Annotated in this window: 95 protein-coding genes and 2 pseudogenes (2 of these 97 only partly in view); 19 read left to right on the top strand and 78 right to left on the bottom strand. The window is 54.8% G+C overall.

What is annotated here, in order from left to right; translation table 11 throughout:
- The 12 genes and pseudogenes from G7K71_RS05855 to G7K71_RS05910 form a co-directional block, all read right to left on the bottom strand.
- Positions 1-368, bottom strand: partial view of a S1 RNA-binding domain-containing protein gene (locus G7K71_RS05855; RefSeq protein ID WP_013821366.1) — the 5' portion only. Its footprint begins 22 nt before the window's first position; only the first 368 of its 390 coding nucleotides appear in the window; it begins with the start codon at positions 366-368; the stop codon falls past the left edge of the window.
- A 99-nt stretch (positions 369-467) separates the two neighbouring features.
- Positions 468-824 (bottom strand): septum formation initiator family protein, encoded by a 357-nt coding sequence (locus tag G7K71_RS05860; protein ID WP_166344191.1) that lies wholly within the window; start codon positions 822-824, stop codon positions 468-470.
- 219 nt (positions 825-1043) lie between these two features.
- Entirely contained in the window at positions 1044-1595 is a 552-nt protein-coding gene (yabQ, locus tag G7K71_RS05865; protein WP_166344193.1) for a spore cortex biosynthesis protein YabQ, read from the bottom strand.
- 52 nt (positions 1596-1647) lie between these two features.
- Positions 1648-1920 carry a sporulation protein YabP gene (gene yabP / locus G7K71_RS05870; RefSeq protein WP_013821363.1) on the bottom strand — a complete coding sequence of 91 codons (273 nt, stop codon included), beginning with the start codon at positions 1918-1920 and terminating at the stop codon, positions 1648-1650.
- Between the two features lie 85 nt (positions 1921-2005).
- Positions 2006-2954: pseudogene (locus G7K71_RS05875) on the bottom strand (SpoIID/LytB domain-containing protein).
- Between the two features lie 722 nt (positions 2955-3676).
- Positions 3677-3955, bottom strand: a complete 279-nt coding sequence (locus G7K71_RS05880) for an HU family DNA-binding protein (protein ID WP_013821361.1) — start codon at positions 3953-3955, stop codon at positions 3677-3679.
- A 39-nt stretch (positions 3956-3994) separates the two neighbouring features.
- Positions 3995-5521, bottom strand: coding sequence for a nucleoside triphosphate pyrophosphohydrolase (gene mazG, locus G7K71_RS05885; protein WP_166344195.1), 1527 nt, complete (start codon positions 5519-5521; stop codon positions 3995-3997).
- 175 nt (positions 5522-5696) lie between these two features.
- Positions 5697-6257: a stage V sporulation protein T gene (gene spoVT / locus G7K71_RS05890; protein ID WP_013821359.1), complete on the bottom strand. Its 561-nt coding sequence runs from the start codon at positions 6255-6257 to the stop codon at positions 5697-5699.
- Positions 6258-6450: 193 nt separating this feature from the next.
- Complete coding sequence (locus G7K71_RS05895) at positions 6451-6594, bottom strand: hypothetical protein (protein ID WP_166344197.1); 144 nt, start codon at positions 6592-6594, stop codon at positions 6451-6453.
- A 20-nt stretch (positions 6595-6614) separates the two neighbouring features.
- Positions 6615-7736 carry a putative sulfate exporter family transporter gene (locus G7K71_RS05900; protein WP_166345134.1) on the bottom strand — a complete coding sequence of 374 codons (1122 nt, stop codon included), beginning with the start codon at positions 7734-7736 and terminating at the stop codon, positions 6615-6617.
- 136 nt (positions 7737-7872) lie between these two features.
- On the bottom strand, positions 7873-8046 hold the full coding sequence (locus G7K71_RS05905) for a hypothetical protein (RefSeq protein WP_166344199.1): 174 nt from the start codon (positions 8044-8046) through the stop codon (positions 7873-7875).
- Positions 8047-8079: 33 nt separating this feature from the next.
- Positions 8080-9573 (bottom strand): putative sulfate exporter family transporter, encoded by a 1494-nt coding sequence (locus G7K71_RS05910; protein WP_166344201.1) that lies wholly within the window; start codon positions 9571-9573, stop codon positions 8080-8082.
- A gap of 681 nt (positions 9574-10254) precedes the next feature.
- On the opposite strand from G7K71_RS05910, the gene G7K71_RS05915 reads away from it, so the two are divergent.
- Genes G7K71_RS05915 through G7K71_RS05925 form a run of 3 tightly spaced genes read left to right on the top strand, consistent with a single transcriptional unit; the run spans position 10255 to position 13963 of the window.
- Entirely contained in the window at positions 10255-11853 is a 1599-nt protein-coding gene (locus G7K71_RS05915; protein WP_166344203.1) for a histidine kinase, read from the top strand.
- Between the two features lie 3 nt (positions 11854-11856).
- Positions 11857-12471, top strand: a complete 615-nt coding sequence (locus tag G7K71_RS05920; protein ID WP_166344205.1) for a response regulator transcription factor — start codon at positions 11857-11859, stop codon at positions 12469-12471.
- Between the two features lie 55 nt (positions 12472-12526).
- Positions 12527-13963: a PAS domain-containing protein gene (locus tag G7K71_RS05925; RefSeq protein WP_166344207.1), complete on the top strand. Its 1437-nt coding sequence runs from the start codon at positions 12527-12529 to the stop codon at positions 13961-13963.
- A 7-nt stretch (positions 13964-13970) separates the two neighbouring features.
- Here G7K71_RS05925 and G7K71_RS05930 read toward each other — a convergent pair whose 3' ends face one another.
- The 14 genes from G7K71_RS05930 to G7K71_RS05995 form a co-directional block, all read right to left on the bottom strand.
- Entirely contained in the window at positions 13971-14264 is a 294-nt protein-coding gene (locus G7K71_RS05930) for a hypothetical protein (RefSeq protein ID WP_243174580.1), read from the bottom strand.
- Positions 14248-15513, bottom strand: a complete 1266-nt coding sequence (gene dinB, locus G7K71_RS05935) for a DNA polymerase IV (protein ID WP_013821350.1) — start codon at positions 15511-15513, stop codon at positions 14248-14250. The genes G7K71_RS05930 and dinB overlap by 17 nt, the downstream gene beginning before the upstream one ends.
- A 136-nt stretch (positions 15514-15649) precedes the next feature.
- A complete protein-coding gene (locus G7K71_RS05940) occupies positions 15650-16501 on the bottom strand; it encodes a CoB--CoM heterodisulfide reductase iron-sulfur subunit B family protein (protein ID WP_166344209.1) in 852 nt (283 codons plus the stop codon).
- A 79-nt stretch (positions 16502-16580) separates the two neighbouring features.
- Positions 16581-17150, bottom strand: a complete 570-nt coding sequence (locus G7K71_RS05945) for a 4Fe-4S dicluster domain-containing protein (RefSeq protein ID WP_166344211.1) — start codon at positions 17148-17150, stop codon at positions 16581-16583.
- A gap of 41 nt (positions 17151-17191) precedes the next feature.
- Entirely contained in the window at positions 17192-18319 is a 1128-nt protein-coding gene (locus tag G7K71_RS05950) for a 4Fe-4S dicluster domain-containing protein (RefSeq protein ID WP_166344213.1), read from the bottom strand.
- Positions 18320-18356: 37 nt separating this feature from the next.
- Entirely contained in the window at positions 18357-18854 is a 498-nt protein-coding gene (locus G7K71_RS05955) for a hydrogenase iron-sulfur subunit (protein WP_013821346.1), read from the bottom strand.
- 94 nt (positions 18855-18948) lie between these two features.
- Positions 18949-21963 (bottom strand): CoB--CoM heterodisulfide reductase iron-sulfur subunit A family protein, encoded by a 3015-nt coding sequence (locus tag G7K71_RS05960; protein WP_166344215.1) that lies wholly within the window; start codon positions 21961-21963, stop codon positions 18949-18951.
- Between the two features lie 382 nt (positions 21964-22345).
- Positions 22346-26713 carry an NAD(P)-binding protein gene (locus G7K71_RS05965; protein WP_243174714.1) on the bottom strand — a complete coding sequence of 1456 codons (4368 nt, stop codon included), beginning with the start codon at positions 26711-26713 and terminating at the stop codon, positions 22346-22348.
- A gap of 512 nt (positions 26714-27225) precedes the next feature.
- A complete protein-coding gene (locus G7K71_RS05970; protein ID WP_166344219.1) occupies positions 27226-28617 on the bottom strand; it encodes a (Fe-S)-binding protein in 1392 nt (463 codons plus the stop codon).
- Positions 28617-29279 carry a respiratory nitrate reductase subunit gamma gene (locus G7K71_RS05975; protein WP_166344221.1) on the bottom strand — a complete coding sequence of 221 codons (663 nt, stop codon included), beginning with the start codon at positions 29277-29279 and terminating at the stop codon, positions 28617-28619. Before G7K71_RS05975 ends, G7K71_RS05970 begins: the two co-directional genes overlap by 1 nt.
- Positions 29280-29871: 592 nt before the next feature.
- Positions 29872-30918, bottom strand: a complete 1047-nt coding sequence (locus G7K71_RS05980; RefSeq protein ID WP_166344223.1) for an Ldh family oxidoreductase — start codon at positions 30916-30918, stop codon at positions 29872-29874.
- Between the two features lie 13 nt (positions 30919-30931).
- Complete coding sequence (locus G7K71_RS05985) at positions 30932-31870, bottom strand: hydroxyacid dehydrogenase (RefSeq protein WP_166344225.1); 939 nt, start codon at positions 31868-31870, stop codon at positions 30932-30934.
- A 6-nt stretch (positions 31871-31876) separates the two neighbouring features.
- Positions 31877-32059, bottom strand: a complete 183-nt coding sequence (locus G7K71_RS19030; protein WP_313884895.1) for a GntR family transcriptional regulator — start codon at positions 32057-32059, stop codon at positions 31877-31879.
- A gap of 144 nt (positions 32060-32203) precedes the next feature.
- A complete protein-coding gene (locus G7K71_RS05995; protein WP_166344227.1) occupies positions 32204-33601 on the bottom strand; it encodes an SLC13 family permease in 1398 nt (465 codons plus the stop codon).
- A 450-nt stretch (positions 33602-34051) separates the two neighbouring features.
- Between G7K71_RS05995 and G7K71_RS20015 the strand changes: the two are divergent.
- A pseudogene (locus G7K71_RS20015) lies at positions 34052-34159 on the top strand (hypothetical protein); the annotation flags it as partial.
- Positions 34160-34214: 55 nt separating this feature from the next.
- Here G7K71_RS20015 and G7K71_RS06005 read toward each other — a convergent pair.
- The 8 genes from G7K71_RS06005 to G7K71_RS06040 all read right to left on the bottom strand — a co-directional run bounded on the left by G7K71_RS06005 (position 34215) and on the right by G7K71_RS06040 (position 43166).
- Positions 34215-36170 (bottom strand): acetoacetate--CoA ligase, encoded by a 1956-nt coding sequence (locus G7K71_RS06005; protein WP_166344229.1) that lies wholly within the window; start codon positions 36168-36170, stop codon positions 34215-34217.
- 118 nt (positions 36171-36288) lie between these two features.
- Positions 36289-36924 carry a nucleotidyl transferase AbiEii/AbiGii toxin family protein gene (locus G7K71_RS19270; protein ID WP_166344231.1) on the bottom strand — a complete coding sequence of 212 codons (636 nt, stop codon included), beginning with the start codon at positions 36922-36924 and terminating at the stop codon, positions 36289-36291.
- Positions 36873-37172: a DUF6922 domain-containing protein gene (locus G7K71_RS06015; RefSeq protein WP_013821335.1), complete on the bottom strand. Its 300-nt coding sequence runs from the start codon at positions 37170-37172 to the stop codon at positions 36873-36875. The genes G7K71_RS19270 and G7K71_RS06015 overlap by 52 nt, the downstream gene beginning before the upstream one ends.
- A gap of 302 nt (positions 37173-37474) precedes the next feature.
- Positions 37475-41014 (bottom strand): transcription-repair coupling factor, encoded by a 3540-nt coding sequence (mfd, locus tag G7K71_RS06020; RefSeq protein WP_166344233.1) that lies wholly within the window; start codon positions 41012-41014, stop codon positions 37475-37477.
- Between the two features lie 91 nt (positions 41015-41105).
- Positions 41106-41327: a hypothetical protein gene (locus G7K71_RS06025; protein ID WP_166344235.1), complete on the bottom strand. Its 222-nt coding sequence runs from the start codon at positions 41325-41327 to the stop codon at positions 41106-41108.
- Between the two features lie 88 nt (positions 41328-41415).
- A complete protein-coding gene (locus G7K71_RS06030) occupies positions 41416-41811 on the bottom strand; it encodes a hypothetical protein (protein WP_166344237.1) in 396 nt (131 codons plus the stop codon).
- Positions 41812-42151: 340 nt separating this feature from the next.
- A complete protein-coding gene (gene pth, locus G7K71_RS06035) occupies positions 42152-42751 on the bottom strand; it encodes an aminoacyl-tRNA hydrolase (RefSeq protein ID WP_313884928.1) in 600 nt (199 codons plus the stop codon).
- A gap of 94 nt (positions 42752-42845) precedes the next feature.
- Complete coding sequence (locus G7K71_RS06040; protein ID WP_166344239.1) at positions 42846-43166, bottom strand: hypothetical protein; 321 nt, start codon at positions 43164-43166, stop codon at positions 42846-42848.
- A gap of 164 nt (positions 43167-43330) precedes the next feature.
- On the opposite strand from G7K71_RS06040, the gene G7K71_RS06045 reads away from it, so the two are divergent.
- Positions 43331-44587 carry an NADP-dependent malic enzyme gene (locus tag G7K71_RS06045; protein ID WP_166344241.1) on the top strand — a complete coding sequence of 419 codons (1257 nt, stop codon included), beginning with the start codon at positions 43331-43333 and terminating at the stop codon, positions 44585-44587.
- 368 nt (positions 44588-44955) lie between these two features.
- Here G7K71_RS06045 and G7K71_RS06050 read toward each other — a convergent pair whose 3' ends face one another.
- Positions 44956-46374: a sigma-54-dependent Fis family transcriptional regulator gene (locus G7K71_RS06050; RefSeq protein WP_166344243.1), complete on the bottom strand. Its 1419-nt coding sequence runs from the start codon at positions 46372-46374 to the stop codon at positions 44956-44958.
- A gap of 130 nt (positions 46375-46504) precedes the next feature.
- On the opposite strand from G7K71_RS06050, the gene G7K71_RS19275 reads away from it, so the two are divergent.
- Together G7K71_RS19275 and G7K71_RS19280 are read left to right on the top strand one after the other, a co-directional pair.
- Positions 46505-47035, top strand: coding sequence for an IS1634 family transposase (locus G7K71_RS19275; protein WP_313884929.1), 531 nt, complete (start codon positions 46505-46507; stop codon positions 47033-47035).
- Positions 47036-47362: 327 nt separating this feature from the next.
- Positions 47363-47683: a hypothetical protein gene (locus G7K71_RS19280; RefSeq protein ID WP_243174582.1), complete on the top strand. Its 321-nt coding sequence runs from the start codon at positions 47363-47365 to the stop codon at positions 47681-47683.
- 125 nt (positions 47684-47808) lie between these two features.
- On the opposite strand, the gene G7K71_RS06060 is transcribed toward G7K71_RS19280, so the two are convergent.
- From G7K71_RS06060 to istA, 4 genes are all read right to left on the bottom strand, one after another.
- On the bottom strand, positions 47809-49059 hold the full coding sequence (locus tag G7K71_RS06060; RefSeq protein WP_166344245.1) for a DUF1670 domain-containing protein: 1251 nt from the start codon (positions 49057-49059) through the stop codon (positions 47809-47811).
- A 29-nt stretch (positions 49060-49088) separates the two neighbouring features.
- On the bottom strand, positions 49089-50645 hold the full coding sequence (locus tag G7K71_RS06065) for a DUF1670 domain-containing protein (RefSeq protein WP_166344247.1): 1557 nt from the start codon (positions 50643-50645) through the stop codon (positions 49089-49091).
- Between the two features lie 390 nt (positions 50646-51035).
- Positions 51036-51809, bottom strand: a complete 774-nt coding sequence (gene istB / locus G7K71_RS06070) for an IS21-like element helper ATPase IstB (protein ID WP_166344249.1) — start codon at positions 51807-51809, stop codon at positions 51036-51038.
- Positions 51778-53298: an IS21 family transposase gene (gene istA / locus G7K71_RS06075; protein WP_166345146.1), complete on the bottom strand. Its 1521-nt coding sequence runs from the start codon at positions 53296-53298 to the stop codon at positions 51778-51780. Before istA ends, istB begins: the two co-directional genes overlap by 32 nt.
- Before the next feature lie 864 nt (positions 53299-54162).
- Between istA and G7K71_RS06080 the strand changes: the two genes are divergently transcribed.
- From G7K71_RS06080 to G7K71_RS06095, 4 genes are all read left to right on the top strand, one after another.
- The gene (locus G7K71_RS06080; protein WP_166344251.1) at positions 54163-55257 is read left to right on the top strand and encodes a nitrilase-related carbon-nitrogen hydrolase; all 1095 of its coding nucleotides are present in this window, start codon (positions 54163-54165) and stop codon (positions 55255-55257) included.
- A 508-nt stretch (positions 55258-55765) separates the two neighbouring features.
- Positions 55766-57115 (top strand): MFS transporter, encoded by a 1350-nt coding sequence (locus tag G7K71_RS06085; RefSeq protein WP_166344253.1) that lies wholly within the window; start codon positions 55766-55768, stop codon positions 57113-57115.
- Between the two features lie 440 nt (positions 57116-57555).
- The gene (locus tag G7K71_RS06090) at positions 57556-58608 is read left to right on the top strand and encodes an IS1634 family transposase (RefSeq protein WP_166344255.1); all 1053 of its coding nucleotides are present in this window, start codon (positions 57556-57558) and stop codon (positions 58606-58608) included.
- Positions 58605-58784, top strand: coding sequence for a hypothetical protein (locus G7K71_RS06095; protein WP_166344257.1), 180 nt, complete (start codon positions 58605-58607; stop codon positions 58782-58784). Before G7K71_RS06090 ends, G7K71_RS06095 begins: the two co-directional genes overlap by 4 nt.
- A gap of 151 nt (positions 58785-58935) precedes the next feature.
- Here G7K71_RS06095 and G7K71_RS06100 read toward each other — a convergent pair whose 3' ends face one another.
- Positions 58936-59571, bottom strand: coding sequence for a 50S ribosomal protein L25/general stress protein Ctc (locus G7K71_RS06100; protein ID WP_166344259.1), 636 nt, complete (start codon positions 59569-59571; stop codon positions 58936-58938).
- Positions 59572-59703: 132 nt separating this feature from the next.
- Between G7K71_RS06100 and G7K71_RS06105 the strand changes: the two genes are divergently transcribed.
- Complete coding sequence (locus G7K71_RS06105; RefSeq protein WP_166344261.1) at positions 59704-60426, top strand: PRC-barrel domain-containing protein; 723 nt, start codon at positions 59704-59706, stop codon at positions 60424-60426.
- An 87-nt stretch (positions 60427-60513) separates the two neighbouring features.
- On the opposite strand, the gene G7K71_RS06110 is transcribed toward G7K71_RS06105, so the two are convergent.
- The 8 genes from G7K71_RS06110 to cphA all read right to left on the bottom strand — a co-directional run bounded on the left by G7K71_RS06110 (position 60514) and on the right by cphA (position 69994).
- Positions 60514-61458: a ribose-phosphate pyrophosphokinase gene (locus G7K71_RS06110; protein WP_166344263.1), complete on the bottom strand. Its 945-nt coding sequence runs from the start codon at positions 61456-61458 to the stop codon at positions 60514-60516.
- Positions 61459-61536: 78 nt separating this feature from the next.
- Positions 61537-62922 carry a bifunctional UDP-N-acetylglucosamine diphosphorylase/glucosamine-1-phosphate N-acetyltransferase GlmU gene (glmU, locus tag G7K71_RS06115; protein ID WP_166344265.1) on the bottom strand — a complete coding sequence of 462 codons (1386 nt, stop codon included), beginning with the start codon at positions 62920-62922 and terminating at the stop codon, positions 61537-61539.
- 376 nt (positions 62923-63298) lie between these two features.
- Positions 63299-63553 (bottom strand): septation regulator SpoVG, encoded by a 255-nt coding sequence (gene spoVG / locus G7K71_RS06120; RefSeq protein WP_013821316.1) that lies wholly within the window; start codon positions 63551-63553, stop codon positions 63299-63301.
- 150 nt (positions 63554-63703) lie between these two features.
- A complete protein-coding gene (gene ilvA, locus G7K71_RS06125) occupies positions 63704-64918 on the bottom strand; it encodes a threonine ammonia-lyase (RefSeq protein WP_013821315.1) in 1215 nt (404 codons plus the stop codon).
- Between the two features lie 23 nt (positions 64919-64941).
- Positions 64942-65703 (bottom strand): nucleotidyltransferase family protein, encoded by a 762-nt coding sequence (locus tag G7K71_RS06130; protein ID WP_166344267.1) that lies wholly within the window; start codon positions 65701-65703, stop codon positions 64942-64944.
- Positions 65703-66383, bottom strand: coding sequence for a GntR family transcriptional regulator (locus tag G7K71_RS06135; protein WP_166344269.1), 681 nt, complete (start codon positions 66381-66383; stop codon positions 65703-65705). Before G7K71_RS06135 ends, G7K71_RS06130 begins: the two co-directional genes overlap by 1 nt.
- Positions 66384-66420: 37 nt before the next feature.
- Positions 66421-67305 (bottom strand): 4-(cytidine 5'-diphospho)-2-C-methyl-D-erythritol kinase, encoded by an 885-nt coding sequence (ispE, locus tag G7K71_RS06140; protein ID WP_166344271.1) that lies wholly within the window; start codon positions 67303-67305, stop codon positions 66421-66423.
- A gap of 34 nt (positions 67306-67339) precedes the next feature.
- Entirely contained in the window at positions 67340-69994 is a 2655-nt protein-coding gene (gene cphA, locus G7K71_RS06145; RefSeq protein ID WP_166344273.1) for a cyanophycin synthetase, read from the bottom strand.
- 274 nt (positions 69995-70268) lie between these two features.
- Here cphA and G7K71_RS19805 point away from each other — a divergent pair, with 274 nt between their 5' ends.
- A complete protein-coding gene (locus G7K71_RS19805; protein WP_279286277.1) occupies positions 70269-70397 on the top strand; it encodes a hypothetical protein in 129 nt (42 codons plus the stop codon).
- On the opposite strand, the gene G7K71_RS06150 is transcribed toward G7K71_RS19805, so the two are convergent.
- The 25 genes from G7K71_RS06150 to G7K71_RS06265 form a co-directional block, all read right to left on the bottom strand.
- Complete coding sequence (locus tag G7K71_RS06150) at positions 70394-70957, bottom strand: Uma2 family endonuclease (RefSeq protein ID WP_166344275.1); 564 nt, start codon at positions 70955-70957, stop codon at positions 70394-70396. The two genes, G7K71_RS19805 and G7K71_RS06150, sit on opposite strands and share 4 nt — an antisense overlap.
- A gap of 206 nt (positions 70958-71163) precedes the next feature.
- Complete coding sequence (locus G7K71_RS06155; RefSeq protein ID WP_395858253.1) at positions 71164-71622, bottom strand: ATP-binding cassette domain-containing protein; 459 nt, start codon at positions 71620-71622, stop codon at positions 71164-71166.
- A gap of 11 nt (positions 71623-71633) precedes the next feature.
- Positions 71634-72056 carry a zinc ribbon domain-containing protein gene (locus G7K71_RS20185; RefSeq protein WP_395858254.1) on the bottom strand — a complete coding sequence of 141 codons (423 nt, stop codon included), beginning with the start codon at positions 72054-72056 and terminating at the stop codon, positions 71634-71636.
- 120 nt (positions 72057-72176) lie between these two features.
- Positions 72177-73160, bottom strand: a complete 984-nt coding sequence (locus G7K71_RS19045) for a hypothetical protein (protein WP_207712677.1) — start codon at positions 73158-73160, stop codon at positions 72177-72179.
- Positions 73126-73779, bottom strand: a complete 654-nt coding sequence (locus G7K71_RS06165; protein WP_166344277.1) for an IS607 family transposase — start codon at positions 73777-73779, stop codon at positions 73126-73128. Before G7K71_RS06165 ends, G7K71_RS19045 begins: the two co-directional genes overlap by 35 nt.
- 42 nt (positions 73780-73821) lie before the next feature.
- Positions 73822-73995, bottom strand: coding sequence for a hypothetical protein (locus tag G7K71_RS06170; RefSeq protein WP_207712679.1), 174 nt, complete (start codon positions 73993-73995; stop codon positions 73822-73824).
- Positions 73996-74035: 40 nt separating this feature from the next.
- The gene (locus G7K71_RS06175; RefSeq protein ID WP_166344279.1) at positions 74036-74920 is read right to left on the bottom strand and encodes a bifunctional 2-polyprenyl-6-hydroxyphenol methylase/3-demethylubiquinol 3-O-methyltransferase UbiG; all 885 of its coding nucleotides are present in this window, start codon (positions 74918-74920) and stop codon (positions 74036-74038) included.
- A gap of 61 nt (positions 74921-74981) precedes the next feature.
- Positions 74982-75734, bottom strand: a complete 753-nt coding sequence (locus G7K71_RS06180) for an ABC transporter ATP-binding protein (RefSeq protein WP_166344281.1) — start codon at positions 75732-75734, stop codon at positions 74982-74984.
- Positions 75731-76804 (bottom strand): iron ABC transporter permease, encoded by a 1074-nt coding sequence (locus tag G7K71_RS06185; RefSeq protein ID WP_166344283.1) that lies wholly within the window; start codon positions 76802-76804, stop codon positions 75731-75733. Before G7K71_RS06185 ends, G7K71_RS06180 begins: the two co-directional genes overlap by 4 nt.
- A gap of 93 nt (positions 76805-76897) precedes the next feature.
- A complete protein-coding gene (locus G7K71_RS06190) occupies positions 76898-78019 on the bottom strand; it encodes an iron ABC transporter substrate-binding protein (protein ID WP_166344285.1) in 1122 nt (373 codons plus the stop codon).
- Between the two features lie 91 nt (positions 78020-78110).
- Positions 78111-78884: a zeta toxin family protein gene (locus G7K71_RS06195; protein ID WP_166344287.1), complete on the bottom strand. Its 774-nt coding sequence runs from the start codon at positions 78882-78884 to the stop codon at positions 78111-78113.
- Between the two features lie 279 nt (positions 78885-79163).
- Entirely contained in the window at positions 79164-79589 is a 426-nt protein-coding gene (gene tsaA / locus G7K71_RS06200) for a tRNA (N6-threonylcarbamoyladenosine(37)-N6)-methyltransferase TrmO (RefSeq protein WP_166344289.1), read from the bottom strand.
- Between the two features lie 143 nt (positions 79590-79732).
- Entirely contained in the window at positions 79733-82912 is a 3180-nt protein-coding gene (locus tag G7K71_RS19285; protein WP_166344291.1) for a HEAT repeat domain-containing protein, read from the bottom strand.
- Positions 82913-83039: 127 nt separating this feature from the next.
- Positions 83040-83966 (bottom strand): ABC transporter ATP-binding protein, encoded by a 927-nt coding sequence (locus G7K71_RS06210; protein ID WP_166344293.1) that lies wholly within the window; start codon positions 83964-83966, stop codon positions 83040-83042.
- Positions 83959-84909 carry an ABC transporter ATP-binding protein gene (locus G7K71_RS19290; RefSeq protein ID WP_166344295.1) on the bottom strand — a complete coding sequence of 317 codons (951 nt, stop codon included), beginning with the start codon at positions 84907-84909 and terminating at the stop codon, positions 83959-83961. The genes G7K71_RS06210 and G7K71_RS19290 overlap by 8 nt, the downstream gene beginning before the upstream one ends.
- Positions 84906-85748 carry a nickel transporter permease gene (gene nikC / locus G7K71_RS06220; protein ID WP_166344297.1) on the bottom strand — a complete coding sequence of 281 codons (843 nt, stop codon included), beginning with the start codon at positions 85746-85748 and terminating at the stop codon, positions 84906-84908. The genes G7K71_RS19290 and nikC (G7K71_RS06220) overlap by 4 nt, the downstream gene beginning before the upstream one ends.
- The gene (gene nikB / locus G7K71_RS06225) at positions 85745-86698 is read right to left on the bottom strand and encodes a nickel ABC transporter permease (protein WP_166344299.1); all 954 of its coding nucleotides are present in this window, start codon (positions 86696-86698) and stop codon (positions 85745-85747) included. Before nikB (G7K71_RS06225) ends, nikC (G7K71_RS06220) begins: the two co-directional genes overlap by 4 nt.
- 128 nt (positions 86699-86826) lie before the next feature.
- Positions 86827-88539, bottom strand: coding sequence for an ABC transporter substrate-binding protein (locus G7K71_RS06230; protein WP_166344301.1), 1713 nt, complete (start codon positions 88537-88539; stop codon positions 86827-86829).
- Between the two features lie 415 nt (positions 88540-88954).
- Positions 88955-89914: a nucleoside recognition domain-containing protein gene (locus G7K71_RS20020; RefSeq protein WP_166344303.1), complete on the bottom strand. Its 960-nt coding sequence runs from the start codon at positions 89912-89914 to the stop codon at positions 88955-88957.
- A 355-nt stretch (positions 89915-90269) separates the two neighbouring features.
- Positions 90270-91034, bottom strand: coding sequence for a class I SAM-dependent methyltransferase (locus G7K71_RS06240; RefSeq protein ID WP_166344305.1), 765 nt, complete (start codon positions 91032-91034; stop codon positions 90270-90272).
- Positions 91035-91074: 40 nt separating this feature from the next.
- Positions 91075-92076, bottom strand: coding sequence for an ABC transporter ATP-binding protein (locus G7K71_RS06245; RefSeq protein ID WP_166344307.1), 1002 nt, complete (start codon positions 92074-92076; stop codon positions 91075-91077).
- Positions 92069-93004 carry an ABC transporter ATP-binding protein gene (locus tag G7K71_RS06250; protein WP_313884896.1) on the bottom strand — a complete coding sequence of 312 codons (936 nt, stop codon included), beginning with the start codon at positions 93002-93004 and terminating at the stop codon, positions 92069-92071. Before G7K71_RS06250 ends, G7K71_RS06245 begins: the two co-directional genes overlap by 8 nt.
- Before the next feature lie 18 nt (positions 93005-93022).
- A complete protein-coding gene (nikC, locus tag G7K71_RS06255) occupies positions 93023-93862 on the bottom strand; it encodes a nickel transporter permease (protein WP_243174583.1) in 840 nt (279 codons plus the stop codon).
- Positions 93863-93866: 4 nt separating this feature from the next.
- Positions 93867-94808: a nickel ABC transporter permease gene (gene nikB, locus G7K71_RS06260; RefSeq protein WP_166344311.1), complete on the bottom strand. Its 942-nt coding sequence runs from the start codon at positions 94806-94808 to the stop codon at positions 93867-93869.
- 82 nt (positions 94809-94890) lie between these two features.
- A complete protein-coding gene (locus tag G7K71_RS06265; protein ID WP_166344313.1) occupies positions 94891-96465 on the bottom strand; it encodes an ABC transporter substrate-binding protein in 1575 nt (524 codons plus the stop codon).
- Between the two features lie 687 nt (positions 96466-97152).
- Here G7K71_RS06265 and G7K71_RS06270 point away from each other — a divergent pair.
- The 6 genes from G7K71_RS06270 (at position 97153) to G7K71_RS06295 (ending at position 103920) form a co-directional block, all read left to right on the top strand.
- Positions 97153-97776, top strand: a complete 624-nt coding sequence (locus G7K71_RS06270; RefSeq protein ID WP_166344315.1) for a TetR/AcrR family transcriptional regulator — start codon at positions 97153-97155, stop codon at positions 97774-97776.
- A gap of 145 nt (positions 97777-97921) precedes the next feature.
- A complete protein-coding gene (locus G7K71_RS06275; protein ID WP_166344317.1) occupies positions 97922-99112 on the top strand; it encodes an efflux RND transporter periplasmic adaptor subunit in 1191 nt (396 codons plus the stop codon).
- Positions 99099-102230, top strand: coding sequence for an efflux RND transporter permease subunit (locus tag G7K71_RS06280; RefSeq protein WP_166344319.1), 3132 nt, complete (start codon positions 99099-99101; stop codon positions 102228-102230). The genes G7K71_RS06275 and G7K71_RS06280 overlap by 14 nt, the downstream gene beginning before the upstream one ends.
- A gap of 69 nt (positions 102231-102299) precedes the next feature.
- A complete protein-coding gene (locus G7K71_RS06285; RefSeq protein WP_166344320.1) occupies positions 102300-102590 on the top strand; it encodes a PG0541 family transporter-associated protein in 291 nt (96 codons plus the stop codon).
- A gap of 420 nt (positions 102591-103010) precedes the next feature.
- A complete protein-coding gene (locus tag G7K71_RS06290; RefSeq protein ID WP_166344322.1) occupies positions 103011-103436 on the top strand; it encodes a nucleotidyltransferase family protein in 426 nt (141 codons plus the stop codon).
- Complete coding sequence (locus G7K71_RS06295; protein WP_166344324.1) at positions 103420-103920, top strand: hypothetical protein; 501 nt, start codon at positions 103420-103422, stop codon at positions 103918-103920. The genes G7K71_RS06290 and G7K71_RS06295 overlap by 17 nt, the downstream gene beginning before the upstream one ends.
- Here G7K71_RS06295 and G7K71_RS06300 read toward each other — a convergent pair.
- From G7K71_RS06300 to G7K71_RS06320, 5 genes are all read right to left on the bottom strand, one after another.
- Positions 103917-104768 carry a cyanophycinase gene (locus G7K71_RS06300; protein WP_166344326.1) on the bottom strand — a complete coding sequence of 284 codons (852 nt, stop codon included), beginning with the start codon at positions 104766-104768 and terminating at the stop codon, positions 103917-103919. The two genes, G7K71_RS06295 and G7K71_RS06300, sit on opposite strands and share 4 nt — an antisense overlap.
- 130 nt (positions 104769-104898) lie before the next feature.
- Complete coding sequence (locus G7K71_RS06305; protein ID WP_166344328.1) at positions 104899-108810, bottom strand: helicase-related protein; 3912 nt, start codon at positions 108808-108810, stop codon at positions 104899-104901.
- Between the two features lie 12 nt (positions 108811-108822).
- Positions 108823-112038: a DUF1156 domain-containing protein gene (locus tag G7K71_RS06310; protein ID WP_166344330.1), complete on the bottom strand. Its 3216-nt coding sequence runs from the start codon at positions 112036-112038 to the stop codon at positions 108823-108825.
- A gap of 17 nt (positions 112039-112055) precedes the next feature.
- Positions 112056-112667, bottom strand: coding sequence for a hypothetical protein (locus tag G7K71_RS06315; protein ID WP_166344332.1), 612 nt, complete (start codon positions 112665-112667; stop codon positions 112056-112058).
- A 15-nt stretch (positions 112668-112682) separates the two neighbouring features.
- On the bottom strand, positions 112683-115343 hold the 3' portion of the coding sequence (locus tag G7K71_RS06320; RefSeq protein WP_166344334.1) for an ATP-binding protein. The gene runs 561 nt beyond the window's last position; only the last 2661 of its 3222 coding nucleotides appear in the window; its start codon lies off the right edge, out of view — the gene reads right to left on this strand; it ends in the stop codon at positions 112683-112685.

Raw genomic sequence — 115343 nt, forward strand, 5'->3', positions numbered from 1 at the left:
CCCCGGCCGCCCCGCTTGGCATCAAGGCTCCTGCGCAGGGACTGCTGCAACTCTTCGCTTTCTTTAAGGAAACGGCTCAGCTTTTCCTCAAAGGAAGGCTCAAACCGCCTACGCCGGGATGACCTTTCCCCGGAATCCCTGGCCTGCCTGATGGAAAGCCCGATTTTCCCGCGGGAATCCACGGAAATCACCTTTACCGGTACCCGGTCATTAATCTTTAAAAACTGGTTAATATCTTTTACATACTCATCGGCCACTTCGGAAATGTGCACCAGACCGGTTTCACCACCGGGAAGCTTAACAAAGGCCCCGAAGTTAGCAATACCGGTCACCACGCCTTCTAAAACGCTTCCCACTTCTACCGGCATAACCTGCGGTTTTGCCTCCCTTATTGTTAAAAACCTTGGTTAATTATATGCCCGGAAAAGTGTAAGTGTCAAGAAAGATTTTAAAACAGGAAAATACGGTTAATTCCCCGGCTTCACCGGTACGATACGTGCCTCTCCCGGCTTCACCAGGCCCAGGCGTTCCCTGGCCACCTGTTCTATGTATTCGTCCGACTGTACCGTCTTCAGCTGCTGTTTTAACTCCGCATTTTTCTTCTGCAGATCCGCCAGCTGGGCCTGAAGTTGTTTCAGGTCCTGCTGCATGGCATCCAGGCGGTGGAACTGGGAAAAAAACGAGAGCATAAGGTAACAAAGTAGAACCACCACCAGCAAGCCGGGCAGACGGTTTTTGTTGAAACGCAGGCGCCGCCGCCCGGTACTGGCCTGGTGCCGCAGCGGGAGGGATGCCCTGTGCTTATGGGTGGTAGTAAAACTCATCTTGCGGTATCATCTCCTCACCGGGGCCGGCAGGCCCCCTTGATCCCCGGGACAAACAATCCGCCCCGTATCCCCTGTCCCCGGGCAGTTGGCAAAAAACTTATGAGATCAAGGCACAATTCTTCCACGTTCATTCTACGTTTAAGGATAAAAATCCTTCCTGAAAAAAGAAAGTAGCCTGTGTTCAGTTTATCCGGACGCTCCCATACGCGGGGACAACTACCGCCGCGTACGCCAGCTGTTGCTCCAGCGCTGCCAGCGGGCACGCAAGCCCCTTGAAAAGCGGTGCACGGAAGGGGCCAAGACACCTTTACCCGCCCGGCCAATCCCCCTGCCCGCCAGGCGTAAAGCGCGCCCTCCCTGAGCCACGGGCCAGGCCACCAGGAAAAAAATGACCCGGAAGGGGAAGGTAAGTATACGAAAGAATGCCACCGCCCCGGCCGCAATTATTTGGATTGCCCGTAAGAAAAGATAAATGCTCCGGTAAATAAAACGCCGGGCTGCAGAACTAAAAAAGATCAGGTGTATTCCCGCCCCCAGGGCCAGTCCCAGAAAAACATAAAAGCGTACCTCACCATCATTGCCCACCAGCAAAAGGCCAAACACCGCCACCAGCAGGAACAGCCAGAAGAGCAGGTCTCCAATAAAAGTGCCCGCTTTCTTAAGACGGAGCATTTCCCGCAAAACCCGGTAAAGATCGTAGACAAAGCCCGACATTAAACCGATCAACAAGGTTAAAAGGAAGGCGTTTAATTGTTCCGCCAGAGTCATGGGCATCACCACCTCGGCCAGTAAAAAAAAGCGCCCGCCCGCGCTTATATGCTTACTTCAACAGCCGTTTCAGCACGTTTTTTCCTTTGGCCCGCCCCCTGCCTTTGTCTTCCTGGAACAAAAAGCTGGCGAAGAACCCTTCGGCGGTCAGATTGCCTTTCTGCAGGTCCAGCTGGGTGATATGTAAACCTTCCCCCTTCAAGGTCAGAAAACCCATGGTGGTGTCCAGGGTGATCTCGTTCTCGTCAAAGCTCTCCACATGCCGCACGCCTTCAACCAGCAGGTACTTGCGGTCGGTCAACATTACTTTGTGCTTACCCTCCACAGACCTCACCCCCGGACTGCTCACTTTCATATCTATGCACCCCGGCGGGTTTTATGCAAAAAAAAAGGTGGCGGGCACCACCTGTTTACTGCCATAACTTTCTTATTTCAATGTCCTTAAAGTAAAAGCGGACGATATCCTCCGGAGAACGTCCCCTTTGAGCCAGCAACTTGGCTCCCCACTGACACATGCCCACACCGTGTCCGAACCCTTTCCCGGCTAGAACCAGGGCATTGCCCTCTACCCGGGCACTCGTAAGGAGCATGGAGCGTACCCACTCGCTCCCCAGGGCCAGGCGGAGTGCCGGGCCACTTACGGTTGCCTTCCCAACCTGCAGCTGCTCAGCCCGTCCCGAGGGGCCGCGGCGCACTATGCGCACCGATGTAATTGGCCCCGGATCCCGTCCGGTGATTTTTGTTACTGCCGCCCGGACCTGCTCTAAGGGAATGCGCCTCTCCCAGTGCCGGTTCTCGGGTGTGGTAATGGACAGGCAGTTATCCCGCACACCTGCCCGCACATAGGGTGTGGGGGTCCTGGTGTAGGCCAACCCCTCGACCGCAGAGGCGGTCACACCACCATCGCAGGCGTTAAACCAGGCCTTGATATAGTCCCCCCCTGTACATTGCTACTTCTCCCCGGGTGCGGGCCACGGCCTGCCGTATGTTATCGTTAATGCGGGAAGGATTGTAGGCCTGAAACTCCTGAACACTGGTAGAGGCATCGGTACCGTGGAGTTTCTTTACCCGTCCGGCCTTGATGTTTTCCATGGTAAAGGTGCGGGCCAGAATAGCCTGGGCTGCCAGGGCATTGACCGGCCAGGTCGGTTCCATTTCCGCCGCTACTACGCCGGCCACATAGTCTTCCAATTTTATGTTTTTCCTTTCACCGGTTTCATTAACATAGAGGCTGATGGTAGGCTCCCGGCCGGGAGCAGGGGGTGCCGGTTTGCGGGGTGCCGCCCTGGTGCAACCGGCAATTAAAAGACCGACCAAGGTGGTGACAATAACTGCACGGGTGAACGTGGGCTTTAACATCTTTACTTCCCCTCCGTAGCGAAATAGCATTACTGGGCATTTGCCCCTTATTTTTTGCCCGGAGGGGTAAAATTATGCCCACGCCGGCAATGCCCGTCACACCTCCTTGCTTTTTAAATTCCGTACGGCCGGCCGGTACGGTAACATGAAACAGCTCCCTGTTGATGGCGGGGTACCGCTCTTTCGCGTTTTTAAAGGCTTTTATAAAGAAGCCACACGCATTCCTGGACCAGGCGTCCTCACCTTTTTGGATTACCCGCACCACCAACCATCTCCCCTTTGCCGGCCCCCTAAACCGTCAAGGCCCTCTCACCCCCATACCCATTCGCCATCGCCACACCCGCTCCGGTCCCCGGCACAAAACCTTATAAGCGGGGTACGGCGCCTTCCCTCCTGAACGCCAACACCTTCCGCCGGCGGATTCCCCTCTGTACTTTCCGGAAATTCCAATATGCTTGTCCAAGCACAAACCTATCACCCCCACTGGTATTTATTGTTAATGATACCATAAATACACACGGGAAGTCGATAGTGATTTTTGGCTAAAAGGGAATAAAATGGGGCCTGTCCCTTCATTTTGCTCGTGCATCCGCCATCTTTTGCGTTGAAAATAAATAGAGGCCCGGATTTCAGGCCTCTTTACACATTTGCTTGTTACGTAGCGTTTATTCTACAGTACCATCGAGTTACTCAACTTTTCAAGCCCTTTACACATTTGCTTGTTATGTAGCTGAAACGGCATCCCGCAGGGCCTTGCCAGCTTTGAATACGGGAACGCGAGCGGCTGCAATCTCGATTTCTTCCCCTGTTTGTGGATTGCGGCCCTTGCGGGCGGCCCGTTCACGGATTTCAAAGGTGCCAAAGCCGACCAACTGAACCTTATCCCCCCGGGCCAGAGCTTCCTCAATAGCGGACAGCACGGCGCTCACAGCCTTTTCGGCATCCTTTTTAGTCAGCTCTGTTTTCTCTGCCACCTGGGAAATGAGTTCTGCTTTGTTCATAAATACCCCCCTCAGAAGGTTTAGACATATTCTGACTTATTATTCGCTAAATCTCTTGGGTTTCCTCCCAACATGAAAATTATTCCGCTTTTTTTCTACCTGTTCCACCTTCTTTGCCTCCTCCCACCAGGCGTCGAGCTGGTCCAGGGTAAAGCTGGACAGCTCCCGGCCGTATTGTCGCGCCCGTTCCTCTATATGCTGGAAGCGGCGTCGAAAACGGTTGATAGCCCCGCAAAGGGCTACTTCAGCTTCCACACCCAGCAACCGGGATAGATTGACCACCGCAAAAAGCAGATCTCCCAGTTCCCTTTCCAGCTCCGCCTTCCGGCCCCCGGAAAGAGCCTGCCTTACTTCCTGCAATTCCTCGAAAACCTTGTCCAGGGCACCCCGGTAATCTGGCCAGTCAAAACCAACCTGGGCCACGCGGGCCTGAAGGGAGCTGGCCTGCAACAGGGCCGGCAGGGAGCGGGGAACATCCTTTAAAAGAGAGGCCGGCCTTTCCTTGCCCCCCTCCCGCGCTTTAATCCGGTCCCAGTTTGCAAGGACTTCCGCACTGTTCCGCACCAAAACATCTCCAAAGACATGGGGGTGCCGGCGCAGCATTTTAGCGGTAATTCCCTTTACCACATCATTTATGTCGAAGAAGCCCTTTTCCCTGGCCAGCTGGCTGTGAAATACTATTTGTAACAATAAGTCTCCCAATTCCTCACAAAGTTTATACATGTCTTCCTGGTCAATCGCTTCTAGTACTTCGTAGGTCTCTTCCAGCAAGAAGGGGCGCAGGCTACGGTGGGTCTGCTCCCGGTCCCAGGGACAGCCCTTCTCGCCCCGCAGGGTGGCCATAACCTCAACCAGGGAGTCCAGTGGATAACGGCATTTCCCGGCTGCCCCGGAACAAGGGGGGAGGTACAGGCTGGTCAGGTGATCAAACCAATCCAGCCGGTCCAGTTCATACAGGGGGTGTTCTTCAATTCGCTCCAGGCCGGGCACCCCTGCCGCCCGGATCACCGTCACCGGGTGGGATGCGGGATAGTACTCCATGAGTGTTAACTTGACATCCGAAGCTACCAGGCGGCTGTATACCTGGAAGATGATATTGCCTACCCCCGGCACTGGTTCCAATCGGTCAAGGCGCAAACCGTCCACCAGGTGCAACCCGCCGGCCGGGTCCAGCCCCAGGGCGCTGCAGATCACATCCACAAAGCTCATGGCGGGCAGCACGTCCACCTTCAAGCCCCGCCGGGGCCCTTCTTCCAAAACAATCCCCACGGTTTCTTCGGCCATCAGTGGATGGCCCGGCACGGCAAAAACCAGGGGCCCTTTGGCCGCTTCCCTGAACAGGGCTTCGGCCATGTGCCGGTAGATTTCCTGAAAATCCCGGCCGGTTTCGTAGAGGCAATCAAAGGTTTCAAAGGAGATGCCCTTTTCTTTAAGCCAGGGAACTACCGGATGCTGCTCGGTGCGCAAAAATAAACGTTTTGCCTTGCGCAACACCTCCCACACGGACAGGGGCAGGTGACCGGGATTGCCCGGTCCCAATCCAACCACGGTAATCTGTGCACCCATAATTAAGCCCGCCCAAAAACGGACCTTTCACCCCCCAATGTTTATATCGTCAACACGACAAAAATTATTATACATCAAGTCGCAGACATTTAGGATTATTATATTTGCCTCTATGACCGGAGGGAAAATAGCAAGGGCGTACCCGACAAAAAATAAGTGGCCGACAGGCCACCTTTTACTGTTCCATTTGTTTTGCCAGGAAGCCGGCTGCCGTTTCGGCCAGCTTCAACTCCAGTTCCCCCATTTTCACATCCGGTTCCTTGGAAGCCAGGATCACCGCTCCAATAGGGTCGCCTTCGGCAATGATGGGGGCAATAACTTCCGCTGAATACTTGCATTCCCCTTCGTCCGCGGTCAAGCATTCCTTGCAGTAGGGATCTTCCCCGGGATTGTTGATGATCACTGCCTTGCGTTCTTCCATCACCTTTTCCACGGCCGCACCAATAGGTTTATTTAGATATTCCTTCTTGGGCGCCCCGGCAACGGCAATAATGGTATCCCGGTCGGCAATGCAGGCAATGTGCCCCAGGGCTTCATGCAGGGAATCGGCATATTCTTTGGCAAAGTCCCCCAACTCGCCAATGGGCGAGTACTTTTTTAAGATTACCTCACCTTCCCTGTCTACAAAAATTTCCAGAGGGTCCCCTTCACGGATGCGAAGCGTCCTTCTAATTTCCTTGGGAATTACGACTCTTCCTAGATCATCAATGCGGCGAACAATGCCCGTTGCTTTCATGGTCACCCTTCCCTCCTTTTTTGCAATCTGGCACGATTGAACTTTCCAGTGATAGTATATAACAGGAGGGAGAGACTTATTCATTTTTTTCCAATGTAAAACAAATATTTTTCATTTTTGTGGACAAAGGCTTTTTTTTCCGTTTTTGCTGGACAAATATCCTTCCCTGTCCCCTGGTGGCGGGGTCCACCATTTAAAAAAACAAGAGAATGACGATCAGAATTATGGCCGCCAGGGAAAGGGCCAGGTAATCCTCCAGCCTTTCCGTTACATACACGGAAAAAAATTCTTCCTCATCCCCCGGGAAACGTTCGTTTTTGTCCGGATAGAGCAACATTTCTCCACCCCTTTTCATTTTCAGGGATCCCGCGGTACAAACAGGATCACCACAATCAGGGCCAGCAGGGCCTTTAAAAAGGCGGCCACGGTGCCTACCAAAAGCGGCTTGCTCCCGGCCCGGCGCAATTCGGCCAGAGATATGCGCATCCCCTGGCCGGCAAGGCCGATGGCAAAAAACCAGCTGTACAGGTGCCGGATGATGGTGAGTTCCCTGGAAGGCGGCGACGTAGGCCCCAAAAAGCCAAAGGAAGTGAGCAAAACCATGGTCAAGAAACCCAGCACAAAAACGGGAAATCTGCTCCACAGGCCGGTATTAATGTTGACTTCGTCCTCACCCGTAAAGTAGCGGCTGGCAAACAGGGCCAGGAAAAGCACCACGAAGGGCAGGAAAATTACCCGCGTCAGGTTGTAAATCTCCCCGGTTTTCAGGCTTACCGAAGGATGGGTAACGGTACCGGGGTCAAAGGTGAGGCATACGGCCAGAACCTGGCCGGAATTCATGATGCCCGTGCCGGCCCATACGCCAAACTGGTGGGGGCTTAACCCCAGCAGCGTACCCACGACGGGGAAGACAAAAAGGCTGATCAGGCCAAAGAACAGGATGGTGGCAATGGAGAACACCACGTCGGTGTTTTTGGCCCGAACCGCCGGGGCGGTAGCCAGAATGGCCGACACACCGCATACCGCCGTGCCTGCCGCCAGGGTGGCTGCACCGGCCGGGTCCATGCCCACCCTGCTACCCAGCCAGACGGTAAACAACAGCATAAAGATGATAAAGCCTACAATGATGATGACGGCCATACTGCCAAGCCTGGCCAGATCGGCAACGCTGTAAAGCGAACCCAGCAAAATAACGCCTATTTTAATGAACAGGCTGGAAGTCCGGATGCCTGCCGCCGCCCAGCGGGGTATGCCTAAAAGATTCCCCACCAGCATACCCAGGATAATGGAGATGAGAATGTGATTCAGATGAAGAATTTCAATAAAAACCCTCCTGGCCAGGGAGCTGCCGGCGAGCAGACTCTCCAACCCCGGCCACCAGGGCAGTCCCAAATCGCTTCCCCCCCGGGCCAGAAAGGCAATAAAGAACATAAGGAAAATTCCTGGGAAAGTCTTAAGTATAATGTATATCTTCAATATCCGGGGCCTCCCCCAGCAAATTTCTAAGCCAAGATTTTATCAAAAAAAAGACATCAAAAAAAGACCCCATACCATTGGGGCCTTTAAAAACATCACCAAATATACAAACAGCATTCAGTTATCGGAATAACGCTGGTTATTTAAACACACCAAAGGCAATGATAAATATTACCAGCAGAATTAAACCCAAACCCAGGGAATACCCAATAAGCTTTTTTTCGACAGGAAGCAACTCGAAATATTCCTCTTCCATGGCTTCCCGGGCATCCAGCTGCGGTTGTTCCTGTTGACCGATTTTTACTTCCGCCATGGCCGGACCTCCTTTGCCTTATTAAACTATTGCCTAACCGATAATCGGAGGCTTGACACCGTGATAGAACAGCCAGGAGATGAACAAGCCCACCCAAAGGATAAAGCCAAACAGGCACACGGCATACACGGCTACGATGCGTCCCATGCCCGCAGCCCAGAGCTTGCGCACGTTGGTAATCAGACCGATGGAGAAGAAGGTTAAGGCAAAGAACATGGTTCTAAAGGCGTTAGCCTCGTTCACACCAGCCTCAGCCTGTTTGAGCATGTCGGGGTTGTTCAAGCCGAAGACCAGCATAACAATGAAAGTAAGCACGAAACCGATGACGAATTTCGGGAAGCGCTCCCAGATCTCCGAGGCTGCTACTTTCCGGGTTTCACCTACATCACAACCCTGGTTGCCAATCCCGTAAACGCACCAGATCAAGGCCAGGATAAAGGCCCACACACCAATGAAAATGTCAATAAAGAGTTTGGTGGTGGTAGTCGCCATGAGCATCCAGCCTTCTTCGTACTTGATGCCCAGGTCCTTCAGAGCCTTGGCCCGGATGAGGGAGTCGGTGATGGCACCGCTGGCGATGGCACCGCCGTCACTCTTCACCGCCAGGCCCATCCATGCACCGGCCACCATGGGTTCGTGGACCAGGGTTGCCGCCGCCAGCCAGGGCAGGAAGAGCAGCTCCACGGCCACAAAGACGATGATTACCGCCGCCAGAATAACCGGCACTATGGGGCGGGAACGGATGGCCGCACCGGTGGCAATGGCCGCGGAAACACCGCAGATGGATATGCCCGAGGCCAGGGGTGCCGCCCATTCCGGCGTAAAGCGGAAATACTTCCGGGCGATGAAGTAAACCACCGGCCAGTAAATCAAGTACGCTTCCACCACTGCGCAAAGCCCCCGGAAAATGACCGTGCTGGCCAGTCCCAGGGCTCCTACCGTTTTGATGCCGATGGCAGCGCCCAGGATCACAATACCCGTCTTAATGAACCATTCGGGCTTGGCCGCTTCTTCCAGGAATTTGGCGAAACCCAGGAAAAAGTTCCCGATGATAAGGCCCAAAATCATGGCGAAAACATAGCCCATTTCCCCCAGGCCCAAAGACCAGGAGATGCCGAGCTTGGCCTGCTTGTCGGGGGTGGCGGAAATGTAGGCGTTGTGACCCAGCAGCAAGCAGGCAAAGGTGAGCCAGTAGATAATGCTAAAACCGGCCACGTACCTTTTTACGTTGGCGCCCATGATCCATGCCCCGATGGCAGTAATGGCCAGCATGAAGACATAGGTTAAGAATCCCGAAGTGAGGCCGGACATCCCTTTATAAGCCTTGGATACTGGTCCAAAGGCTTTGCTCAAGTCTACCCAATCACTGAACTTGACTGCCCAGCCCAGCCAGTCGTTCCCGAAAATTGGGCCCAGGCCCAGGAAAAAGATAAATAATCCCAGCCATACCGCCCACCAGTCTTCATTCTTGAGCAAGGGCTTTTTCACTTCATAGGCTTTGTAAGCTGCATTTCCTTCTGAGCTCATCCTTTTTCACCCTTCCTTTAATAGTTTAGTTTCTCACAGTGGACAAACTAAAAAATGGACCTTTCTCGATTTTGTACTTGTATTCACTATCCCTAAAATGACTCACCCCCTTATCTCAATAGAGCGTACGACTTTGTCACCCGCCTGACACAAGCATATTAAACCGCTTTTACTCAATCAACCGTTTCATTAAGGAATGAACTTTTTTAGCTAAGTAAATGACCTTTTTAGATCACCCCCGCCCTTACTTCCTCCAGAGATTTCCCGGCGGGAGACCATGGGACGTCTTCTACTGATAATCGATTCCCCTGCCGCAGCCAAGGACTCATCAAGGGTGGAACGCACCCGGCTATTGCGCATCTCACGGGCGCCACCGCACCTGTCCTGCCACCTCCAGCTTATAGTTCCAATTAGTTAAGCTTATCTTAATTGAGCACCCTTTGACAGTCAACAATTCCAGGGCAAACTGGATGCTATGCGCAAACAGATGAAGCATATCGTTCTTTAAGGTGAATTTTTTTGTTCACACAACGGCGATTTTTGGGTCTTGGGTGCACAATATGGAAATAATTAGGACCTTGTGCCGTAACCAGAAGATCCCCGCAGGATTTATGCCACCCGTGCCGTATTTATTCATTAAATCCGGCGTGAAAATAAAGAACCTGATACGAAGGTGAAAAAATGAAAAAAAACAGGACCTGGCTACGGGGAGCGGCCTTATTAATTCTGGTGCTCCTGCCAGCCCTGCTGTTATTTTATACAGGTTACACATTACCCCGGCAGCTTAACAGGCTGGAGCGGGAAATTCAACGCCAGTTAAAATACAGTGAAATATCAGCGGACATTTATCATCTCACAACCAGCGTCCAGGAATACATCCTTTATGGCGATGAACAGGCCTTGAACAATTTCCGCCATTACATTGCCCAAACGGAAAAGAAGGAGCTGGAACTATATAACCTGGCCGAACAATCCCGCAAGCAGGACATAGCGGAATTAATGACCCTGACCAGGACCTACCGGTCCTTTGTGGAACGGGAAGTAGTCCCCCTCAAAAAATTTAATGACCGTGACAACCGCGAGCTGTTGCTGTGGCAGTACCGGGACCTCACCCGGCAGCTGGTTTACCGGGCTGATTCCCTGGCCGGTGCCGGCCGGCAGGAAAATAAAACCGCCCTGGAGCACGCCGTAGCATTGTTGAATATAAAAGGGCTCCTGATGGTGATCCTTTCCCTTCTCTCCCTGGGAGCCTTTGGGGGAGGATATATGACCGTCCGCCCGTGGCTGGCCCGGCATTTATACCTGGGCACCCTGGTAAGGGATGCTGCAAAGGCGGTCATTTTCATCGACCGGAAAGAAAGGGTGCAGGATATCAACCCGGCAGCGGAAAACCTTTTCCACCTGTCCCGGGAGGCGGTAATGGGAAAAAGCCTGGGGGAAATACTGCTCCTGTACCCCCACCTGCAAAATATCGTACAGCCCCTTTACCACGCCCTGTGGCAAAAGGAAAGAATTACGGACTACCGGTTGGTATTTACCTGGAAAGATGCCAGGATTACCCTGGGCGTGGACTGCACCCCCATCCATTTCCTGCATAAAATAGCCGGGGCCGTACTGGTAGCCCGGAGGACTTCTGAACCTGAGGACGGCAATATTTTGCTGGATACCATTGAAAGGGAGCGCAAGCGCCTCTCCATTGAAATTCACGATTGGATCGGCAGGTACCTGTCCAGCATCATCCACGGCCTGGATTATGTGCTGCGGGTGAACGGGGAAAGGCTGCCGGGGGAAGTACAGGAGAACCTGCTCATGCTGCGCACCCAGTGTCAAAATGCGGCCGTGGACATGAGAAGCATCATGAACGACATTCACCCCTACATCATTGAAAAGGTAGGTCTAATCCCCGCCCTGGAGTCTTACAGCGCCAACTTTGAACGCATGCATAACAAAAAGGTTTACATTTTTTATCACCAGCGCTCCCTGCACCTGCCCAGGGAAAAGGAAATCCTCATTTACCGCATTGTCCAGGAAGCCTTAACCAACGTAGCCAGGCATTCCCAGGCCACAGAGGTGGACATCCATTTCACCGAAACAAACGACAACCTGCAGATAGAGATTTTGGATAACGGAGGAATGCAGGAAACCACGCCGGTGCCGGGAAAAGGATTGTGGGGAATGAAAGAACGGGCCAGGCTGCTTGGCGGGGACCTGGTTTACGGCTTCATGGAAGGCGGTTTTGCCGTTACCCTGACCGTGCCCCTGGTGAAGGGAGGTAAGTAGCAGATGAAGAAGGTCGGAATCATGCTGGTGGAAGATCATAATGTTTTCCGGGAAGGTTTGAAGAAGCTGCTGGACATGGAAGAAAACATGCATGTGGTGGCGGAAGCCGATTCCTTTGCCCAGGCTTTACAAAACATCAACCAGGACGTGGATATTGTTCTGCTGGACATCGGCTTGCCGGACGGGGACGGGCTGGATCTCTGTACACGTTTAGCGGAATTATACCCCCGTGTGAAATTTGTGGCTTTAACTACCTACGACGATGTTACCTTTATCCGTAAGGCCATGGAACGTGGGATTCACGGTTTTGTACCAAAGTATGCCTTTTTTGACGAAATTAAATCGGCTATCAACATGGTCTACAAGGGCGGCACGTACCTTTACCCCGGACTGCAGGCGGAACTGCTGTTAAAACCCGTTACCCCCGGTCTTTCCGACCTGGAAACCAGCATCCTGCAGCTCATTGCCAGGGGGGAAGGCCAGAAAGAAGTGGCCGCCAAACTGTACATCAGCCTTTCCACCCTGCGCCGCCGGATCAGGGGTATCTGCACCAAGTTAGGGGTAAAAACCCTGGAGGAGGCCCTGGCGGTAGCCGCCAAAAGGGGCCTGGTGCGTTAGGAGGATACGGTTTATCCCCCCCATCATCGCGGTGGTCCGTCTAAGGAGCGAGAGTATGAAAAAATACCTCGAAGCCAACAGCGTCCTCTTCATGTTCATAGCTCTCTTTTTCTTAAGCGTCATCACGGCACTCTTTATTATGGAGTTCCGTTTTTTAAAGGGCATCATGACCCAGTACGAGGACAGCATCCGCCAGGTGGCCGTAAATAAAACCAACCTCTTTTTTAATGACCTGCGGGCGGCAACCGAAGGCGCCGCCAGGCAACTTGCCCGGTGGCAGGAAGACAGGAACAGGGCGTTAGGGAAACTGTTTGCTTTTGATTCCCGTATTACGGGCGCCTATATCATTAACGCCAGTGGCCGGATTACTCATGGTACTCCCGACCCTCACCTGAAAGTCATGGCCGGGCAGGTTCTGCAGCTTACGGGGACATCTATCCTGGGAGTGCATAACAACGGCACAGGCCAGGTGGTCGTTACCGTTGTTACACATCTTGACGGGGAATGGCTTGCCCTGGATTACCGGATTAATGATTTCCAACAAGAAATGATCCAGGAGTTTCTGGGCAGTATCTGCAAGGTAGCAGTTTTCGACCAGAACAATTTTCCGGTGGTCTGGCCCTTTGAACCGGAAAAGCTGGATCAATTTACCGGACGTGAAGAAAAGTTCCACCTGGACATGCCGTACGACGTGAGCTCGGTACAGCTGGAACAGCCCCCCTGGAAACTTTACTTTTTCCAGCAGGAGAACAACTTTGACACCTACCGTATCATCACCATCATGTTCCTTTTGTTTGCCCTTTACTGCTGCCTCTACCAGCTGGTGGTGGAGTTGTGGCGGGTAAACAGCGCCCGATCTTACTTTGAAAACATTGACTTCACCATCTTCAACTATATCAACGAGGGCGTGATCATTTCCAACAACGCCGGCCGGATCATTTTTGCCAACATGGCCGCCCATGAAGTTTTTTCGGGAAGAAAAACCATCTTGAAGGATATGCCTTTAAAAGAACTGCTGGGCCACATCGGGGATACCTGCGACGGCAAAAACAAATACGGAACCCTCACCCTGAAAATGTCCGACCGGCTCCTGGAAGCCATCCACTCCCCGCTGATAAAAAAAGGCAAGGTGCTGGGTGCCATCACGGTACTGGGATCGGGAGGCAAGGAAGAAAAAACCTGCCGCAACTTCCTCAGCAAGTTGATTGAATCACTGCCCCTGGGCGTTGTTCACGTGGACAGAAACCACAAGGTGGTGCAGGCCAACCTGATGGCCCGGTGCTACCTGGGCAGCGTTGAACAGGGCATGAGCATCGACGGGGTGGACCCGGAACTGGCCGGGTTCATCTACCGGAACATGGGCTCGTCCTCCATCAAGCCGGTGCTCCTCGCCTCCAGAAATCTTATCGCCGAGGTGATCTACATCTACGACGAAGACGGCAATTATGACGGTGCACTGGTAATCGTTAACGAGCCGGAGGAAGGAGGTTAGGAACAACTCACCTTGCAAGAAAAAAACCGCACGCCGGCCTCTCCGGATTGCCGCCCTCCAGCACCTTCCGGAGCCCTTCCTTCCCCGCTGTTTTCAAAATATCCAACGCAGGCAGCATTTCCGGGACCCTTTTTCGTAAGGAGCCGTATCCGGGAAGCCCGGCCACACAGCCCCAGCGCACTTCCTCCCGCCCCTGTATCCTGACCAGAAAACGGCAGTCACTGCAGGTATGTACGGCCTTTTCCCTCATTTCCGGCAGCATGAGCCGGCGGCTCCACCAAAGTTTATTGCCTTCCATCATCCATCCCCACCCCCATCTGACCTGTTTCCGGCACTTTCATAAGAAAAGACGGTGCGGTACGGGGTGGTTCTGTATAGAATACCCCCGCCGGGGTGAGGGATACGGCCCGGAAAATGGCCTTTTCCCCGTACCGTTTCTTAATGGCATCGCAGGCCTGTTCCGCCCTTTGCCGCCTTTCTCTTTCGCCGAAGAGGGTCAGCTGTTCCGGCAGGCGGGCCGTTAAGCCGCCCAGGGCAAGCCCCACCAGGCGCACCGGCCAGTGCGGGGACCAGTGCTGTTCCAGCAAATCCGCCGCGGCCCGGTAAATATCCCCGGCCAGGCTGGTGTGGAAAGGCAGGGTTTTACGGCGGGACAGCCAGTTAAAGCGGGTGTCTTTAAGGGACAGCACCACCGTTCTGCCGGCATATTCTCCCGCCCGGGCCCGTCGGGCCACCCGGTCGGCCAGTTCCCACAGCACCACCTTGATCTCCTCGCCCCGGTAATCCCGGGGAAGGGTGATTTGTTGCCCGATGCTCTTCACCTGCTTTAAACTGCCGGGATCCACGGGGCTGTGGTCGATACCCCGGGCGCAGAACCACAGGGCTTCTCCGTAGGCCCCAAATCGCCTTTTAAGGACGTCCACCGGAAAGTTGGCCAGGTCGCCAATGGTATGTATGTTCAACTTTCTCAGGTGCTCCTCGTAACGGGGGCCCACGCCGAAAAGTTCCCGCACCGGCAGGGGCCACAGGCGCCGGGGTACATCCTCGAAAGTGAGCTGGGTGAGGCCGTCGGGCTTTTGCAGTTCCGCCGCCATTTTGGCCAGGAGCTTGTTGGGGCCAATCCCCACACTGCAGGTTATGCCCACCTCCTGGCGGATACGCGCCTTTAGCCGGTGGGCAATTTCCACCGGGGAACCCAGGAGCTTGTGACAGCCGGTAACGTCCAAAAAGGCCTCGTCAATGGAAAAGGGCTCCACCAGGGGGGTGAAGTCGTGCAGGATGCGCAGGATACGGGCGGAAAAGCGAACGTAGAGGTCGTGCTGCGGCTTGATGAAGATTCCTTCGGGGCAGGCCAGGCGGGCCTCGGCCACCGTTAGGCCGGTCTTCACCCCTTTGGCCCTGGCCTCGTAGCTGGCGGCCAGGACAATGCCGTGGCGCCTGGCCGGATCCCCGGCAACGATCACGGGCTTGCCCCGCAGGCCCGGATCCAGGGCCTGATGGACGCTGGCAAAAAAGGCGTTCATGTCAACCAGCAAAATGGCCCGGGACATAATAAAACCTCCTGCCCTGAACAAGTGTTCTGATCCCATTTTAGCCAGAACACTTGTTCCAGGGCAAGAGGTAAATTCTACCTGGACCATAAGATACTACACCGGGGCGACCGCTGTCCAGAGACCTCCGCCCGGGCTACCCCACCAGGGAAAAGCGCTGCAACAAAGGGAAGGGATCGACCAGGTGTTTCTTCAACCAGCCGGGTGCCTCCCCCAACCCGAAAGCCAGGCCCATTAATTCGGTAAAGTAAAACACGGGGATGCCCTCTTGGGCCGCGCGGCGCATCTCCAGATTGTTCTGGCACAACGGACAGGCAGTAACCAGTGCGTCGGCCCCGGCTTCCCGGGCGGCAGCTAAAAGGCGGGCAACCAGCTGCTCCACCACCTCCGGCCGGGTCAGGGAAAGCCCGGCCCCGCAACAGGAGGTTTTATAACACCAGGGAACCGGCTCCGCCCCCAGGGCGGCAGCCAGCTCATCCAGGGAGGTGGGGTCCTCGGCCCGATCAAAGGGGCGCACTTCCGGAGGGCGTACCAGCAGGCACCCGTAGTAGCAGGCCACCTTCAGGCCGGTCAGGGGTTTGCGCACGGCCCGGGCCACCTCATCACAGCCCACCCGGTCCTTCACTATTTCCAGAAAGGAATAAATCTGGATCTTGCCCGTGTAAGAAAAGCCGGCCAGCTTTTCCGCCCGGGCCTTTTCTGCGGGGTCATGCCTCATCTCGTAGTCGGCCTTGGACAGCCGGGTATAACAGGCCGAGCAGGGCACCACCAGGTCCCGCCCCTGCTCCTGGGCCAGGGCGATGTTGTGGGCCGCCAGACCCAGGGCCAGGTCTTTGTTCACCGCGTGAGCGGAGGAGGAGCCGCAGCAGGTCCAGCCGGGCAGCTCCACCAGCTCCAGCCCCAGGGCCCCGGCCACCGCCCGGGTGGAAAGGTTGTATTCCACCCCGGTGGCCTCCAGGGAACAGCCGGGATAATAGCTGTATTGCATGATGATGCACCTCTTCTTTCAGGAAACATTTCAGCCGGAAAGGTATTGGTTGTCATAAGGAGCACGGCGTTGTCCCCGCTTACTCCTGCCCGCCGGCCCGTTCAAAAATCCGCCGCACCGCCGGGTCTTTTTTCAGCCGCGGCACCAGGGGCAGCTTGCCCCGCCGGAAGAGCTGCCAGCCCAGCTTCATGTCCGCAAAAAGGTTGCCGGTTTTTAACTTGTACTTCAGCATCAACATGGTTTCGTGCACCCGGCCGGCAGCCCGGATTTCATTGAGAAACAGATTATGAAACATTGGGCCGGTCTCACCGGCAGGGGTGATACCACGCTCAACGGCCATTTGTTTTAATGTGTCCATTACCCCTGCAATGCGGATGCCGTTGGGACAGCGCAGGCCGCAGGTTTCACAGGACGTACAAAGCCAGATGGTCCTGCTCCTCAACACCGCGTCCCGGGCCCCGTACTGAATCAGGCGCATAATTTCATTGGGCGTATAGTCACCCTCCTGGGTGGGGTAACAGCCGGAGGCGCATTTCTGGCACTGGAAGCAGAGCTCCAGGGGCTGGCCGCTTAAGCGGGCCACCTCTTCCCGGAACGCCGCATCCACTGTTACTGCCCCTGCCGGAAGGTGGAGAGTGGCCGTAGCCATGAAAACTCACCTCGCATCACTCACATCACCGCCGCCCGGCGTTACCGGGGCTCCAGCTCGTGCTCCTTGTAGGTGGTCAGGGGAGGCGGCTCATCCATGCTGGCACCGGGCACATAGGAGAAGAGGTCCTGCAGCTTTTGCCCGATGGTGCGGAAAAGAAGGGTCAGGGGGATCTTGCTGGGACATCCGCTCTCACACTGGCCGCAGCCCACGCAGCTGACGCCCATGTGATGCATGCGCGTCAGGTGATACAGCAGCGTGTCGGTGGGCAGCTCCAGCGCACCCCGGGCCGCCGCCCAGTGCAGGTACCTGGACGGCTCGTGTTCAAACAGGTTGCTGTCAAAAACACACTCCCGGCAGACACAGATGGGACAAACCTCCCGGCAGTTATGGCAGCCCAGGCAGGGGGCCAGTTCATCCAGCAGCCGGTTGACGTCCGCAACCCGTGAAGCAAAATCCCGGCACATTTCCTGCGCCAGCTCCCGGCGCTCTTTTTGCAGGGATTCCACCAGGGACTGCCTGGCCGCCGGTAATTCCCCGGGCACTAAAATGCCGCCGTCAAAGAGAGCGTCCAGGTTAACCCGTTCATCGTCGCAGGCAATGTAGAGCTCCCGGTGAACATCACAGCCCACCCAGTGCAGGGATAAATGGGCACCTGACGGAGATATGGCCTCGCAGATGGCACAGGCCGTTCTGATCTTCGTCCCGTTCAAGGCCGCCTTGCCGGAGCCGGCCGCCTGCGCCAGCCAGGCGTCGGTATCAAAGCCCGCCCCCGTAAGCTGGTAATAATCGGCCGGCTCAAAGGTGCCCAGGCAGTCCGTACCGATGATCAGCACCTGCTCCAGGGTGATCTGCTGGAATTTGGCCATTTCCACCAGCGCCCGGATTTCACAGGGACGCAAAACCGCCCCCACTTTCACCCCGGGATCCCGGGAAGTCAGCCTGCTTACGGCCCGGGCAGCATTGATAATGGCCACGGGAGCAAAGGGGTTCGCGCCGGACAGCCCATCCCCGGATACGGCCAGGGCGGGCACCGCCATGCGCCGGGAAGGCACTTCCCTGGGAACGATCAGGGCATCCACCACCTGCCGGTCCAGCAGGGCCTGGAAAAAGTTTGCCGCGGCCTGCCGGGGGGAACCGGATTCAACTTTAAGCAAAGCCGTTTTCATAAGCCATCACCTTTTTGCAGGCGACCCATTAACCCCTTCAAATATCCCAGCGGCGGCGCAGGGGGTTGGGCCCCAGTTTTTTCAACTCGTTAACCATTTCCTGGACTGTTTCGGCAAACCGCTTGCCCTCGGAAGCACTGATGAAACGGAACCACACCCGCTCTTCCCCGATGCCAAACTGTTTCAGGATGGCCCTTAAGGCCGCAAGGCGGCGCCGGGCTTTGTAATTGCCACTACCATAGTGGCAATCTCCCGGGTGTCACCCGCCCACCAGCACGCCGTCGGCCCCGTCCATCAGGGGGCGCAGGATATACAGGGGATCTACCGAACCGGTGCACATAACCCTTACCAGGCGGATGTTGGGCGGGTACTGGATGCGGGAGGTCCCGGCCAGGTCCGCCCCCGCATAGGAGCACCAGTTACACACCAGGCCGACAATTTTGGGCTCGAAGGAAGCCACCACTTTCAGGTCGGGTTCCTGCCGTTCCTGCGAAACCGGGTCCGCTAACGGCGGTTGCGAAAGCATCACGCTCATGGGAAAACCTCCTCACTTGAATACTTAACGGGGCACGGACTTGGTGCGCCGTCTTTTGGCCAACAGCCTTCGGAAGGCCAATTCTCGTGCGTTGCTACACCGCTTCCAGGGCCGCGCTGACCATGGCCAGCAACTGCCCCTTTTCGTAACCTTTTTGCTGGGAAGCGCCGTTGGGACAGGCGGCCACGCAGGCCCCGCACCCCTGGCACAGGGCTTCGTTTACATCGGCCACCCGCCGCAAGGGGTCTATGCTCCGGGCCTGGTAGTCGCATACCTTAACGCACATGCCGCAGCCCACGCAGAGTTCCTCCTCCACCGTGGCGGTAATGGCCACATTGGCCAGGCGGTCCCTGGCCAGCAGCGTCACCGCCCGCATGGCCGCCGCATTGGCCTGGGTGATGCTTTCCCCCACCAGCTTGGGCGAGTGGGCCAGGCCGCACAGGTACAACCCTTCCGCCGCAAAGTCCACCGGCCGCAGCTTCATGTGCGCTTCCAAAAAGAACCCGTCGCTGTTCAAAGGCACCTTGAACAGCTGGCTCAGCCTGCCGTTGTCCTCCCCGGGCACCACGCCCGTACTCAAGACCAGCACGTCCGGCTCGATGGCCAGTTCCACCCCCAGAATGTGGTCCACTGCCCTCACCACCAGACCCTCGCCCGCCGCTTCCACTTCCGGCTTTCTCCCCAGGTCGTAGCGGATGAAGATGATCCCCTTCTGCCGCGCCTGCGTGTAATACTGCTCGTTTAACCCGTACACCCGGATGTCCCGGTAGAGAATGTAGATGTTCGCTTGCGGGTTCAGCTCCTTCAGCTTCAGGGCGTTCTTAATGGCATGGCTGCAGCATACCCGGCTGCAGTAGGGCCGCTCCTCGTCCCGCGATCCCACGCACTGGATCATGACCACCGTGTTGAGGCCCTGCACTCCCCCCCGGTGGATGCGTTCCTCCAGGTCCCGCTGGGTCATCACCCGGGGATGCTGCCCTAAAAGGTATTCCCGCGGCCGGGCTTCCCTGGCCCCAGTGGCCAGAACCACCGCCCCGTGGCTTATTTCCAGTTCCTTTTCCGGCGTTTTGATGCGGCTGTGGTAGTTCCCCGGGTAACCCCCGGCTTCCACCACCTGGCTCCCGGTAAACACCTGGATCAACGGGTGGTTGAGCACTTTATCAATGAGTTCGTTCAAGTACTGCCGGGGGTCCGAACCCCGCAGGGTGTAGTAGAGGTACCTGGCGTTCCCGCCCAGCTCACGTTCCTTTTCCACCAAGCTCACTTGAAAGCCCTGTTCCGCCAGGGAGAGGGCCGCCGTCATGCCCGCCACTCCCCCGCCCACCACCAGGGCACCCTTGTTGATCTCGGTATAGGTCTGGGTGATGGGGGTGAGCAGGCGCACCTTTGCTACAGCCATGCGCACCAGGTCCTTGGCCTTTTCCGTGGCTTCTTCCGGCTGGTCCCGGTGCACCCAGGAGGAGTGCTCCCGGATGTTCACGTGTTCATACAGGTAGGGGTTCAGCCCCGCTTCCCTCAAAACGTTCTGGAACAGCGGCGCGTGGGTCCGCGGCGTGCACGACGCCACCACCACCCGGTTGAGCTTGCGGTTGACAATGGTCCTGCGGATCTTCTCCAGGCTGTCCTGGGCGCAGGCAAAGAGAAACTCCTGGGCGTGCACCACCCACGGCAGGCGTTTGGCGTACTCCACCACCTCGGGCACCCGTACCACGCTGCCGATGTTGATGCCGCAGTGGCAGACAAACACTCCCACCCGGGGCGGCTCTTTATGTACCGGCCTTTCCGGGGGGTACTCCTTGACCCGGGTTTCGCTGCCCCGGGCGGCGCTCAACAACCGGGAGACGCAGCCCGCCGCGGCGCTGGCCTCGGTCACCGTCTCGGGGATGTCCTTGGGGCCGGCAAAGGCGCCGTCGGCAAAGATCCCCGGCCTGGAGGTAGCCACCGGGTTAAACGGATCGTTCCGGCAAAAACCGAACCGGTTCAGCTCCACCCCCAGCGCGGCGGCCAGTTCCCGGGCTCCCCGGGCGGGGCGCATGCCCACCGACAGCACCACCATGTCGAACTCTTCCTCCCGGAAAATGCCTTCCGGGGTGCGGTAGCGCAGCAGCAGGTTCCTGGTGCCGGGTATTTCCTTCACTTCGGATACTACACAGCGGACGTAGCGTACACCCAGCTCGTCTTTTGCCCGCCGGTAATACTGTTCAAAGCCCTTGCCGTAGGCCCGCATATCCATGTAAAAGATGGTTGTTTCCAGCCCGGGTGTGTGTTCCTTGGCGACGATGGCCTCCTTGGTCGCGTACATGCAGCACACCGCCGAGCAGTAATCGATCCCGGAACGGGGCTCCCGGGAGCCCACGCACTGCAGCCAGGCGATGCGCCGGGGCTCTTTGCCGTCGGAAGGCCGCACCAGATGGCCTTCATATGGCCCCGAAGCGCTCAAGATCCGCTCAAACTGCAGGCTGGTAACCACGTTGGGGAAGCGCCCGTAACCGAGCTCCGGCCGGACAGCCGCATCGAACAGCTCAAAGCCGGGGGAAAGGATCACCGCCCCCGCCCGGATCTGCAATTCTTCCCCGCGCATATTGTGATCAATGGCCTTGCGGGCGCATTTCTCCACGCATGCGCCGCACTGCAGGCAGGCGCCGGGATCCACCACATAGGCGTTGGGAAAAGCCTGGGCATAGGGTTTGTAGATGGCCTTGCGCACACCCAGGCCCTGGTTGAAGTCGTCGGCCGCTTCCTGGGGGCAGACCTGCTCGCAGCGGCCGCAGCTGACACAGCGGGTTAAATCCACAAAGCGGGGGTGTTTGTGGACGGTAACGGTAAAGTCGCCCGGCTCGCCGCTCACTCCGGTAACCTCGGCCAGGGTGAGCACTTCGATATTGTGATGGCCTCCCAGGTCGGCCACTTTGGGGGAAAGGATGCACATGGAGCAATCGTTGGTGGGGAAGGTTTTATCCAGCATGGACATGTGGCCGGCAATGGCGGGGCCCCGCTCCACCACGTAGACTTTAAACCCCGCCTCGGCCAGGTCCAGGGCCGACTGCATCCCGCTGATGCCGGCACCCACAACCACCACGGAGCCTCTTGGCTGGCTGTTTGTTGCCACGGTAGCTGCCTCCTTGTTAAAACATCGCCTTAAACCTGAGTTATCCCCACTTTCCAACCCAGCCTGTTTTGGCTCTCGCTCGCTCCGGTGAGCCTCGCGGGCCAAACTAATGCTCGGCTCAAAGCTCCGGCAGGCTTCCCGGCAAATTCGGCATCCTGCCTCAGTTGCCGGCCTCGGGCATCCATGCCCTCGGGCCTGCCTTCGCTTTTCGCCTCGCTAAGTTTGGCTTGCCGCTTGGCTCAAGTCGCTCGCTTCCGAGCCAAAACAGGCTAAAAAACGATAGTTCAGACCTTAAACGTAAGTTGTTAGTCAACCCGCTTCAGGGGTACTTTAGACAGACACGTCATTATTCCCCTCACTTAGTGCTCCGCGCCTAACAAACCTACACCGCTTCCAGGGCCGCGCTGACCATGGCCAGCAACTGCCCCTTTTCGTAACCTTTTTGCTGGGAAGCGCCGTTGGGACAGGCGGCCACGCAGGCCCCGCACCCCTGGCACAGGGCTTCGTTCACATCGGCCACCCGCCGCAAAGGGTCTATGCTCCGGGCCTGGTAGTCGCATACCTGTACGCAAACCCCGCAGGCTACGCAGCGCCGCGGGTTGACGGTGGCGGTGATGGCCACGTTGGCCAACCTGTCCCTGGCCAGCAGCGTCACCGCCCGCATGGCCGCCGCATTGGCCTGGGTGATGCTTTCCCCCACCAGCTTGGGCGAGTGGGCCAGGCCGCACAGGTACAACCCTTCCGCCGCAAAGTCCACCGGCCGCAGCTTCATGTGCGCTTCCAAAAAGAACCCGTCGCTGTTCAAAGGCACCTTGAACAGCTGGCTCAGCCTGCCGTTGTCCTCCCCGGGCACCACGCCCGTACTCAAGACCAGCACGTCCGGCTCGATGGCCAGTTCCGCCCCCAGAATGTGGTCCACCACCCTCACCACCAGACCCTCGCCCGCCGCTTCCACTTCCGGCTTTCTCCCCAGGTCGTAACGGATGAAGATAATCCCCTTCTGCCGCGCCTGCGTGTAATATTGCTCGTTTAACCCGTACACCCGGATGTCCCGGTAGAGAATGTAGATGTTCGCTTGCGGGTTCAGCTCCTTCAGCTTCAGGGCGTTCTTAATGGCATGGCTGCAGCATACCCGGCTGCAGTAGGGCCGCTCCTCGTCCCGCGATCCCACGCACTGGATCATGACCACCGTGTTGAGGCCCTGCACTCCCCCCCGGTGGATGCGTTCCTCCAGGTCCCGCTGCGTCATCACCCGGGGATGCTGCCCTAAAAGGTATTCCTGCGGCCGCGCTTCCCTGGCCCCCGTGGCCAGAACCACCGCCCCGTGGCTTATTTCCAGTTCCTTTTCCGGCGTTTTGATGCGGCTGTGGTAGTTCCCCGGGTAACCCCCGGCTTCCACCACCTGGCTCCCGGTAAACACCTGGATCAACGGGTGGTTGAGCACTTTATCAATGAGTTCGTTCAAGTACTGCCGGGGGTCCGAACCCCGCAGGGTGTAGTAGAGGTACCTGGCGTTCCCGCCCAGCTCACGTTCCTTTTCCACCAGGCTCACTTGAAAGCCCTGTTCCGCCAGGGAGAGGGCCGCCGTCATGCCCGCCACTCCCCCGCCCACCACCAGGGCACCCTTGTTGATCTCGGTATAGGTCTGGGTGATGGGGGTGAGCAGGCGCACCTTTGCTACAGCCATGCGCACCAGGTCCTTGGCCTTTTCCGTGGCTTCTTCCGGCTGGTCCCGGTGCACCCAGGAGGAGTGCTCCCGGATGTTCACGTGTTCATACAGGTAGGGGTTCAGCCCCGCTTCCCTCAAAACGTTCTGGAACAGCGGCGCGTGGGTCCGCGGCGTGCACGACGCCACCACCACCCGGTTCAAACGGTGCTCATGAATGCACTTTTTAATTTCCTCCACGCTATCCTGGGAGCAGGTGAAAAGGAATTCCCTCGCGTAGACTACACCGGGCAGGCGTTTGGCGTATTCCACCACCTCGGGCACCCGTACCACGCTGCCGATGTTGATGCCGCAGTGGCAGACAAACACTCCCACCCGGGGCGGCTGTTTATGCACCGGCCTTTCCGGGGGGTACTCCTTGACCCGGGTTTCACTGCCCCGGGCAGCGCTCAACAACCGGGAAACGTAGCCCGCCGCGGCGCTGGCCTCGGTCACCGTCTCCGGGATGTCCTTGGGGCCGGCAAAGACGCCGCCGGCAAAGATCCCCGGCACCGATGTTACCCCCGGACTGAATTCATCAAAGCGGCAGAATCCCGCTGGATCAGTTTCTACTCCCAGCCGGGAGGCCAGCTCCCTGGCCTTTTCCCCGGCCGTCAAGCCCACGGAAAGGACCACCAGGTCGAATTCTTCCTCCTGCACCTGGTCGCCGGGCAAAACGTAGCGGATGCGCAGATTTCCATTGTCCGCCTCTTCCACGTTATAGATGCGGCTGCGCACAAAACGCACGCCGTGTTCTTCTTCCGCCCGGCGGTAGTAGCGTTCAAAGTCCTTGCCGTAGGTACGCATATCCATGAAGAAGATGGTGGTCTCCAGGGACCCGTGGCTGTGCTCCCTGGCAATTACCGCCTCCTTGATGGCGTACATGCAGCAGACCGAGGAACAGTAGTCGTGCCCCAGGCGCAGGTTCCGGGACCCCACGCACTGGATCCAGGCAATGCGCCGGGGCTCTTTTCCGTCGGAGGGGCGCACTAGATGGCCCTGGTAGGGTCCGGAAGCGCTTAAAATGCGCTCGAACTGGATGCTGGTGACCACGTTGGGGTAGCGTCCATAGCCGTAGTAGGCCAGCCCTGCCGGGTCAAAAACCTCCCCGCCGGGGCTCAAGATCACCGCCCCTACATTTACTTCCAGTTCCTCATCCTGCATTTCGTGATCGATGGCTTTGGCCAGGCAAACCCGCACACACTCCTGGCACTCGGAACAGACGGCGCAGTTCAGGCAGCGCTCTGCCTCTTTTTTCGCTTCTTCGGCGGTATAGGTCTCTGCTTCCTCCACAAATCCCTTAACTCGCTCCCGCGGGTCCAGGTGAATCACGGGGCGGGGCTCACAGCGGGGTATTTCATGGGGTGCCTGGCGCAAAGGGGCAATTTTTTCTTCCGGCACCCGGAACTGGCGCCCCTCTTTCAAATCCTGCCCGGAAAGATAGCGGTGGATGGATTCAGCGGCTACCTTGCCGGCGGCAATGGCATCGATCACTGTTTTCGGCCCGGTGACACAATCTCCCCCGGCAAACACTCCGGGGATGCCGGTGGCCAGGGTATCGGGATCGGCAGGAATGGTGTTGCCTGCCGGGATGCTGCCATTTAAGCAGGAGAGATCCGGCTGTTGCCCTGTGGCCAGGATGACCATATCCACGTCCAGGGTAAACTCGCTGCCCTCCACGGGCACCGGGCGGGGACGACCACCGTCCCGGGCATGTTCCAGCCGGTTTTTCACGCATTCTATCCTGACCAGCCTGCCCTCTTCGCCGATGAAACGCACGGGGCTGGTCAACATGATAAACTGGATGCCTTCTTCCTTAGCCGCGGCTATTTCCTCGGGGAGGGCGGTAATTTCCGCCTCGGAACGGCGGTAAACTATATAGACCTCCCCCGCACCAAGCCGCACGGCTGTACGGGCACAGTCCATGGCCGTGTTGCCCCCGCCGATTACGGCCACCCGCCGCCCGACGGTCACCGGCTCGCCCAGGGCCACCCGGCGCAGGAAAGATATCCCCTGCTCCACCCCCGGCAGGTCCTCCCCGGGCACCCCCGGTGTACTGCTTCTGTGGGCTCCCACGGCGAGAAAAACGGCTTCGTAACCCTGCCGCAGGCTTTCCAGGGTGATGTCCCTCCCCAACCGGGTATTGAATTTAAATTCCACCCCCAGCCGGGAAAGCAGATCCACCTCCAGGTCGACCCACTTCTTCGGCAGGCGGTACTCGGGGATGCCCACCCGCATCATACCCCCGGCCACGGGCAGCGCCTCAAAAACAGTCACGCCGTAACCTTTCTTGACCAGTTGATAGGCGGCCGAAAGACCGGCCGGACCGGCGCCCACCACGGCCACCTTTTTGCCCCGGGGCTCTTCCACCCCGGGCAGGGGAAGGGCATCAAGGTCCTGATAGGCCTGGTCGGCGGCAAAGCGCTTCAAGGCCCTGATATTTACCGCCCCGTCCACGCCTGCCCGGTGGCAGGCGGACTGGCAGGGATGGGTGCAAACTCGACCGCAAATGGCCGGGAAGGGATTGTCGCGGTAAATGGTCTGCCACGCCTCGGTATACTTCCCGGCTTTAATCAACTGCACGTACCCCTGCACGTTAACCCCGGCGGGGCAGGCCGCACGGCAGGGAGAAATACCCCGTTTGTCGATGGCGTAGGCGCTAGGCGTAGCCTGGGGAAAAAGTTTATAAATGGCCTTGCGGTTGCCCAGGCCGGCGTCAAATTCATTGTCCACCTCCACCGGGCACACCCGGGCACATTCACCGCAGCCGGTGCATTTCGAAAGGTCCACGTAGCGGGCCTTTTGTTTTAATATGGCACGAAAATTGCCTGCCTCTCCGTGAAGGGCCGTCAAGCTGGTATTGGTAAGGATTTCAATGTTCAGGTGCCTTCCCGTATCCACCAGCTTGGGGGAAACGATACACATGGCGCAATCGTTGGTGGGAAAGGTTTTATCCAGCCTGACCATGGTGCCGCCAATGGCCGGTTTCTCATCGGCCAGATAAACCCGAAAGCCGCTTTCGGCCAGGTCCAGGGCCGATTGCATGCCGCTGATCCCGGCGCCAACCACCAGTACCGAACCGGAAACTCCGTTATTTTGCTTCACCGGACCACACCCGCCTTGACCTGGATTAGCTCTTTTAAGTGGAAGCGAAAAACTAATGATAAGATTTACTTATGCCTTCAAAAATTTTTAGTGATGTTTTCGCCAGGACTAATTGGTAATCCCATTATAACAGAGGGAGGAGAGGTTTTCAACTATATTCCGTTAAATTTTCGCTGATATTAATTATCATATGTACATTTTAGAAACTGGAAGCCTCCAGGGTCAGGCGGCGCGTCCCGCAATTCCCTTCTCATCACGGCGCTCAAATATCACCAAAAAAAAACGGCGTGCTTCAACCGCACACCGGTTCATAATTAGCAAAGGCCGGCGCACCAGCCGGCCTTAATCCGTCTATTGCCTGCCGTTTGCACGCGCTCGCTCCGTTCGCTTCCGTATGCAAAACGGCAGTGACGCTGAAAGCGTCATAGATGTTTACTTTACCGCTCCTGCCTTTAGCGTACCAGGGCGTTGGCCAGCAATTCGCTGACGCCGGCATAACGCATGGGCAGCTTGTGGTAATTGATGATCTCCCGGAACTGCGCCTTGCAGTTGGAACAGGCGCAGGCAACGACTTTGGCCCCCGTGGCCTTAAGCTGCTCGGCTTTGAGCCTGCCGTAGGTTTCCATGCGGAACTTCAGGAAACCACCCTTTTCCATGATGGCAAAGCCGCTGCCGCCGCCGCAGCACAGGCTCATTTCCCGGTTGGGCGTCATTTCGCGGAAATCGGGGCAGCAGGCCTTCAAGATCCGGCGGGGCTCTTCAAACATTCCGCCCAGGCGGCCCAGCTTGCACGAATCATGGAAGGTAACCGGCTCCGGGTTTTTCTGCGGGTCAACTTTAATGCGCCCTTCCCGGATCCACTGGTCCTCCAGCTCCAGGATGCTCATTACTTCAAAGGGCCTCTCCCCGGGCGGGATCAGCCTCAGGATCAGGTACTTCAGCGCCTCGAAGGCATGCCCGCACTCCCCGACAACCAGCTTTTTAATCCCCAATTTCCGGGCGGTTTCCACATGGGCCTTGATAACGGCCGAAAATTCCACGTCGCTGTAGAACACGCCGTAGTTGACGGCGTCGTTAACCCCCGTATTCGGCGAGTTCAGGGTCCAGTCCACACCGGCCGCATGCATGACTTCAGCGGCGCCCATTACCGTCTCGGCAAAGGCCAGGTAATCACCGGCATTGTGCATGAGCAAGTACTCGGCGCCCTCTTTATCCACCGGAATCTTAATTCGATACCCTCTGGTCTCTTCGATTTCATCCTCGAGGAACTCCACCATGTCCAGGAAGGCCGCCGTAGGCATTCCGGTGGCGTTGCCGGCCTGCAACTGGAGCCGGGTGCCTTTCTGCTTCAGCTCGTCCGGTGCAATGTCGATGGCGTCAAGGATCTTCCTGGCCTCCCGCACAATCACCCCGTTGTCAATGGCCACCGGGCAGACGTAAGAACAGCGGCGGCAGATGGTGCACCGGTAAACGTTTTCCGCCAGGGCGTTGAGTTTTTCTTCCGTAAGGTCTTCCGCCCCCACCAGCCAGGGAAAGAGTTTCCCCGGCAGGGTAAAGTACCGCTTATAGATCTTCCGCAGCATGTCGGTACGGTAAACCGGGTGGTAGATCTCCTTACGCCCTGTGGCCTGGTAAACCGGGCAGACCTCGGCACAGGTGCCGCATTTCATGCAGGTATCCAGGGAAAGGATATAGGGCAACCAGAAGGTCCAGTTTTCCTTTTGCTGGAGCGACTTTCGCATGGCCTGCAGGAATTTTTCGACCCGGGGTTCACCCGGCTTTAACGCTTCATCCGGAAGGACACGATAGTCATCAAATACTTTTTGCGCTGCTACGGCACACATCAGTGAAGCTCACCCCATTTAATCTTGTGATAGGTAAAGAACTTGACCGCAAAGTGAGCCATGCGCGTAAAGGGAATATAGATCAGGAACAGCTCAAACAACAATAACGGTATCAGGTAACCAGCTGCAATAGATAGCGCGGGTTTAAGGGTTAGCAAGCTCAGAAGATAGTACCTGACCTGGAAGTCAGCCAAAAAGCCGGTAAGCAAACTGCTTAAAGCAAGCAGAAATATGAAAATAAGGTTGAAATATTCAACCGGAACCGATATTTTCCGCACCTCGCCAGCCAAAAGGCGCAGTGAAAACAGTGAGAATGAACCGACAAGGGCCAAAACCCCGCCGGTCGTACCCACGTAAGGGGCAAACGAAAAGCCCAAAAGTAAAACAACCAGCCAACCAACGACAAAATAGAAACCCCAGTGCATCATCAGCGAAGGAAGCCAGAACTTACGGTTAAAAAGATACAGGCTGCGCAGGGTAAAAACTTCGGTTAACATTTCTTTCAACTGATCTGGCACGGTATGAGGGTAAGGAAACAGTTCCCAGTGCAGGTGCATGGGGGCTTTAAACCAGTAGGCTATCTTATACCCCAAACCCAGAACAAAGAAAGCAACAGCGACATAGGGCATAACCCCGGCAATTAAATAATGCCCGAAATCCACAAGTGACCCTCCTTTAAAAAAGTCAGGATTAACCGTATAATTTTTCCTGCTCCTGTTAACCCTCAATCATATAACCTTAATCTTATACGTCACCTGCCTTATAGCGAATTTGTTAAATTTAGCACAATCTAATGATATCTATTATTTTCTCATGTTTCAATAATTATTGTACATATTTTCGCTATAATTTACTGGGCACTGCCATTATAACAAAGGAACCGGTGTTTTGCAATATTTTTTTGATTATAATATTATCTGTTCACACTATTTTTGCGTTTTTTCACTAAGCTAGCGAAATTGGAACCTAAACTTCATACTTTTTTAATTTTTTAGGCATTTTGAACCGCACCAGTAACGTACATATTTCAAAAATCAAACCTTTAAAGGCGGCTACAGGAATTAAAATCCCATTTCTTAGCCCGAGTACAGGTATGGCACGAAAAAGTATAAACGAACCTACTTTCAAAATCTGAGAGCTAAAAATAAAAACCCCTTCCTTGTGAAAGGGGTTCGTACAAATATTTAAAAGAGCAGGCCCTGTCGTTTACTCCGGACAGCGCCGCATCCTCCTCATAACGGTTTTACTGAATATTTAACATGCCTCCAGAGGCTGTACACCCAGTTCTCCTGCCAGCTCGTTAAACTCCTTGAGCAGGTTCTCGCTTACCGGGATACCGCCTGTTAACCTCTCGTCGGCTTTCATCTGCCGCCTTTCGCCAGGGATCAAAATGCGCTCAAACCCTTCGGCCAAAGGCACGGCCTTAATACCGCGGATCATATCAGCCATCCGCTCATGGAAGGTTTCCACCGGCATCAGGCGGGACACATCGATGGCGATAAAGCTGTGGCCGATGTCCACGGGCTTCAGGCTTTCGTCATAAATCCAGCCCACTTCGGGCCCGTAAGCCGAGCCGGAAATGATTCCCGACATCACTTCCACGGCCAGGGCCAGGGCGTACCCTTTGGCGCCACCAACCGGCAGGACCGCTCCTTCCAGCGCCTTTTGGGGATCAGTGGTGGGCCGCCCGTCGGCATCGATGGCCCAACCGGGGGGAATCTCCCGCCCTTCCTTGGCCGCCAGGATGATGTTCCCCCGGGCCACGGTGGAAGAGGACATGTCCACCACCACCGGGTGCTTGTCCGTAGGAAAGGCAAAGGCAATGGGGTTGGTGCCGAAATAAGGCCGCCTGCCACCCCAGGGAGGAATTCCGGGAGGGGTGTTGGTAAAGGCCATGCCTACCATTTGCCGCCGGGCGGCCATCTTACAGTAATAGGAGGCGGCACCGAAATGGTTGCTGTGTTTGGTGGCCACAAACCCTACGCCGTATTCCGCCGCCAAACCAATGGCCACCTCCATGGAACGTACGGCCACCAGCTGCCCCAGGCCGTTGTCCCCGTCTACGACGGCCACGGCTCCCGACCTTTCCACGGTAATCCGCGGCCGGGCATTGATCCGCCCGTTTCTAACACGGGAAAGGTAAATAGGCAGGCGGCTGATGCCGTGGGTATCAATGCCTTCCAGGCTGGTATCGATTAATACATCGGTAACTACATCCGCATCCCCTTCGGGCACGCCGGCAGCTACCAGGAGTTCCCGGCAAAATTTAGTCAAGGTTTCCACGGAAAATTTATCTGCCATTATAGTCGCCCCCTTATCTAACCACGCAGCTTGACGGCTCGCCCCGCAGGATCTTGACTACTTCCTGAGCCACGAGAAGCGATGTTTTTACCTGTGCTTCCTCGGTTAAGCCGGCTATGTGGGGAGTTAAAATCACATTGTCCAGTTTAAACAGGGGGGAATCCTGCGGCGGTTCCTGGGCAAGCACATCCAGCGCCGCACCGCTGATCTTACCCTCCCGGAGGGCGTTGTACAGGTCCTCCTCATTCACCACCCCGCCCCGGGCGGTGTTAATCAGGTAGGCCGAAGGCTTCATCAGGGAAAGGGTTTCCCTGTTGATCAAGTTGCGGGTGGCATTATTTAACGGCACGTGCAGGCTGACAAAATCAGCCTGGGAAAGGACGGTCTTTAAATCGGCAAGCTGCACGCCAAATTCGGTGCAGGCCACTTCATAGGGAGGAATAAAGGGATCGTAGCCCAGTATTTTCATGCCAAAAGCCTGCGCCCGGTGGGCCAGGCGGGTGCCGATTTCACCGGTTCCGATGAGACCCAGGGTTTTACCGTATAACTCCATCCTGGTGTAGAAACGGCGGTTCCAGCCGCCCCCTTTCACGTGGGCGGTAGCCTCCTCCAGCCGCCGGGCAAAGGTAAGCATGGCCGCGAAAACATACTCGGCCACCGAGATGGCGTTGGCGTTCCGGGCATACACTACCGGAATGCCGGCCTCCCTGGCCGCCGCCAGGTCGATGTTATCCAGACCGACACCCAACCGCCCGATAACCTTCAAGCGAGGGGCCGCCTGGATCATTTCCCTGGTCACCCGGGTCTGGTTGCGCACCACCAGGGCATCGGCATCCGCCAGTTCCCGGGCCAGGTCCTGTTTCCACAGGCTGGCGTCATAAACCACGTTTCCCAGTTCGGAGAGGATTTGCAGCCCCTCTTCCCAGATGAGCTCGCTCACAACTATTTTCATGCCTGGTCACTCCCGGTTTTGAATGGCTTCCCGCACCGAGGTAAGGCTGACATTCATGAGCTGGGCCAGCTCCCGTTCCGGGGGCAGGCGGTCACCGGGCTTTAACTTCCCTTCCGCAATCAGGGAGCGAATTTGAGCCACAATACGCTGGGAACGGTTGATGTTTTCAGAAACCACCGGTACAAACACCTGAGCACCATCCCTTTGTTCAAAAATTGCAGAAAAGTAATTGCATGGATATGCTATACCAAGTGGCCATACCTCATGCCACAATTTTTTCGAGGGGATCTTACCATCCCCTCAATTCAAAATCAAGAGGACAAACCACGTAAATCAATTATGGGAAGCGGTTTCCCGGGACCGGCGGGCTTCCAGCCGCTGCAGCAGCCCCACAAGCACGGCCAGAATTAACCCCACCGCCAGCGTCCCCAGCATGGAGGGAATGCCGGGAAAATGGTGCCAGACCAGCAGGTAAACCGTGGATACGACAATGGACATAATCATCAAGGGGAAGGCTACCTTGAAGAAGCCGATGAAGGTAATGGGCTGGCCCCGTTTTTCGGCCATGCCGATGACCACCACGTTGGCCGAAGCGCCGATGACGGTCCCGTTGCCCCCCAGGCAGGCTCCCAGGGAGAGCGACCACCAGAGCAGGTTCAGGTTGCCCAGGTCCCCCAGGCGGCCCATATCCTGGATGAGGGGAATCATGGTGGCCACAAAGGGGATGTTGTCCACGAAGGCCGAGGCAATGGCCGAAAGCCACAGAATCAACATGGCTGCCGGCACCAGCTGCCCTCCGGTAACATCCAGGGAAAACCGGGCAATGGCTTCAATCACGCCCACCTTTTCCAGCGCACCCACCACCACAAAGAGGCCCACGAAGAAAAAGATTACCGGCCATTCCACAGCGTGCAGGGCGTGCTCGGGATCCTCCCGGCTGAGCAACAATAAAAGGCTGGCCCCGGACAGGGCAATTACCGAGGACTCCAGGTGGACGTACTGGTGCAGCACAAAACCGCCGATGGTGAGGAACAATACGAAAAGGCACTTTTTGAGCAGCACCGGATCCTTGATCTCATCCCGCTCGTCCAGGTTCATGATGGCCGCCTGCAAGTCGGGCCGGGCCACCAGCTGGCGGCGGTAGATCAGGCGTAAAGCAAAGATAGTCAATACATAAACTACTACGATTACCGGAGTCAGGTTTATGACGAAGTCCATAAAACCCAAACTGGTCTTGCTCCCAATCATGATGTTGGGCGGGTCCCCAATCAGGGTGGCTGTACCGCCGATGTTGGAGGCAAGAATTTCCGCAATCAAAAAAGGTATGGGACTGATGCGCAACTGGCTGGCAATGGCAAAGGTCACAGGTACAATGAGGAGAACGGTGGTCACGTTATCCAAAAAGGCCGACAGTACTGCCGTGACCAGGGAAAGGGCGGCCACAATGCGCAGGGGCTCCCCTTTGGCCTGCCGGGCGGCCTTGATGGCCAGGTACTCAAAAACCCCCGTTTCCCGGGTGATACCCACGATCACCATCATGCCCACCAGAAGCCCGATGGTGTTGAAATCGATGGCCTCCGTAGCTTCCTCGGGATTGATGATTCCGAAAAGAACCACCAGGGCTGCACCGGCCAGGGCAGCCACCGAACGGTGTATTTTTTCGGAAACAATCACCGCATAGGTAATGAGAAATACCGCCGTGGCAAATATAACCTGGAATTGTGCAGACAACGTCATACCCCTCCCCTTACAAATACAAAGCGCTAAGGCAAAATTGCTGGCTGGATTAAGTATTCATACGAGCGATTTTACCCGTTCCTTGCCCGGCTTGTTTAACAAGCTCCATCCAGACTGGCCTGAAAATAGCATTTATCTGCCGTTTGCACGCGCTTACAGAATCCAGGTACATTCGTAAGAATTAAAACCCAGCACTCACTGCGACTGGAGTTCCCTAATGGTACGACTGCTGACTATATGCAGTTTCAGTCCCTACGAGGTGCCTTGATCCGGTGAGTGCTGGGCAATCATCCCGCCAAAGAACTCTGGTTACAGTGAGTGCCGGGCAGGCCTAAGCTATCGCTCGACTTCCCTGCTGACCTAATTTGACAAGAAGCCGGTTTTCTCCTCTTTAATTTTTTAAACTTTTGCTTAATTAACCGAGCAGTCTTACCTCATACCACCACCGGCCAGGGCAACATTGTGGGTAACCCCATCGTACCGGTAATCAAGGTATCGGCCAACCCGGTCACTGTGGTCACCATGTCCGAACACATCGATGTTGATTTGAGTTATATAGATAGGCCCCGGGAGCAAGCTCCCGGGGCTTTTGCTTGTACGCTGCCATTCAGCTTTGCAACTCGGAGAGGTTTTTAAAATACTCCAGCGCTTCAGGGTTGGCCAGAGCGTCCTTGTTCAGCACCGGCTGGTTGTGGATGACATTGCGCACCGCCATTTCCACCTTTTTGCCGTTCAAGGTGTAGGGAATATCCTTGACGGCAATGATCCTGGCCGGGACGTGGCGGGGCGTCGTGTTTTCCCGAATGGCGGTCTTGATTTTATTGATCAACTGGCCGGTTAGTTCCACACCTTCGGCGAGCTTGACAAAAAGGATCACCCGTACGTCGTTGTCCCAGTCCTGCCCCACCACGATGCTGTCGGCAATCTCGGGCAGGGATTCCACCACGCGGTAAATTTCCGCCGTGCCGATACGCACCCCGCCGGGGTTTAAGGTGGCGTCGGAACGGCCGTAGATAATCACGCCGCCGGTATCAGTAATCTCCACGTAATCCCCGTGACGCCACACGTTGGGATAGACGTCAAAGTAGGTGCTCCTGTACTTCTTCTTGTCGGGATCGTTCCAGAAGTAGACGGGCATGGAGGGGAAAGGGGCGGTGCAGACCAGCTCACCCTTCCGGTTGATCAGGGGTTTCCCGTCGGGGTCGTAACTTTCCACTTTCATGCCCAATCCCCGGCACTGCAGTTCCCCGGCATACACCGGCCCGATGGGGTTGCCCAGGGCAAAGCAGGAGATGATGTCCGTCCCGCCGGAAATGGAGGACAGGCAGACATCCTCTTTGATATCCCGGTAAACATATTCAAAACTTTCCACCGGCAGGGGTGAACCGGTGGACAGGATGGCCTTCAGCTTGCTCAGGTTATAGCTTTTCCCGGGTTTCACCCCGGCTTTCTCCAGGGAGGCCAGGTACTTGGCACTGGTCCCGAAGACGGTGATCCCCTCGTCCTGGGCCAGCTTCCACAGGGCCCCCGCCTCGGGATAGAAGGGCGAACCGTCGAAGAGAAGCACCGTGGCCCCCACGGCCAGGGAACTGACCAGCCAGTTCCACATCATCCAGCCGCAGGTGGTGAAATAAAAGATGGTGTCCTCCCTTTTCAGGTCGGTGTGCAGGATCAATTCCTTCAAATGCTGGATTAACGTCCCCCCGGCGCCATGCACAATGCACTTCGGCACACCCGTAGTACCGGAGGAATAGAGGATGTATACGGGGTGGTCAAAGGGCAGCCGGGTGAATTCGATCTCCAATCCTTCTTCGGCGACCAGAAATTCCTGGTAGTGCACCGCCTTTGGCACGCGGCTGATGTCCGGTTCCCTTCCCGTATAGGGAACCACCACGACCCGTTCGATGCTGGGGATTTCCTTTACGATGCCGGCTACCCTTTCCAGGGAATCGTAGGTTTTGCCGTTGTAGGAATATCCATTGGCGCAAAACAGCAATCTGGGCTGGATCTGCCCGAACCGGTCGTACACCCCTTTAACGCCAAAATCCGGCGAGCAGGAGGACCAGATGGCCCCGATGCTGGTGGTGGCCAGCATGGCGACTACGGTTTCGATCATGTTGGGCATGAAGCCCGCCACCCGGTCTCCTACGGTAACACCCATCTCCCGCAGGGATTTGGCCAGCCGGGCCACCTGATCATAGAGCCCGGCGCAGGTCAGGCGCACCGGCTCTTCCATGGCCTCCCCCTTAAAAATGAGGGCCGTATGTTCGTCCCGGTAACGCAGCAGGTTTTCGGCAAAGTTCAGCTCCGCTCCCACAAACCACCTGGAACCCAGCATGTCCTCGAAGTTCTCCACCACCCGGTCGTAAGGACGGGAGGCGATGATGCCCCCGAATTCCCACATGGCTTCCCAGAAGGCGGGAGCGTTTTCAATGGACCACTGGTAGAGTTCATTGTAAGTGGTAAAATTGCGGCCGTGCTTTTTGTTTACAAATTCCATGAATCGGGTCATATTGGCCTGTTTTTTTCTCTCTTCCGGCGGCTCCCAGAGTAATTTCCTCACCGTTCCTGTTACCCCCTTTGTCCGGGACGAAAGCACTGTCCCGGATTAAAAAAATTCTGAATTTATCCTCTAATAAGTATATTCGCCGCCGGAAAATAAAACCCTGCCCGCCTCCATACTAATCCATGCAAACCTCACGTAAAAGCGGCGGTACCACCCGTTCAAAATGCTTCTTCACCTGGTCCCAGCCGACGTCGCGCAGCAGGACGGGATTCCTCTCCTTTTCGGCATCGGCAAAATAAGTGAGGCTTTTCAGTACATGATACAGGTTGAAGTTGGTTCCGGCAAACTTGCGCCGGTAAAGTTCCAGGCACTCGCGCAAGTCCGCAATTTCCCGGTTAATAAAATAAAGGTCAAAAAAATCCTTTTTGCTCCCCCTGGAGGCAATGGCTTCTATTTTCATCGGGGCAATATCCTGGGGACAAGCCACCTTGCAGTCCAGGAAAAGGGCAGGAGGAAAGAGCAACGGATAGCGGTAGTACAAAAAGCTCATTTTGGTTTCCCGGAATATTCCGTGCAGCGTCCCCCACTGCTCATCCAGCAGCTGAAACTTTCCCAGTTCCTGCAGCCTTTGCTTGAGCAACAGGGTATCCACGTGGAAAGGCGAAAAAAAATCCAGGTCTTCGGAAAGGCGGTGCCCCAAATGCAGGGCCAGTGCGGTGCCGCCCGCCAGGTAAAAATCCCGCAGCAAGCCGGCGGAACTTAATAATTCCAGTGCCTTTTGTCCCCTCTGTGGGAGGGCGGACGCAAACATCTAAGCTCATCCTCCTGCAAATGGTAATAACAGCGCCAGAAACTACCCGTTTTGACAGAAAGCCGGGGGCTGGTTTTGATCACTTCCAGCAACTCGGCATCAGTATACTGTTCCAGCACCCAGCGAATGGCCCGGTCATTGCCCAACTCCAGCAATCGCTCGATGATAAAATAATAATCGGCCCGGGCATCCAGGTCGGCAAAGGCAACGTCCCAAAAAAACTGTTTTAAAAACCCGGGCAGCGACACCGGAGATCACCGTCCCTTATCAACCAGTGGGTACCCAGCACTCACCACAATATGATACTGCTCCCGGTGTTTCAGGTTTAATTGACAAATCAGATTTTGGGAAGAGCTAGTATTCCAGTGAGTGCTGGGACCCGCTCACTCATATGCCCCGCGTAAGATGCGCACCGCGTTTCGCTTCGGGCCGCCCAGCACTCACCGAAAAAGTTGTACTTCAAAGACCAGCATTCACCACTTGTTACAGCAGGTTTTGGAAAGAGCATCATTCTTCGGTGAGTGCTGGGTCTACTGCGGATTGCCTGTGACTAAGCCGCGTGCACTTTGTTTGCCTCATGGAGATCCCGCAGGAAATTTTCCAGTCCGCCCAGGTAATTCAGGGGATCGTCCGGGGTATTCCGGGTCCGGAGGCGGATTTCAAATTCTTCGTTACTGCTGCTGAATTTTACCCGGTTGGTGTACTGCTTGCTTATCTCCACCAGCGCCTCGCCCCGGAGGTTGTGCTCCGGGGCAAACACCAGGCGGAAACTCCCCGGCTGGGCTGTAATGGATTTAATCCCCAGGGAGCTGGCCAGGGCCCTCAAGCGGGCCACGGTAAGCAAAGTGCATACCGGCTGCGGGGGATCCCCGAAGCGGTCCACCAGTTCATCCTCCAGCTCGGACACCTGCTCTTCCCGGCGCACCACAGCCAGGCGCCGGTAGAGATCCACCTTCTGGTCGGCGTCCCGGACATAGGTGTCGGGTATATAGGCTTCCACCGGCAGTTCGATGGAGGTTTCCACCACCTTTTCCGGCGCCTCTCCCCTGGCCTCCCGCACCGCCTCCTCCAGCAGACGGCAGTAGAGGTCGAAGCCTACCGCGGCAATATGGCCGTGCTGCTCGGCGCCCAGCAAATTGCCCGCGCCCCGTATTTCCAGGTCCCGCATGGCAATCTTGTACCCGGAGCCAAACTCGGTAAACTCCCGGATGGCCGCCAGCCTTTTTTCCGCCATTTCGTTTAAAACCCGGTCCCGGCGGAAGGTAAAGTAGGCGTAAGCCAGGCGGTTGGAGCGGCCCACCCTGCCCCGCAGCTGGTAAAGCTGGGCCAGGCCGAAATTATTGGCATCCTTAACAATCAATGTATTGACATTTGGAATGTCCAGGCCGCTTTCAATAATGGTGGTGCAGACCAGTACGTCATAAGCACCGTCCATGAAATCGAGCATGATTTGTTCCAGTTCTTCTTCCTTCATCTGTCCGTGGGCCACCGCAATGCGGGCCTCCGGCACAAGGCCCTGCAGCCAGGCGGCCACCTGGTCCAGATCCATCACGCGGTTGTGTACGAAATAAACCTGGCCGCCCCGGCCCATCTCGCGCCGGATGGCTTCCCTGATGAGCACCGGGTCCTCTTCCAGGACGTAGGTCTGCACCGGGAAGCGGTTTTCCGGAGGGGTTTCCAGAAGGCTTGTGTCCCGCACACCCACCAGCGACATGTGCAGTGTACGGGGGATGGGGGTGGCGGTCAGGGTGAGCACATCCACATCCTGCTTCAGCCGCTTCAGCTTTTCCTTGTGGACCACCCCGAAACGCTGCTCCTCGTCCACCACCAGAAGACCCAGGTCCTTGAACACCACATCGTCCTGCACCAGGCGGTGGGTGCCGATGACAATGTCCACCTGGCCCGAGGCCAGGCCCGCCAGCACCTGGCGCTGCTCCTTCGGCGTGCGGAAGCGGCTTAAGACCTCGATGGTCACCGGAAAGCCGGCAAAACGTTCCCGGAAGGTGTTGTAATGCTGCTGGGCCAGGATGGTGGTGGGCACCAGCACGGCCACCTGCTTTCCGTCCATGACCGCTTTGAAGGCCGCCCGCAGAGCCACCTCGGTTTTGCCGTAGCCAACGTCCCCGCAGAGCAGGCGGTCCATGGGACGGGGGCGTTCCATATCCGCTTTGACTTCCTGGATGGCCCGGAGCTGGTCGGGAGTTTCCTGGTAGGGAAAGGTCGCTTCAAATTCCTGCTGCCAGGGCGTATCGGGGCTGAAGGCATGGCCGGGCAGGGCCTGGCGGGCGGCGTAGAGGGCCAGCAACTCCTGGGCCATCTCCCGCACCGCTTCTTTTACCCGCCCTTTGACCCGGGACCATTCCGCTCCCCCCAGGCGGGAAAGCCGGGGGGTTTCCGCCTCCGCCCCCAGATATTTCTGGATCAGCCCCACCTGGTCGGTGGGCACGTATAGCTTATCTTCGCCCGCGTACTTGATCAGCAGGTAGTCCTTCTGTACCCCGCCAATATTGAGGGACACAATACCCATGTAGCGCCCGATACCGTGGTTTACGTGCACCACGTAGTCGCCCACTTTTAAATCCGTGAGGGGTTCCGGGCGGCCGGCGGTCCGGGCACGCACCCGCTGGGTCCTTTTCCACCGCTGGCCGTAGATATCCGCCTCGGTGATGACCACCAGCCGCCCCGAAACCAGTTCAAATCCCCCGGACAGGCGACCGGCGGCAAGGGCAATGTTGCCGGGCGTCACGGGCCGGTCCAGGGAACCGGTCACGTAGGCGTCCAACCCGGCATTGCGCAGCTCTTCCGCCAGGTGCCGGGCCCGCTCCTCGGTGGAGAGCAGCATGACCACGGCATAGCCGGATTTGCGCCAGTGGCGCACCTCATCGGCCAGCACATCCAGGCGACCCAGAAAGGAATGCATACCCCGGGTGGAAAAAGTAACCACATCGAGGACCATCAAATGCTGGGGCTGGCGGGTTAAGAGGGAAAAATAAATCGTTTTGCGCCTGTGCAGCTGCTGCTCGATTTGCTGCCACTGTACATAGCCATGGATCTGACCGGGCAAAACGCGGCCGGCGGATAACAGCTCGCTATAGGTTTCCGACCGCTCCTTGAAGATGCTCTCCGCCAGCTCCCGGATGCGGATAAGGTCGTCCACCACCGTCAAATTGGCGAAGGGCATATAATCCAGCAGGGTGTAGGGATGGCGGTAGAAATAGGGTAAAAACTGATCCAATGCCGGGTAGTAGCCACCGGAAGCAATTTGCTCCCTGGCGGTTTCCCCCAGTTCCTCCAACCGGCGGCGCACTTCCAGGGTGGAACTTTCGGTAACTTTCTTAAGTTGCAGGCGATACTCCGTTTCCAGGACATCCAGCGCCCGGGCGCGACTCTCCTCCGTAACCACCAGTTCCCGGGCGGGAGGAATGGAAACTGCACCGGTCCGGTCAATGGAACGCTGGGAGTCGGCATCAAAAAAACGGATGGAATCCACTTCGTCGTCAAAGAATTCCAGCCGTACGGGGTGTTCAAAGGTCAGGGGGTAAACATCGAGAATACCGCCCCTTAAGGCCAGTTGACCCGGGCCTTCCACCATCTCCACCCGCTCGTAACCCACGTCCACCAGCCGCCGGATCAGCCCCTCCAGATCCACCCTTTGACCCACGGCAAGGTCGATGATGGCGCGGCGAAAGACCTCCGGCGGGGAAAGGCGGCGCAAGACAGCCTCCAGCGGTGCCACCACCACACAGGGTTCGTCCCGGGAAAGGGCCACCAGCGCCTTCAACCGCTGGGCAAGCACCTCTTTGCCGTGGGCCAGGACCTGGTAGGGCAGCAGCTCCCATACGGGAAAAAGGTAAACGGGAATCCCGGGCAACAGGGAGGTAAGATCATCGGCCAGTACGGAGGCTTCACTATCCCCCGGGGTAATGATTAAAACCGGACCGCCCAGGGCGTCAATGAGGCCCGCAGCAACCACGCTGCGCTGGGCTCCGGAAAGGCCGAAAACCAGATGCTGGCCGGCTTGCCGGGACACGGCGCCAAGCAGAGTTTTAAATTCTGAACTTTTCTGCAATGGTTCCAGCAATGCACGCATTTTTAAGATGAACCTCTTTCTCGAAAATGGGCATCACAAAAAGAGCTTTAGCGCAGCTAAAGCCCTGTACGCATCGCAAGCTACTTTTACATCAGTGCAACCAGAGCGGACCCTGGTAAAAAAGGGGTCCGGGAGGACCGTATAACGTCTCCCGGCATTCATCGCAAAGGCAATACTGAAAGATCATATTCATTATATCCCCGGAATCCTCCCCCGTCAAGGCGGCAGAAACCGGCCCGCCGGCACCGTCGCTATTGATCCTTTCCTCCCTGACCACCTGATCGCAGCACTCACAAATATGGATTATTTTCATTTACAGGTGCATCCTTTCTTGAACAGGCAGCGCTCATGCGCTTATAGGGGCATCCTCAAAGCCGGTTTTCAATGAAATATTAACAACGCTACGGTTTTCTAGAAAGATTTACCACCAGCTTGTTCCAACCCATGTGCAGTAAATAGGATCCGGTCACGGCCAGTAGGGCACTGGCTGTGAGCCGGTAAAGCCAACCGGCGGCCAGCCCGAAAGCGGCATGGGATGCCAGGCTCACCAGCCCCGCCACCCAACCCCGCCCGCCCCGGGCGGCCTCCCACACCCCCTCCACCAAACCAAAAATGAAATGGGCCAGGGGAATGGATGTTCCTAAAAAAAGGGCAAAACTTGTTTTGGCCGCCTCTTCAACCCCGGGAGCCACATAAACCACGGCAAAGGTACCCGCGCGGCTAGAAAAAAGTCCGTTGACCAGCCAGGAAACGGCGGCCGCCAGCACTCCGGCCGGGATAAAGGCTAACTGATTCATCTTATCCTAGTAGGTACTGTCGCAAAACCAGAAACGAAAAGGGCGGCGGTCGTCCCATAAGGAGCGACATTGCGGAGGGCCGGATACGAAACACGGCGCTGCCGAGGTTAGCGAACCGGCAGCGCGAATCGCGCCGGTAACAGTATCAATAGAATGATTGAGCTACTTATGCTGTAACTATCCATGAGAAAAAGAAACTTCCGGCGCATATACAGCGCTGCCAGGTTCGCTCCGAGGCAAGCCGATGTTTCGTCCGGCCCGTAGCACGGAGCGACGGGGGACGACCGCCGTCCCGGGTAATTATGCGTCAGTATCTAGTATGAACCAAAAAAGCCGGCCTCTATACCCGGCCGGCATTAAAGAGATTCATGGCCGTATCAAGGCCCCGGGTAAGGGCTACCTGAACGGCTTTGGAAGCACCAGCCACCGCTTCCTCCATCAGCGGTCCTTCTTCCTCTGTAAACCGGCTCAAAACCCAGTCCACCACCTCATAATCCGCCCCGGAAGGACGCCCTATGCCCACACGCAAGCGGGCAAATTCCCGGCTGCCCACCAGTTCAATGATGGACCGCAAACCCCTGTGCCCCCCGTCCCCCCCGGACTTGCGCAGGCGCAGGCGGCCGGTGGGCAAATCCAGGTCGTCGGAAACAACCAGCAGCTGGGACGGCGTTAGCCTGTACCAGTTCAACAGGGCAGCCACCGCCTCACCGCTTCTGTTCATATAGGTCAAGGGCTTGGCCAAAACCAATCTCTGGCCGGCCACCTGTCCCTGGCCGACCAGGGCACGCAAAAACACCCGGTCCATTTTAATATCCAAATCCCGGGCCAGTCTATCCACAACCATAAAGCCCACATTATGGCGGGTACTGGCATACTCCGGACCGGGGTTACCCAATCCCACTACAAGCCACATGGTTTTTGCTCTCCTTTCCATGACCATTGTATCCACAACGGCCCTCCCCCGCAACTGCAAGGTTTTTACCGGGCAATAAAAAAGCCCCGGCTTTTTTCCGGAGCTTTGCCAGGATTTGTTTTTACAGCCCTCCGTAGGGCGGGTAAACTCCAGGCCCGGGGACAAAGGCCAGGGGTCCACCGGCAACAACAGCCCCAATGGCCACGATGGGAATGAAGGCATAGCGTATGGGATTGCGCGTACCCGCAATGTGCAACTCAACGTAATCAATACCCACAGCATGGAGCATACCCGTAAGCTCCAGGGTCCCTACCTGGTGCCTCATGATATGCATTACATAAATGGTCACCTGGTGCCCCTGAAGCTGGCGCAGGCGCTCAACCAGAGGCAAGGCCATACCAGTGGTGGGGCCGTAATACGACTGCAACTGGGTTTCGGACATATGCTACCCTCCCTGCATAAAGATGGTTCTGCTGCCATTTTATGCAGGGAAGGAGCCGTTGGTGTTACTGGCCTGCCAAGACATTTACTGGATTGACAGGCAATTAGCTTCTTGTTATACTGTATACAGGATTCATAATACATTGACTTTCCGAGGTGTTTACCATGACACTGAATGAAGAAGCGGTTGAAATGCACCGGAAATTCCACGGAAAAATAGAAGTGGGCAGAAAAGTATCCATTGATAATGAACACGATCTCTCACTGGCCTATACCCCGGGGGTGGCTGAACCGTGCCGCCAAATTCACGCCCAAAAGGATCTGGTTTACGAATATACCGCCAAGGGTAACCTGGTGGCCATCATCTCCGACGGTACTGCCGTACTGGGATTGGGTGACATCGGCCCGGAAGCGGCACTGCCGGTAATGGAAGGTAAAGCCCTGCTCTTCAAGCAACTGGCGGGTGTCGATGCTTTTCCCATTTGCGTGGGCAGCAAAGATATCGATAAAATTGTCGAGACGGTTAAAATGCTGGAACCGACCTTCGGCGGGATCAACCTGGAAGATATTGCGGCACCGGCATGTTTTGAAATTGAGCGCCGGCTGAAGAAGGAAGTGAGCATCCCCGTTTTCCATGATGATCAACACGGCACGGCGGTGGTCGTCGCGGCCGGGTTATTTAATGCCTTAAAAGTGGTGGGCAAAGAGATGAGCGAAGTGCGGGTGGTTATAAACGGGTGCGGTGCAGCGGGTATAGCCGTGGCCAACCTGTTGCACTACCTGGGCGTACGGGATATCGTGCTTTGCGACAGCAAGGGTGTGGTTTACCGCGGGCGTACCGGACTCAACAAGTACAAGGAAGAAGTGGCCTGCCGCACCAACCCGCGGGAAATTAAGGGCCGGCTGGCTGACGCCTTAAAGGGGGCGGATGTCTTTATCGGAGTTTCCAAACCCGGCCTGGTAACTGGAGATATGATCCGCAGCATGGCCCCTGGTGCTGTCGTCTTCGCCCTCGCCAATCCCGTACCGGAAATCATGCCCGATGCAGCCCTGGAGGCCGGAGCGGCAGTGGTAGCTACCGGACGCTCCGACTTCCCCAACCAGATCAATAATGTGCTGGCCTTCCCCGGCATTTTCCGCGGCGCCCTGGACGTAAGGGCAACCGACATTAACGATGCCATGAAGGTGGCTGCCGCCCGGGCCATTGCCGGCCTGGTGGCTCCGGGAGAACTGGGGCCCGGTTACATTATCCCCAAGCCTTTTGACCCCCGGGTGGCGCCGGCGGTGGCCGCAGCCGTGGCAGAAGCGGCCATGCAAACAGGAGTGGCCCGGTTAAAAGTAGACCCTGAACAGGTGGCCCGGCATACCCGTGAGCTAACTGCCCGTCATGGTGCCGGCCTTACCGAACTGAGGGCCAGTTAAGAAACCCCGGTTTTAAACCGGGGTTTCTTTGCGTGCGCCCGGCATGGGCGTTAACTTGGTGGTGAAAGTCCATTGCAGGCGAGGCAGTACGAGTCTGCTAGCCAAAGGCAAGGGTGTCCATCGCGAGCGTACAGGATTTTTGGTCGGGGTGGGCACCTTTTTGTTTGCCGCAGTGGTCTACTTTTAGATTACCACTACCACTTTGTTGAAGGCCTTTGTTTAGCCGTTCCCGGAAGTTGACGAGATTGCGGATATCTGCTATTACACCGGCTGGAATGTGCGGAATGTAGAAACGGCCATCCCTGGCCAGGCGGGTAATTACCCCAGCATCCTTGTCGTCCCGCTTGGTTGGTGAGTTATCATCCAGATTACTTAGTATTACGTATTACTTTACCATTTAGATTATATTTTTTTAATTTCATATAAAAAGTTCTCCTATTTAATCCAAGAGCCTCCATTGCCTTGGTTTTATTGTTATTAGACATTTTTAGGGCTGATAAAATTGCTTTTTTCTCGATTTCTTCAAGTAAATATTTTAATTTAGGAAAATTATGGTCAATTTTAATAATTTCCCAAGAACCCAAAAACTTATTGACTCTTAAATTTGATATTTCAGGCAAATGTTCAGTTTTAATAGGACCAGAAGGGCACATTAAAACTGCATACTCTATTACATTACTCAGTTCTCTTATATTACCAGGCCAATTATACATTTTTAATAGATTATAAACATCTTTACTTAAATAGACGCTTTTATTGTAAATACTGTTATATTTTTTTATAAAATAATCTATAAGTAAAGGGATGTCCTCTTTTCGTTCACGTAAAGGCGGTAGGTAAATGGGAATAACACTTAACCTGTAATATAAATCCTCTCTAAAGGTACCATTATTTACCATACTCATTAAGTCCCGATTTGTAGCAGCAATAATACGAATATCTACTTGTATTTGTTTGTTATCTCCAATACGTTCAATGGTTCGTTCCTGAATTAGCTTTAATAACTTTGATTGCATATTAATGCTCATATCAGCAATTTCATCAAGAAAAAGCGTTCCCCCATTTGCTATTTCAACCTTACCTAATTTTCCCTCCCTATTAGCCCCGGTAAAGGATCCCCTAACATAGCCAAATAATTCGCTTTCCAGTAATGTTTCTGGAATTGCGGCACAGTTTATATCCACAAACGGCTTATCTTTTCTGCTTCCGGACATATGGATGGCTTTAGCTAGTAAGTTTTTTCCCACTCCGCTTTCACCCAAAATCAAAACATTGGCTGAACTTTGAGATGCCCTATAGGCTTTAAAAAGGGCATTTAAAAATTCCTTATTCTCACCAATCAAAGAGGCAAAACTATCTGGTAGAGAGCTTCTTAACTTTAATTGTTCTTTATGATACTCCATTATTTTTTTTGCTCTCTGCATTTTATTTATAATCATATTAAATTGGGAAACTTCTTTAAAGATACCAATGCCGCCAACAATATTAGTTTTATCAAAAATAGGAATTGAATTTGAAATTACCTCAAAACCAGTTTTTCTATGTATAACTCTTTTACCAATTTCAGGTTTCCCTGTTTTCACTACAATATTCAACAGAGCATCAGGCTCAATATCTTCAAGTTTTTTTCCTATAGCTTGGTTTGCACTAATGCCTATTATTTTTTCCCATTGCGAATTTACATAAAGTATTTTAGTATCCTTATCCACCAAGATTATAGCGTCTTTTATTGAATCTATTAACCAATCTTCTAAATCTCTAATAAATGGCATAATTCTTCTAAGCATATTACATACCCCTTTCTGTGTTTTTTAAAAAACTTAATTTACCTTTTAACTGCAAAATTTTCAAAGCAAAAAATGAAAACTTCTGATAACTTTTCAAGGGGAACCAGTTCCTCCGGTCTGGCCAATACAAATAGTCAATTTTTACGAAAAGGAACTGGAGTTACACCATTTTTACCGGGCATTGGACTTTCTCATCTTACATAAGGAAACCATTGAACTGGAGCTATTTGAGCAAACGAAAAATCTGTTTAACCTGGAACTGGATCTGGTTTTCTGGGACACCACCTCCACCTACTTCACTGGAAACGGTCCCGAAGGTCTGGCTGAATACGGGTATTCCAAAGACCACCGTTCCGACCGGGTGCAGATTATTGTAGGAGTGCTTATGACCCGGGAAGGAATACCGGTGGCTCACCAGGTTTTTCCCGGTAACACTGACATCGAGACCTTCAAAAAGGTCATCCATGATACCCAAACACGGTTTCTGCTCCGGCGGGTAATCTTCGTAGCCGACCGGGGAATGATTAGCACAACACTTCTGGATGAGTTGGATAAAGAACATATCGAATACATCGTCGGCGTAAAAATGCGCTGGATGCAGGCGGTTGCGGAAGTGTTGAAAACAGGCGGTCGTTATAAAGCGGTCGTTATAAAGAAGTAGCCGAGAACTTGAAAGTAAAAGAAGTCTGGCATGATGCCAATCGTTACATTATCTACTATAACCTATAACCCAATGGAGGCTGAACGTGACCGAAAAGCCCGGAAAAAGATTGTTAAGAAATTGGAAAAACAGCTTAACGAAAAAGGTCTTAAATCAATGCTGTCAAACAGTGGCTACAGCAGGTTTCTGAAAATATCTGGCGCCAATGTTGCCGTGGACTAGAAGGCTCTGGAAGAAGATGCCCGTTATGACGGGAAGTATGTTCTCAGGACCAACTCCCAACTGGACACCGCGGAGGCAGCCCAGGCATACAAAGAACTCTGACGGGTGGAAAGGACCTTTCGGGAATTAAAATCCACCCTTGATTTGAGACCAATTTACCACTGGAAAGACCGCCGGGTAAGGGCACATGTCATGGTTTGTTTTCTGGCGCTGGTGTTGGAATCGGCTTTTTACCGGTATCTCAAGCTGGCCGGCAGCCAGGTTGAATACTTGTATCTCATGAGGGATTTAAAAAATCTAAAAGCTGTCGAGTTAACCCTGGAAGGCATAAGATACTTGTGCCGAACTGAATTACCAGGAAATGCTTTTCAAGCTTTTAAAGCGCTGGGAATAGGAGTTCCAAATCATGTAAGAATCATTAATTAGCAACTGTACCACAATAAGGGAAAATGTTGTGGTACGCCAACTCGTTATGTCCCGGAAGCCTTGATTTTCCGGGGTTTTGTTGGGACTGGGTGTTAAAGTTCTGATAACCGGTATAGCCCGTAAGGCTAAATTTTGACCCCTTTCAGCCTTAAATGAGACTTGACAGCTTCCCGGTCGGGGAAATGTTCAGCAATGATGTTCAGGTACTCCGCCACCAGCGTCGGCCCCCGTTTGACCACCCGGGCCATCAATTCCAGTGGGAGGCCGTAAGTGTGCAAAATTAAAACCCGCTCAAAGTCGTCGATGTACCTGTCCACCGCCTCCGGGCTGTGCCGGGTGATCCGGGCAATGTCATGGCTGAAATACCCTTTCAGGTAGAAGCCGATAATGATATCCTTGTGGGTCATGGCGCTGCCGGCATCCAGTATCGTTCCCGGGGTGGGTAAAACCATCTGGTGATCCACCATGAACTGCCGCAAAAGCCGCGAAAAAGTCTGGTATGAGCGTAAGAACAGCTGCTGCAGATCCACCAGGGCCAGCAAACCGCCCTGCAGGTAGGCCTCAGTAAGCACCCGGGCCATCTGGGCCTGCTGAATGGCTTCCAGTTCGCTTAAGGATTTGACCCGGGCTAGGCGCTTTAACTCCTCCTGTGTATGCAGGGTGAGCAGCAAAGGCACCTGCTCCCGGTAGGCCGTCTGGTGCTCCCTTTGCTGACGGTCGGTGGTGCTGATGCCGATCCAGGCTACCTGTCCCGGTCTTACCCGGCTAAGGGGCGGGCAGTACAGCTCCCGCAGGTAGGCCAGCCGGAAGATCATGGCCAATGCCCTGGCCCGGCTGATATGTTCTTCCTGCACGAGAAAGGCCAGCATTTTATCCACTACTGCCTGGGGAACCAGCACATCGTCCCCGGCGGGCCTGTCCACCGTGCGGGCGTTAACCATCTGCGGTGGCGCCAGAGGACCGGCCAGATACCTGGGGAGAGCAGCCTTTTTACGATCCCCGTCCCCGGTATGGGGCAGCCGGTCCCTGGGGCTGATGATGACCCGTAGGTCCTCCATTGTTGCTCCGGGGGCCACACGCTTCATGGCCTTTAGCGCCATTTTTTCCACCGTGGCTTTAGCCCGGGAAAAACTGCCGCTGCGCTGCAGGATGGAAATTACTTCTGCAGATAAAAGAGGAATGACCACCCGTTTCCCCTGAAAAGAGATCAGGAGTTCTCCGGGTTTTAAGCGTTCAATACCGTCGCCGGCCTCATCTTCGTCCATCAACTGGTTAAATCTTAAGCAGATCTCATCGGCCAGCCAGGACTCCTTGTTCAGGTCGAAACGCCGGATTAATTCGCAACGCTGGGCATTGAAGAGGTTTTTCTCTCCCAAAGAGTCGTAAGAAGAGAACCTCTTCCGGCCTATGGAACCACCCCCTTTTTTACCGCCTGCTCGCGGGCGAATATCTGGCGGATGCGTGTGAGCACCCACTGGTATTCAGGTTGATTAAACCGCTCGTAAAGGGCGGCGCAGGTTTTCACCACCCTTGCCGAGCGGTGCATTACCTTGCGGATCAGGGGCAAGGGCAGGCCGCGTTCACAAAGCCCCACATAGGTGGCAAAGGTTTTTAGATAGGCCTCTATACTCTCGTAGCTGTGGCCTGTCCGGTGTTTAATCTGGGTTTCCGTGTATCCCTGCAGGTAGAGCTCCACTATTTTGCTCATATGGGAGATACCCGGCCCCATGTCAGCCAGGTTGCCCCGGGGAGGAACAAACACCTGCCTGTTCTCGCTCATCAGGCGCTGGATTACCGAGGGATGCACCCCCAGAAGGAAGGCCAGGTCCGGCTGGCCAAGACATGCTCCCTGGGCTTTGGCCTCCCCCGTATAGCGTAAAATGCGCTGCCACTTGAGTTGTGAAGTGGTGTCTGGATTCAGCTTTTCTTCATCCTCGGGGCTATAAAAACTTAAGTTGACGGGTACCAGCCGGCATTCGTCCAGCGGTTTGCCCGGTGGCTCCTGGTCGGAGACGGCGTAGTACACCACGCTGCCGGGAGGACGGTTGTCCCTGTGTTCTTCCAGGTGGTTTTCCAGCAGGCGCAAAAAGGCCCGGGCTTTGGCCGGCGAGAAATTGTGCTCCGCCTGCAATACATGGAAAAGCCGGGCTGCCGGGTCCTCCTCTTCATGCGGGTCAGATAAAAGACCCAAAGACACCTTTAGCCGTGAAAGATAGCCTCCGGGAGCCCTTTTAGCCAGCTCCAGGTACTCGTCTACCAATCTGGGGTGAACACCGGTAACCCGGGCAATATGCTCCCGGTTCAAGTCTTTACCGGCCAGGGCGGCCACCCGGCTGAAGTCCAGCTGCCAGCTTTCCCACTGGGATTCGGAGATAAACAGTTCTTCCCGGATTCTTGAGGGTCGTTCTCCGGAAATGGCCATTTGCAGGGCAAAGGTACTGCGAAAAACCCGGTTCCGGCGATGTTTTAGCGCCTGACCGGCCAGAGGAAGGCAAACCCCTTTCTCCCAGAGGGGTTTTAACCGCTCCCGGATGGATTTGGCAGTGATATTGGTGAGCAGTGACAGGTGGGGCTGGTCAAAGACCGCCCCTTGGAGATAGGCCTCTTCAATCAGCCTGAGCAGCCGCGCATTTTGCATGGCTTTCAGGCCAAATTCCCGGTGAATCTCCAGATCATCCGGTGCAAAAGGGGTGAGCACAACCGGCCGTTTGGGTAGAAGAGAATACTTTTCCCGCTGATGGGCATATTCGGCAGAAATGAGGGGGAAAACAATCTGGTTGATCATCCGGTCCGTTTCCTGGTTCAGAAAACCAAGACCTTTGGCAGCAACGGACCTGGCTTCCTCGAAGGACAATCCAAACCGGTCCATGCTTTCCCTGACCAGCCAGTGAAAAAGGCATTTTTGTTCGACAGAATTTGTTTGGACCAGGAGATTTTGGCGGTGAAACCTGGGGCGTCCCATACAATCACCCCACATCGGATTTTTAGAAAGTCTTATTGGCTGGGGATATGCCGCTCTTGTGGGCAGCAGGCCTGTCCACAAGTACGACAGTTGGCATGCTGTCGTACACAAAACTCAAGCCTGGCTGCCCACAAGAGCTTGGATAACTCTTGCGAGTTATCCACATATCCCCAGCCACGACTACGAGTGACCATGACCATCATGACTACCATGTTATTCCTGAATACCAGTTTAATAGCGGGACTAAACATTGTCCAGCAACGGGTATGGCCTCTTTCGGGAGAGATTTCCCTTACGGGTTAAACCGGTGGATGGAGATGAATTCGGCAATCAAAAAATGCAGAGTTTGCCATCACGCTCGGTAATTTTTCTCCCTCGAATCGGGAGGTTTCAGTTCGCTATGGCCGTAATCCTATTATCTTTATCTTCTGACTGGTTGATAGCTATAGCTGAGAGCGCCTTCTGCAAACGATAGCTCTCCCCTTCAAAGGCCAGGATATGGGCATGGTGGACCAAACGGTCGATGAGCGCCGCTGTGAGGCGGTTATCCCCCAGCACGGTGTTCCACTGACCAAACTGTAAGTTGGAAGTAACAATGATACTTTGTCGTTCATACGCTTGAGCTACAACGTTGAATAGGAGTTCAGCTCCCTCACGGAGAAGTGGCACGAAGCCAAGCTCATCGATGATAATCAGATCGACCTTCTCCAGCTCTCCCATCAGCCGCTGCAAACGACCCTGGCGGTGACTTTCCAATAGGGCGTTGACGAGGTCCAGGCAACGGTAGAAACGGACGCTCCTCCCCTCCATGCAGGCCCGAACCCCCAGGGCGATGGCCAAATGCGTTTTGCCGGTGCCCACGGCCCCGAGCGCCAGCACGTTTTCACAGCGCTCGATGAAGGTGAGTTCTGTCAGATGGGTGATGGTGGTGGAGGCCGGTAAGGTCACGGGCTTCCAGTCAAAGTCATTCAGCGTCTTATGGGCCGGGAAACCCGCCTTCTTGATAAGGTGGCGGACTCTGTTAGCCCAACGCGCTTCCAGTTCGGCTGCGAACAGGTCGGTCAGGTATTGTTCCCGGTCATGGCAGGTGATCTCCAGGTAAATAGACGGGATATATGCCAGTTTTAAAGCCTTACACTGCTCCTTCAACGACAACTTGGTCACGGAGTTCACCTCCTTTCCCGCCCGCCTGCGGCACCAGCCGGTCATAGACGTTGATCTCGGGTGTATAGCGTCTGACGCTATCCGGCGTATAGGTCTCGTTTAAGGCCTCCAGGGGAGCGGCCGGGAATGTAATCCGGTACAGCTTATGACGGATTAAGGCGCTATCTGCCGCCGGGTATTTTGCGGCCTCCTCCAAGACCCGGGCGATATCCTCGATGATGAACCCTTCTTCCAGGAGGGTATGGATGAACTTTAGCCGTTCCCGGTATGCTTCCGGATCACATGCTTCCAGGTACTGACGAACCGGCTCGGGGAGGAACCGGTACATGGTCGCATGCCGTGCACCCCTTGGTTTACGGATGAAAATCCTAAAGTACCCTTTCCAGTCGATGGGTTGGGTTTTCAATGTGTAGTGGCGGGGGAGATGGGCTAAACGCTCTTGAGTGGAGCTGAAGACTTCCACGCAGTCCCACCAGAGCTTGAGAAGCACCGTCTCTCCAACCTGTGCGCTTGGCACCGGATATACTTCTCCGCAGCATTGCACCTGGACATATTTGTTCACACGGGCAGTCTCGAGCCGGACTGGTTCAAAGGGGGTTGCAGGCAGGGGAAGGAGCGCTTTTTTGTCCTCTTCCCACAGTTTGGCAATTGTAACGCCCTTCTCGTAGTGGGAGCGTTGCATATCCTCTAAGGCCCGCCGGTAAAGCTCAGCCGTTAATTCCTCGTAACTTGAAACCGTCGGGTATGGTATGAGCCAGTTGCGCCGTGTATAGCCCACTTTGTTCTCAACGTGGCCTTTTTCGTTGCCCTTGCCGCTGTTACAGAACTTAGCCTCAAACCGGTAGTGGAGCATGAACCGGCGGAAGGTTTCGGTTAGTTCCCGTTGTTCGCCTTTCCCCGCACCCACAACTGCTGCCGAAAGGTTATCGAACCAAATTTCCGGCGGAACGCCGCCTATCCACTCGAAAACCTGGATCATAGCGTAGAGCAAGCATTCCGTATTTTCGCTGGGCACCGGTACGCAAAAACCGGCATTGCTGTACGGGAAGGAGAATGTTAGGTACTTGATTTCCCTTAGTACTCCGTCCCATACCACGTGGCTCGTCCCGAAATCCACCTGGGCTTGTCCGGGTGGGTGCTCCAGCCGTAAGTATTTCTCTTGCGCTTCAGTACGGAGTTCTTTCTTGCGGCGGGAAACGTATGCTCGCACCGTTCTCCCCGCCCCCTTGAAACCATATTGCTCACGTAGTTGCCGGTAAATGGTAGCCGCAGTGCGGCGCTCCTTGCGGGGCTTGAGCATATCCTCCATGAGCCAGGTGTCCACGATGTCCACAAAAGACCCCATGACCGGCTGCCGGCGCCGGGTCTGCTGCATGGGCTGATTCCAGTCGTCTTTCCTGGCGTACTTAGCCGCTGTTCGCCAGTTGATACCTACCCGCCGGCTAATTTCGGCAATACTGCACTCTTCCCGCTCGTAAAGATGTTTGATATACTGTTATTGGGCCATTGCTATCACCTCTTGTATCCCCTCCTGCCTTTGCCCAAGTCAGAAGGGATTATTCTAGAGCGTGATGGCAATGCCCTTTTTTACCCGCGCCATGCTGTGCATTTTTGGCTGCCGTTTTATGCAATTCTATTATGCCAAAAACAGCCCTTAAACCACACGAAGAGGACCCCGCGCTGAAAGAAGAGCTGGCCCTTTACGAGAGGGTGCTAAACGGTGAAGGAGTGGGTAGCTTTGCCAAGGCTTTGAAAACATGCAGCTCAAATTTGTAGTACCATGTAAATTATTCCATTTTGTGGGCACCCCTTCAGGAATGATGATTTATTTCTTGAGCTAGTTTTTCAGAAGTCTCGTCATAAGAAGTCTCGTCATAAGAATTTTGATTAAACTTTCGCCATTTCCGAAAACAGAGGCAAATAATAGTTTGTATAACTTTAATATTTATGTTTCCATGTTATACATTTCACATACGTTGATTCTTTTAATGAAGCCAGTTTTTATATATTTTGTAAACATAATGTGAATCGGGCTCGCAGCACCAGGGACAACGACCTCTCTTCACTAGCCGTATTTTTGTTATAACTTCTACATGTAATTTTCATCATCTGATGGTGCCGCTAATGCGGCATGGGGTCTATTCAAAAAATTACTTAACGGCTGAATTGGGTTTGGAATATTTTTTGCTAGTTCATGAAGTACAGGGGTGGGTCCTTGGCCCAGGTTAAAATAAAGTACCTACATTTATGTGCTTATATTTATTTTAATTAAGGGAGGGATGTTATGTAAAGGTGGTCTGACATCAGTTGTAAGATATAATAGCAAATTATATTAATAATAGGAGGTATTATCATGAGTAAATATGATATTTTTACCGCAGTAGCAGTTCAACCCGAGATAAAAGCAGTAGAGGATAGGTCCGATATCAAGAAAAATTTGAAACGTACGCTTGAGCTTATTGATGTAGCCCCTCAAATTTCACTAACTGCAAGGTCAAACTATAATGAACCATGTTATGCACCAATTAAACTAATCGCTTTCCCTGAATTTTTCTTGCAAGGACATGAGGCAGATTGGTCTTACCAGCACTATTTGGATAACGTTTTAATTGAACTTCCTGGAGAAGAAACCGAGCAGCTGGCAAGAAAGGCCAAGGAGTACGACGTTTATATTGCTGGTTGTGCCCTTGTTCGGGATGAATGGATTAAAGATGGCTACTTTTGGAATATACATTTTATTATTGATCCTAAGGGAGAGATCATTCATAAATATCGAAAACTTACAGTGGCAACCCATTACGAGTTATCTGTCAGCCCACATGACGTATATGATCGATACGTTGCAGAGTTTGGCGATTCCCTATCTTCATTTTTTCCAGTAACTGAAACCGATATTGGGAAAATAGGAACTATTACTTGCATGGATGGCCATTTCCCAGAAAACTCTAGAGCACTGGGAATTCAAGGTGCAGAAATTATTCTTCATCCAGTCCTTGTAGAACCTTTATTGTCGCCGCCATATGAAATATGGCAGATGATGAACCGGATGAGAGGCTATGAGAATGTTGCCTATGTCGTAAGCGCTTCTTGGGGAGCAATTTACGGAAAACGGCCGAAATACTTTACACCTGGAAAGGCAATGATTTCCGATTTTAATGGCAAACTTTTAGCTTATGCTGATTACCCCGGAGAAATGATGGTTAGTGCAGTAATAAATCTAGAAGAATTAAGAAGAAGAAGATTAGATCCAAGCAGAAACTACCCTACAATGCTTAGAAATGAAATATACAGAAAAATATATGAAAAAGAAGTATACCCAGCAAATCTTTTTAGTAAGTTCCCACCACATACAAGAGTTGAAAGGGACTCTATGGCTACAATCAAAAAATTTATCGCAGAGGGTATATTTACAGCTCCCGAAAAAATGCCTAGTTACATTAATATATAAACATATCTAAATTTATAGGGTAACGACCCGGTAGTATGTTAAATGCCGCCGGATTTTTCTACCGATTAGCTATTGATTAGAACGATTAGAACTTAAATGAACTTGTGGGCAGGCGAATTTAATAAGCTAAAAAATATGAATTCCAATAGTTTTAGTAGCCATAGTTTTAGTAAGCCTGCCCACAAGGTTCAAATTACTTAAAAAAATAAACTCCTCTGTATTATCTTGGATAGGATACAAATCCATTAAACCCTTCATAGGATACTGTCGCAAAAATCGAGCTGGATGGGTGGCGGTCGTACCCTAAGGAGCGACATTGCGGAGGGCCGGCAACGAAACACGGCACCGCCGAGGTTAGCGAACCGGCAGCGCGAATCGGCTGTTACAGTATCGATAAAATGATTTAGTTACTTATGTATGCTACAGTATCTCACTAAATTATTATCTCTGTATATGAAAAATGAACTTTTTAAAGCACAACATTAAAAATTATAATAGGGGGATAATTATGAATCTATCTCAACGAATGGATAATCTTCCTTTTTCAGGCTTTCATTTTAAAATTTTGTTAATTATGTGCTTGGGGCTATTTTTTGATGCTTATGACGCTTTTGTATTATCTATTGCGTTGCCCGAGCTAATATCAAAATGGGATTTAACCAAAATACAAACGGGTTATCTAAATTCAGCGGGATACATGGGCATGCTTTTCGGGGCACTATTTGCAGGGTATTTTGCTGATCGTATCGGTCGGGTAAAAGTTTTATCAGCGGCAATGGGTTTTTACGCCATTTTTATGGGCATGTGCATGCTATCTAACAGTTATAATTCCTTATTTGTATGGCGCACCATTGCCGGCATAGGGTTGGGAGGCATGGTTCCGGTTGCCGCGGCTTATCTGACCGAATACATGCCTGCAAGAGTTCGTGGTCGGTGCATGAGTATATTTAACGCCAACTATTCTCTGGGAGTAGCTTTCGCTTTTTTCCTTGGGTACCTTATTATTGTTCCTTATGGCTGGAGATGGGGATTTGCAATTGCCTCCCTGCCTGTAATACTCTCTCTTGTTGCGTGGAAATATCTTCCTGAATCTATAAGGTATTTACTTAATGTGCGTAGAGTGGAAGACGCTGTCAATATTGTTGATCAAATAGAGAAGAAAATAATTAATAAAACCACAATTCCCTTTGAAGAAGCAGTTGAGCTTGAGAAAGAAGAACTGTCCAAGAAAAAAGAAGTTAGTATTCCTATTAGCTATCTTTTCCAGAAAAAACTATTAGGTACCACACTGTTAATGAGTACAATGTGGTTTTGCTTATCGTTTGCTACCTTTGCACTTACTACATGGATGCCAGTGTTGTTAACAACTGAACTAAAATACAACCTTGGTTCCGGACTTTTATGGATGGCTTTTGCACAACTTCTTGGTGTTATTGTAACGCCGGTTGCTGGTATAGCTGCAGACGCAATTGGTCGGAAAAAAACAATTTTTATACTCTTTCTCACTTTCGGCATAAGCGCATACCTACTGTTTTTATTCGGTGGAGAACTGGGTAAATTCTTCATGGTTATAATGATGATGGCTTTATCTATGTGTAATGGAATTAATTATGTATACATTCCTGAGAACTTTCCTACTGAAGCTAGGGGTACTGGTGTGGGATTTGCATCAGCCTGTGGCCGGGTGGGAGCCATGATAGGACCTAGTGTATTAGGAATATTGTATTCTTTTAAATCACTCATGTTGGTGCTTCATGTAATTATGGTGGTGTTAGTAGGATGCGCACTACTTATAGCAATATTTGGTCGGGAAACTAGGAAGAAATCACTGGAAGAAATAAGCAGTATATCTGCTTAAGCAAAATTTGTTTCAATGTAATGATAAAAATATCCGTATCAAGTAGGATATGGCGCCCGCGCCACCACCGGGGTATGAAAAAATGCTATACTACCCTTGAGCCGTCCCAAAAAGCTCGTTGAGTCTTTGGTAAGCGTCAAACCCTACCCACCTGGCACAATCCCCGGGTTTATAGGATAATCCTCCTCAGAAAACGAAATGGGGAGGAATTTTTATGACTCGAGTTTGAAAGCCAGAAACTGTTATGTTACCCCCAAAAATCCGTGAAGCCTTGAAAAATGGGCATTTTGTGTTGTAAAGTAATGCCAGAATGGAAAGCAACTGTCAGAAAACCGGCGATTTTTAAAAAGTCGTTGTGCCACGTTGGTAATATATGTTTAGTCACTGTCCCTTTTCCTGTGATAAGATAAGTGCAGATAATATCCACATGATGGGATGCCATGTTTGTTAGAAAGAAAACCTTTACAAATAAAGACGGTACTACCAGGGAATACCTCCAGCTGGTGGAATCCTACCGGGTAAACGGTAGATCCCGCCAGCGACTTATCGCTAACCTGGGCCGGCTTGAAGAACTGCAGGATGGACAGCTGGATCGCCTGATTGAGAACCTGACCAGATTCAGCGAAACCCAGTGGGTCAGAATGAACCTGGATGAAACACAAGCCAGCTGGTCCAAACAATGGGGGCCGGCATTAATCTTCCACAACCTGTGGGAAGAAAAGCTGGGACTGGGTCCCTGTGTGCGGCGTATCCTGAATCGCACGGAAAAGACCTCTCCCTTTGAAGAAGCCCTGTTTGCCATGGTTTTAAACCGGTTATGCGATCCGTTATCTAAATTGGGGCTTAATGAAAGGTGGCTGCAAAGCGTTTACCACCCGCCCCTGGAAAAGCTCCAACTCCATCACTTCTACCACGCCCTGGATTTTGTGGCGGAATACAAAGACGAGATAGAGAGCTTTCTTTTCGACCGGGTGCGCAACCTTTTTAACTGCGAACTGGACCTGGTGTTCTGGGATACCACCTCCACCTATTTCGAAGGCTCCGGGCCGGAAGAACTGGCCAAATACGGCTACTCCAAGGATAAACGGCCCGACCGGTTGCAAATCATGATTGGCCTGTTGATGACCAAAGAGGGCATACCGGTGGCCCACCACATTTTCCCCGGCAACACCGCCGATGTCAGGACTTTTAAGGCCGCCTTTTCCGATTTGCGCCGCCGGTTTAACGTCACCCGGGTAATCATGGTAGGAGACCGGGGAATGGTCAATAACAAAGTTTTGCAGGAAATCAGTGCCGCCGGGCTCCAGTATATCATGGGCGTAAAGATGCGCCGCCGGCCGGACATTGACCGGATGCTCAGCTGGAATGCCCCCTATACCCGGGTAAAAGAAAACCTTAAGTCAAGGAAGTCTGGAGCAACGGGGTTAGCCGGTACATCCTCTGTTTCAATCCGGAAGGAGCAGAACGGGACCGCAATGCCCGCCGGGAAATGATCATAAGGAAACTGGACAGCGGCAATATCAAGGGCTTGCTTGGTAACAAAGGCTACCGGCAGTATCTCAAAGCCAGTAAAAACGCCGTAACCATCGACTACGATGCCATAAGGCGGGAAACCCGCTATGACGGCAAATACATGCTGAAAACCAACACCGACCAGCAACGGGTATAGCCTCTTTCGGGAGAGATTTCCCTTACGGGTTAAACCGGTGGATGGAGATAACAAAACACCGGGGCGGCCATACCTGAAAGCCCCGGCAATTTTCTAGTTATTTTATCCTGCCCCAGCGGATCACGCTGATTTGGCAATGCATGCAGTAAAGTTATTCCTCCCCGGCTTCCGGAGAAGCTTCCTTCCCTTCGCCGGCTTCTTCCTCCTCGCCCGGCACCCTTTCTACCGCCGGAGCCACCACGGTGGCCACCACTTCCTCCGGGTCGTTGAGAACCTTCACCCCGGCAGGCACGGGAAGATCTGCCACATGAACGGTATCCCCCATTTCCAGGCACGAAATGTCCATGGTGATAACCTCGGGGATGTCCGCGGGCAGGCAGGAGATTTCCAGTTCCCGCAGCTGCTGTTGCAGAATGCCCCCCTGCTTCACACCAACCGGCTCTCCTTCAAGCTCCACCGGCACGGTGGTGGTAATCTTTTCCGTTAACGAGACCTGCTGGAAGTCTACGTGGATCAACTCGCCGCGCAGGGAGTCATACTGAAGTTCTTTGATCAAAACCTTGTCCTGGCGTTCCTGCCCCTCTCCCGTGATGTTGAGGTTGATCAGGGTGTTCCGGCCGCCCTCGCCGGCCAGGATATTCTTCAGGGCACGCAACTCCACCTCCAGCGGAATGTTGCCGATAGCTTTGCCGTAAACAACGGCGGGAATTTTTCCTTGTGCGGCCAACCGGTGCCGGTAACCTTTCCCCCGGCCGGTTCTTACCTGCGCCAGCAGACTGGCTTCCATGGTAACCATCCCTCCTCAATCCTGGCATAATACCTCATTCTTCTCTAGTATTCCCTTTTTTTGGTCATATCAACTCGGTATGAAGCATATGGATTAGGGACAGGAAAGCTACCAAAAAAGGGGGGCCAGCAAATGCGCAAGAGCAAACAATTTATCGGCATGCCGGTGATCAGCCTGCAGGAAGGTCAGCAAATCGGCGTGGTCCGGGGGCTGGTGGTGGACCCGGATAAAAAAGCAGTGGCTGCCCTGATCATAGAACAAAAAGGCTGGTTTAAGGAACAAAAGTACATCCCCTTCAACCGGGTGCACAGCGTAGGGGAAAATGTCATTACCGTGGACCGGAGCAGCAACGCCGAAAGGGGCGCCAAACTGCCGGATATTGTGAAACTGGTCAAGGATCGCACCGGGATCACCGGGGCCCGCATCGTCACGGAAAGCGGCACCCTTTTAGGACAGGTGGATGAATACTATGTGGACCTGGAAGCCGGGGATATTGTGGGCCTGGAATTTTCCGGCGGGTTTCTTGACAGCGTTATTTCCGGCCGGGCCTTTCTGGACACCGCCTTTGTCCGCACCATCGGCAAGGAAGTAATCGTCACCAGCAACGAGGCCCTGGCCAATGTAATCAAAATTGAGGGCGGGCTGGCGGAGTCCCTGCGCCAGCTGCAGAAATCGACCAGCCAGGCCTGGGATACCACCCGGCAAAAAACCCGGGAACTGGGAGAAGCCATAAACCGTTCCCTGGAGCGGGTCAGGGGTCCCCGGGATGAGGAAACCACCTGTTCCTGCCACCAGCATCCCGGTCCCAACGGCGAAGCCCGCGAGCAGCAGGAGCAGCCGCCGCCAGGAAAGTAAGCGAGGCAAATACGCCGGTGTAAAACCTTGAAACTTTGCACCGAAAAATGCACCGGTGCCACAGGCCGGTCAAGCCGGCCTAATATTTTAATCGAAAAGCTTGCTTACCGATAGATCTTCATGAATGCGGATGATGGCCTCGCCCAGCAGGGGAGCCACGGAAAGAATTTTTATTTTATCGATCATCTTTTCCGGAGGTATGGGTATGGTGTTGGTAACCAGTACCTCCTTGATCGGCGCTTCCTCCAGGCGCTGGACCGCCGGGCCGCTGAGCACCGGATGGGTACAGCAGACGTAAATTTCCCGGGCACCAAATTTTTTCAGTGCCGCCGCACCCTGGGTAATGGTACCGGCGGTATCAATGATGTCATCAATCATGATGACCTTTTTACCCTCAATATCACCCACAATATTCATAATTTCCGCCACATTGGGTTCGGGCCGCCTTTTGTCAATGATAGCAATAGGCGCACCAATGCGCTCGGCCAGATCCCTGGCCCGGGTTACCCCGCCCAGGTCGGGTGAGACAACCACCACGTCCTTCAGTCTCTGCTGGATGAAATACTGGGCCAGGAGTGGCACCCCGGGGAGATGATCCACAGGGATATCAAAGAATCCCTGGATTTGCCCCGCATGCAGGTCCATGGTTATCACCCGCCGGGCACCGCTGGCAGTGAGGAGGTTGGCCACCAGTTTGGCCGTAATGGGGTCCCTGGCCCGGGTTTTCCGGTCCTGCCGGGCATAGCCATAGTAGGGCAGAACTGCCGTAATTCGCCGGGCAGAAGCCCTTCTCACCGCGTCCACCATTACCAGCAGTTCCATCAAATGCTCATTTACCGGATGACAGGTGGGCTGGATAATAAAAACATCGGCCCCCCGCACGCTTTCATTTATCTTGACCTGAATTTCCCCGTCGGAAAAGCGGGAAACCTTGGCCGCGCCCACACTAACACCCAGGTACTGGGCAATCTCTTCGGCCAGCTGGGGGTTAGCGTTGCCGGTAAAGATTTTTAATTCTTTACGCGATGACATCCTTCTACCTCCAACACTGATTTCCGAAAACCAGGGTGCCCAACCCGGCGGCCCGGGGAGCATGACTACCCCCTCCTTTTAATCACCGGCACAGGATTCTTTTTTGGACTTCTTCTGCAGCCAGTTTTCTATATTCCGCTGGCGCCCCCGCTCAATACCCAGCGCCCCCGGGGGCACATTTTTGGTGATGGTGGAACCGGCACCAATGAAAGCCTTCTCCCCCACTTCCACCGGTGCCACCAAATTGGTGTTGCTTCCAATAAAAGCCCCGTCCCCAATAATGGTGGGCCACTTCTTTTCCCCGTCATAATTGCAGGTAATGGTCCCCGCACCTATATTAACGCCCGAACCGACGGTGGCGTCGCCCATGTAGCTCAAGTGGGGAATCTTGCTTCCCCTCCCTACCACCGTCTTTTTCAATTCCACAAAGTCCCCCACCTTCACATCCGGCGCCAGAACACATCCCGGCCGGATGTAAGCAAAGGGGCCAATGGTACAATTATCCCCGATTTTACTTTCCAGGATTACCGAGTGCTCGATAACCACGCCCTCGCCTGCCTGGACATTGATCAGCCGGCTTCCCGGACCGATGATACAATGTTTACCGATTATGGTATCTCCCTCGATAATCGTAAAGGGGTAGATCACCGTATCGCGACCAATCTTTACATCCCGGTCGATAAATGTGGTGGCGGGATCCATTACCGTCACGCCGGAGAGCATCAGCTCTTCCACTATCTGCCGGCGCAGGTAACTTTCCACCCGGGCCAGCTGCCGCCGGTCATTGACCCCCTCCACTTCCCGGGCATCTTCCACTTTCAACGCAGCTACAGGCTCACCCTGTTGCACGTAATGGCCAATAATGTCGGTAAGGTAATGCTCACCCTGGGCATTTTCGCTTTTGATAGCGGACAGGGCGTCAAATAGCCCGGGCGCGGAAAAACAATAAATACCCGTATTTACTTCCCTCACCGCCAGTTCCCCGGGGGTGGCATCCCGTTGTTCCACAATTTTTTGCACGCGCCCGCCCTTGTCCCGGATCACCCGGCCGTAACCGGTGGGATCTTCCAGGCAGGCGGTAAGGACGGTGGCTCTGGCTCCCGCTGCGGCATGGGCCGCCGCCAGCCGGGCCAAAGTCCCGGCGGTTACCAGCGGCGTGTCCCCGCAAGCCACCAAAATGGTACCGGGAAAACCGGCCAGCAGGGGAGCGGCCTGGAGCAGGGCGTGAGCCGTGCCCAGTTGCTGGTGCTGGTAGACCACCTGTGCCCGGTCCCGGACGGTACGGGCTACCAGGTCGCCGCCAAAACCGGCCACCACCACGATTTCTTCCGCCCCGGCCCCCCGGACCGCATCCAGGACGTATTCGATCATGGGCCGTCCACAAACCTTATGCATTACCTTGGGCAGGTCGGATTTCATCCGCGTGCCCTTACCTGCCGCCAGAATTACGGCCGCCAGTGACATCAGGCGCCCCCCTTGTCGGTAAACCGCCCCTCCCCTTTTGGAGGGGCATCCTGCTCCACCGGACGAATCTCTCCGGCAGGCTTAACTGCAGGCAGCCCCTGCACTGCCTTTCCCCCGCTACACGGGACTTCGTGGCGGAAAAGTTAAAAGAATCGCGTGAAGGGGCTGCCACCGGCAGCCCCGCCGTCAAAAAACCAGTTCTTAATCCCGATCAACAGGATTCAACAAAAAACATGAATCTCCTCTTTGTCAGATAATTTTTATACTTTTCGCACAAAAAGAGAGCATAGCGATCCACAAAAGCGCAGGTCCTTAACTATGCTCCGCTTTTACAAAAAAACATGACATATCATAGCCCAGCCCTGGTGTGAAAAGGCTAAATGGCCTGTTCATAGGCCTGCAACACCGCGGTTTCAATAATAGCCCTGGCTGAAGAGTTGATGGGGTGCGCTATATCCCGGAACTCACCGTCGGGGGTCTTGCGGCTGGGCATAGCCACAAACAAGCCCTTGTTCCCCTCCACTACCTTTACGTCGTGGATAACAAACATGTTATCCAGGGTGACCGACACAATGGCCTTCATTTTTCCTTCGGGGAGAATTTTGCGCACCCGCACATCTGTAACAACCACTCCCTCACCACCTTCCTGCAAACCCAAACTGCCTTTTTTGGATCACCGGGCAGCGCTGGCCGAAGCTGCCCTAACCGGTACCTGTTAACCTGTTTTCTCCACGAATGTAAAAATTCCTGCAATTTTCCATTTCACTTTAAAAAATTTTTCCTAGATCCTTTCCACCCGGTACCCTTCCCGGGACAGGGCGGCCATGACCCTCTCCACATGTTCCACGTCACTGGTTTCCAGCAGCAGTTCAACCTCCGCCTGTTTTAAGGGCACCTGGGGTTTAATGCGATCATGGTTGATGGAAATTACGTTTGCCCGAACGGCTGCCAGCACACCGAGCAGGCGCTGCAAACTGCCCGGCTGATCCGTAACCACGGTACGCAAGCGGATGATGCGTCCGGATTTAACCAGTCCGCGCTCAATGATGATGGAGAGAATGTTGACGTCAATGTTTCCCCCGCTTAAAACCAGAGCCACCTTCGCCCCGGGTAAAGAAAGGTGCCCGTGCAAAAGGGCGGCCAGGACCACCGCACCGGCCCCCTCGACTACAATTTTGGAGCGCTCCAGGAGCATTAAAATGGCCCGGGCAATTTCCTCGTCGTCCACCAGCAGCACGTCATCCACATAACGGCGTATAACCTCCAGGGTAAACTCGCCAGGACGGCGCACGCTGATCCCGTCGGCAATGGTGGCGGTGGCAGCCAGTTGCTGCCGGCAATCGCCTTTGAGGGAAAGATAAACTGCCGGCGCCCCTTGCGACTGGACACCAATTACGCGCACCCGGGGTTTCAAAGATTTAACGGCCATGGCGACACCGGCAATCAGCCCGCCCCCGCCAACGGGCACCAGTACCGCATCCAGATCGGGCAGCTCATCCAGCAACTCCAGGCCTATGGTACCCTGGCCCGCCGCCACCAGGGGATCGTCGAAGCCGTGCACAAAGGTGGCCCCGGTTTCCTTCTGCAGCTGGCGGGCGTAGTCAAAGGCCTCGTCATAACCTCCTCCCGCCAGGATTACCCGGGCGCCGTAACCCCGGGTGGCCATAACCTTGGAAATGGGGGCGCCTTCCGGCATGACCACCGTGGAGGGAATGCCGGCCCTGGTGGCCGCACAGGCCACCCCCTGGGCGTGGTTTCCGGCGGAAGCGGCAATCACACCCCGCTGCCGCTCTTCCAAAGTCAAAGACATGATCTTGTTGTAGGCGCCGCGAATTTTAAAGGACCCGGTCTTTTGCAGGTTCTCCAGCTTGAAATAAACCTCGCTGCCGGTAAGCCGGGAAAAGGTGGTCGAATGATCCAGAGGTGTGGGGTGAATAACACCCGCAAGACGCTTTCTGGCCTCCTGGATCATGGCAAGATTCAGGGGAAGGGACACGGGAAAACACTTCCTTATTTAGATCACGAAGCCTGCTGCAGCGTTCTGGCCACCAGGGCCAGATCCACGGGTTTGTCCACATCCACACCCACTTCCGGGTAGCGGCTGATTACCACTACCCCGCGGATGCCCAGCAGGCGGGAAACCCGCGCCTGGGCTTCCTCCAGCGTAACCCGGTGCAGAAGAAAACGAATCAAAAAGCCCAGGCCCACCAGACGGCACAGGCGCAGGGGGCTTTTCCGGGCAGCCACCAGCTGCTCCCCCAGGGGCAAACAACGGGAAACCACTTCCGGGTTAAGTAAAAACAGGTTGCCTCCGGTGAAAATACCTTCTTTAAGACTGACGTAGGTCCGCCGCACGGGATTGGCAAAACGGCTGTCCACGGCTTCCTTGGGTACAATAGGGTAGTACAAATCCGCCTCCTGATCCTGACAGAGCTCCAGGAAATCTTCAATGGCCCGGGGTGTAATCAGGGGAATGTCGGAGCTGACCAGCAGCACCCGGCGGGTACCCGGCAGCTCTTTCAGGCCGCGCTGGACGTTTTCCAAAAGGCTGCTGCCTGCCGGAACAACCCGTACCCGGTCATCTTTGAGGTGATTCGCCAGCTCCTCCCTGGGCCCGACCACTACAATCCTGTTTACCCCCCGGGCCAGTGCTAATGCTTCCACTACATATTGCACCATCGCTTTGGAGCCAATAGGAATGAGCGCTTCGTAGGGCACCGGACTGCATTCCTTGAGCGGTCCGTTATTGGGACTGCCGGCCAGAACCACCGCGTCAACCATTATTCCCTTGCCTCCCCCAGGGCGTTTAACAGGCTCTGTTCGGCATTTTCTATATGCTCCCGCGCCAGGATCTGGGCCAGCTCCACGTTGCGTTCACTGATGGCTTCCACAATTTGCTTGTGTTCTTCCAGGGCGTGCTTCGTCCTCCCTGGTTGGGCCAAAGAGGTGGCCCGGAAGCGTTGAATTTGATCCGCCAGGTTGGTGATGATCTGAACCAGCCTTTCGTTCCGGCTGGCTTTATAAATGAGTTCGTGGAATCTGGTATCCGTTTCAACCAGCGCTTCCAGGTCGTGGCCGCTGACTTCGTAGGTTTTCACCAGTGCCCGTTCCAGCTCCTCCAGCTCTTCTTCGGTAATCCGCTCTGCGGCCAAACCGGCGGCCAGCGCTTCCAGTGCCGCCCGCACTTCAAAGACATCGACAATATCCTTTACCGAAATACCCGCCACATAGGCTCCCTTGCGGGGCACCATGACCACAAAACCTTCCAGCTCCAGCTTCCGGATGGCCTCCCGCACGGGAGTGCGGCTTACCCCCATTTCTTCAGCCAGCTGGATTTCCATTAACCGTTCCCCGGGTTTCAGACGGCCCTGGATAATCGCTTCCCGCAAGGATTCAAAAACCAGCTCCCTTAAAGGTTTGTAATTATCCAGCTTAATTGGAATGAGTCTCGGTTCTTCCACGGCCGCCACCCCTTTTTCTGGTCATAACACTTATATTTTACCTGGAGCCGTTAATTACCGCAAGTTTTATTGCCTGGCTGCAAAAACGGGTGTACAAAACCCGCCCCAGCCCCGGGTCCAGCCGCCCGGCCACCCGGCGGGCTTCCCCTTCATCCCGGCACAGGCCTAAAACGGTAGGACCACTGCCGCTCATGACCACCCCCGGGGCACCGGCCGCCTTCAGGGCTTCCTTCACCACGTAAACCTGTGGATAAAGTGTGGCAGTTACCGGCTCCAGTATATTTCCCAAAAGGGCGGCTACCGCCGTGATATCCCGGCGCTCAATAGCCGCCACCATGGCAGGGGTATCGGGATGGACTCCGGGCAAAAGGCGGTCGTATTCCCGGTAGATCCGGGCCGTAGATACGGCCAGGGGTGGAGTAACCAGTACCACTCCCAGAGGGGGAAGGGGTTTTAGGGGAGTGAGCAACTCCCCCTTTCCCCGGGCCAAAACGGTACCCCCTGCAAGGCAAAAGGGTACATCCGCCCCCAGCTTTGCGGCTAAAACAAGCAACTCCTCCCGGGAGAGGCCCAGGGACCAGAGTTGATTCAAGGCCGCCAGGGTGGCCGCCGCATCGGCGGAACCGCCCCCCAGGCCGGCAGCCACCGGGATATTTTTGGAAAGAAAAATATGTACCCCCTGACGGCAACCGGTGACCCTTTGCAAAAGCTCCGCCGCCCGGTAAACCAGATTTTCCGGACCGGGGGGTATAAGTCTGCTATCGGTTTGGAGCTCAATGCCCTGTGGGCGAAGGGAAAAAACCAGCCGGTCGCAAAGGGCAATGCTCTGCATAACCGTTTCCAGCTCGTGGTAACCATCGGGCAAAAGCCCCGTAATGTCCAGGGTAAGGTTTATCTTGGCACGGGCCAGCACTTCAAGCACGGGCAATATCTCCCTTTCGGTTTTACCAATAGTTTTACGTCGCCGGGAGAATATTTCCCTGCAGCCCGTTTTTGCCTTTTTCACCTTCTCCCGGCCGCCGGCGGGCGCGAAACAACTCTATGGCTTTGACCACCCTGTCCAGCTTTTCGTAAAAGATGGCCACCGTATCCCCTGGCCTGGCCGCCAGGAGGGCCCGCAGCACCGCCTCCCCTTCGGGCAAAACCACCCGGATTCTCCCCGGGTGCATTCCCCCTTCCAGGGCACCTTCCCGCAGGAGGGCAGCCACTTCCCCGGGCCGGCGCCCGCGCCGGTGGGCATCTTCCTTGATCACCAGGGCGGAAAAATTTCTGCCGGCAATGCGGCCTACCTCTTTGATTTGCTCATCCAGGCGGTCCCCGGGTACGCCGATGACGCCAATTAACCGTCCTTTGAAGTGCCGCAACACATTAACCATACTGAGGTAGCCGGCGGCGTTATGGGCGTAGTCGATCACCACCCGGATGCCCTGCACGTCCAGGATATTCAACCGGCCGGGATTTTGCTCCAGGTTGCAGTGAAAGCTTTCCAGGCCGGCCCGGATGTGCTCCATGGACACACCCAGACCCAGACAGGCCGCGGCTGCCGCCAGGGCGTTCTGGACGTTGTGCCGGGCAAGACCGTCCAGGGAGGCCGGCAGCCGGCGTACTGAGAGCAACCGGCGCACCTGCTGGCCCCGGGCCACCACCAGCATCCCGTTCTTCACAAACACCGCCGTACCGCCGGCACCCAGGTGGCGGCGCACGGTGATGTTATCGGGCACCAGAGAAAAATAGATGATCCTGCTCCGGACCCGGCCGGCCATGGCCAGCACATGGGGATCATCGGCATTGAGAACCGCAAAGCCGTGTTTACGGACGGTTTCCACCACCAGGGATTTTACATCGGCCAGATCCTCCAGCGTCTCAATGCCGTCCTGTCCCAGGTGATCCCCGCTGATGTTGGTGACCACCCCCACGTCACTGCCCTCGTAGCCCAAACCGGCCCGCAGGATGCCCCCCCGGGCCGTTTCCAGCACGGCCACGTCGACCTCCGGTTCCGTCAGCACCAGCCTGGCGCTGACCGGTCCCGTGGTATCACCGGCAAGCACCCGCCGCCCGTCAATGTAAATGCCGTCGCTTGTAGCCAGGCCCACCACCAGGCCGGCCCGGGCCAAAATGGCTCCGATCATCCGGGTGGTGGTGGTCTTGCCGTTGGTACCTGTCACCGCCACAATGGGAATGCGACAGGGTACGCCGGGGGGAAAGAGGTGATCCACAATGGCCGCACCCACTTCCCGGGGCAGGCCTTCCACCGGGTGGGTATGCATGCGCAGCCCCGGGGCTGCGTTCACCTCAATGACAGCGCCTCCCTGCTCCTCCAGGGGGCGGCCGATATCCTCCGCCACCACGTCGATGCCGGCCACATCCAAACCGGCCAGGCGGGCCACCCGTACGGCCAACCGGGCATTGGCCGGGTGCACCTGTTCCGTAACATCAATAGCGGTCCCGCCGGTGCTGAGGTTGGCATTGTCCCGCAGGTAAACAGCCTGCCCTTTCCCGGGCACATCCCGGGGTGTGAAACCCTGGCGGGCGAGGCAAGCCAGGGCTACCGCATCCAGGGGGATTTTGGAAAGGGGCCTGCCGTGCCCCTCACCACGCTGCGGGTCCCGGTTAAGTTCCTCCACCAGTTCGCGGACGGTGCGCCGCCCGTCCCCCACCACCCGGGGAGGCAGGCGCAAAGACGCGGCCACCAGACGTCCTCCCACCACCAGCAAGCGGTACTGCCGGCCGGGAATTTGTTTTTCCACCAGCACCCGCCGGTCATAGTAGCCGGCCAGTTCAAAGGCCCGGCGCACCCGGGCTTCTCCGGACACAAAAAGGCTCACCCCCTGCCCGTGATGCCCGTTGACCGGTTTGATGGCCACAGGGGGTCCCAACTTTTCGGCCAGGGCAAGGGCCTCTTCCACCGTGCGGGCAATCCCCGATTCGGGTACGGGCACCCCGTGGGCGGCCAGCAGCTGGTTGCATAACTGCTTATCCTGCACCAGGTCGACGGCAGTACAGGGAGTGTGATCCGTAATGGTAGCCGCTATCCGCCTGGCATGCCGCCCATAACCCAGCTGGTAGAATCCTCCCCCTAAAGGAAGGACCGGAATCCCCCTTTTGCGGGCCGCCTCAAGGATCGCCCGGGTGCTGGGGCCGTATTCTTCTTCCGCAGCCAGCCGCACCCTCTCCACCAGTTCCGCCACTTCCACCGTCTTTTTCTCCAGCAGGGCCTGCACCAGTTCCACCGCCGCCCGGGCGGCGGCCAGCCCGCCGGGGGCAGAAACATATTCAAAGATTACTTCATAAACCGTTTCCCCGTCCCCCCGGCGGGTCTTGCCGTAAATCACCTCCTGGCCGGCCACCTTGCAAAGCTCCAGGGCCACATGTTCCACCACGTGGCCCAGGTAGGTACCCTCTTTCAACCGCTCCACAAAACCCCCGGGGCGCCGGCGGGAGCAGTGGTGCTCACCCAGGCCGGGCAAAAGGGACAACAACCGCCGGTTGAAATCTCCCAGCTCGCTGGTGGGCCGGCACCCGTCGGGGGCCAGATCCAGGATTATTTTAATTACCGGCCGGTAGCAGTAAATGTTGCTGCCGTAATAGGCCCGTAAATCGAGAATCTTCACCTTTATTGCCCTCCGCAAAACAGTTATGTTACCAGTATTGACCAATAAACCGGGAAAAATACCATGGGTAGCGGAGGGCAACACTAAGCCGGGATAAATAACCGCAAGTTCAAAATCCCAGCCGGCTATAAATTTTCTCCCGGTAGAACTGAAATGCGCTGTTGTTCATTTTCCTCTTTTCCATGAGCATAGACAGGAAGCTGGATCCGCCCCAGCCTCTGCCGGGCCGGGAGAAGCCGCCGACCTGGGACGACCGTAAAGAGAGGGTATGAGTTTGGGTAAGCTGTTAAAGGAAAGGATGGAAGAGCGTTTGGAGGCGAAGGCCAAGCAAACGGGAACAGGCCGGCCCGGGGTTCCCGCCCTTGCCGGGCAAGGTGGCCCCGGGATCGTGTCAACTTTCTAAAATATACTTTCCACCTCTACCGCAAATCCGGCGATTACATGGGATTGAACCGTCCCCTGTTGCTCCACTTCCTGGTCCAGGGCATATTTCCCGCCCTTCAGGCAAAAAACCTGGACCGATTTACTGTGGGGATCAACGATCCAGTATTCCCTGACACCGCTCTTTTCGTAAACCTTGTACTTGGTCCGCAGGTCGTAATAACCGGTACCGGGGGAAAGGATCTCCACCACCAGGTCCGGGGCGCCATTAATCCGCTTCTCTTCAATAATGGACAGCCTTTCATTGGAAATATAAATTATGTCCGGCTGGTAGGTTTCCGTTTCCTCCAGGTAGACGTCAACGGGAGCGTCTAAAACAATGCCCAGTCCCTTTTCCAGGACATAACCCGCCATTTTTAATTCCAGTTTCATGGACACCATCTGGTGGTAGGGTGTGGGCGAGGGCGTCATGACCAGTTCCCCCCCAATCAGTTGATAGGGTGACCCTTCCGGAAGGCGGCAGTAGTCTTCGTAGGTATACCTTTGCCGGCCGGCCGCCAGCTCACCCGGGACGACGCTCATTTTTCGCACCTCCATTTCCCTGCGTACTTGGTTCCGGCATTGCCTTAATCCGCAGCTTTTTCATTATTTTACCTAAACACAGCAGTTTTGCGCAAACCCTCTAAGCCTGCCTGGCTGCAAAAATAAACAAATTAAAGTATTCCTGGACAGCAGCGTAATTATTGCCGGCCTGGCGTCGAGAACCGGCGGTTCGCCCGGCATTCAGATCAAACCAAATCTCTGAAAGCCTCTCTCAATAGTCTTTTGGTGTAAACATGTTCCGGGTTTTCGAATATTTCGAAGGATACACCCCTCTCCACTATTTCACCTCGATACATAACATAAACTTTATCGGCAATTTTACGGGCCAGATGCAAATCGTGAGTAATATAAAGCATGGCAAATCCATGCCTGTTCTGGAGTCCCTTGAGCTCCCTTAAAAGATTGGCCTGGGTGGAAGGGTCCAGCATCGAGGTCACTTCGTCGGCAATCAACAACTTCGGTTTTGTTACCAGGGCGCGGGCGATGGCCAGACGCTGTCGCTGTCCTCCACTTAAGGCGTAACAGTAACGATTTAAAAATTCCGGGGAGACGGGCAGCTGTACCTTCTGTAAAGCCTTAATTGCTTCTTCTTCCCTTTCTTCTTTACTGCCCCACTTAATTATGTCCAGCGGTTCTCTAACCACTTCCAGAACCTTCATGCAGTTGTGGTAAAGGTCATCGCTCCCGAAGAAATTTCCGGAGAAGCTACCCGCGACGGGAACGGTCGCGCCGCGCCGCCGACCTTATAGGACAGCGGCCTCGTAAGTTTAAAACCGAGCCGTGCAATGTTCAAGCTTCCCGCATAGTCCCGGTCCGCCTGCCAGCTACACGAAGGGCAGACAAACCAGGAACCGGAATCCTCTTCGGTCTTATTCCCCGGAGAGATTACGTGCTTCCCAGCACTGAGACACCGCGGACAGACCCGGCTCGTGCCTCCCGGTGGCACCACGAACACCCGGATACCTGCCAGCTTTGCCTTGTATCTCAATAGCCGGAAGAGTAAACCCCGCACCACCGTGGACACCCACCAGTTGAGATCCCGACTGCGGCCCTTTTGCCGCGCAGAGTGACCAGCCATTCAATGAAAATGTGCCGGCACCCAAAAGCCCTGGCCAGCAGGACCAGCAGCGTGCTCACCGCGTGGGCAAGAGCGTGCTGTACCCGGTGGTACTTCTGCCAGGCCGCCACTATCTTCCGGTTACATTTCTTCCAAATCTGGAGTCCCTTTTTCGTACCGGTCACGTTTTCCCTGGAGTTTTTTGATGTCTTCCCGAATGCGGAACAGCCTGGCCTTGAGCCCGGACCAGAAAACAAAAAAAGGCGGCGTGAGCTGGCCCTTCCTCGAAACCACCGTGCAGGTCACCAGTTTCCGCAGTCCCCAGTCCACACTCAATGCCCGGCCAGGGTCACCAGAAGGTTCCTCCTCCGGCACCTCCACCTTTACGTCCAGCAAAGCTGCAAGTTCGCCGTCCGGCTTGACTTTGAGCCGCAGGTCGGGAGCGCATAAAGTCCCACCCGCTGCCAGCTTCTCCTGAAGTTCAGCAGGCAGCTCTACAGAAAAGGAGAACCACTGCCAGTCTTTTTTCGACTGCGGTTCCGGGACTACCGGAAGTTTTATTTCTCCAGCCAGCCGGTTGCTTTCCAAACGGTACTTTATCGCCTGCCCGTCCTCCGCCCCGTCATCCGGGGCCAGGGTGTACGTGAACCGCTTCGGCTCCGGCTTTCTCTGAAACTCGAAAAAGTCCTGCGGTAGCCTTTCGTACTCGGCATAGAATTCCGCTAACTGTTCGGCCACGTTGAGCAGGTAGCCGAACTTTTCCGGGTTACCTTCAGCCTTGAACTCTTCGTAGAGCTTTCTCGCCGCGTTCTTTGCTTCACCGCCAAAGAGCGGAAGCAGGTGCTCGAATATGCGCTTCCGCTCGACCTGGGAGCGCAGGATGCGGCCCGCCGACTCCAAAATGCACCGCCAGGGACGGCTGGGAATGTAAACATCCTCCGGACGAGACATCTCTGTGTCGAAAAGTTTCCAGATCTGTCCGGAGTGAGCCGCTACCTTCTCCAAACCTTCTAAAGACCAGTAATGCCCTAGGGCATGCTCCTGCAGCTTCAGGCCCAGTGCAGTTAGAGTTTTCACCGGCCCGACAAACTCATTCGGTAGCCTTACGCTCGTCGTCAGTATCAAGGCGTTCCAGCGCCTCCTTTACTTCCTCCTTTAGCTTTTTTACCTTGTGCGACCTGTGCCCGTAGAGTTTGCTTGCAAAAGAAGTGACTATGGTGAGCAAATCTTCTACCAGCTCCTGTTGCGGACTGCGGTCTTCTTCCCGGTTGAGTACGAGCACTTCGACGCCGAAGCTGTTGAAGTACTCCTCCAGGTACTCGAAACCGAACCGCGTCAGCCGGTCGGGATAGGTGACTGCAACGGCGCGTATTTTCCTCTCCCGGGCCATCTGCATGGCTTTCCGCAGGCTCCTGCGATTGGTGGAAAGACCAGAACCAACGTCAGTCAGTACCACCATTTCGGAAAACTTAGAACCATATGCCTCCGTAAGCGCCTCCACCTGCCGCCGGAGGTCCGCCTTTTGGTCGTAGCCGGACACGCGGGCATACAATACCGCAACGTCCGGGTTGGACTCACCCAAAAGGCGCCTTATTTCTTCCTCGGGGAATCGGCGTTCCCGCCCCATCCAAACAGCCCGGATCTTACCTTCCTTTTCCCACCGGCGCAAAGTGTCCTTGTGAATACCCAGCAGGACTGCGGCTTCGGCAGTCCGGTATAAGCGTTGCTTGTTGTACTTCGACATTTCTTATGATCACCAGGAATAATATAGCAAATCAGTTAACTGTTAGCAACCCCAATCTCCCCCGGCCAGCCTGATAATATCTACCTGCTGCTGTTCCCCACCCTTCGCTACGCCAGGTTTCTGGTCATCCCTGGCTTGATCTGTTCCACAGCCAAACAGAAGAAGGCTTAATGATATAGCCAGCAGTAATACAATTAAAAAGCACTTTCTGGGCATTGTGCCACCTCCAACTCTAAATAAATCCTAAAGTCTTAACTCATGTAAAAATTTCATCGACCCGCCACAGCATCATACCGGTGCAGAAGGTGGTTTCCTGGCGAAAAACGCCGTTTTCGGCATGCTCTTTTACATAATGTTCGATTGTCCGCCTGACATCGGGAGTGATATCCATATAACTCCAGAAAAATCTTGCCAAATTCTCCACTGCTTTTTCTACCGGTTCCTCATCTACCCGGTTAATGGTAAAAAAGTTGAGCTTAGGCCGGTAACCCATGGCATAGAGCAAACCAAAAGGATAAATAATATCTCCCGGATTATCGCCTATGTCTTCACCAAAGAACCGTCGCCAGAGATCGCGGTGCGCCTTTTCCCAACGTTGGCCGGAAAAAGCACTCAAGTAGCAAAACTTCCTTGACGCGGCAAGCATTTTTTGCAGTGTTTCCGGGTCCCGCACCCCGGGTGTCATCGAGGCAAACACCAGATCAAACCGGCCGGCCAGCCCGTCTTTTTCCACCTCCACTTCCTGCCAGGTTCGCTGAATAATGGTAATGTTTTCTACCTGCTCGGCCCTTGCCCTGTCTTCCAATATTTTTACCATCCCGGCGGCAGGTTCAAGGGCGGTTACCTGCTCGCACAACCGGGCCATAGGGATGGCATAGTTACCCGGCCCGGCTCCTATGTCGAGCACTTTGACCTCAGGACCAAGCGCTCCTTCCCGTTCCAGCATATCCAGCACCATTTTTCTCCTGTCTTGGCCCCTGCCATTGCTGGTACGCCGGGCAAACCAGCTGGCGCGCCGGCTCCAATTTTCTACCATCTCTTTCTCGCTACGGCAACGCCGCCGTGTTAACGGCGAGTTTTCCCGGGCATCCTGCCAGAGTTTCACCCAAAACTCGCGATCACCCACTGGAAATAACTGCAAAAAACCACCTACTTTCCTAATTCAGCTACCTCAAAAAAACCATGAAGACTACCCCGGGCTGTTACAACGGTACGACTACAGGTATGTTAGCCAGTCTTTCCACCGCTACCGGAACGCCGTAGACGCCAGCGATGTTTTCTGGAGTCATGATTTCCATCCCCCCGCAGGCAAAGACGGTCCTGTTCTTCAGAAGCAGGAATTTATCTGCAAACCGCAAAGCAAGGTTAAGGTCGTGCATTACCACCACCGCCGCAATGTTTTGTTCTCTGACCGCACTTTTCACCGTTTTCAAAACCTCGAATTGATTTTTCAAATCCAGGTTGCTGGTGGGTTCGTCCAGCAAAAGAACCCGGGGTTCCTGGGCCAGGGCCCTGGCAATGACCACCTTTTGCAGTTCTCCCCCGCTCAATTCATCCAGGTAGCGCAGGGAAAACTCCTCCAGGCCGAGGATGCCCAACACATTCCGGACGATTTCCAGGTCTCTTGCGGTTGTACCCCACTTGATGTGGGGTTTCCTGCCCAAAAGCACGGCGTCGAAGACCGTAAACCGGGTGCTTTCGTATCTTTGCGCCACGTACCCAAGGCGGCGGGCAACCTCCCGGCGGCTGAGAGCAAACAGGTCTTCTTTTTCAATGAGAATTGTCCCCGTTTGCGGCTTTAAAATTCTGTTCAGGCACTTGAGCAGGGTGGACTTCCCGGCGCCGTTGTTGCCCAGGATAGAAAAAAATTCCCCCCTGTTGACTTCAAATTTGATATCCTTCAACACGGGCCGGCTGCTGTAACTGAATTCCACTCCATCTACCGACAGGATCATCTTTTGCCGTACCCCCTGGAGAGAAGGTATAGGAACAGGGGGGCACCCATAAAGGAGGTAATCGCCCCCACCGGCAAAACAACCGGGGAAATAATGGTCCTGGCCAGGGTATCGGAAGCAAGCAGCAAAAGCCCTCCCATTACGCTGGAAGCCGGGATTAAAAAACGGTGGTCGCCCCCCAGCACCCTTCTCATCATGTGCGGGCCGACCAGGCCGATGAAGCCGATGATGCCCAGAAACGATACAGTTACCGCCGTGACCAGGGAGGCCACGAACATCCCGGTCAACCTGATTCTCTCCACATCAACACCCAGCCCTTTGGCCGTCTCCTCCCCGCCGTCCAGAGCGTTGTAATTCCACCGGTTGGCCATAAAGTAGAGCAGCGCGACACCGGTTACCGCGGCCATGATTTCCAGATCCCGCCAGGAAGCCCGGCCGATGTCGCCGAAGGTCCAGAAAACAATCGAAGCCACCTGCACGTCGCTGGCAAAAAACTGCAGGATAATGGTGGCGGCTGAAAAAAGGGAGCCCAGGGCCACCCCCGCCAGGACCATCGCTTCGGGAGTGACCCCCCTGACCTGGGCCAGAAAGAGGACCACCAGGGTCGTCGCCATCGCCCCCACAAAGGCGGAAATGGTGACCAGGTAGGGGTTGTTGATGATGACCGCATCAGCGCTGGTGCTGTGGGTGCTCCCCGCCCCCAGGGCAATGATGGCCACGGCGGCGCCAAAGGCCGCGCCCTGCGAAATGCCCAGGGTGAAAGGGGACGCCAGGGGGTTTCGCAGGAGGTTTTGCATCACGCAACCCGCCACGGAAAGGCCGACCCCGGCAGTGACTGCCGCCAGCACCCGGGGCAACCGGATATTCCAGATAATGATATTTAAACGTCCCTCCGCTTTGCCCAGCAGCGTCAGCAGCACCTGGGCCGGCGAAAGCTCCGCCGACCCGGCGTTGATGGCGTAGACACCCAGCAGGGCGGTTGCAAGGACAAGCAGGCAAATGATGAAAACTTTTCTCTGGGTATACTTGAGGTAACTTTCCGGGATATTTTCCATCGCTACCTGCCGCATATTTTTTATCACCCACGAAAACAGGGATTTACCATCCTTTACCATCGGGCTGGAATTGTCCGGCTCGCTCCGAACATAGGAACTCCCCGGGTATTACGGACCGGCAAGATCCAGCTTTTTAAATCCACCGTAATCTTTCGCCATTTGTTCATATACAGGTTTGCCCAAAAGGAACTGGTAAATCTCATCGGCCTTTTGGGCCGGGTCGATATCTTTAAATTGTTCGGGGTAAATCACTTTTCCGGCGTAGTAGGCGTCGGCAATGGCGGTGCCGATGTTCGTGGTGTAGTAATTATAAGGAATCTGGCCGTAAACCCGGCCTGTTTTGACCGCCTTCAGGGACTGGTAAAACTGCGGGTTTTTCTTGTAGTCTTCCCGCACCAGGGAAAGACCACCTTCATCGATGAAAATTATATCGGGGTCCCAGCTCAGGAGCTTTTCCTTGTCGATCATGACACTTCCCGTTTTACCCGTTTCGTCAACCACATTCCGGGCATTAACAGCTACAAAGGGCGGATATTTGGCCTGGGTGCTTTCGATGCCGTGCACTCCCTTCATGCCCAGGGCGCCCACGTAGACTCTGGGCTTTTTGTCTTCAGGGATATCCTTCGTCCTCTCATGCAAATCCTGCTGGCATTTTTTCAGGTAATCAACTACTTCCCGGGCCCTTTCCTCACTGCCGGTAATTTTGCCAATCAGCTCAAGGGACTTATAAACGTCCTCGTCAAAGGTGGCCAGCCTGCCGTAGCTCAGCACCACCACCGGAATGTTCGTTTTGGCCTGCAGTTCATCTGCCCGAGACCTGTCTACCAGGTAGGCGACAAAAATTACGTCCGGCTTGACGCTGACCAGCTTTTCCGCGTCCGGGGTGGAATCGGGCCCTCCCTGGCCAATGGTGGGCAAGTCCTTTAATTCGGGATGGGCCAGAATATAAGGCCTGCCGGTGGGCTGTTGTTTTTCCAGGTTTTCCACACCCACCACCTTATCCGCACCGTTGACATAGCAAACCAACCGCAGGGCACCGGGGCCGATGGCCACCACCTTATTTGCCGGAACGGGAACTTCCACCTGCCGGCCGGCCAGGTCGGTGACAACGGCTTTCTGCGGCGCAGCCGTATCCTGCCCGGCCGTTTTGGCGCCGCACCCACCCAGGACAACCAGGGTAACCAGCAGGGCAATGAGCAGGAACCCCGCCTTCAATGCTTTCGTGCGCATCCTTTCTCCTCCCTTGTTTCAGCCAAGTTAAATAATTTCTAGGGACGACAATCACCACTTGTTAATCAGGCCGGAGTAATGTTTTAAAATCTTAAATTGCGAGGGAAGCCAGCAACTCATTTACCTGTTCCTGGCAGTTTCCTGCCGGCAGCGGATTGCCTGTCAGGTTGGCTTTCATAATTTCCGGCAAAAAACCAAACGCGCCCCGCACCGGAATACCTTTCTCAGACAGTTCACGGCGGAGAAAAGGTTCTGTTGCGGCATCGATCTTATTTAAAACGACCACAAAATCCTTTCCTGCCTCCGCCGCCAGTGCTCTGGCCCGCTCGGCCAGCAGGACCGCCTCGTGCGAGGGATCAACCACCATCACCACCAGGTCGACTCCCTCTACAACTCCCCGGCCGAAGTGCTCCACCCCGGCTTCGGTATCCACAAGCACCCACTCGTCTTGATCAACCCGCAACTGCTTTAAAAACGAGCGGGCCACCGCCCCCATGGGACATGCGCAACCTTCCAGGCTGCGCTCAATTTTACCAATACGTAGGAAGCACAACGGCCACTCCCCACCAGTACATTCCGGGGGCAAACTGGCCAGGTTTAAACCATCCGCGAAGAAACCCGTGTTTTCGTCACCCTTTTTCTGAAGGGAGGCCAACAACTTCTCGCGCACCGCCGGTTTACCGCCCAGGCAACCCATTAAAGTCATCGCCGGGGTGGAAAGGCCCAGCATTTTATGCAGGCCCAGGTTTGATTCGTCAGTATCCACCACCAGCACATTCCCCCGTTCAGCAAGCGCTCTTGCCAGCAAGGTAACCAGTGTGCTCTTGCCGCTGCCGCCCCGGCCGCAGATCATGACTTTGGGCATCGAAAAACCCTCCCATCCTGTATTTTCTGGAAAATGCAAAAAGACCCTCTGCCCAGCCTTCAGGCCGGCAAAGGGTCTTCCTGACCCAAATTTTATCGCCCTATTTCTTGTTTCATGTCAATAATATTTTACATACAAAAAGAAAATCCTGCAACAAAAAAATTTTTTACAGCTTAATTTTTCGCATACGTACTTTTGTCCGATAAAAGCATCTCTTCCTCTAATCATTGATGACCCGCAGCTCGGCCAGGTTAAACTGGCACAGGAAACCACCTGGATTTACTTTTTAAACCAGCCGATGCGTGCCCCGGGAACACTGTCCACATCAGAAGAATACGGTTTTATATCTATAAGCGGGCTCCCGTCCAGCGCGTCGACCCCACGCACCAGCAGGCGGTTTTCCTTAACCTCCAGCAGTTCCGCCACACAGAAGGCAATGGGGTTGGGCCGGGAAGGTGAGCGGCAGGCAAAAACGCCGCGTATTTCCGGGCCAAAGGGCGTTCTTGTCTGCAGCGTGTCCCTGCGCGCCAGGTGGCACCAGTAAAGCACAATCAGGTGGGTTGCATGTTCCACATCTTTTAAACCTTCCATAAACTGGGGGTAAATCTCCAGCTCCGCCGTCTGGTCGGAAAAACGCCCCTGGTGCGGCGCCTCGCCGGGCACCCGGTAAGGGCTGTGGATTACCCCAATGGGAACTAGCTCCAAAAGAGATCACCTTCTTTAAATTAGCTTGTTACGGCCAGGTCGGTTATTTTCCCCCCGCGGGCCATCTGCATAAGTTTCAGTAATTGTTCAACTGCTGAAACCCTCATCTTTCCCCGATTAACCGTTCATTAAACGCCGGAGCCTTACCTCCGCCCACAACAGTGCTTGTACTTTTTACCGCTCCCGCAGGGGCAGGGCTGGTTGCGCCCGATCCTGGCCACCCTGACCGGAACTGCAGTTACTTTTTCCGGGGGATCGTCCCGGAGGTTTTGCCCGGCCGTTTCCACCACGGCAAGCTGCCCGGCCAGAAAAACTTCCCCCCTGGCCAGCAGAGGAGCCGCCTTATCACCCTGGCCCAGGCTTTGGTAGAGTGTGCCCAGGACGTACGCTGCCTCCGCGTTGTCCGGTTCGAGCTGAAGGGCGGTCTGGTACTGGGCCAGGGCTTCTTCAACCCGGCCCAGCCGGCGCAGCACATTTCCGTACCGGATCCGCAGCGCGGCGTTGGCGGGAGAGCGCTGAACCAGTCGCTCGAAATAGGCGGGCATTTTCGAAAGCGGGATTTCCTTCCCGTCGAAGGTGGTGCTCCTGCCAAACGTAAGCCAGGAACTTTCCTTTTGCCCCCGGGCGGCCAGAAGCATTATCTCCGCCGTCAACGCCAGCATGGCTGCGTTTGTATACTCATAATCGTTGACGGCGCCGCATCCCTTGCAAACAATGTCTTCCTGGATCAGCAGGGCATCGCGCAGGTTTGCAGATTTCTTCCTGTACTGGTTTATGTCAACAAAGAGCTCGTCTACCTCATAATGGTAAACCCGGCCGCAGCGGCGGCACTTGAGCTCAAGGGAGCGGCTTTCGTCATCCCTTTCGGGAAGAATTCCCCTCTCGAGGGCCGATTCCAAAGCGGCCAGGCTTTTTCTCTGCCTTTGCCGGTATTCGCGGTACTCCCGGCGCAGCCGGGGCAGTTCCGGAATGGGCTGCCCGTGCAACTCGGCCAAAAAAAGGAGGGTTTCGGTGAGCAAAAACTCCCCCGGGCGCCACTCCCGCCGGTAAAGCTCGAGAAAGGAAGCGCTGGCCAGGCTTTTTACAGCCAGACAGTAGGATTCCGTGGCCGCAAACAAAAGCTGCTCCTGCCTGGCCAGGATTGCCACTGCTTCCGGGTAGGGAAGCCGGCCGAGAATGCTCAGAAGGTGAAACTCGGCACCCGAGCGGGAGCTGTTCCGAAAAGCTCGATCAATCAGGGGAAGCACGGCCGGCCCCAGGGTAGCGAGGGCGTCCACGCAATCCTCCATTAAATCAAGGGCGGCATCGTTCTCCAGCACGGCAAGCAAAGCCGGGGCCGCAGGCAGGCAGGCTTCCGGCTGCCTGCGGGCCAGCTGGCGGAGCACCCGGACGGCCCGTAACGCCCCCCAACCGGCCGGATGTTTGACCAGCACGTCGGTAAGTTCTTTTACCACCCGGCCACCCAGCCCAGCAACCTCTTCTATCACCGCCGGGCTAACTTCCGGCCGCGGGCCGGTCAATAATTCCATCAGCCGCCGTTCCCGTTCCGCTGGTGGGGTGTCCGCGGGAACTTCCCCGTAACCTGGATCCGCCGCCAGGGCAAAAAGGCACGCCAGTAAAATGCCGGCAGTTTCTTCCGGTACCAGGCGCAAATTATTTTCCCGCGCCTCCTGATGCAGGCTTGCCAGCAGCAGCCAGCGTAAGCCGGCCAGCCGCCGGTACGGGTTTTCCTCCCCGGTGAGCGCTGCGGCTGCCGTGAGCATATTTTCGTCCCGCCGCTGGCTTTTGATGATTTGCCGGGCCATTTCCAGCACCGCCCCGGAAAGATCGTCCAGCCGGGACGCCCTGGTAATCCGGCGCCAGAGCGGAGCCAGATCGGCGGAGCAAAACCAGCCCACCGGAAAGTCGGGACCAAAGTATTCCACCGCACAGTCGAGCAGTTCCTGCCGCCCTTTACCCCGACCCGTCCAGATCCGGGCCAGGGCCTCCACCAGTTCCCTCACGCCGGCAATGTCGGCCAGCCCCCGGTGATCATAGGGGTAAGCTGTCTTCAAGCGGTCGAAATAATCGGCCGCTATTTGCCGGAGATCCGCCGGTTGGCCCAGCCTGGCCAGGGAAGCAGCCACGCCAGGCCAGAGAAGGGGGTCCGTCTTGACTTGAGCCAGCAGCCGTAAGAGGGCTTCCCTGGCTAAAGGGCCGCCCAGGGAGGCCAAAATTTCAGCAAGCATAAGCATTTCATTTTTATCTCGGGTGACCGCCAGCCGTTCGGCCAGCAGGGGAACAGCCTGGACATAACCGGCCCGGCCCAAAGCTTTTAAGTATACCGGACTGGCCTTGGTTTTCCGGGTGAAGAAAGCATCTAAAAGAGAGGGGCACTCCCGGGCGGTGGCGTGCTCCGTCAGGTAGAGGGCCGCTTCTCGAGAAACCTCCTCCTCCGGGTCGTCAAGGAGTTTTAGCGCTACCGGTAAACCCTGTTCAGGATAGTGGTATTCCAGTCCCTTAAGGGCCCATTCGCGCACCAGGGGGCTGGGATGACCGGCGTATTGCAGATAATCAGTGTGCTGCCAGAGCGGGGCAGACATCTTAAAAACTCCTTCCCTGTTATCAGTGTGTACCCCATCGCGATTTTTCATTTCTTCCGACCGATCCAGGGGTTGCCATCCATTTTCGCTTTTTACACCCAAAATTCCTCCAAAAAAACAATTTTCATCACCTGTTTCTAATTCCCATTTTTCACCCCCCGTCCAGAGGATCATGCCCAGGCGCACCCGGTATTCCTCGCTGTAAACCCCATTGACTTCGCGCTGCTCCACGTAACCGGCAATTGCCTTTTTGATCTCCGGGGTAACCTCCGTGTAGAGCCGGAAGAAGTCCTCCAGCCCGGCCGCCGCCTCCGCCACCGGCAACTCCTCGTCCCACTCGTCCACCCACACCTGAAAAGAAGGGCAATAACCTAGCACTTCCATCCCCGGCTGCAGGACCCCCTGCCCCTCCAACCAGGACAGCACCCGGTCTACGCGTCTTCTGGTGCGCTCCTGGCCGGCCCAGCGTTCAAACCGCCCGGCCAGCCGGTTCCAGTAGTCCAGGGAGCCCTGGTCGCGGCGGCGCCGGGCCTGCAGGGAATTTTTGTGCGCCCCGCTCCAGGCCTCCGCCCAGAAACGGGGTTCCCTGAGTGCACCTGCCGTAAAATCAGCAATGCTCCCTTCCCGAGCCAGTTTTTTCACTTGAAACAGATTGCCGAGAAAACAACCCAGCAGCATGGAAGGCAATACGTTTTTCCACAGATTCAGCACATCGGGCAGGACATCTGAAATGGGCTGCACTGATCATCCTCACCTTTCTACAGGACCGGCAGGAGTTCAAACTACTCCGGCTTCCGCAGCCCTTTCATCCCAGCACCTGCTGATCTTTTCTTTCAAAGCCATACTCATGGGGAAACCCCTCCTGTCTTTAAATACACAGGCATCTCACCCGGTGCTTCCGGTTGACTTCAAGGAAGCCGGGTGCTTGTTCTTTGCAATGATCCTTTCTCTGCCGGCAGCGGGTGTAATACTTGCAGCCTTCCGCGGTAGAATTGTCACAATCATCCATACTGAAAACCGCTGGACTGCCTGACAGGTCAGTTGATTCAAGGAGAGATTGCGTATACGGGTGCACGGGGCTGCGGAACAGTTCACCGGCTTCAGCCATTTCTATTATTTGCCCGGCATATATGATGGCAATGTAATCGCTCACCCGCCGGGCAACTTCCAGGTCATGGGTAATAAAGAGATAGGAAACACCAAATCTTTTCTGCAGGTCCATCAGCAGGTTCAGTATTTGGGCCTGGACGGAAACGTCCAGCATGGATGTGGGTTCATCAGCAACGATGAATTTTGGGTTCAAAGACAAGGCCCTGGCAATCACCACCCTTTGCAGCTCCCCCCCGCTCAGCTCATGGGGATACCTGTCAAGATGCTCCTCTTTCAGGCCAACCATCTCCAATAGTTCAAAAACTTTTTCTCTTTCCTCCTCCCTGTTTTTCACCACGTGGTGAATCCTCATCAGTTCCGCTATACTGTCATAAATCTTCCATCTCGGGTCCAGTGATACTTCAGGGTGCTGGGGTATCAATTGCAGGTTTTTTCTAATCCTGCGGAGTTCTTTTTTGCCAAGCTTTGTGAGCTCAACCCCATCAAGAAATATCTGTCCCCGGGTGGGCGCAAGTAATAAGAGCAACATTCTACCGAGAGTTGTTTTACCTGAGCCCGATTCACCCACCAGCCCTATTGTCTCTCCCCTGCCGATTTCCAGATCTACCCCATCAACAGCAACCACCCTCTTCTTTTGCCAAAAACCGCTTTCAAATACCTTTCTTAACTGTAAAGCTTTAAGCACACTGCCAGCACCTCACCATTGACCCATTTATTTTTGATAGCGGCGGTTCGGCATCCCGGCACCAGGCCCGGGCATACCTGCACCGGGGGTGAAAACGACATCCACCGGGAGGGTTGATCATGCTGGGAATATCCCCGGGAATATTTTTCATTCCCCTCGCCGGGAGAGATTCAAGCAGCGCCTTTCCATAGGGGTGCAGAGGAGCTTTAAAAAACACCTCTGCGGAACTTATTTCCACAATCTGCCCGCAGTACATGACGGCAATGCGATCACATAAGGCCTGGGCAAAGGGTAAATCGTGAGTGATCAAAAGGATGGAAAGTTCTTTGTTTTCGTTCTTTACCTTCCTGAACATAAAGGCAACCTGGTTTTTTCGGAAGTTGTCCACACCTTTTGTCGGCTCGTCAGCGATCAACAGTTTCGGCCTGGTGGAAGTACCCATGGCCACCAGAGCCCGTTGCCTCATCCCGCCGCTATACTGGTGCGGATACTGATCTGCGCGCTCCCCAGCAGGTTGGATATCAAAGAACTGCAGTAATTCCATGGCTTTTTGCCGGGCCTGGATTTTATCAAGGGACATATGTAGAACCATCGGTTCTGCTATCTGGAAACCTATTTTAAGCACCGGGTTGAAAGACGTTGCGGGATCCTGGGGGATCCATGCTATCTCTCTACCCCGAATCTTTCTAATGTCTTCCTCTGAAGAACCGGCCAGATTCGTACCGCCAAACCATACCTCACCATTAACTTCTGCATTTGGTGGGAGCAATTTTAAGATTGACAGCCCGAGTATGGATTTGCCCGAACCGCTCTCTCCAATTAACCCCAGAGTTTCACTTTGGCGAATTTCGAGATCCACCCCATCAACTGCTTTGACCGACGAATTACCCAGGTCGAATGTGACGTGCAGACCGCTTACTCTTAGAAGTGGTTGATAACTCATAGCGCAACAACCCTCCTCCTTAAACGGGGGTCCAGAAAGTCGCGCAGCCCATCACTGAGCAAATTACATGACAGCACGGTGACCATTATGGCCAGCCCGGGGAATATGGACAGCCACCAGGCCTCTCTTAAGAAAACACGTCCTTCATTGAGCATGGCACCCCACTCCGGCACCGGAGGCTGAGCTCCCAACCCCAGGAAACCCAGGCCGGCAAGCGAAAGGATGGCATGTCCAAAATGCAGTGTGGCCAGCGTTGAGATAGGAGCTATCACATTGGGCAGGACATGGCGCATAATAACGTATAAATCACCGGCACCAGATGCCTTCGTGGTTTCGATGAATTCCTTTTCTTTAAGGGAAAGGGTGGAGCTCCTGGCAATCCTTGCGTATCTAACCCATCCCAGAAGAGATAAGGCCAGGACTGTGTTAAATATCCCGGGTCCCATGGCACCAACGATTACCAGCGCCAGTATTATATCAGGAAGCGCCAGGAAGGTATCCATTGCCCCAACCAGGATTTTGTCGAGAATGCCGCCCCGGTAGCCCGCCACTATTCCAACCAGTAAACCAGTAACCACGGAAACCCCCACAATGAACAGGCCCGCCAGGATGTCCATCCTCGTTCCATACATTACCCTGCTGAAGACATCCCTTCCCAAATTGTCTGTTCCAAAGGGATGCTCCCGGGAGGGGGGAAGGATGTTATTATGCAAATCCACCTTAACCGGGTCATACGGGCTCAACAGGGGAGAGAAAATGGCCATAAACACCAGTATCAAAAGCAGGAGCAAACCCGCTGCCATTGACTTTTGTTTCCGGAAAGGTAAATACAAAATCATTCACTCCCCTCATATCTTATCCTGGGATCGAGAAAGCGGTAGGAGAGATCCACCAGCAAGTTGACCAGGGAAAACACAACGGCCATAAAAACGGCGCCACCCTGAATCATGGGGATATCCCGCGCATCTATTGAATCAACCAGCAGTTTTCCTATACCCGGCCAGGCAAAGATGGTTTCCACGATTACCGCCCCGCCCAACAGGTGGCCCAACTGCAGACCGACCAGCGTGACCACAGGGATCAGCGCATTCTTCAGCACATGCCGGTATAAAATCGTTTTTTCATCTAAACCTTTGGCTCTGGCCGTCCTGACGTAGTCCAAGCGCAATACTTCCAGCACGCTCGTCCTTGTCAGGCGCATGGTCACAGCCGCCATCCCTGCGCCCAGCGTAACCGCCGGCAGGATCAGGTGCTTCCACCCTCCATAGCCGGCCACCGGCAGTAAATTGAGCTTCAGGGAAAATACCAGGATCAGGATCAACCCCAGCCAGAATCCCGGCATGGCAATGAAGAAGGTTGAGAAAGCCATACAGGCATAGTCAATTGGAGAGTTTTGCCTGACCGCGGAAAGCACGCCAAGGGGTATGCTTATCAGCAGCGATATTACCGTGGCGACGATAGCCAGCGTGGCGGTAGCCGGTAACCGCACCAATATCTCACTTAACACCGGTCTCCCGGATATGTAAGATACGCCAAAATCACCATGTAATGCCTTATTAAGCCAGCGCAGATACTGCACCCACAGCGGCTGGCCAAGATCAAGCATCTTTTTCGTTGCTTCAATTTCCTGCTGCGATGGGTTATACTCAGGATCACCGATAAATATTTTCTGGATGATGGTTACTGTGGTATCACCGGGCATGATGGAGAGCAGAAAAAATGTTAATGAGGATACTACCAGTACCACCACTATTGCTATTGCAATGCGCTTTGCCACGTACCCGAACATATCCGGCCTCCTGAAAATAGCTAAAAAACGAAAGAAAGGCAGCCACCCGTTCCCGCAACGCATGGTTGGGTATCCACAGCACTCCCCGGGAGGAACGACTGTGGATACCCATTCCCACCCGCATTGCGTTATTTCACTACATCCATTTCCGGGTTGAGCATGTAATCATGGGCCACCGGATTAAAGACGAAGTTTTGCACATAGTCACGCATTACTATGGCAGCCTTATAGTAGGCCACGTGAATCAAGGGAACTTCGTCCACAGCTATCTCCTGGACCCGGTTATAAATTTCCTGCCTCTCGCCGGCATCGAAAGTCTTCAAGCCCTGTTCCAGCAGGGAATCCATCTCCGGATTGCTGTATCCCCATTTGTTGTTGCTGCCTTTAGAGTGATATGTGTTCCGGAGATAAAAGTCCGGATCGGGCATCATCATCACTGCATTTGCTGAAAGCCGCATGTCTTTATCTCTCATCTGCTCATTTATAGCGCTCGAATCCATTACTCTGACTTCTACTTTTATACCTACCTCTTTCAGCATGGACTGGATTGCTTCTGCCATAGGCTGAAGGCCGGGGCGCTGGGGGTAAGTATATAAAGTGATGCTGAACTTTTCACCATTTTTCTCCAGGATTCCATCCCCGTCAACATCCTTCCAGCCTGCTTCTGCTAATAAGGTCTTTGCCCTTTCCGGTTCATAGGGGTAGCCTTTGAGATTCTTATTCGCCCATTTAATAGACGGCATTAACGGTCCGACTGCCGGAGCGGCACTTCCGTGCAGTGTCTTCTCAGCAATAACATTCCTGTCAATGGCATAACTGATCGCCTTTCTCACCCTGACGTCAGAGTACGGGGTTCCGCTGAGTTTGCCAAAGGTAAGCTGATATACCCGGGCAGTGGGACATACGTCAAGTTTTATCCCTGACGTATTCTGGAGCCTCTTCAGGTCTGCATAGGGAACGTCACAGGTAAAGTCTATTTCGCCCTTTTCCAGGGCCATCGACCGAGAGGCAGGATCGGGAATTCCCTTCATTATAATCTTTTCAAGCTTAGGTTTGGCACCCCAGTAAGAATCGTTTCTAACCAGATATACTGTTCCTGTAGCAGTATCCCATTTTTCAACTTTGAAAGGCCCTGTCCCAACCGGCCTGGAGATGACTCCTTTCTCATCCATCTCTGAACTCGGACTGACTATTCCCATGCCGGCATATGCTAATGAGGCAGGAAAGGCAGCATAGGGCTCTTCAATGGTAAACAGCAAAGTATTTTTGTCGATAGCCTCAACAGACTTAATCCTGGTCAGCTCTTTTAAAGTGGGATCAACCTTCAACGCCCTTTCAATGGACCACTTAACGGCATCAGCAGTAAGCTCTTTACCATCGTGGAACTTGACCCCTTCTCTGAGATGGAATTTCCACTGCGTATCGCCAACCTGTTCCCATGATTTGGCCAGGCCGGGCTTGAGCGTAAAGTCAGGGTTGGCCTCGACCAGAGTCTCCGCAATCATCGCTTTCTCCTTGACCAGAGTTCCGTCGTGTCCGGCCACATCGAGACCGCGAATATCCCACATCTCACCGACAACGAGAATTTTTTTAGTTTCTTCTTTTGCCTGTTGGGCACAACCGGCCAGAAGACCGGCCCCCAGGAAAATGGCAAAAAGCAAGGTCAGAATTTTCTTTGCTCCCAACACATTATCTACCTCCTCGTTTAGTTCCCCGCCGAATCCACTTACGGCAGGCTCGTTTTTTGAACTGCTCCATGCCTCAAGCATAGAATAAATTGCGTAAGGTCCACCTTGATCTTTTCCTGCTATCCCCCCCTGTCTAACAAAATAAAAAGCCACGAAGACGGCTCCTCTTAAGGGAGCAAGGTAACAGCCTTCGTGGCTTTATTGCTAATGATTTCTATTCGAAAACTATTTACTGCAAGGTGACTCCGGTCACCTTAAATTTACTTTTTTATTCTACCTCAAGCGTAAAAATCCTGCCAGGAGCCCGTTGAAAAACTTCATATCATGTCAAAAACCATGAAAATCTAAATATTTTGTAAGAAATGGCAAATACAAAGGGCTAAAATTATTTTTTTATCAGCAAGATCCCATTTTGGCCAAAACCGGTGCGAGACCCCAAAATACCATTGTTAACAGGGCAAAAGTAAATGACTTCAAGATTAAGAAGCCTCCTGGTAAAAATTGGCAGTGCGAATATCCCCTGCCCCAAACCTCATTCCCCAACTTTTCATTTGCGGGCTTTAAACAACTAGACCAGCAGAACCACTGTTCCCACAGCCAGGAACGTTGCCAATTCCCGCACCAGCAACGCTGCCAGACTCACCTCCATTCCCAGTTTAGGTCCGAAAATAGAGACATTGGTGGGCAAACCATGGCTCCAGAATTCATACAGATAATGCAACACCGAAGTCACCAGCAAAGTGGTAACCGCCTCTGCCGGGGTGACCAAACCGGCCTGCAGGATGGGGCCGAGGGTACCCACGGCAGCGATCATGCTCAGCACACCGGTAGTAATGACAAAGAGCATGGGGCCCGGCAGGCCCATGTAACTCAATATGGGTTCCACCTGCCGTAGCACCTGCTTGACCAGCTCCGTGTGCAGCAGGATCGATGCCAGGAAGGTAACCGGCATGAAAACCGCAGCGAGGCGGCAAAAAGCGGGAATGGTCCGCCGCACCGCGGTAACCAATTTATCCCGCCAGGACGTATGAACTGCTTCCTGGATTTGCGTACTTCCTTCCCGGACCTGCCCAGGCCGCAGCAAAATTAACCTGCCGAGCAACAACCCGGCAGTGCCGACCATCAAGTTCGTACTGAGGTAAATGGCCAGGTACATGCCTCCGGTATGGTACCCCAGAGAAGCAACAACCGCCGGGCCGAAGAAAAAAATCGTGAAATATAGTCCGGTGGGAATGGCAGAAACAAGGAAAGTAATTACAACTTCCCGGGTCTTAACTACCCCGTTATTTTTCAACTCTGCCAGCATGGCATAGCCTGCAATCCGGTCGGCCAGACATAAGGTGAGGGAGGTGGCACAGCCCGCAGGCAAACGGCCCAAACGGGCCAGGGGGTGCATTACCCGGCCCAGGCGCTGCAGAAGAACAGTATTTTGAAACAGATTGCCGAGAAAACAACCCAGCAGCATGGAAGGCAGTACGTTTTTCCACAGATTCAGCACATCGGGCAGGACATCTGAAATGGGCTGCACTGATCATCCTCACCTTTCCACAGGACCGGCAGGAGTTCAAAACCACTGCGGCTTCCTGCCCGCTACCAGGTACCGCTGGTGGGCGTAAACCAGGCAATATCGCAGGAGCATGGCCTTTTTTTGGGGCCTCCACCACCCGAGTTAAAGGTTGTACGGCAATGCTCCCGGGTTTGAGCACCCGTAAGCTGCAACTCTACTGTCCCAGTATCTGGCGATTTTTCCTTCAAAGCCGTTCCTGCCAGCCCGTTCAACCCCTATCAATTCGTCTTCCGAGCGCCGCACGCCGGCACGTATCTTCACAGCGGAGGCACCTGATACATACCGCAATAACAATTTGCGTTAACTGGACATGGGTTCAATGAGGGCAATTAGTCGCCATAAGCAAAAACTCCTCTCCACGGAAATAGCCATACTTGAGGTACCCCAAAAACGTATCCCAGCGCGGAATGTCTACCTTCGTTACCTCCACCCGGAACCCCAGGCCTCTAAGTATCTCGATGTCTGCCTCAGGACGCTTCTTTTGCCTCATCGGCAGGTATTTTTCCATCTGCCGGTGCCCCCGCCCGGCCCAGGGATTCCTTCTTTCTGTTAAAAGGATAAGTAACTGGGCAAAAAAGCGCCATACTTTTTTGTATAACGGCGCCGTTCTGCCCCAGTTGCTGTCAATAATGATCAGTTTTCCCCCGGGTCGCAAAACTCTTTTCCATTCTGCCATCGCTTTTTCCGGATCAGGTAGCGACCAAACGACGTGCCTGTTAATAACGACATCAAAAGAATTATTTTTAAAAGGTAATACCTCCGCGTCGCCGACCCGGAATTCTACAGCAAGATTCAGTTTTTTTGCCTTCTCCCTGGCCTTCTGCACCATTTGCTCAGCAATATCTACACCCGTCACCCTATGCCCTAATTCGGCCAGGAGTAGTGCAACGACCCCGGTACCTGTTCCCACATCCAGGATTTCAAGCCTTTTATCCCCCAGTACCCCTTTTAAAAGGGCAATCCAGGCGTCTTTTTCTCTGGCGGTATGAATGCCGTGTCCCGGCGACCTGTCAAAGGTATCCGCTCTGCGGTTCCACCTTTGCCTTATCATTTCCTTTATTTGCGCGTCTTGAACCGTCATAACCATCTCTCCCCCTTAAGACCGCTGTTAAGATTTAAGATTAAAGAAAGCAAACTTTCCCCGTCACATTCGCCTGGACAGGAACAAGATCTTTAAAGCGGTGGCAGGCCACCCGGTGATCAGGAGCGGAGACCGTCAGCGGGGGCTCCTTCTCCCGGCAGATTTTTTCCGCGTGCGGGCAACGGTCTTGAAACGAGCAACCACCAGTTTTTTCAAGGTTAACTTCAGGCGATACACGATTAAGGCTCGCTATCCTCCACGTTCTCCCGGCTTCAGGGTCGGGAACCAATATGGCGCCTAATAAAGCTCGGGTATAGGGATGACAGGGACTGCCAAAGATACTCTCTGTTTTCCCTTCTTCAACGATTTTCCCCCGGTACATTACCGCAATCCGGTCGCTCATCCAGCGGGCGACATTCAGGTCGTGAGAAATAAAAACGCAGGTGAATTGAAACCGGCGCTGCAGCTCCTTTAAAAGAGTAAGTACCTGAGCCTGAACGGATACATCCAGCGAAGAAGTTGGTTCATCAGCCACGATGAGTTCCGGTTGAAGAGCGAGTACCCGCGCCAGTGCCACTCTCTGGAGTTGCCCGCCGCTAAGTTCAAAGGGGTACCGGTTTAGGTGTTCCGGGTGCAACCCGACAGTTTCAATTAACTCCAAAACCCGGTCAATAATTTCCCTGCCCCGGGCCAACCGGTTAAGCTTAAAAGGTTCGCCCAGGCTATCCCTGATTTTCCAGCGGGGGTTAAAGGCCATATCGGGGTCCTGAAAAATGATCTGTATCTTCGGCCTTAACTTTCTCAGTTTCCGGGGGTCTAGCCGGGTAAGTTCTATCCCGTTAAAAAGAATCCGGCCGGCGGTGGGTTCTATAAGCCTCACAATCATCTTTCCAACCGTGGTTTTGCCGCAACCGCTCTCACCCACCAGGCCCAGGGTTTGTCCTTTATTAACCCTAAAAGAAACTCCTCTAACCACTTCTATAGATCTCCGGCGGAAAATCCCGCTCGTAAAAACTTTTTCAATCCCCACCACTTCAAGCATAAAAACACCTCACCCCGTGGTCCATACCTATCCTTTGTACCAAAGGAGGTTCATGTGCGCATTTTTTGCGTGCCTTTTTACAGCGGGGGTGGAAACTACAGCCCGACGGCAGGTTTATCAAGGAAGGGCTGAAACCCTTGGTGGCTATAAGTCCATTACTGGGATGGGAGTCCAGCAGCGCGCGAGTGTAGGGATGCCGCGGATTTCTAAATACTTCTCCGGTACGACCGTACTCGACGATTTTACCGGCGTACATTACGGCCAGGCGGTCCGTCAGTGCTGCAGCCACCCCCAGATCGTGTGTAATTAACAACATCGAGCGGGGTGGGGAAACACCCTTTGTTACCGCATGCAGCAATTCCACAATCTGTACCTGAATGGTAACATCCAGTCCCCTGGTAGGTTCGTCGGCAATAAGAAGGGAAGGAGCGCAGGCGAGACCGATGGCAATCATGGCCCGCTGCCGCATTCCTCCACTTAATTCATGGGGGTAACTGCGGATCCACTTCGCCGGGATACCCGTCAGTTCCAGAAGTTCTCCTGCCCTCTGCCAGGCTGCTTTTCTCTTCAGTCCCTGGTGTTCCCGAAGCACTTCCGCAATCTGTTCGCCAATGCTCAAGGCCGGGTTTAAAGAACTCAAAGGATTTTGAAATATCATTGATACCTGTCGTCCCCGGACCTTCCGCATCTCCTCCTCCGGCAATGCCAGAAGGTTTTGTCCCCGGTATAAAACCTCACCACTTACCGCAGCAGTTTTGGGAAGCAGACGGGTTATCGCCAGTCCTAATACGGTTTTCCCGGAACCGGTCTCACCCACAAGCCCGAGTATTTCCCCGGGATATAACTCCAGATCCACCCCGTCTGCCGCTTTAACAAATCCGTCCGCTGATTTGAAGTAAACCCGAAGGTTGGTAATTTTCAGGAGCACCACATAACCTCCTCCCTGCTACACATTCAGCACTTCCCGTGCCCGCGGATCTAAAACATCCCTCAAACCTTCACCCAGGAGATTGAAGGAGAGAACGGACAAAGTTATAGCCAGTCCTGGGAAAATCATCACGTGTGGATGCGTAAAGATGAACTGTTTGCCCTCGCTTAACATGGCGCCCCATTCCGGCGTAGGAACCTGTACACCCAGACCCAGGAAGCTTAATGCAGCAATAGACAGGATTGTATGACTAACGTGAAGAGTAGCCAGAACGAGTAAAGGAGGAAAAGCGTTAGGTATGATGTGCCGCATAATTATGTACATGCTGCTCCCCCCGAGAGCCTTAGCGGCACCGATGAACCCCTGCTCTTTGATGGACAGCACAAGACCCCGAGATACCCTCGTGTAGCCAACCCAACCGAGGGCAACCAGAGCAAGAATAAGATTTTGAACGGAAGGACCCAGCACCCCCACTATACAAAGCGCCAGGATGATATTAGGAAAAGCCAGCAAGATATCCACAATACGCATGATCAACTCGTCTATCAAACCCCCAAAATATCCAGCAATGGATCCAATCATCATACCCAGAAGCAGGTTAATTGATACCACTACCAGCGCGAGAAACAGGGAGTACCTGGTTCCAAAAACGACCCTGCTGAAAATGTCTCTTCCAAAGCCGTCTGTACCCATCAGGTGGTGCTCGCCGGGGGGCAGGAGGCGTTCTTCCACCTTTACATCATCAGGGTCATACGGAGCAATAAAGGGAGCAAATACAGCCAGTGCCATGAAGCCAAATATTAAGATACTGCCTGTCAGCAACATCTTTTTACCCCTGGTTGCTTCCAGAATGTACAAGTAATTAACTCCTCCCCTCATATCTTACCCGCGGGTCCAGATAAACATATAGAATATCCACCAGTAGATTAACCAGTACATATATCGCGGCAATGATTAGAACAAACCCCTGAATAACGGGATAATCCCGGGCGTATATGGAATCAACGAAAAACTTACCTATGCCGGGCCAGGAGAATACGGTCTCGACTATCACTGCTCCAGCCAACAAGTGCCCCAGCTGAGTACCGAGAATGGTTACAACCGGAATCAGGGCGTTTTTCAAGGCGTGCTTCCAGACGATGACCACTTCTCTGAGACCTTTGGCCTTTGCGGTTTTGATATAGTCAAGGTTTAACACCTCCAGCATGCTGGTCCTCACGAATCGCATCAGGGAAGCAGTAATTCCCACGGCAAGCGTAACCACCGGTAAAACGAGATGCCTTACGGTACCGTGGCCAAAACAGGGCAGCCACCCCAGGGCCAGCGAAAAGCACAGCATCAACATCAACCCAAGCCAAAACTCGGGAATGGATACCCCTGCTAAAGACACAACCCGGATTATGTGATCGAAAAGTGAATTGGGTTTTGTAGCGGCAAAAACCCCTATTGGGAGTCCAATGATCACCGAAAGGGCCATTGCAGCTACGGCCAGTTGAAAGGTAGCACCAAATCTGGCCGTGAACTCTTCCAATACGGGTTCCCCCGTCCTGAGAGAAACACCTAATTTACCGTGGGTGAGTAAATACAACCACTGTAAGCATTGGACAAGAAAGGGCCGGTTCAAATCGTGCCGTTTCATAAATAGTTCTATCTCGTCGTAGGTGGGATCCAGCCCGCTCTGCTGTCTGAGAATAGTTTCAGCCGGGTTTCCCGGAGCAGAGAAAAGAAGGGAAAAAGAAAGAAACGACGCGATCAGCATTACAAAAACGGCTGATACCAACCTTTGGATGAGCAGTCTTCTCATACACTATATTTCCTTTCTTCCCGCCGGGCCGGGGAAAACCGGCCCGGCACGGACTTGAAATTTGCGTCTCTCGTGTTGCATTTTATTTAACTTCAATGTGCTGAAGTTCCATATCGAACATGGTCGGGGCGGGTTTGAACCCGGATACGTTATCCCGGTAAGCGACCACTTTTACGATATCGTAGAGGGGAATGCAAGGAGCCTCCTGGTGCAGTATCTCCCATATTTCATCACAAATTTTTTTGCGTTCACTTTCATCAGGGTTACTCCAGGCTTTTTCGATCAACCGGTCCAGTTCCTGAGCATGGTAAGCGGCAGGCCAGCTTTTAGATCTGGAATGGTACTTCTGGCCGATGCCAATACCGCCGGGGATCGAGGGCAAACAACCGCTGTGGTGCACAAACATGTCGTATTCTCCTTTTTCCGATCTATCCCAGGCCGCCCCGCTTTCCAGGGTGAGCAGCTTCATCTGAACCCCGATCTTCTTCAACTCCGACTGCACGAAAACAGCCACAGCATCGGCGTTTGCCTCCCCTGCCGGGATCAGCAGTTCAAAAACAAAGGGTTTTCCATTTTTGTCCAGAATCCCATCTCCGTCCGTGTCCTTCCACCCTGCCTCAGCCAGCAGTTGTTTTGCTTTTTCCGGGTCGTAACCGTACTTCTGCTTAACGTTAGACGGGCCGTACTTAAACCACGGGGCGGTTATCGTGTATGCCGGCTCGGGAAGCCCCCCGAAGAGTTCTTTGACCATTTTTTCTCTGTCAATAGCTAAATTTAAAGCCAGCCTTACCTTTTTATCGTTGAATGGCTCTTTCTGGCAATTAAACTCCAACACTTGATACCGGCCGTAAGATGTTTCCTCTACCTTAATTCCCGCCTTTCTGAGGCCTGGAACCTCCACGTAAGGTATGCTGGAATGATGTTCTGTAATCCCAATCATGTCAATTTCTCCTGCCTTGAGAGCCACGATCTGGGCATGCGGGTCAGGTATCGTTTTCCAGATAACCTTGTCCACCTTGGGCTTATTGCCCCAATAGTCGTCGTTACGGGCCAGGACCGCCTGTTTATCTTTCTCGTAATCTACCAGCTTGAACGGTCCCGTCCCAATCAACTTAGTCAGTTTACCATCCACGCTCCCCACAGGTTCCACGGCTTCAGGGCAAATCACCGGACTGGTCCATCCGCTGGCCAGGTCGAGCAAAAATGGAGCGTAGTATTCTTTAAAGTATACTTTCAAAGTATTATCGTCCGGTGTCTCTATCTTTTCAACATAGTTTCCGAAAGGCGCATTGTTCGCTATCCACTGAAAAGCAAATTTTGCCGTAGAAGCATCGAGTACTGTCCCATTGTGGAACTTAACCCCTTTTCGCAAGTGAAAAGTGTATGTTTTCCCATCCTCAGATACGTCCCAGGATTCTGCCAGTTGCGGAACAGGATTTCCTTCGCGATCAACACCGACAAGACGTTCAAAAATCAAATTTTTGCCCTCCTGTGCTTCCTTAAAATCATATACTGCTCCCAGCCTTAACACCTTCTCCCCTTTGGCAGCCGGAGCCTGATCGCCAGTTTTTGCACAACCTGAAGCTACGGAAATTAAAAACAGGCTGATTAAAGCGATGGTTACGGTTCTTAAATAATCCTTCATCCTCAGTCGCATTTTCGTTCCTCCTCGCCGGTATTACTTTCAAAGTTTAGGGCGCACTCTACCCCGAAAATAAATTTTCTTCCTTCTGCCGGTGCCGCCAAAAACAGCATGGGCGCCTTATGACAAACGACGTCCCGGACCTTATGTTAAAATAATTGCGGCACCTGTTCACCTGCGCATGTTGCAGAAAACCGGTGTGGCACTGTATACATGGCAAAATGGCACGGCAACAGGTGCCCCTTCATCACCTCCTTCAAGACAGGGTAATTGGGAATCCACCAAAGAACCAGAGAAAAACAAAGGCCACGGAAACCCACACCCCGCTCCGGCGAGGCGCAAAGGGCCTTCGTGGCCTCAAAACAAATACCCTTTTAAAATCGCTCTGCCCTTCTGGACAGGGCGTTACATCTTAACGGTTATGGCACATTGTTACACATCCTAAAAACCAGTGGCTTTGGCCACTCCCTGTTAAAAAGATTCGCTCTATTTCCCCAGATTCCTTCCTTACTTTACATTTAACTTTCCCACAGCCACGCGCTTTATTTTTACCCGGCAGAACCGGTTCCAATCGGCTTTCCTCCCCGTCTGTTTTAGCAATTTCTCCCGGGTAGCGCTTGACAAAAAAATCGTAATGCTATACAGTGAACTTAAAGTTCATTTTGTGATGCCAGCTTCATACATCTTTACCTGGGGGCTGCTATGAAAAAGGATAAACTTTCCAGAAAGGAACGGGAACAACTGCAGCGCCGGGCGGAAATCCTGCAGGCTGCGCTGGAATTATTCTCGCAAAAGGGTTATCATAACGTTTCCATGCACGAAATAGCCGCACGGGCAGAATTTGCCGTGGGCACTCTTTATAAGTTCTTCAAAAATAAGGAGGAACTGTATAAAGAGATTTTAATGCAGACGGCAATGCTGTTTTATTCTGCTTTATCGAAAGCGCTGGAAGAAAAGGGGGACGAACATGCCAGGGTAAAAAATTTTCTAAAAACAAAATGTAAACTTTTTATGGAAAACATCCTGTCGGTGCGGCTTTACTTTTCAGTGTCGGGTGCCGGTGTGAGCTTTAACGTCAGGAGGGGGTTAGAAACTGAGCTGCGCAGTTTCTATGACCAGCTAATCCAGAAGCTGGCTACAGTTTTTGAAAAGGGCATTCAAAAGAAGATTTTCCGCCCGCTTGACCCGTATTACCTGGCTTTGGCCCTTGACAGTATAAGCAATGCCTTTCTTTTTTGCTGGATGGAAAACCCCGATAGACATCCCGTTGACACAGACCTGATCGAAGAAATCTTCTTTGAACGAATATATCTGGTACACCGGTAAGGAGTTTTATGGTCGCGCCAAAGGGGAGCGGCGCGCAACCCGGAGGAACCGCACCCACGGTGAATTTAACCGGATGGCGGCCAGCTTCCCCTAAACGAAGGTGCCGGAGGGGATCTTGCGCCGGGCGGCGAAGGAGGTTATCGTTTTGGAAGACAAGGTGGCTCTCAAAAGCAAAACAGGGATCATCATTGCTTTTATCTTGATCTTGCTCTTTGTTGGGTTTGCTGCCTTTAATTACGTTCGGCAAAGCGAAAAGGAAAAGATTACTGTTAACAAAATGGAAACCGTACCCGTACAGGTGGCCGAAGCAAGGTTAACGAACCTGCAACAGGTACTGGAACTGACAGGAGAAATCAAACCAGCAGCCGTGGTAGATGTTCACCCCAAGATTGGGGGGGAGATTATTGAGAAAATATATGTAGAAACCGGCGATTATGTTAAAAAAGGAGACCTGATAGCTGTTTTGGAAGATGATGTCATAAAAGCCCAGCTTGAAGAGGCAACGGCAGGCCTGGCTGCAGCGGAGGCCGGGTTAAGGCAGAGCGAGGCGAATCTGGAACTGTTAGAAAAAGACCGCCTGCGTGTGGAAAATCTTTACCAGGCAAATGCTGTATCCAAACAGGAACTGGATCATATAAATGCCCAGTACAAGGCTGCCGTTGAATCAAAGAAACTCGCGGGTGCCCAGGTTGAGAAGGCGAAAGCAGTTTTAAACCAGCTGCAGGTACTTTACCGCGAGTACAGTATATATGCACCCATTTCGGGATTTGTAGCCGCCCGTTACGTGGAGCAGGGGAACCGGACAGATACGGCGAAACCGGTGATTCGCATTTCCCGGGAAGATGAGCTGAAAATCATCTGCAGCGTAACAGAAAAAGACTTCCCCCATCTCAAAAAGGGAATGGAAGCAGAAATAACCGTAGATGCTTTCCCCGGAAAAGTTTTTAAAGGGGTTGTCTCGGTTATCAACCCGACCATCGACCCGGCTACCCGGACAGCCGGGATTGAAATACATATCCCCAATAAGGAGTATAAGCTTCGTTCCGGCATGTTTGCCCATATTAAATTATATTTAGGCGAACGGAAAGCCCTGGCAGTTCCCACCGAATCCCTGAATAAAATGCCGGGAACGGGAAGCTATTTTGTATATATCGTTAAAGATAACAAAGCAATCTTAAAAAACGTAAAAACGGGCATCAGTCAGGGTAATATTACCGAGATAACCGATGGTTTAACTGAAAAAGATCTGGTCGTTACCAGAGGGCAGAACCGGCTTTATGACGGTGCACGCGTTTCTATAGAGGAAAGAGGTGCTTCGGGCAGTGAGGCTTCCTGAGTTCTCTGTTAAACAGCCGGTGGCCACTTTAATGCTTTTCCTGGCCGTAATTATTCTGGGAGCACTTTCTCTAACCAGGCTCCCCATCGATCTGCTTCCGGACATCGAACCGCCGGTGGTAAGTGTCCTGACCGCCTGGCCGGGAGCCAGCGCTTCCGACGTGGAAACGGAAATCACCGAGCACATTGAAGATCAGCTCAATATGGTAAATAATTTGGATACGCTCACCTCCAAGTCCCTGGATAATCTCTCCCTGGTATCCTGTAAGTTTGAGTGGGGCACGGATCTGGAGGAAGCTACCAACGACATACGGGACAAGCTGGATCTGGCCAAAAGGAAACTGCCGGACGATGCAGAAGAACCGGTAATTTTTAAGTTCAGCAGCGCCAGCATCCCCATCCTGGTAATGACCGTCACCGGGGATACCAGCTGGCCGAGGCTTTATTATCTGACCGAGAAAAAGATTGCCGACGAATTAAAACGCGTTCCGGGAGTTGGTGCCATTCAACTGTACGGAGGTATGGAGAGGCAAATAAATGTTCATTTCGATCTTCAAAAAATAGACGGTTATCACCTGAATTTGTTACAAGTAAAGCAGGTTCTGGCGGCAGAAAACTTAAACCTGCCGGCCGGCAGTATAAAATCCGGTACGCAGGAATACTTTGTCCGGATTCCAGCCAGGTACAGGGACGTAGAGGAAATAAAAAATACGGTCGTCGGCTATTTTAGCGGCAGACCTGTTTACCTTAAGGACGTCGCCGAAGTGGAAGACGCCTATAAAGAACAAACCGTAAACGGATGGGCGGACGGGAAGAAGGCCATCGTTCTTATTTTACAAAAGCAGGCCGGTAAAAATACCGTAAAAGTTGTTCAGGGTGTCAAGGATAAACTTAAAGAAATAGAAAAAAACCTGCCCACCGACGTGAAAATCAATACCGTAATGGACAGTTCCGAAGATATTTTACGTTCCGTTAAAACTTTACAGGATGAATTAATAAGAGCTATTTTGCTTGTAATAATCGTAACCATTCTCTTTTTAAGGAGAGTTAAGGCGGCTGCCATCATCGCCCTGACCATTCCCTTTTCCCTGCTGGCTGCCTTCATCCCGCTCTCTTTATTTGGTCATACTATAAACCTGATTTCGCTGATGTCACTTGCCATTGCCTGCGGCCTGGTGGTCGATGACGGGATTGTGATCCTGGAGAATATCACCCGCCACCTGGAGCGCGGCGGCCGGCCGAAAACCAGCGCCATTTATGGTGCAAGCGAAGTGGGCATGGCCGTGACGGCTTCCACCATGACAGTCGTGGTGGTTTTTGTTCCGCTGATGTTTGTGGGGGGGATTACAGGGACGCTTTTTAAGGAACTGGGGTTTGTGATTGTCGTGACCCTGCTGGCTTCCCTTTTTACTGCCCTCTCCATGACGCCGATGCTGGCCTCAAAGTGGCTGGGAGCCGGCAATAAAGAATCCGCGGCAAAAGAAAGCCTCGGGAGCAAATTTTACACAACTATAGAGAAATATCTGGTTCTTATTGAAGATGCTTACAGCCGCGTCCTCACCTGGGCCCTGGCCCACAAAAAGACCGTAATTACCCTGGCCGTCTCGATTTTTGCCAGCAGCCTCGCCCTGGTTCCTTTTATAGGCACCAGTTTTGTACCGGATATGGATTCCGGGGATGTAAACATTGAATTCCGCCTGCCGGAAGGAACAAGGATAGAAGAAACAAACAGGGTTATTGAAAAAATGCTGCAAACCATCAATAAAGTAGTAAAACCGGAAGAATTGAGGCACTCTTACGCTTTTGACGGGCAGAGCGAAGAAGGGTTTGGCGCAGCCCTGGGCATGGACGAAGGACCCAATGTGGGAACGATTGGTTTTAAACTGGTGGACAGAGATAAGCGGGAGCGCAGCGCTCACGATATCGCCAGCAAATTAAGAGAACAACTGGAAAGAATACCGGGCATAAGCCGGATGAAGGTTACTGCCACGAGTCCGATTTCCTCACTCATGATGGGCGGAGGAAAGCCCATTATCATTGAAGTTGCAGGCCCCGACCTGAAGACCAATCTCGAAGTGGCAGAACAGGTGAAAAAGATTGTTAAGGAAGTTCCCGGCACGGTGGATGTTTCCCTCAGCCAAAAAGATCCCCGGCCGGAACTCTGGATAGAGGTAGATCGCCAGAAAGCAGCCTCTTTCGGGCTAAACATTGCTACGATCGCAGGTACGGTCCGCAACTATTTTTATGGCGATAATCCTACCGAATTCCGCGATGCAGGCGATAGCTTTGATATTTTCACCCGCCTGAGCGAGGTGGACAAAAACAAGCTGGAAAATTTGCCGGAAGTGCCGATTTTTACTCCCGACGGCAGGATGATTAAATTGAAAAATATCGCCGAAATAAAAAGTGGTGAGGGACCTGTAGAAATTGAAAGGAAAAACCGCCAGCGGATCGTCAAGGTAGAGGCAGACAGGTACGGCCGTTCTCTGGGGGAAATCACCAACGACATCAGAGATGCTCTTAAAAATATGGATATACCGCCGGGGGTTTCAGTCAGCTTCGGCGGAGAAGTTGAAGAGCAGCAAAAAGCCTTTAAGGACCTCAGCCTGCTGCTGGTCCTGGGAATTGTTCTTGTTTACATGGTTATGGCCTCGTTGTACGGCAATTTCCGGGATCCCCTGATCGTGATGTTTTCTGTGCCCTTTGCTTTAACGGGGGTATTTTACGCCTTTTATTTGACCGGGACGACCTTAAGCCTGGTTTCTTTCATGGGCATCATCATGTTAACCGGGATTGTAGTTAAAAACGCCATTATTTTGGTCGACTATACCCACCTGTTGCAAAGCAGGGGCCAGCCTTTACGGGAAGCAATAACCAATGCCGGGCGCAACAGGTTAAGGCCAATCCTGATGACTACCGCCGCCATGTTTTTCGGCATGCTGCCGCTGGCCATTTCCCGGGGGGTAGGGGCGGAATTATGGAACCCGCTGGGAATCACCATGATGGGAGGGCTGGCCGTGTCCACCCTGGTCACCCTAGTGCTGATCCCGACGGTTTACTGCCTGTTTGAGGAGAGAAAACTCCGCAAGGCGTCCGGCATTCAAAAGGTAAGCGCATAACTCTCCTGATGACCTGCACATAAGGGTATGCGGTTTTTGCCAGGTTCTGTTTTCTAAAGGGGTGCGGTGATGAAACTGCTTTTTATTACCTATGATGTGGATTTTGACGAGGACGTAATGGAGATGCTCAATTCGCTGGGGGTTACGGGCTTTACCAAATGGGACAGGGTACTGGGCAAAGGGGAAAACAGTGAGCCCAGGCTGGACGATCCGGTATGGCCGGGGTTCAACTGTGCCGTAGCGGCGGTAGTCGGCGATGACGATCAAGAAAGGATCCTGGCGGAGCTTAAAAAATTTTCCTTACGGCTTGACGGGAAGGGTTTTAAGGTCTTTGTGCTGCCGGTTTTAACGGTTATTTAGCAAACCAAAGCAAGCGCGAAAGTAAACCACCCGGCACTCAGACTTCTGAGTGCCGGGTTACGTCTTCCTCACAATTCGGCCCTCCGCGAGGCCAGGCAAAGAATTACCCAATATTTGGACATTTATTCCAGTTGTTTTACGCCGCACTAAACTGCTTCGCATATTGAAATGCCCCACTATTTCCCGAATCAATTTGAAAATCTACAAAGCTTGGATAAGCACTTCCTGAATGAAGACTGGAAAGGGAAAGTGGATTTCGCAGCCGGTACACCCGGGGATTTATTTGCAGGAGCTGGTATCCCTTTTGAGAGAAGAAAATACACAAGACAAGTGAAATTCTCCTTGAGCCTGTGTTATAATAATTTTACTTTAGAAGAAATAACCAGGTCCTCAAATATTTTTATGTTGGGGGACAACCTGATGGACGAAGCGGTTTTTCAACAATACGCAAAAGCCTGGCGCAAAAGGCAAAGAGACGAGGAAAGGAAGCGGAGAAAGAGACTGCGACAGGCCAGGGAAACAGCCGGAAAATTGGCCGAAATGCTTGTTCAGGATTACGGAGCCAAAGAAGTCTGGCTTTTTGGTTCGCTGATCCGGTCAGGCAGTTTCCACAGGAACTCCGACATCGATCTTGCCGCCGCCGGTCTGCCAGCGCAGGAATTCTTCCGGATTATCGCGCGGCTCAATGCCGCTACCGAATTTGCCGTTGATTTAGTTGATCTGGATGCCTGCCCTCCCTGGCTGGCGGCAGCCATCAGAAAGGAAGGAAAGCTGCTTGGGGGGAAACAATTAGAACCACCATTTTGCGAAAAAGAAACGGGTGGATTTCATGCGGGCCAGAACTAAAGAAGACCTTCTCTCCCTGGTGGGTCAGCTGGACCACATTATGAAAGCCCTGCGGCTAACTGTCGAAGAAGCAGAAGCAAAAGAGCGGGAATTCAGTACGGTCATTCCCACCCCCTTCGAACTGCGCGGGCTCGGCAGCCTGCTCCATGATTTTTATACGGCTGTCGAGGACGTTTTCGAGGCTATTGCCGGAGATGTTAACGGCAGTCTTCCGCAGGGAACGACCTGGCACAAAGAATTGCTGGTGAAAATGTCCATCCCCATTCCCGGGCTCCGTCCAGCGGTTATTTCCGAAGAATTGCGCTGGAAACTGGACGAGTATCTCCGTTTCCGCCACGTCTTCAGAAACGTCTACGGCTACCTGCTCGACTGGAAACGCATACGGCCTCTCCTGGAGAACCTGGACTCCGTATACCAGCAGTTCACCCGGGAAGTTGCCGCCTTCCGGTCCTTCCTGATGCGCCTTGCCGGCGAACTGGATTAAAGCGGGCCACAAGCCATTCTGCTGCCGGGAGAGTAAGGTTTTCCGGCTTTAAAATCATAGCCGTAGCCCTGCGGCAGAACGTGCAGGGTTACCCCGGTGAGGGCCAGCATGGGCTGGGGGTGTAAATCGGAAGCGTTGGTATGCGTGATGGTCCGCCCGTCCACCACCGTCACCGTGCCGGAACCCAGCACGTTAAAACGACCGTCCGGCGAAACTACGATGGCCGTATCTTCATCAATACCGATACCCAGAACATGGGGATTATGGGCCACGGCGGCAAGAAGCCGGCCGATGCGCCCCCGCTGGGCGAAATGCTGGTCAATCACCACGCCGCTGATAAGCCCCAGGCCGGGGGCCATTTTCACCGTATTCTTTCCGGGAGAAAGTCCGCCCCTGCCGCCCGTGATCATGATCTCGCCCATGGCCGCCGCACCGGCACTGGTACCGCCGATCACCACTCCCCCAAGGCTGGCGGCCTCCAAAGCATGTTCAAAGAGGGTCTTCCCCAGGATCCTGGCAATCCGCAACTGGTCGCCCCCGGTAAAAAAAATGCCCGTAGCCCGCTGCAAAATGGCGGCATGGCGCAGGTCCCCGGCCTTTTCCCGGCTGTCCAGGTGAACCGGCGAAACTTCCCCTGCCCCCAGCCTCAGGAATACCAGGCGGTATGCCTCACCCACTTCCCCGGGCAGACGGGTGGCCGTGGTAATCACCACAATGCTTGCCCGTTCTCCCCCGGCCAGGCGGACGAACTCGCGCAGGATGCGGCATTCCCCGTCCTTGTCTTCAGCCCCGCCGATGAGCAGAAAAGGCCCGCCGGTGCCTTTTTGTAAGAGTCCATTTACTGCCATTTAAGACACCCCGCTTGATAACCCATTTACAATTGTTTTACGCTGCACCAAAAAAATTAATCATCCTATAAAAAAAAGCCGGGTAATTTATACCCAGGAGCTTATCCATTATCAAAAGCTAAAGGACTGTCTAACGTATTTGCCGCCATCTGGCCTCTGCTTCGCGCTGCAGGCGCGCCAGCACCGTATCAACGCGGAGCTCGCTTTTGCGCACCTTCATACTGTCTGCCAGGCGGCTGGCGGCGTCGACGGCCGCCCGGGCCAGGACGCGCGGCACCAGAACATTAGCTTTGCCGCCGGCACCGGGCACCTGGCAGTCGAATAGCAGCTCCCCGGCAATCGCCCTGAGGACCTCCGCCGGCAGCCCGCCGGCAAGAATTTGTTCCCGCTCCTCGATCAGGGAACCAACTTCGCGCAGAACGGGCCAGAAAAGCGCCCCTTCCCCGGCAGGCCGCGCCCTGGTCTCAAGAAGGTCACGGATCACCAGGAAATTGAACATCTCCTGCGCCCGGGCGGCGCGGATGTTCTCCCGTTCGATCCGCTCCGCCGCCAGGCAGGGTGCGAACTCTTCCACGGCCAGTAGCTCCAGTTTTTCCCGCAGCGGTGCGACCTCAGCTTCTGTCAGGGATTCCGCCTCCGCCAGGTAAAGACCCTCCAGGTCGCTCCACCCCCGGATGAGCCGGACCTCGCGCACGCCACCGGCCCCGCGGCAGGCCGCCGCGTAACCCACCATCTCCACATCATTCATGCCGGGAACTTTAACGGCCATCCGCCGCACGCACCCGGGCAGCCCGAACCTGCCGAACTGTTCCAGGACGGCATCGAAGAAGGGATCGCCGTACGAAGCAAAATGAACGCGCACTCCACCGCCGGCCAGGCCTTCCTCGTAAAGCTCGCGGGAAACGGTGAGGACTGCTCCATCTGGCACGCCGTCTATACCGGAAAGCGTAAGATGCGGCCCGGGCTCCAGGGATACGGTACATCCCAGGGTCCGCAGGTACTGCGATCCGCTCAGGGCCTCCCATATGGCCGGCAGGTCCACCGGGGCGGCCCACCCGTCGTCAAACCGGGCTGTGCGCATGTAGATTTCGTAAAGTTCTTCCGGGCGGATCTCCATGCTCTCCACCCGCCGGCGCTGGACCTCAATCCTTTCCCGGGCGCGGGCCCACAGTCCTTCGGCAGTGAGCTTTCCTTCGGCCAGCTCCTGAAAATCTTCCGGTCCCACCGGGAGCAAAGAGATCTGCTGCGTGCCCACGATCATGTTGGCCTGGGCCAGGCGGGACAGCAGGCGGATATAAACCTCTTCCTCGGCACTACCCGAATAACAGAGGTTGAGAACATGGATGTCCTCGTGCTTCTGCCCGATGCGGTCGATGCGCCCGATCCGCTGCTCCACTTTCATCGGGTTCCAGCCCAGATCGTAGTTGACCAGCAGGTCGGCGGTCTGCAGGTTTAAACCTTCCGCCGCCGCATCCGTACAGACAAGGACGTCGATCTCGCCGCGCAGGAACCGCTCCTTCACCTCTTCGTGGTCCACCGGGATCATCTTTCCAGATCCGGGGTCGAAATACCCGGCTTCCCGCCCTGCATAGGTGCCGATGAGCATCTGGGGATCAGCCTGGCGCAGCCGGGTTACGATATCCCTGAGCGTATCGTAAAAACGGGTGAAGACGACGGTCTGCCGGATGCGCCCGGTCTGCCGGTCCCGGCGCCGGTTTAGCGTGTCAAGAAGCACCTTCATTTTGGACGGCAGTCCGGTAATATCGGCCATTTCCTCGAGCATGGTTTTAAGGCGGTCCCGCTCCCATTCCAGGTCAGCCGGAGTCCTGTTCTTCAACAGGGATTCGGAGGCTAAGGGCAGATCGTCCTCGATTTCATCCTCAAATACCGGATGCGCAAGCGGGAAAAATTCAGGTTCGGGTTCACCTGCCTCTTCAACGAGCTGATTTTTTAACGTGGCTACCACCTTGCCCAGGCGCCGCCGCAGGGTCTCGCGGAGCGCATACAGGCTGGAGGCGAACCGGAGGCGCAAAAAGCTCAGCAGGAAACTGACCATCTGGCGGGTCTGCTGGTCTTTACGCCCGCTGAGCTGGCCGGCCAGGCCGGCGCAGTATTCTTCCAGCCGATCGTAGATACGCCGCTCCAGCGGGGTAAAGACGATCCGGGGCACAGGCAAAATGTGGCGCCGGGGGAGGTTCTGCTGCAGCTGCCCGTTGTCGCGGTAGATTTCCAGCAGGCGCCGGGTATGGCGCAGCATCACCCGCGAGAGCGGCGACGCGCTGAAAATCAGGCGGTACATTAACTCCCGGTCCCTGCCCCGGGGAACCCGCCCGTATTCAAGCCACTGCCGCACCGCCGTCCGGATGCGCCCGTCGATGACACTTTTCTCGAGAAAATCCCAGAGCACCGGGTCCTGCATTTTCACTGCCCGCACGGCACGCCGCAGGAACTCCCACTCCTGAACGCCGGCCTTCTCCCCGCGCACGAGCCTGCCCAGGATCTCGTAATACTGCATGGTCAACGTTGGGTCGAACTGGAAGGCACCGGCCCGGTTGGTCAGGGCCAGCAGGTCGCACACCTCCACGGGGTCGATCTGCATGGGTGTGGCGGTGGCCAGCCACAGGCTGCGCGCCCTGGTCCGCAGGTAATCGCGCACAGCCAGGTAGAGGTGCCCGTATTCCGGGTGCTCCTGCAGGCCACCCTGGGGGTTCTTCCTCCGGAGCGCGTGCGCTTCATCCACCAGGGCAATGTCGAATGGTACGGCGCTCTTGAGGGCCGCTGCCCGTTCCCGGCGGGCGAGCAACCCCGTGGACACGATGACCAGGTCCGGCTCGTAAATCGACGCCGCCGCCCGGTTCTCTGCAAACGGAAAGATGTATTCATGGGAGATCTCCGGACTGGTGCGCGCCCGGCCGAAGGAAAGCAGGACCTTGGACGCCATCTGGCGCTGCCACTGCCGGGTAAGACTTGCCGGTGCGGCAATGAGGATGCGCTTCACCAGGCCCGAAAGGTACAGGGAGCGGAACGCCAGCCCGGCTTCGATGGTCTTTCCCAGGCCGACCTCGTCGCAGAGCAGGTAGGAGTGCGGCCAGGTTTCCACCAGCCTGCGCACGACGACGGCCTGATGCGGCCACGGTTCGACAGGCGCGGTCTCCATACCCACGAACCGGCCGCCGGGCATTTTCGGCGCGTCGCGCAAAACGGCAAACCGCAGCCGCTCCATGGCCGGAGGCGGTTCAACCACCCCGGAGGCGGCACTCGTGCCGTCAATCTCCACCGGGCGGTCAATTCCTTCCGCAATCCGAACCAGGCGCCGCCTGACCGCTTCCGGCAGGGTCATTACCGGCAGGTGGGGGACCCGGCCCTGCCAGAGGTTTTCAAAAGCTTCCACGGCTTCATCGACCCGCCGGCGGTCCGTCTCCCCCCACCAGTCGCAGTGGACATCGATATTCTCGGCATTAAGGATAAGCGCCGTTTTTGATTCGTTGAGCGTACCCGCCCCGTACAGGCGGTTGCCGAATTCATCGTGCAGAACAAACCATTTTTCGTGCACGTAGCCGTCGTCCACCGCATCGAAGGGAAGCGGCTCGCCGGTCTCCCTGTGCACCCGGAAAGCCACGCGCACCTCCAGGTAGCCGTGGGCCACCATCCAGGCCAAAAGCGTTACGCCGTTTTGCACGCCCTCCGGCCAGGACGCAGGCCGGTCGAGCTCACCATTCAGCCTCGCCGCCAGCCGCTCCCTGTCACCGGCCAGGATGGCCCTTATGTCTTCCGGTTCCAGGTCGGCGCCGACGATGAGGCGCATTTTGCCCCGCCGGCCGGCAAAGGCAGAGAATCCCGCTGATGCGGCGGCCAGGGAGGACGAGCGAAAGTACCCGGCCACGCGGTCGTACCGCACCGCAAGGCGAAGGGCGGGTATGTAAAAATCGTGCAGCATGTCCACCGGGCGGCCGTCGATGAGAGTCGAAGATGTTTTGTAGGAGAGGAGCCAGCGGCGGGACCGCAGGCCCTTTCCTTCCGGAGAGGAACCAGTTGACTCCATTGGACTCTTCCCTCACTTGAGGCCGAACAGGATTGCCCCGGCCTCCCTGCGCAATTCTTCGTCGGTCATTTCCGCCGCCCATACGGAGAGCAGATCCAGGATCACCTGTTCGCGCGCCGGTGCGTGCTGCGCCAGGTAAGCGCGGGCGACGGGAACGTCGCCCTCACGGTAGGCAAGAATTAAACCGTGAAGGACGTCCCACTCCGTCTGCGGATTGTCCATGCGTTTCTTGCTGCGCTCCTCCGGCCGGGCCAGGCGCAGCTTTGACCCGCAGCGGACAAGCGGCGCGTGGTAACCGGTCTCCTGCGCACTGCCGCGCCCCGTGCGGCCGCCCCGGATCTCGTCGTTGATGCCGGTCATCCGGCCGTTGACGGCATACCCGGCGGTTTTGACCTCCAGTTTAATGCCAAGCGAGCGCGAGAGGTTCAGTGCCTCGTCATAGGGAAATTCGGCCAGGCCGAAAATACCGTAGAGGGTCAGGGCCATGGCTGCTTCGGGATTCAGGTCGTCCACCTGCAAGCGCCCCTGCGTCAGGCGGGCGACCTGATACTGGGCGACCACCGCGCTGGCCTCGTTCATGGCGCGGGTGGGGCTGACCGGCTCGTCGCCGTCGAGCACCGGCCAGTGTTCGGAAAGCACACGCAGCGCCCGGCCGTAACTGGCCACCATCTCATCCACGGGGTTTAACCGCAGCCGCTCAAACTCCTGCAGGCCCTGGCGCACGGCTTCGCGCACGCGCTGGGCCACCCCCGTACCGCCGAATCCCGTCCAGGTGGCCGGCGGGCCGCCTGTTTCCCGGCGCTTACGGCAGGTAAGGAAGATGGAACTGGCGGCGGCGAGGTTGTCCATAATATGCTGTGAATGCGCGAACTCGGATTCTACCGGAAATGAAGACGTTATTGTCCAACCATTTTCAATAAGCGACCGCGTAAGCGTTTCCCAGGCTTCTTGGGTCTTATGGGTAAACATGATGGTCATGATGCCGTCGTCTTTGAGCACGCGGCGGCACTCGGCAAAAATCTCGCCCATCAGGCGCTCGTATTCCTTTTTCGCCCCGGCGGCCGACCCGTCCCGCGCCGGGTTGGCAACGGCCTCGTCCGTCTTGTTCGAAAGCCGCCGCCGGAATAATTCCGGGTAGAGGTCGTGGAGGGTGCGGCGCTGCCAGACATAGAAGTAGTCGGACAGCTCCGCATACTGAACGTTGTTGTAGTAGGGCGGGTCGATACAGACCAGATCCACCGAACGATCGGGGAGTTCCATCCGGGCAGCCGTGCCGCACCGGATGGTCACCGGCGGCGCGGCCCCGTTGAGCTTCCGGTGCAGCGGCGCCAGCAGTTCCGCCATTCCTGCGTAAGCGTCAATAACCTGCGATAGCGCCCAGGCCGCGCCCGAGTTGGGGCCGGTAAAGATCATCTCCCCAAACGTCCACTTTAAAGAAAAATCGTGCCGCCCGAATGTCCCCGAGACGATCGCGCGTTGGGGTATCCAGCGGGTTTGCTTACTGTTATAATCGACACATTTATCAATCATAAATTGAAGGTATGTAACAACTGCCCGTCCCCGCTCCTCCCCCAGCTCCCGGAGGATTTCCGGCTTGAGGCGGTTGAGCTCCTCCACCAGGATGAGGTGCCCCAGGAGCTGGCGCGGCGTGAACATGTCGCACCAGCGCGCCATGCCGTAACGCAGTGGTTCCATTGTCTTATGGCCCTTTGGAATGCTCTCGGTGGGGATGAGCCCCTGCCGCTCCCAGCCGGGCCAGCGTTCGGCCAGGCGCCTTTCGGCCTCACGCAGGGCCTCAAGATCGCGGTCGTTGGGCGGCCGGAAAAAGCGGACCTTCTCGGTCTTAATTTCACCGGCCCGCTCGCCGCTCTTGTAGCGCTCGGGCCTGCCGTGTTTATCCAGCTTCGGCTGGTAGCGCACGGCCACCACGCAGTAAAGCCGGTCCTGCCACCTGCCGTGGGGCGAGGTGCCCCGCGCCTGAGCTTTGATTTCTTCGGCGGAGATGGCCTGGCGGCAGTGGACGCACAGGCCCACGCCATCCTTCACCGTGGCGAAGTCCGGGTCCTCGCCGCTCGGCCCCCGGTTGCCCTTGAGGCGGTAGGTTTCAAACCTGACCCTGCCGCCCCGCGGCCGGCCGTCCGTGACAATGCGCACGCCCCACTTTTCGCCTTCTTTCGACAGCCAGCAGGTGTTCAGCAGGGGCGCTTCGCCGCCGCAATGGGGGCAGGTGACCTGGCGAACGTACAAATATGTGGTCGTATCCTCCCGATCATATTCAACAACTAAATCTGAACACTTGCTTAAATGCTTCTCCAGGACGCGCCGCTCGTCTGGGGGCAATGGAAACGTACGAGGGAATACGGAATAAACCCTTTCGTTTAAAGTATCCAGCAGCCTTTGCCCCCATTTCTGAATGTCGTCTGCTAATTCGACTCCGTAGCGGGCGGGATAATCAAGGGTGGCATACAAGACCACAGCGGCTACCGGGTTTAACTCATTTGCAATCACGCGATACCCAAGTCGCAGTGCCTCAAAAGGAATTGAACCGCCGCCGGCGGTAGGATCCAGTACGGTTATGTCAGGGGGCTGCCATTCCGGTTGATGAGAGTAGGCACGGGAATACCCGTAGAGATTTGGAACGCGGACACCTGCACTCTCAGCCATTTCAATTAACGCCTTGAACCACGCCGGGTCAGCTGCCACCCGCTCAACAAACAGCACATCACCCTCTACTGGTAGCGGTTCAGGAAGTGGCTTACTTAAATCCTTCCACTTTTGTATAACTGGATGCTCGTCTAGAAGAGGATTCTTACCGACGATCTCTTTGATCAGCTTCCTATGGCCTTCCCTGACCTCCTGTTCTCGTTGAAGCGCCCTCGCGACCACAGAATCTACTTTCAGTATCTCCTGTCCCAGGCTGTTTTTGTTAATACGCTCAACTAGCCTTTCCTCCAGCATCCACGGCTCCCCGTTCACCAGCGCCTGCACTTTTTCGATGCCCAGCTGGCGGAGAAACCAGTCCGGGTCCGTCCCGGCGGGCAGGAGCGAGCCGAGAACGGCGGCGCGGCTGGGAACAAGCGGGCGCCGCGCCCACCAGACGTGGAGACGGTGGGTAGGGGGCGCCTTCCCGGTATCCCGCTCCCGCTGGGTCTCCGCGCCCACCTGGTGGCAGGGGAAACCCGCCTCGATAAGGCGCATGTCCGTTCCGGACCTGTCTTGCTGCGCCATGACCCAATCTCCTCTCTCTATTCACGCAACTTTTCAAGCAGGTGAAGGATCTCCCTGTCCCCGGGCTGGCCGCCGAGCATGATCCGCATGCCCGACCTGGCCCAGCGGCTGGCCGCCCCGCCGTACTGGGTCGCCCGGGTCAACCAGTAGACCGCTTCCTCGCGGCTGAAGCGCTGCACGCGCCAGGCGATAAGCTCAACCCGGTCCATGTCCCTGACGCCCTCCCGGAGCTTGAAGATGAGCGCTAGCTTGGCGCCCGCCTCCTCGTCAAGGGGCAGGTTGCCCCGGAAAGTGATGCCCCCGTTGCCAAAATACCGCTGGAGTTCGAGCGGGATCCCGGCATGATCGCAGACGCGGCTGACAATGTTACGGATCACGGGCAGGCAGCGGCGCAGGGGCTGGCCGTAGAGCAGACCCCGGTCCTTAAGAACCGCCCTGCCCGGAACCCCGCCGTTATTTGGGGCGTCATCCGCGCCTTCGCCGCGCTCTTTGATTACCAGGACGGGCGCCGGTTTGTCCTTATATTCGGTTACCCTCAGGACCCAGGGGGCGCTCTTCAGCAGGGGCTGGATGCGGTGCTGCAGGTCATGCCACAGGTCCCGGCTGGTGTTTGACTTACGGTTTGCCATTTGATCCGCCTCGCCCTATTGTTTTTTCAACTCCTGGATGAATAGGCAATCATCATCCGGATCGGCTATTTCAAGAATGGCCTCGGTTTGTTCGCCCTGCTGTACCACGCCGGCCAGCACTTCAAAAAGCTCGCCAAGAGCCTTCATGGATTCCGGGGTAACGCCGGTCAGTTGAAGCCGGATCAAGCCTCCGCCGGGAAGCTCCAGATCAATCAAATCCATACTTTCAATGGTGGAGCGGGCGCCTTTATTGTAGAGGCTGCCCAGCCGCCGGAGCAGCGGCAGCAGCTTTTGGGCTCCTTCCTTTCCTTCCAGGACAAACCTGCGGCGGCCGGCGGTCACCCATCCCCGTTCGGCCGCTTCAGCCGGCGTGATCAGGACGTCGCCGGGTAAAGGGGTGTAAAGGGCTGCGGCGGAACCGTAGATGAGGTCGGGCTTTTCCTTTTGATCCGGCGCGCCGCGAAAAACGAAAAGCTGGCCGCTCTTCACCAGCGTCACCACGGCCTCCTCCAGTTCCCGGGCGGGAACCTCCCCGTATTTCCCGGCCATGCTTTCGGCAACCTTCTCCACCGTGGAAACGCCGCCCTGGGCAACAGTATAAATCACACCCTCGCGCACTTCAACCGGGTCCACCTTCTGATTTACTGCCCAGCCGCGCTGGTTGGCCCCCTGGGGGGTGATGAGCCCGTAGTCCCCGGCAGCCAGGTCAACCCCCAGCGGAATATCATTTTCCCGGTCGTAAAATTCGGCCGGTTTCGCGCTTTCCCCGGTATCCATGCGGAAGACGCACCAGACGCCCTTCTGGACCCCGGCCCGCACGATCTGGTCGAAAACTGCGGGGCTCTCCAGCACCGGCCAGCTGCGCACGCGGTAAAAGTTTTCACGCAGCTCCTTTAAAGTTACGGCGTCGCCGTGCTCGAAGAAAAGCTTGCTCAAGTTCAGGAGGTCGGCCTGGGTTGTGCTGCTGCCGGTAAGAAGCTTGCCGTCCTTGATCAGCGCGTCACGGATCAGTTCGATAAAGGGTGCCCCGCCTTCGCCCCCGGCAGTCTTTATTTCCCTGCGCACGATATATCCCGCCGCTCCCGGGTAGTAGAAGCCCGTATAGATTCTCGAAACATCGGTAAGCAGGGCGTTCTCGCGTTCAGCGTAGCGCTTCCGAAAATCTTCATCTTCCAGGCGGCGGGGGTTCACCCCGTAGCTCTGCGGCTTCTCCATCAGGAGGCGCATGGCCATGACCTGGCGGGCAGTACCCTCAATCCGCTGCCGGGCGTCCCGGACGCGGGTGTTTTCGAAGAGCCCGTCCTGATCGTTTATCCCTCTTACCACCACGGTTTCCGGAACGAGGAGAAAGATGAGATTCTGCCGCTCCCGCGGCCTGTTCTGGCCTTTTGTGGTCACCATGGCTTCAACATCAATGGTCCCGGCAGTTAACGAAACGACCCCGAGCACGGGCCGGTCTTTGCCGTCGGGCAGGTGCTCCGGCAGCGAAACATCATGCTCTATATGGAATAAACCCGCCCCCCCGGTGACCACCTTTCGCGCCGCTGCCTCCAGCAGCTCCTCCACCTGGGCAGCTTTTAACGTCCTGCGGATTCTGGCCAGAACGCTGTTGATGGTCGGCTCTTCGCTGGCGAAATATTTCCCCTGCTCGTAACGGAGGTAAAAAGCGCTTTCGCTGATCTCTTCCAGCGCCGTGCGCACCTGCGGCGGCGTTAAGCCGGGGAAGGAAACGTCAAAACAGGCTTCGGACTCGGTGAGGCCGAAAATTCTGGAGCCCAGGCCCTCTTCGCGGCCGACCAGGCTGTGCAGGAAAACGGTCTTCCATGTATACTCATAAAGGGGGTGGCCTTCCGGATGGGGGTTGCGCCGGTCGGCCAGTTCCGCGTTGCTGTGGCCGCCCTCCAGCGTGCCCGTATCTACGCCGCCGATATCGGCGTTCAGGACAAAGAGCAGGTCCGAGCTGCCCGTGCGGCCCAGGATTTCATTAACCACCCGCTCCTCGCGCAGGTCAAGGTGGCACGCGTGGATCATGGGAACGGCCTTTTGCTTCTGCCACAGGCTGCGCACGGCCAGGGAGAGAACCCGGAGGACGCCGCGCGTTCCCTGAAAGTTCTCGGCACTGGCCAGCTTCTTATTAAGAAAATCAACGAGGGTCGGGTGGAACGGGTAGTTGGCAATCATCCGGCCCTTGAAGTCATCGCTGGAAGCCTCCTCCGGCAGCAGGGCCGCGTTCCGGCGGTACATCGCCATGTACTCCTCGGCAGTTTCCCGGGCGGCTTCCCGATCTATGCAGGCAAACAGCCGTTTGGTGAGGACGGACGAAATTTCCGCCGCCTGCACCGGCGTGACCTGGACCGCGTCACGGGCAACCACGCTGGCTACGCCTTTCACGGCCCTTTCCCCAATCCCCAGAGCATCATCCTCACCAACCTCTTCGCCGCGTACCTGGCTGATGAGCCTGGCCAGGTGCTCCGTCTGCCTGGCAAAGGCATCAGTTGTGCTGGCCAGCGTGAGCACCACCGCCATCCCCGGATGGTTGCGGGCGTAGCCGTGAAGAGCCATTAAAAAGGCGGCCAGCTGGCTGGCGCCATCGGGCCGGGCCGCTTCAAGCCGCGCCGCGTACTGGGCCAGCTCGTCCAGCAGGATGAGGACCTTACGACCGGCAAACACCCTGTC

Origin of the sequence: Desulfofundulus sp. TPOSR, from assembly GCF_011393055.1 — a bacterium.
In the GTDB taxonomy this organism is placed as follows: domain Bacteria; phylum Bacillota; class Desulfotomaculia; order Desulfotomaculales; family Desulfovirgulaceae; genus Desulfofundulus; species Desulfofundulus kuznetsovii.

Excerpts from the sequence above, each read along its gene's own strand:
- G7K71_RS06315 (WP_166344332.1), bottom strand. The coding sequence starts at position 112,667 with ATGGCAAACCGTAAGTCAAACACCAGCCGGGACCTGTGGCATGACCTG.
- mfd (WP_166344233.1), bottom strand. The coding sequence starts at position 41,014 with ATGCGTGCATTGCTGGAACCATTGCAGAAAAGTTCAGAATTTAAAACT.
- dinB (WP_013821350.1), bottom strand. The coding sequence starts at position 15,513 with ATGTCCCGGGCCATTTTGCTGGTTGACATGAACGCCTTTTTTGCCAGC.
- G7K71_RS06240 (WP_166344305.1), bottom strand. The coding sequence starts at position 91,034 with ATGACGGTTCAAGACGCGCAAATAAAGGAAATGATAAGGCAAAGGTGG.
- G7K71_RS06110 (WP_166344263.1), bottom strand. The coding sequence starts at position 61,458 with ATGTCATCGCGTAAAGAATTAAAAATCTTTACCGGCAACGCTAACCCC.
- G7K71_RS06080 (WP_166344251.1), top strand. The coding sequence starts at position 54,163 with ATGAGTAAATATGATATTTTTACCGCAGTAGCAGTTCAACCCGAGATA.
- G7K71_RS05980 (WP_166344223.1), bottom strand. The coding sequence starts at position 30,918 with ATGGCAGATAAATTTTCCGTGGAAACCTTGACTAAATTTTGCCGGGAA.
- G7K71_RS19290 (WP_166344295.1), bottom strand. The coding sequence starts at position 84,909 with ATGAGTTATCAACCACTTCTAAGAGTAAGCGGTCTGCACGTCACATTC.
- G7K71_RS06030 (WP_166344237.1), bottom strand. The coding sequence starts at position 41,811 with ATGAATCAGTTAGCCTTTATCCCGGCCGGAGTGCTGGCGGCCGCCGTT.
- G7K71_RS20185 (WP_395858254.1), bottom strand. The coding sequence starts at position 72,056 with ATGGCTGGTCACTCTGCGCGGCAAAAGGGCCGCAGTCGGGATCTCAAC.
- G7K71_RS06065 (WP_166344247.1), bottom strand. The coding sequence starts at position 50,645 with ATGGGACGCCCCAGGTTTCACCGCCAAAATCTCCTGGTCCAAACAAAT.
- G7K71_RS06025 (WP_166344235.1), bottom strand. The coding sequence starts at position 41,327 with ATGAAAATAATCCATATTTGTGAGTGCTGCGATCAGGTGGTCAGGGAG.
- G7K71_RS06265 (WP_166344313.1), bottom strand. The coding sequence starts at position 96,465 with ATGCGACTGAGGATGAAGGATTATTTAAGAACCGTAACCATCGCTTTA.
- G7K71_RS05920 (WP_166344205.1), top strand. The coding sequence starts at position 11,857 with ATGAAGAAGGTCGGAATCATGCTGGTGGAAGATCATAATGTTTTCCGG.
- G7K71_RS06085 (WP_166344253.1), top strand. The coding sequence starts at position 55,766 with ATGAATCTATCTCAACGAATGGATAATCTTCCTTTTTCAGGCTTTCAT.
- G7K71_RS06310 (WP_166344330.1), bottom strand. The coding sequence starts at position 112,038 with ATGGCGCAGCAAGACAGGTCCGGAACGGACATGCGCCTTATCGAGGCG.
- G7K71_RS05965 (WP_243174714.1), bottom strand. The coding sequence starts at position 26,713 with ATGCAATCGGCCCTGGACCTGGCCGAAAGCGGCTTTCGGGTTTATCTG.
- spoVT (WP_013821359.1), bottom strand. The coding sequence starts at position 6,257 with ATGAAAGCAACGGGCATTGTTCGCCGCATTGATGATCTAGGAAGAGTC.
- G7K71_RS06305 (WP_166344328.1), bottom strand. The coding sequence starts at position 108,810 with ATGGAGTCAACTGGTTCCTCTCCGGAAGGAAAGGGCCTGCGGTCCCGC.
- glmU (WP_166344265.1), bottom strand. The coding sequence starts at position 62,922 with ATGTCACTGGCGGCCGTAATTCTGGCGGCAGGTAAGGGCACGCGGATG.
- G7K71_RS06270 (WP_166344315.1), top strand. The coding sequence starts at position 97,153 with ATGAAAAAGGATAAACTTTCCAGAAAGGAACGGGAACAACTGCAGCGC.
- G7K71_RS06100 (WP_166344259.1), bottom strand. The coding sequence starts at position 59,571 with ATGGAAGCCAGTCTGCTGGCGCAGGTAAGAACCGGCCGGGGGAAAGGT.
- G7K71_RS05985 (WP_166344225.1), bottom strand. The coding sequence starts at position 31,870 with ATGAAAATAGTTGTGAGCGAGCTCATCTGGGAAGAGGGGCTGCAAATC.
- G7K71_RS19270 (WP_166344231.1), bottom strand. The coding sequence starts at position 36,924 with ATGTTTGCGTCCGCCCTCCCACAGAGGGGACAAAAGGCACTGGAATTA.
- G7K71_RS06245 (WP_166344307.1), bottom strand. The coding sequence starts at position 92,076 with ATGCTTGAAGTGGTGGGGATTGAAAAAGTTTTTACGAGCGGGATTTTC.
- mazG (WP_166344195.1), bottom strand. The coding sequence starts at position 5,521 with ATGGGTGCACAGATTACCGTGGTTGGATTGGGACCGGGCAATCCCGGT.
- G7K71_RS06300 (WP_166344326.1), bottom strand. The coding sequence starts at position 104,768 with ATGGCAGTAAATGGACTCTTACAAAAAGGCACCGGCGGGCCTTTTCTG.
- G7K71_RS05930 (WP_243174580.1), bottom strand. The coding sequence starts at position 14,264 with ATGATGGAAGGCAATAAACTTTGGTGGAGCCGCCGGCTCATGCTGCCG.
- G7K71_RS06050 (WP_166344243.1), bottom strand. The coding sequence starts at position 46,374 with ATGCTTAGAAGAATTATGCCATTTATTAGAGATTTAGAAGATTGGTTA.
- G7K71_RS05860 (WP_166344191.1), bottom strand. The coding sequence starts at position 824 with ATGAGTTTTACTACCACCCATAAGCACAGGGCATCCCTCCCGCTGCGG.
- G7K71_RS06290 (WP_166344322.1), top strand. The coding sequence starts at position 103,011 with ATGGACGAAGCGGTTTTTCAACAATACGCAAAAGCCTGGCGCAAAAGG.
- G7K71_RS05940 (WP_166344209.1), bottom strand. The coding sequence starts at position 16,501 with ATGCAATACAGCTATTATCCCGGCTGTTCCCTGGAGGCCACCGGGGTG.
- G7K71_RS06185 (WP_166344283.1), bottom strand. The coding sequence starts at position 76,804 with ATGCGGCAGGTAGCGATGGAAAATATCCCGGAAAGTTACCTCAAGTAT.
- G7K71_RS06130 (WP_166344267.1), bottom strand. The coding sequence starts at position 65,703 with ATGGTTGACGCGGTGGTTCTGGCCGGCAGTCCCAATAACGGACCGCTC.
- G7K71_RS05880 (WP_013821361.1), bottom strand. The coding sequence starts at position 3,955 with ATGAACAAAGCAGAACTCATTTCCCAGGTGGCAGAGAAAACAGAGCTG.
- G7K71_RS05895 (WP_166344197.1), bottom strand. The coding sequence starts at position 6,594 with ATGTTGCTCTATCCGGACAAAAACGAACGTTTCCCGGGGGATGAGGAA.
- G7K71_RS05945 (WP_166344211.1), bottom strand. The coding sequence starts at position 17,150 with ATGGCTACGGCCACTCTCCACCTTCCGGCAGGGGCAGTAACAGTGGAT.
- G7K71_RS06190 (WP_166344285.1), bottom strand. The coding sequence starts at position 78,019 with ATGCGCACGAAAGCATTGAAGGCGGGGTTCCTGCTCATTGCCCTGCTG.
- G7K71_RS06165 (WP_166344277.1), bottom strand. The coding sequence starts at position 73,779 with ATGTCGAAGTACAACAAGCAACGCTTATACCGGACTGCCGAAGCCGCA.
- G7K71_RS05925 (WP_166344207.1), top strand. The coding sequence starts at position 12,527 with ATGAAAAAATACCTCGAAGCCAACAGCGTCCTCTTCATGTTCATAGCT.
- G7K71_RS06040 (WP_166344239.1), bottom strand. The coding sequence starts at position 43,166 with ATGTCCGAAACCCAGTTGCAGTCGTATTACGGCCCCACCACTGGTATG.
- G7K71_RS06295 (WP_166344324.1), top strand. The coding sequence starts at position 103,420 with ATGCGGGCCAGAACTAAAGAAGACCTTCTCTCCCTGGTGGGTCAGCTG.
- nikB (WP_166344299.1), bottom strand. The coding sequence starts at position 86,698 with ATGTTCGGGTACGTGGCAAAGCGCATTGCAATAGCAATAGTGGTGGTA.
- G7K71_RS05950 (WP_166344213.1), bottom strand. The coding sequence starts at position 18,319 with ATGAAAACGGCTTTGCTTAAAGTTGAATCCGGTTCCCCCCGGCAGGCC.
- nikC (WP_166344297.1), bottom strand. The coding sequence starts at position 85,748 with ATGATTTTGTATTTACCTTTCCGGAAACAAAAGTCAATGGCAGCGGGT.
- yabQ (WP_166344193.1), bottom strand. The coding sequence starts at position 1,595 with ATGACTCTGGCGGAACAATTAAACGCCTTCCTTTTAACCTTGTTGATC.
- pth (WP_313884928.1), bottom strand. The coding sequence starts at position 42,751 with ATGGTCATGGAAAGGAGAGCAAAAACCATGTGGCTTGTAGTGGGATTG.
- G7K71_RS06170 (WP_207712679.1), bottom strand. The coding sequence starts at position 73,995 with ATGCCCAGAAAGTGCTTTTTAATTGTATTACTGCTGGCTATATCATTA.
- G7K71_RS06195 (WP_166344287.1), bottom strand. The coding sequence starts at position 78,884 with ATGCCCAAAGTCATGATCTGCGGCCGGGGCGGCAGCGGCAAGAGCACA.
- G7K71_RS06105 (WP_166344261.1), top strand. The coding sequence starts at position 59,704 with ATGCGCAAGAGCAAACAATTTATCGGCATGCCGGTGATCAGCCTGCAG.
- G7K71_RS06095 (WP_166344257.1), top strand. The coding sequence starts at position 58,605 with ATGATCATAAGGAAACTGGACAGCGGCAATATCAAGGGCTTGCTTGGT.
- G7K71_RS05910 (WP_166344201.1), bottom strand. The coding sequence starts at position 9,573 with ATGAGCTCAGAAGGAAATGCAGCTTACAAAGCCTATGAAGTGAAAAAG.
- G7K71_RS05915 (WP_166344203.1), top strand. The coding sequence starts at position 10,255 with ATGAAAAAAAACAGGACCTGGCTACGGGGAGCGGCCTTATTAATTCTG.
- G7K71_RS06285 (WP_166344320.1), top strand. The coding sequence starts at position 102,300 with ATGAAACTGCTTTTTATTACCTATGATGTGGATTTTGACGAGGACGTA.
- G7K71_RS05970 (WP_166344219.1), bottom strand. The coding sequence starts at position 28,617 with ATGTGTGCCGTAGCAGCGCAAAAAGTATTTGATGACTATCGTGTCCTT.
- G7K71_RS06180 (WP_166344281.1), bottom strand. The coding sequence starts at position 75,734 with ATGATCCTGTCGGTAGATGGAGTGGAATTCAGTTACAGCAGCCGGCCC.
- G7K71_RS06090 (WP_166344255.1), top strand. The coding sequence starts at position 57,556 with ATGTTTGTTAGAAAGAAAACCTTTACAAATAAAGACGGTACTACCAGG.
- G7K71_RS05905 (WP_166344199.1), bottom strand. The coding sequence starts at position 8,046 with ATGGCGGAAGTAAAAATCGGTCAACAGGAACAACCGCAGCTGGATGCC.
- G7K71_RS06150 (WP_166344275.1), bottom strand. The coding sequence starts at position 70,957 with ATGAGCGTCGTCCCGGGTGAGCTGGCGGCCGGCCGGCAAAGGTATACC.
- nikB (WP_166344311.1), bottom strand. The coding sequence starts at position 94,808 with ATGAGAAGACTGCTCATCCAAAGGTTGGTATCAGCCGTTTTTGTAATG.
- G7K71_RS06045 (WP_166344241.1), top strand. The coding sequence starts at position 43,331 with ATGACACTGAATGAAGAAGCGGTTGAAATGCACCGGAAATTCCACGGA.